Source organism: Enterobacter huaxiensis (assembly GCF_003594935.2).
Lineage (GTDB): Bacteria > Pseudomonadota > Gammaproteobacteria > Enterobacterales > Enterobacteriaceae > Enterobacter > Enterobacter huaxiensis.
On the sequence record NZ_CP043342.1, the window covers coordinates 1,317,051 to 1,432,393 of the forward strand.

At 55.6% G+C, this 115,343-nt stretch carries 99 protein-coding genes, 6 tRNA genes and 1 pseudogene (2 of these 106 cut by a window edge); 65 read left to right on the forward strand and 41 right to left on the reverse strand.

Features of this window, described 5'->3' with window-relative positions; genetic code table 11:
• From ppx to purM, 4 genes are all read right to left on the reverse strand, one after another.
• Positions 1 to 585, reverse strand: the start of a protein-coding gene (ppx, locus tag D5067_RS06385) for an exopolyphosphatase (RefSeq protein WP_119937423.1). 954 nt of this gene lie to the left of the window's left edge; the window shows 585 of its 1,539 coding nt (coding positions 1-585); it begins with the start codon at positions 583 to 585; the stop codon falls past the left edge of the window.
• Between the two features lie 3 nt (positions 586 to 588).
• Positions 589 to 2,649, reverse strand: coding sequence for a polyphosphate kinase 1 (gene ppk1 / locus D5067_RS06390; RefSeq protein ID WP_119937422.1), 2,061 nt, complete (start codon positions 2,647 to 2,649; stop codon positions 589 to 591).
• Between the two features lie 229 nt (positions 2,650 to 2,878).
• Entirely contained in the window at positions 2,879 to 3,520 is a 642-nt protein-coding gene (gene purN / locus D5067_RS06395) for a phosphoribosylglycinamide formyltransferase (RefSeq protein WP_119937421.1), read from the reverse strand.
• On the reverse strand, positions 3,517 to 4,554 hold the full coding sequence (gene purM, locus D5067_RS06400) for a phosphoribosylformylglycinamidine cyclo-ligase (protein ID WP_119937420.1): 1,038 nt from the start codon (positions 4,552 to 4,554) through the stop codon (positions 3,517 to 3,519). The genes purN and purM overlap by 4 nt, the downstream gene beginning before the upstream one ends.
• A 266-nt stretch (positions 4,555 to 4,820) precedes the next feature.
• Here purM and D5067_RS06405 point away from each other — a divergent pair, with 266 nt between their 5' ends.
• The 4 genes from D5067_RS06405 (at position 4,821) to D5067_RS06420 (ending at position 9,266) form a co-directional block, all read left to right on the forward strand.
• Positions 4,821 to 6,251 (forward strand): 6-phospho-beta-glucosidase, encoded by a 1,431-nt coding sequence (locus D5067_RS06405; RefSeq protein WP_119937419.1) that lies wholly within the window; start codon positions 4,821 to 4,823, stop codon positions 6,249 to 6,251.
• Between the two features lie 216 nt (positions 6,252 to 6,467).
• The gene (gene upp, locus D5067_RS06410; protein WP_010433852.1) at positions 6,468 to 7,094 is read left to right on the forward strand and encodes a uracil phosphoribosyltransferase; all 627 of its coding nucleotides are present in this window, start codon (positions 6,468 to 6,470) and stop codon (positions 7,092 to 7,094) included.
• 86 nt (positions 7,095 to 7,180) lie between these two features.
• A complete protein-coding gene (uraA, locus tag D5067_RS06415; RefSeq protein ID WP_119937418.1) occupies positions 7,181 to 8,470 on the forward strand; it encodes a uracil permease in 1,290 nt (429 codons plus the stop codon).
• A 94-nt stretch (positions 8,471 to 8,564) separates the two neighbouring features.
• A complete protein-coding gene (locus D5067_RS06420; RefSeq protein WP_211438414.1) occupies positions 8,565 to 9,266 on the forward strand; it encodes a DnaA inactivator Hda in 702 nt (233 codons plus the stop codon).
• An 84-nt stretch (positions 9,267 to 9,350) separates the two neighbouring features.
• Here the strand turns inward: D5067_RS06420 and D5067_RS06425 are convergent, their stop codons facing one another.
• The 3 genes from D5067_RS06425 to celB are packed head-to-tail and all read right to left on the reverse strand — an operon-like array spanning position 9,351 to position 13,048.
• Positions 9,351 to 10,769 (reverse strand): leucyl aminopeptidase family protein, encoded by a 1,419-nt coding sequence (locus D5067_RS06425; RefSeq protein WP_119937417.1) that lies wholly within the window; start codon positions 10,767 to 10,769, stop codon positions 9,351 to 9,353.
• The gene (locus D5067_RS06430) at positions 10,769 to 11,725 is read right to left on the reverse strand and encodes a glycosylasparaginase (protein ID WP_119937416.1); all 957 of its coding nucleotides are present in this window, start codon (positions 11,723 to 11,725) and stop codon (positions 10,769 to 10,771) included. Before D5067_RS06430 ends, D5067_RS06425 begins: the two co-directional genes overlap by 1 nt.
• Positions 11,726 to 11,728: 3 nt before the next feature.
• Complete coding sequence (gene celB, locus D5067_RS06435; RefSeq protein WP_119937415.1) at positions 11,729 to 13,048, reverse strand: PTS cellobiose transporter subunit IIC; 1,320 nt, start codon at positions 13,046 to 13,048, stop codon at positions 11,729 to 11,731.
• 147 nt (positions 13,049 to 13,195) lie between these two features.
• Between celB and D5067_RS06440 the strand changes: the two genes are divergently transcribed.
• A complete protein-coding gene (locus D5067_RS06440; protein ID WP_119937414.1) occupies positions 13,196 to 14,020 on the forward strand; it encodes an XRE family transcriptional regulator in 825 nt (274 codons plus the stop codon).
• Here D5067_RS06440 and arsC read toward each other — a convergent pair.
• Both arsC and bepA read right to left on the reverse strand, forming a co-directional pair.
• The gene (gene arsC, locus D5067_RS06445) at positions 14,017 to 14,373 is read right to left on the reverse strand and encodes an arsenate reductase (glutaredoxin) (RefSeq protein ID WP_119937413.1); all 357 of its coding nucleotides are present in this window, start codon (positions 14,371 to 14,373) and stop codon (positions 14,017 to 14,019) included. The genes D5067_RS06440 and arsC overlap by 4 nt on opposite strands.
• Positions 14,374 to 14,385: 12 nt before the next feature.
• A complete protein-coding gene (gene bepA, locus D5067_RS06450) occupies positions 14,386 to 15,849 on the reverse strand; it encodes a beta-barrel assembly-enhancing protease (RefSeq protein WP_119937412.1) in 1,464 nt (487 codons plus the stop codon).
• A 220-nt stretch (positions 15,850 to 16,069) separates the two neighbouring features.
• Between bepA and D5067_RS06455 the strand changes: the two genes are divergently transcribed.
• Positions 16,070 to 17,134 (forward strand): AI-2E family transporter, encoded by a 1,065-nt coding sequence (locus tag D5067_RS06455; RefSeq protein WP_119937411.1) that lies wholly within the window; start codon positions 16,070 to 16,072, stop codon positions 17,132 to 17,134.
• 96 nt (positions 17,135 to 17,230) lie between these two features.
• Here D5067_RS06455 and bcp read toward each other — a convergent pair whose 3' ends face one another.
• Together bcp and D5067_RS06465 are read right to left on the reverse strand one after the other, a co-directional pair.
• Positions 17,231 to 17,701 carry a thioredoxin-dependent thiol peroxidase gene (gene bcp / locus D5067_RS06460; RefSeq protein ID WP_119937410.1) on the reverse strand — a complete coding sequence of 157 codons (471 nt, stop codon included), beginning with the start codon at positions 17,699 to 17,701 and terminating at the stop codon, positions 17,231 to 17,233.
• On the reverse strand, positions 17,701 to 18,270 hold the full coding sequence (locus D5067_RS06465; RefSeq protein ID WP_119937409.1) for a glycine cleavage system transcriptional repressor: 570 nt from the start codon (positions 18,268 to 18,270) through the stop codon (positions 17,701 to 17,703). The genes bcp and D5067_RS06465 overlap by 1 nt, the downstream gene beginning before the upstream one ends.
• 145 nt (positions 18,271 to 18,415) lie before the next feature.
• Between D5067_RS06465 and dapA the strand changes: the two genes are divergently transcribed.
• From dapA to ypfH, 6 genes are all read left to right on the forward strand, one after another.
• On the forward strand, positions 18,416 to 19,294 hold the full coding sequence (dapA, locus tag D5067_RS06470) for a 4-hydroxy-tetrahydrodipicolinate synthase (protein ID WP_119937408.1): 879 nt from the start codon (positions 18,416 to 18,418) through the stop codon (positions 19,292 to 19,294).
• A 16-nt stretch (positions 19,295 to 19,310) separates the two neighbouring features.
• Complete coding sequence (gene bamC / locus D5067_RS06475) at positions 19,311 to 20,345, forward strand: outer membrane protein assembly factor BamC (RefSeq protein WP_119937407.1); 1,035 nt, start codon at positions 19,311 to 19,313, stop codon at positions 20,343 to 20,345.
• A 109-nt stretch (positions 20,346 to 20,454) separates the two neighbouring features.
• Positions 20,455 to 21,168 (forward strand): phosphoribosylaminoimidazolesuccinocarboxamide synthase, encoded by a 714-nt coding sequence (purC, locus tag D5067_RS06480; protein WP_042320387.1) that lies wholly within the window; start codon positions 20,455 to 20,457, stop codon positions 21,166 to 21,168.
• 120 nt (positions 21,169 to 21,288) lie between these two features.
• Positions 21,289 to 22,158 carry a KPN_02809 family neutral zinc metallopeptidase gene (ypfJ, locus tag D5067_RS06485; protein WP_119937406.1) on the forward strand — a complete coding sequence of 290 codons (870 nt, stop codon included), beginning with the start codon at positions 21,289 to 21,291 and terminating at the stop codon, positions 22,156 to 22,158.
• Positions 22,158 to 24,104, forward strand: coding sequence for a tRNA(Met) cytidine acetyltransferase TmcA (locus D5067_RS06490; RefSeq protein WP_119937405.1), 1,947 nt, complete (start codon positions 22,158 to 22,160; stop codon positions 24,102 to 24,104). The genes ypfJ and D5067_RS06490 overlap by 1 nt, the downstream gene beginning before the upstream one ends.
• A gap of 73 nt (positions 24,105 to 24,177) precedes the next feature.
• On the forward strand, positions 24,178 to 24,873 hold the full coding sequence (ypfH, locus tag D5067_RS06495; protein ID WP_119937404.1) for an esterase: 696 nt from the start codon (positions 24,178 to 24,180) through the stop codon (positions 24,871 to 24,873).
• A 37-nt stretch (positions 24,874 to 24,910) separates the two neighbouring features.
• Here the strand turns inward: ypfH and D5067_RS06500 are convergent, their stop codons facing one another.
• From D5067_RS06500 to D5067_RS06510, 3 genes are read right to left on the reverse strand one after another with little or no spacing between them, the layout of a single operon-like run.
• On the reverse strand, positions 24,911 to 25,108 hold the full coding sequence (locus tag D5067_RS06500) for a YpfN family protein (protein ID WP_000383991.1): 198 nt from the start codon (positions 25,106 to 25,108) through the stop codon (positions 24,911 to 24,913).
• A gap of 24 nt (positions 25,109 to 25,132) precedes the next feature.
• Positions 25,133 to 26,260, reverse strand: coding sequence for a succinyl-diaminopimelate desuccinylase (dapE, locus tag D5067_RS06505; RefSeq protein ID WP_119937403.1), 1,128 nt, complete (start codon positions 26,258 to 26,260; stop codon positions 25,133 to 25,135).
• Positions 26,261 to 26,263: 3 nt separating this feature from the next.
• Positions 26,264 to 26,620 carry an ArsC family reductase gene (locus tag D5067_RS06510; protein WP_119937402.1) on the reverse strand — a complete coding sequence of 119 codons (357 nt, stop codon included), beginning with the start codon at positions 26,618 to 26,620 and terminating at the stop codon, positions 26,264 to 26,266.
• 387 nt (positions 26,621 to 27,007) lie between these two features.
• On the opposite strand from D5067_RS06510, the gene ypfM reads away from it, so the two are divergent.
• Complete coding sequence (gene ypfM, locus D5067_RS06515) at positions 27,008 to 27,067, forward strand: protein YpfM (RefSeq protein WP_015572204.1); 60 nt, start codon at positions 27,008 to 27,010, stop codon at positions 27,065 to 27,067.
• Positions 27,068 to 27,174: 107 nt separating this feature from the next.
• Here ypfM and acrD read toward each other — a convergent pair whose 3' ends face one another.
• Positions 27,175 to 30,288, reverse strand: coding sequence for a multidrug efflux RND transporter permease AcrD (gene acrD / locus D5067_RS06520; protein ID WP_119937401.1), 3,114 nt, complete (start codon positions 30,286 to 30,288; stop codon positions 27,175 to 27,177).
• A gap of 130 nt (positions 30,289 to 30,418) precedes the next feature.
• Complete coding sequence (narQ, locus tag D5067_RS06525) at positions 30,419 to 32,113, reverse strand: nitrate/nitrite two-component system sensor histidine kinase NarQ (protein WP_119937400.1); 1,695 nt, start codon at positions 32,111 to 32,113, stop codon at positions 30,419 to 30,421.
• A gap of 152 nt (positions 32,114 to 32,265) precedes the next feature.
• Here narQ and aegA point away from each other — a divergent pair, with 152 nt between their 5' ends.
• The 3 genes from aegA to D5067_RS06540 all read left to right on the forward strand — a co-directional run bounded on the left by aegA (position 32,266) and on the right by D5067_RS06540 (position 36,053).
• Positions 32,266 to 34,242 carry a formate-dependent uric acid utilization protein AegA gene (gene aegA / locus D5067_RS06530; protein WP_119937399.1) on the forward strand — a complete coding sequence of 659 codons (1,977 nt, stop codon included), beginning with the start codon at positions 32,266 to 32,268 and terminating at the stop codon, positions 34,240 to 34,242.
• A gap of 67 nt (positions 34,243 to 34,309) precedes the next feature.
• Positions 34,310 to 34,903 carry a GDP-mannose pyrophosphatase NudK gene (gene nudK, locus D5067_RS06535; RefSeq protein WP_119937398.1) on the forward strand — a complete coding sequence of 198 codons (594 nt, stop codon included), beginning with the start codon at positions 34,310 to 34,312 and terminating at the stop codon, positions 34,901 to 34,903.
• 106 nt (positions 34,904 to 35,009) lie between these two features.
• The gene (locus D5067_RS06540) at positions 35,010 to 36,053 is read left to right on the forward strand and encodes a DUF1176 domain-containing protein (protein ID WP_119937397.1); all 1,044 of its coding nucleotides are present in this window, start codon (positions 35,010 to 35,012) and stop codon (positions 36,051 to 36,053) included.
• 90 nt (positions 36,054 to 36,143) lie between these two features.
• Here D5067_RS06540 and tkt read toward each other — a convergent pair whose 3' ends face one another.
• Entirely contained in the window at positions 36,144 to 38,132 is a 1,989-nt protein-coding gene (gene tkt / locus D5067_RS06545) for a transketolase (protein ID WP_119937396.1), read from the reverse strand.
• Positions 38,133 to 38,151: 19 nt separating this feature from the next.
• Positions 38,152 to 39,102 (reverse strand): transaldolase, encoded by a 951-nt coding sequence (tal, locus tag D5067_RS06550; protein ID WP_119937395.1) that lies wholly within the window; start codon positions 39,100 to 39,102, stop codon positions 38,152 to 38,154.
• A 290-nt stretch (positions 39,103 to 39,392) separates the two neighbouring features.
• Here tal and maeB point away from each other — a divergent pair, with 290 nt between their 5' ends.
• Positions 39,393 to 41,672, forward strand: coding sequence for an NADP-dependent oxaloacetate-decarboxylating malate dehydrogenase (maeB, locus tag D5067_RS06555; RefSeq protein WP_119937393.1), 2,280 nt, complete (start codon positions 39,393 to 39,395; stop codon positions 41,670 to 41,672).
• A 95-nt stretch (positions 41,673 to 41,767) separates the two neighbouring features.
• Here maeB and hemF read toward each other — a convergent pair whose 3' ends face one another.
• A complete protein-coding gene (gene hemF, locus D5067_RS06560; protein WP_119937392.1) occupies positions 41,768 to 42,667 on the reverse strand; it encodes an oxygen-dependent coproporphyrinogen oxidase in 900 nt (299 codons plus the stop codon).
• Positions 42,667 to 43,542 carry an N-acetylmuramoyl-L-alanine amidase AmiA gene (gene amiA, locus D5067_RS06565; protein ID WP_119937391.1) on the reverse strand — a complete coding sequence of 292 codons (876 nt, stop codon included), beginning with the start codon at positions 43,540 to 43,542 and terminating at the stop codon, positions 42,667 to 42,669. Before amiA ends, hemF begins: the two co-directional genes overlap by 1 nt.
• Before the next feature lie 212 nt (positions 43,543 to 43,754).
• On the opposite strand from amiA, the gene D5067_RS06570 reads away from it, so the two are divergent.
• The 10 genes from D5067_RS06570 to pdxK all read left to right on the forward strand — a co-directional run bounded on the left by D5067_RS06570 (position 43,755) and on the right by pdxK (position 52,086).
• Positions 43,755 to 44,180 carry a GNAT family acetyltransferase gene (locus tag D5067_RS06570; RefSeq protein ID WP_119937390.1) on the forward strand — a complete coding sequence of 142 codons (426 nt, stop codon included), beginning with the start codon at positions 43,755 to 43,757 and terminating at the stop codon, positions 44,178 to 44,180.
• Complete coding sequence (locus tag D5067_RS06575; protein WP_119937389.1) at positions 44,167 to 44,616, forward strand: DUF2919 domain-containing protein; 450 nt, start codon at positions 44,167 to 44,169, stop codon at positions 44,614 to 44,616. The genes D5067_RS06570 and D5067_RS06575 overlap by 14 nt, the downstream gene beginning before the upstream one ends.
• Positions 44,617 to 44,678: 62 nt before the next feature.
• The gene (locus tag D5067_RS06580; protein WP_119937388.1) at positions 44,679 to 45,254 is read left to right on the forward strand and encodes an RpoE-regulated lipoprotein; all 576 of its coding nucleotides are present in this window, start codon (positions 44,679 to 44,681) and stop codon (positions 45,252 to 45,254) included.
• Positions 45,255 to 45,346: 92 nt separating this feature from the next.
• The gene (locus tag D5067_RS06585; RefSeq protein ID WP_119937387.1) at positions 45,347 to 46,246 is read left to right on the forward strand and encodes a Dyp-type peroxidase; all 900 of its coding nucleotides are present in this window, start codon (positions 45,347 to 45,349) and stop codon (positions 46,244 to 46,246) included.
• 162 nt (positions 46,247 to 46,408) lie between these two features.
• On the forward strand, positions 46,409 to 47,422 hold the full coding sequence (locus D5067_RS06590) for a sulfate ABC transporter substrate-binding protein (RefSeq protein WP_119937386.1): 1,014 nt from the start codon (positions 46,409 to 46,411) through the stop codon (positions 47,420 to 47,422).
• Complete coding sequence (cysT, locus tag D5067_RS06595; protein ID WP_119937385.1) at positions 47,422 to 48,255, forward strand: sulfate/thiosulfate ABC transporter permease CysT; 834 nt, start codon at positions 47,422 to 47,424, stop codon at positions 48,253 to 48,255. Before D5067_RS06590 ends, cysT begins: the two co-directional genes overlap by 1 nt.
• Positions 48,255 to 49,130, forward strand: a complete 876-nt coding sequence (gene cysW, locus D5067_RS06600; protein ID WP_119937384.1) for a sulfate/thiosulfate ABC transporter permease CysW — start codon at positions 48,255 to 48,257, stop codon at positions 49,128 to 49,130. Before cysT ends, cysW begins: the two co-directional genes overlap by 1 nt.
• Positions 49,120 to 50,214, forward strand: coding sequence for a sulfate/thiosulfate ABC transporter ATP-binding protein CysA (gene cysA / locus D5067_RS06605; RefSeq protein WP_119937383.1), 1,095 nt, complete (start codon positions 49,120 to 49,122; stop codon positions 50,212 to 50,214). The genes cysW and cysA overlap by 11 nt, the downstream gene beginning before the upstream one ends.
• 118 nt (positions 50,215 to 50,332) lie before the next feature.
• Positions 50,333 to 51,244, forward strand: coding sequence for a cysteine synthase CysM (gene cysM, locus D5067_RS06610; protein ID WP_119937382.1), 912 nt, complete (start codon positions 50,333 to 50,335; stop codon positions 51,242 to 51,244).
• 5 nt (positions 51,245 to 51,249) lie between these two features.
• Positions 51,250 to 52,086 carry a pyridoxine/pyridoxal/pyridoxamine kinase gene (gene pdxK / locus D5067_RS06615; protein WP_119937381.1) on the forward strand — a complete coding sequence of 279 codons (837 nt, stop codon included), beginning with the start codon at positions 51,250 to 51,252 and terminating at the stop codon, positions 52,084 to 52,086.
• Between the two features lie 44 nt (positions 52,087 to 52,130).
• On the opposite strand, the gene crr is transcribed toward pdxK, so the two are convergent.
• The 5 genes from crr to cysZ form a co-directional block, all read right to left on the reverse strand.
• Positions 52,131 to 52,640 carry a PTS glucose transporter subunit IIA gene (gene crr / locus D5067_RS06620; protein WP_003861316.1) on the reverse strand — a complete coding sequence of 170 codons (510 nt, stop codon included), beginning with the start codon at positions 52,638 to 52,640 and terminating at the stop codon, positions 52,131 to 52,133.
• A gap of 40 nt (positions 52,641 to 52,680) precedes the next feature.
• On the reverse strand, positions 52,681 to 54,408 hold the full coding sequence (gene ptsI, locus D5067_RS06625) for a phosphoenolpyruvate-protein phosphotransferase PtsI (protein WP_119937380.1): 1,728 nt from the start codon (positions 54,406 to 54,408) through the stop codon (positions 52,681 to 52,683).
• 44 nt (positions 54,409 to 54,452) lie between these two features.
• Positions 54,453 to 54,710, reverse strand: coding sequence for a phosphocarrier protein Hpr (ptsH, locus tag D5067_RS06630; protein WP_000487600.1), 258 nt, complete (start codon positions 54,708 to 54,710; stop codon positions 54,453 to 54,455).
• Between the two features lie 317 nt (positions 54,711 to 55,027).
• Positions 55,028 to 55,999: a cysteine synthase A gene (gene cysK, locus D5067_RS06635; protein WP_119937378.1), complete on the reverse strand. Its 972-nt coding sequence runs from the start codon at positions 55,997 to 55,999 to the stop codon at positions 55,028 to 55,030.
• A gap of 163 nt (positions 56,000 to 56,162) precedes the next feature.
• On the reverse strand, positions 56,163 to 56,924 hold the full coding sequence (gene cysZ / locus D5067_RS06640; protein ID WP_119937377.1) for a sulfate transporter CysZ: 762 nt from the start codon (positions 56,922 to 56,924) through the stop codon (positions 56,163 to 56,165).
• Between the two features lie 230 nt (positions 56,925 to 57,154).
• Between cysZ and zipA the strand changes: the two genes are divergently transcribed.
• The 3 genes from zipA (at position 57,155) to D5067_RS06655 (ending at position 60,428) form a co-directional block, all read left to right on the forward strand.
• Positions 57,155 to 58,126, forward strand: a complete 972-nt coding sequence (zipA, locus tag D5067_RS06645) for a cell division protein ZipA (protein WP_119937376.1) — start codon at positions 57,155 to 57,157, stop codon at positions 58,124 to 58,126.
• Between the two features lie 69 nt (positions 58,127 to 58,195).
• A complete protein-coding gene (gene ligA / locus D5067_RS06650) occupies positions 58,196 to 60,211 on the forward strand; it encodes an NAD-dependent DNA ligase LigA (RefSeq protein ID WP_119937375.1) in 2,016 nt (671 codons plus the stop codon).
• 1 nt (position 60,212) lies between these two features.
• On the forward strand, positions 60,213 to 60,428 hold the full coding sequence (locus tag D5067_RS06655) for a DUF3820 family protein (protein ID WP_003861328.1): 216 nt from the start codon (positions 60,213 to 60,215) through the stop codon (positions 60,426 to 60,428).
• On the opposite strand, the gene D5067_RS06660 is transcribed toward D5067_RS06655, so the two are convergent.
• Entirely contained in the window at positions 60,425 to 61,420 is a 996-nt protein-coding gene (locus D5067_RS06660) for a bile acid:sodium symporter family protein (RefSeq protein ID WP_119937374.1), read from the reverse strand. The genes D5067_RS06655 and D5067_RS06660 overlap by 4 nt on opposite strands.
• Before the next feature lie 89 nt (positions 61,421 to 61,509).
• On the opposite strand from D5067_RS06660, the gene D5067_RS06665 reads away from it, so the two are divergent.
• Positions 61,510 to 62,451 carry a LysR family transcriptional regulator gene (locus D5067_RS06665; RefSeq protein ID WP_119937373.1) on the forward strand — a complete coding sequence of 314 codons (942 nt, stop codon included), beginning with the start codon at positions 61,510 to 61,512 and terminating at the stop codon, positions 62,449 to 62,451.
• Here the strand turns inward: D5067_RS06665 and D5067_RS06670 are convergent.
• A complete protein-coding gene (locus tag D5067_RS06670) occupies positions 62,442 to 62,783 on the reverse strand; it encodes a FlxA-like family protein (protein WP_119937372.1) in 342 nt (113 codons plus the stop codon). The genes D5067_RS06665 and D5067_RS06670 overlap by 10 nt on opposite strands.
• A gap of 134 nt (positions 62,784 to 62,917) precedes the next feature.
• On the opposite strand from D5067_RS06670, the pseudogene D5067_RS06675 reads away from it, so the two are divergent.
• A pseudogene (locus D5067_RS06675) lies at positions 62,918 to 63,235 on the forward strand (hypothetical protein); the annotation flags it as partial.
• 123 nt (positions 63,236 to 63,358) lie between these two features.
• On the opposite strand, the gene D5067_RS06680 reads toward D5067_RS06675, so the two are convergent.
• The 4 genes from D5067_RS06680 to D5067_RS06695 all read right to left on the reverse strand — a co-directional run bounded on the left by D5067_RS06680 (position 63,359) and on the right by D5067_RS06695 (position 63,736).
• Positions 63,359 to 63,434: transfer RNA gene (locus D5067_RS06680), tRNA-Lys, on the reverse strand.
• A 4-nt stretch (positions 63,435 to 63,438) separates the two neighbouring features.
• A tRNA-Val gene (locus D5067_RS06685) sits at positions 63,439 to 63,514 on the reverse strand.
• Positions 63,515 to 63,543: 29 nt separating this feature from the next.
• Positions 63,544 to 63,619: transfer RNA gene (locus D5067_RS06690), tRNA-Val, on the reverse strand.
• Between the two features lie 41 nt (positions 63,620 to 63,660).
• Positions 63,661 to 63,736: transfer RNA gene (locus D5067_RS06695), tRNA-Val, on the reverse strand.
• 258 nt (positions 63,737 to 63,994) lie between these two features.
• On the opposite strand from D5067_RS06695, the gene gltX reads away from it, so the two are divergent.
• The gene (gltX, locus tag D5067_RS06700) at positions 63,995 to 65,410 is read left to right on the forward strand and encodes a glutamate--tRNA ligase (protein WP_119937370.1); all 1,416 of its coding nucleotides are present in this window, start codon (positions 63,995 to 63,997) and stop codon (positions 65,408 to 65,410) included.
• Positions 65,411 to 65,462: 52 nt separating this feature from the next.
• Here gltX and D5067_RS06705 read toward each other — a convergent pair whose 3' ends face one another.
• Positions 65,463 to 65,849: a YfeC-like transcriptional regulator gene (locus tag D5067_RS06705; RefSeq protein WP_119937369.1), complete on the reverse strand. Its 387-nt coding sequence runs from the start codon at positions 65,847 to 65,849 to the stop codon at positions 65,463 to 65,465.
• Between the two features lies 1 nt (position 65,850).
• Positions 65,851 to 66,213 carry a YfeC-like transcriptional regulator gene (locus D5067_RS06710; RefSeq protein ID WP_119937368.1) on the reverse strand — a complete coding sequence of 121 codons (363 nt, stop codon included), beginning with the start codon at positions 66,211 to 66,213 and terminating at the stop codon, positions 65,851 to 65,853.
• Positions 66,214 to 66,430: 217 nt separating this feature from the next.
• On the opposite strand from D5067_RS06710, the gene D5067_RS06715 reads away from it, so the two are divergent.
• The 3 genes from D5067_RS06715 to D5067_RS06725 all read left to right on the forward strand — a co-directional run bounded on the left by D5067_RS06715 (position 66,431) and on the right by D5067_RS06725 (position 69,025).
• Positions 66,431 to 66,506, forward strand: a tRNA-Ala gene (locus D5067_RS06715).
• A gap of 40 nt (positions 66,507 to 66,546) precedes the next feature.
• Positions 66,547 to 66,622, forward strand: a tRNA-Ala gene (locus D5067_RS06720).
• Between the two features lie 213 nt (positions 66,623 to 66,835).
• Positions 66,836 to 69,025: a sensor domain-containing phosphodiesterase gene (locus D5067_RS06725; protein ID WP_119937367.1), complete on the forward strand. Its 2,190-nt coding sequence runs from the start codon at positions 66,836 to 66,838 to the stop codon at positions 69,023 to 69,025.
• Positions 69,026 to 69,070: 45 nt separating this feature from the next.
• On the opposite strand, the gene nupC is transcribed toward D5067_RS06725, so the two are convergent.
• On the reverse strand, positions 69,071 to 70,258 hold the full coding sequence (gene nupC / locus D5067_RS06730; RefSeq protein WP_119937366.1) for a nucleoside permease NupC: 1,188 nt from the start codon (positions 70,256 to 70,258) through the stop codon (positions 69,071 to 69,073).
• 346 nt (positions 70,259 to 70,604) lie between these two features.
• On the opposite strand from nupC, the gene D5067_RS06735 reads away from it, so the two are divergent.
• A complete protein-coding gene (locus D5067_RS06735) occupies positions 70,605 to 71,843 on the forward strand; it encodes an Nramp family divalent metal transporter (RefSeq protein WP_119937365.1) in 1,239 nt (412 codons plus the stop codon).
• A gap of 34 nt (positions 71,844 to 71,877) precedes the next feature.
• Here the strand turns inward: D5067_RS06735 and ypeC are convergent, their stop codons facing one another.
• Together ypeC and mgrA are read right to left on the reverse strand one after the other, a co-directional pair.
• Positions 71,878 to 72,225, reverse strand: a complete 348-nt coding sequence (gene ypeC, locus D5067_RS06740) for a DUF2502 domain-containing protein YpeC (protein WP_119937364.1) — start codon at positions 72,223 to 72,225, stop codon at positions 71,878 to 71,880.
• 126 nt (positions 72,226 to 72,351) lie between these two features.
• Positions 72,352 to 73,350: an L-glyceraldehyde 3-phosphate reductase gene (mgrA, locus tag D5067_RS06745; RefSeq protein ID WP_119937363.1), complete on the reverse strand. Its 999-nt coding sequence runs from the start codon at positions 73,348 to 73,350 to the stop codon at positions 72,352 to 72,354.
• Between the two features lie 184 nt (positions 73,351 to 73,534).
• Between mgrA and ipdC the strand changes: the two genes are divergently transcribed.
• Complete coding sequence (gene ipdC, locus D5067_RS06750; RefSeq protein ID WP_119937362.1) at positions 73,535 to 75,193, forward strand: indolepyruvate decarboxylase; 1,659 nt, start codon at positions 73,535 to 73,537, stop codon at positions 75,191 to 75,193.
• Here ipdC and D5067_RS06755 read toward each other — a convergent pair whose 3' ends face one another.
• A complete protein-coding gene (locus D5067_RS06755) occupies positions 75,194 to 76,429 on the reverse strand; it encodes an ion channel protein (RefSeq protein WP_119937361.1) in 1,236 nt (411 codons plus the stop codon).
• Positions 76,430 to 76,635: 206 nt separating this feature from the next.
• Between D5067_RS06755 and glk the strand changes: the two genes are divergently transcribed.
• A complete protein-coding gene (gene glk / locus D5067_RS06760) occupies positions 76,636 to 77,601 on the forward strand; it encodes a glucokinase (protein WP_119937360.1) in 966 nt (321 codons plus the stop codon).
• Between the two features lie 34 nt (positions 77,602 to 77,635).
• Here glk and D5067_RS06765 read toward each other — a convergent pair whose 3' ends face one another.
• Complete coding sequence (locus D5067_RS06765) at positions 77,636 to 78,367, reverse strand: LytR/AlgR family response regulator transcription factor (RefSeq protein WP_119937359.1); 732 nt, start codon at positions 78,365 to 78,367, stop codon at positions 77,636 to 77,638.
• Positions 78,368 to 78,380: 13 nt separating this feature from the next.
• The gene (locus D5067_RS06770) at positions 78,381 to 80,078 is read right to left on the reverse strand and encodes a sensor histidine kinase (protein ID WP_119937358.1); all 1,698 of its coding nucleotides are present in this window, start codon (positions 80,076 to 80,078) and stop codon (positions 78,381 to 78,383) included.
• A 384-nt stretch (positions 80,079 to 80,462) separates the two neighbouring features.
• Between D5067_RS06770 and alaC the strand changes: the two genes are divergently transcribed.
• Positions 80,463 to 81,698, forward strand: a complete 1,236-nt coding sequence (alaC, locus tag D5067_RS06775; protein ID WP_119937357.1) for an alanine transaminase — start codon at positions 80,463 to 80,465, stop codon at positions 81,696 to 81,698.
• 55 nt (positions 81,699 to 81,753) lie between these two features.
• Here alaC and ypdK read toward each other — a convergent pair whose 3' ends face one another.
• Together ypdK and lpxP are read right to left on the reverse strand one after the other, a co-directional pair.
• Complete coding sequence (gene ypdK / locus D5067_RS06780; RefSeq protein WP_099458937.1) at positions 81,754 to 81,825, reverse strand: membrane protein YpdK; 72 nt, start codon at positions 81,823 to 81,825, stop codon at positions 81,754 to 81,756.
• A gap of 357 nt (positions 81,826 to 82,182) precedes the next feature.
• A complete protein-coding gene (gene lpxP / locus D5067_RS06785; protein WP_119937356.1) occupies positions 82,183 to 83,100 on the reverse strand; it encodes a kdo(2)-lipid IV(A) palmitoleoyltransferase in 918 nt (305 codons plus the stop codon).
• Between the two features lie 271 nt (positions 83,101 to 83,371).
• On the opposite strand from lpxP, the gene D5067_RS06790 reads away from it, so the two are divergent.
• The 25 genes from D5067_RS06790 to tssE form a co-directional block, all read left to right on the forward strand.
• Complete coding sequence (locus tag D5067_RS06790; RefSeq protein WP_119937354.1) at positions 83,372 to 84,754, forward strand: diguanylate cyclase; 1,383 nt, start codon at positions 83,372 to 83,374, stop codon at positions 84,752 to 84,754.
• Positions 84,755 to 84,827: 73 nt separating this feature from the next.
• Positions 84,828 to 85,460 (forward strand): ECs1377 family protein, encoded by a 633-nt coding sequence (locus D5067_RS06795; protein ID WP_119937353.1) that lies wholly within the window; start codon positions 84,828 to 84,830, stop codon positions 85,458 to 85,460.
• A gap of 496 nt (positions 85,461 to 85,956) precedes the next feature.
• Entirely contained in the window at positions 85,957 to 86,454 is a 498-nt protein-coding gene (tssB, locus tag D5067_RS06800; RefSeq protein WP_119937352.1) for a type VI secretion system contractile sheath small subunit, read from the forward strand.
• Between the two features lie 33 nt (positions 86,455 to 86,487).
• Positions 86,488 to 88,035, forward strand: a complete 1,548-nt coding sequence (gene tssC, locus D5067_RS06805) for a type VI secretion system contractile sheath large subunit (protein ID WP_119937351.1) — start codon at positions 86,488 to 86,490, stop codon at positions 88,033 to 88,035.
• Positions 88,036 to 88,052: 17 nt separating this feature from the next.
• Entirely contained in the window at positions 88,053 to 89,393 is a 1,341-nt protein-coding gene (gene tssK / locus D5067_RS06810) for a type VI secretion system baseplate subunit TssK (RefSeq protein ID WP_119937350.1), read from the forward strand.
• Positions 89,390 to 90,079 carry a type VI secretion system protein TssL, short form gene (gene tssL, locus D5067_RS06815; RefSeq protein WP_119937349.1) on the forward strand — a complete coding sequence of 230 codons (690 nt, stop codon included), beginning with the start codon at positions 89,390 to 89,392 and terminating at the stop codon, positions 90,077 to 90,079. The genes tssK and tssL overlap by 4 nt, the downstream gene beginning before the upstream one ends.
• Positions 90,076 to 91,773: an OmpA family protein gene (locus D5067_RS06820; RefSeq protein WP_119937348.1), complete on the forward strand. Its 1,698-nt coding sequence runs from the start codon at positions 90,076 to 90,078 to the stop codon at positions 91,771 to 91,773. Before tssL ends, D5067_RS06820 begins: the two co-directional genes overlap by 4 nt.
• Positions 91,774 to 91,786: 13 nt before the next feature.
• Positions 91,787 to 92,278, forward strand: a complete 492-nt coding sequence (gene hcp / locus D5067_RS06825; protein ID WP_014070071.1) for a type VI secretion system effector Hcp — start codon at positions 91,787 to 91,789, stop codon at positions 92,276 to 92,278.
• 158 nt (positions 92,279 to 92,436) lie between these two features.
• Positions 92,437 to 95,091, forward strand: a complete 2,655-nt coding sequence (gene tssH, locus D5067_RS06830) for a type VI secretion system ATPase TssH (RefSeq protein ID WP_119937347.1) — start codon at positions 92,437 to 92,439, stop codon at positions 95,089 to 95,091.
• Complete coding sequence (locus D5067_RS06835; protein WP_119937346.1) at positions 95,088 to 97,460, forward strand: type VI secretion system Vgr family protein; 2,373 nt, start codon at positions 95,088 to 95,090, stop codon at positions 97,458 to 97,460. The genes tssH and D5067_RS06835 overlap by 4 nt, the downstream gene beginning before the upstream one ends.
• Before the next feature lie 17 nt (positions 97,461 to 97,477).
• A complete protein-coding gene (locus D5067_RS06840; RefSeq protein ID WP_119937345.1) occupies positions 97,478 to 97,744 on the forward strand; it encodes a PAAR domain-containing protein in 267 nt (88 codons plus the stop codon).
• Positions 97,745 to 97,791: 47 nt separating this feature from the next.
• On the forward strand, positions 97,792 to 100,560 hold the full coding sequence (locus D5067_RS06845; protein WP_119937344.1) for a T6SS effector BTH_I2691 family protein: 2,769 nt from the start codon (positions 97,792 to 97,794) through the stop codon (positions 100,558 to 100,560).
• Positions 100,557 to 101,516: a putative type VI secretion system effector gene (locus tag D5067_RS06850; protein ID WP_243544821.1), complete on the forward strand. Its 960-nt coding sequence runs from the start codon at positions 100,557 to 100,559 to the stop codon at positions 101,514 to 101,516. Before D5067_RS06845 ends, D5067_RS06850 begins: the two co-directional genes overlap by 4 nt.
• A gap of 100 nt (positions 101,517 to 101,616) precedes the next feature.
• A complete protein-coding gene (locus D5067_RS06855; RefSeq protein WP_119938564.1) occupies positions 101,617 to 101,814 on the forward strand; it encodes a hypothetical protein in 198 nt (65 codons plus the stop codon).
• On the forward strand, positions 101,811 to 102,215 hold the full coding sequence (locus tag D5067_RS06860; RefSeq protein WP_119938565.1) for a hypothetical protein: 405 nt from the start codon (positions 101,811 to 101,813) through the stop codon (positions 102,213 to 102,215). Before D5067_RS06855 ends, D5067_RS06860 begins: the two co-directional genes overlap by 4 nt.
• Positions 102,212 to 103,171, forward strand: coding sequence for a putative type VI secretion system effector (locus tag D5067_RS06865; RefSeq protein WP_243544822.1), 960 nt, complete (start codon positions 102,212 to 102,214; stop codon positions 103,169 to 103,171). The genes D5067_RS06860 and D5067_RS06865 overlap by 4 nt, the downstream gene beginning before the upstream one ends.
• A 275-nt stretch (positions 103,172 to 103,446) precedes the next feature.
• The gene (locus D5067_RS06870) at positions 103,447 to 103,764 is read left to right on the forward strand and encodes a hypothetical protein (protein WP_119937152.1); all 318 of its coding nucleotides are present in this window, start codon (positions 103,447 to 103,449) and stop codon (positions 103,762 to 103,764) included.
• Between the two features lie 732 nt (positions 103,765 to 104,496).
• Positions 104,497 to 105,405 carry a DUF4123 domain-containing protein gene (locus D5067_RS06875; protein ID WP_119937151.1) on the forward strand — a complete coding sequence of 303 codons (909 nt, stop codon included), beginning with the start codon at positions 104,497 to 104,499 and terminating at the stop codon, positions 105,403 to 105,405.
• 49 nt (positions 105,406 to 105,454) lie between these two features.
• The gene (locus D5067_RS06880) at positions 105,455 to 106,624 is read left to right on the forward strand and encodes a KPHS_23130 family T6SS system protein (protein ID WP_119937150.1); all 1,170 of its coding nucleotides are present in this window, start codon (positions 105,455 to 105,457) and stop codon (positions 106,622 to 106,624) included.
• 73 nt (positions 106,625 to 106,697) lie between these two features.
• Positions 106,698 to 110,036, forward strand: coding sequence for an ImcF-related family protein (locus tag D5067_RS06885; RefSeq protein ID WP_374208589.1), 3,339 nt, complete (start codon positions 106,698 to 106,700; stop codon positions 110,034 to 110,036).
• Positions 110,036 to 111,631 (forward strand): type VI secretion system protein TssA, encoded by a 1,596-nt coding sequence (gene tssA, locus D5067_RS06890; RefSeq protein WP_119937148.1) that lies wholly within the window; start codon positions 110,036 to 110,038, stop codon positions 111,629 to 111,631. The genes D5067_RS06885 and tssA overlap by 1 nt, the downstream gene beginning before the upstream one ends.
• Positions 111,632 to 111,666: 35 nt before the next feature.
• Positions 111,667 to 113,421, forward strand: coding sequence for a type VI secretion system baseplate subunit TssF (gene tssF / locus D5067_RS06895; RefSeq protein ID WP_119937147.1), 1,755 nt, complete (start codon positions 111,667 to 111,669; stop codon positions 113,419 to 113,421).
• Positions 113,385 to 114,470, forward strand: coding sequence for a type VI secretion system baseplate subunit TssG (tssG, locus tag D5067_RS06900; RefSeq protein ID WP_119937146.1), 1,086 nt, complete (start codon positions 113,385 to 113,387; stop codon positions 114,468 to 114,470). The genes tssF and tssG overlap by 37 nt, the downstream gene beginning before the upstream one ends.
• Positions 114,448 to 114,993: a type VI secretion system lipoprotein TssJ gene (gene tssJ, locus D5067_RS06905; protein ID WP_119937145.1), complete on the forward strand. Its 546-nt coding sequence runs from the start codon at positions 114,448 to 114,450 to the stop codon at positions 114,991 to 114,993. Before tssG ends, tssJ begins: the two co-directional genes overlap by 23 nt.
• On the forward strand, positions 114,993 to 115,343 hold the 5' portion of the coding sequence (gene tssE / locus D5067_RS06910) for a type VI secretion system baseplate subunit TssE (protein ID WP_119937144.1). The gene runs 105 nt beyond the window's last position; the window shows 351 of its 456 coding nt (coding positions 1-351); its start codon is at positions 114,993 to 114,995; its stop codon lies off the right edge, out of view. The genes tssJ and tssE overlap by 1 nt, the downstream gene beginning before the upstream one ends.

Consider the following 115,343-nt stretch of genomic DNA (forward strand, 5'->3'; position numbering starts at 1 on the left):
GATGGCGGCCATACGGGCGCGCTGGAAGTTTTCGCGGGTTATCGTCCCACCGGGGAAGTACATCTGCGCGAAGCTGACGCAGCCCATTCGGCGGCTCTCCACCAGACGCGGCTCGAAGTCCTCGCCGATGACCAGCTCCGTTGAGCCGCCGCCGATGTCGATCACCAGCTTGCGGCCCTTTTCCGGCTGCGTATGTTCCACGCCCATAAAAATCAGACGCGCTTCTTCATTACCGGAGATGATCTCAATCGGGTAGGGGATCACCTTCTCCGCGCGCTTGAGGAATTCCGGCGCGTTCAGCGCCTGGCGAAGCGTATGCGTGCCAACGATGCACACGCTGGAGGGCGAAAAGCCCTGCAGGCGCTCAGCAAACAGCGACAGGCAGTTTAAGCCGCGCTCCATCGCCTCTTCGCTGAGCATGCTCCGCGCATCCAGGCCATCGGCCAGGTGCACGCGCTGCTTCAGACGACCGATGATCTGCATCGCGCCATCCACCTCACGGGCGATGACCATGTGGAAACTGTTAGAACCAAGATCGACCGCAGCGAACTCCTGCGGTCGTGGGGTCTTATCATTTATCGGCATAGGTTAATCGGGTTGCTCGAGTGATTTGATATAGTCGTAAATCGCCAGCTGTGACCGGACTTTACGGCGGTTGCCGCGCGGCACGTAGCGGTTACTGAGTTCTTTGTCGATATGGCGAGCCTTCACCGTATCGCTAAACAATATCTCGATAATGTCGAGGATCTGCTGCTTCAGACGTGGATCCAGCAGCGGTGTGGCTACTTCAATTCGGTAATCAATATTGCGCGTCATCCAGTCAGCGGACGAAAGATAAACCTGCTTATCGCCGGCATTATCGAAAATATAGACCCGATCGTGCTCCAGGTAGCGGTCAACGATGCTGATCACGCGAATATTTTCACTAATGCCTTCCAGTTCCGGGATCAGCGAACACATACCGCGGATCAGCAGGTTAACCGGAACGCCCGAGCTGGAGGCGGCATACAGCCTGTCCACCAGGCCTTTGTCGACCAGGTTGTTGAGTTTCAGGGTGATTCCGGACGACAAACCTTGCTGCGCGTTGGCAATCTCTTTGTCGATCATCTTGTACAGCAGGCGGCGCGAGTTCTGCGGCGACACCAGCAGATAGTCAAAGCTCACCGGACGGTACGGGTTCTCGATAAAGTTAAACACCCGACGCACTTCGTTGGTGATACGCGCATCGGCCGTGAGCAGCGAATAGTCTGTATAAATCCGCGCCGTCTTCTCGTTGAAGTTACCGGTACCGATGTGGGCATAACGCACCACGTCTTCACCCTCTTTACGGGAGATCAGGAACAGCTTGGCGTGAATTTTCAGCCCCGGCGCGGAGAAGATAACGTGTACGCCCGCTTCCGTCAGACGGCGCGCCCAGTGAATGTTCGCCTCTTCGTCGAAACGCGCCTGCAGCTCAACCACGACGGTGACTTTCTTGCCGTTGTGCGCCGCGTGGATCATCGCATCAATGATGCGTGAATCTTTTGCCACGCGGTAGATGTTGATTTTGATCGCCAGCACGTTCGGGTCGAATGACGCCTGGCGCAGCAACTCCAGCACGTGTTCAAAGGTGTGGTACGGATAGTAGAGCAGGACGTCGCGCTCGCGGATGGCGTCGAATCCGTTGCGGAACTTATCGAACCAGATGTGACGCAGGCGCGGCAGCGGTTTGTTCACCAGATTGGCTTTGCCGACGTTCGGGAAGCCAATAAAGTCTTTAAAGTTGTGATATCGACCGCCCGGAATGATGGAGTCGTAGCGGGAGATAGTGAGCTTATCGCGCAGCATTTCGACCATTGCATCGGGCATATCGCGCTGATAGACGAAACGCACCGGCTCTGCCGTCAGTCGCTGCTTAAGGCTGGACGACATCAGCTCCATCATGCTGGCTTCCATCTCGTGCACCAGGTCATATTCGGCGTCACGGGTCATCTTCATCGAGTAGGCGTTTAACGCGTCGTAGTCGAAGAAGCCTTTGAATATATCGTCCAGGCAGTAGCGCAGAATGTTATCCAGCAGGATCATCGGTTTGCGGCGGCGCGGGGTTTCCGGCGGCAGGTTCACAAAGCGCGGAACCTTATCCGATGGGATTTCCAGCAGCGCATAGCTGATGTTTTCACCGCGAATGATTTCAACCGCCAGATAGGTATAGTCATCCTTCAGGAACTGTACCAGATCGGTTTCGCGGTTGATCAGAATGGGGGTGATGTGCTGGCGCAGGTAGTGTTTGAAGTAGTGGCGAAGCCAGGTCTGCTGGTTGACGGAGAGCTGACGTTCGTTAATCAGGAAGATTTGGTTGCGGGCCATTTCCAGCAGCAGCTCGTTATACAGACCATCGAACTCCTGATCGGCCTTCATCACGCGGGCCTGTATTTTGCCCAGAAGATGGCGCGAGTGGGAATTTAAACCCTGCTCTTCGCTGATGATGATTCGCCGCTTCAGCTCGGCAAAGCGAACCTTATAGAACTCATCCAGGTTATTAGAATAAATACCTAAAAAACGCATACGCTCAATCAGCGGGTTACTTTTATCTGCCGCTTCCTGAAGTACACGCTCGTTGAATGCTAACCAGCTTAGCTCTTTCTCGATATATAACTTTTCCTGACCCATTACAGCTCACACTCCAGTTCAATCACAGGACGTGGTAAATCCGTCTCGTCCTTATTATGGCGAGCATTTCCACGATATGTCCAACAGTGCCAGAAAAGTATGACAGTTATTTTTTTTGTTGGGGATTTTAGAGGGTTGGAGAAGGGATTGTCGGGTGGCGCTGCGCTTACCACGACCTACGGAACCGTAGGCCCGCGCAAGCGAAGCGCCGCCGGGCAATTCAAACAAACTACTCGTCAGCCGCATAGCCCTGAGGTGGAAGCTGAACGCCGTCCAGCCAGGCAGCGCCGTCGCGCATTTCCAGGCGACCGTCGACGAACCAGCTGACTACCAGCGGGTAAATGGCGTGTTCCTGGGCCTGCACGCGTTCGGTTACGTCATCTTCGCTATCGCCGTGAAAGACCGGAACTTTGGCCTGCAGAATAACCGGACCGCCGTCGAGCTCGTCGGTAACGAAATGCACGGAGGTGCCGTGCTCTTCATCGCCGTTTTCCAGCACCTGACGGTGGGTGTGCAGGCCGGGGTATTTTGGCAGAAGAGAAGGGTGGATGTTCAGCAGACGTCCGGCGTAGTGCTCCACAAAGGCAGGGCTCAGAATACGCATATAGCCCGCCAGCACCACAACGTCAGGCGCGTAGGCATCAATCTCCTGCACCAGCTCGCGGTCAAAGGCTTCACGCCCTGCGAACTGGCTGGCTTCCAGCGCGTGCGCGGGGATATTCGCTTCCCGCGCACGCTCAAGGCCGAACGCGTCGGCCTTGTTGCTGAATACTGCCCGAATGGTGCCGCTGATTTTCTTCTGTTCGCAGGCGTCTATGATTGCCTGCAAATTGCTTCCGCTGCCGGAAATGAGCACCACGATGTTTTTCATTCGATGACCACACGCTCTTCGGAATCGGATGCTTTAATCGTACCGATTTTCCACGCGTTTTCACCTTTTTCATTCAGGAACTTAACTGCTTTGTCCGCTTCGTCTGCTGGCAGCGCAATCAGCATGCCCACGCCGCAGTTAAAGGTGCGGTACATTTCATGAGAGCTCACGTTCCCGGCGGTCTGCAGCCAGTTAAAGACGGACGGCCACTGCCATGAAGATTCGTCGATCACCGCCTGGGTGTTGTCCGGCAGCACGCGCGGGATATTTTCCCAGAAGCCGCCGCCGGTCAGGTGGGCAATAGCGTGAACGTCAACGTTCTCGATCAGCTCCAGAATGTTTTTCACGTAGATGCGGGTAGGTGCCAGCAGGTGATCGGCCAGCGGTTTGCCGTCCAGCTCAGTGGTCTGCGGATCACAGCCGCTCACTTCGAGGATTTTACGCACCAGTGAGTAGCCGTTGGAGTGCGGGCCGCTGGAGGCCAGCGCAACCAGCACATCGCCGTCAGCCACTTTGCTGCCGTCGATAATTTCTGATTTTTCTACCACGCCGACGCAGAAGCCTGCGACGTCATAATCTTCACCGTGGTACATGCCCGGCATTTCAGCGGTTTCGCCGCCCACCAGCGCACAGCCGGACTGCAGGCAGCCTTCGGCGATACCGTTGATCACGCTGGCTGCAGTGTCCACGTCCAGCTTGCCGGTCGCGTAGTAGTCGAGGAAGAACAGCGGCTCTGCGCCCTGGACCACCAGGTCATTCACGCACATCGCCACCAGATCGATACCGATCGTGTCGTGACGCTTAAGATCCATCGCCAGGCGCAGTTTGGTGCCTACACCGTCAGTACCCGAGACCAGAACAGGTTCACGATATTTTTGCGGCAGCGCGCACAGTGCGCCGAAGCCACCCAGACCACCCATCACTTCCGGGCGGCGGGTTTTTTTCACCACACCTTTGATTCGGTCAACCAGCGCATTACCTGCGTCAATATCAACACCGGCATCTTTGTAGCTGAGAGAAGTTTTGTTGGTCACGGCTTAAATCCCCACGCGATTGCATAGCTAGTAAGAAAAATCGGCGCAATTCTAACAGTCCAGGCAAACGTTTGCGAGCCTATTCTCGGCGCGGGGATCTTTTTTTCGTCGTGGTAGATGAAAGCCGCCAAACTTGACTCCGTTCACGAAAATGAAACCGGTTTCGGCGATCTGCTTGCAACGCTCGGCCCCTTTGCACATCATCGTAATGAAACCGGTTTCTGTAATTGTTTTTGCAGAAAATAACGCAGAATGGGGGAAAGCGAATGTCAGGATTCAAAGAAGGTTTTCTGTGGGGCGGTGCTGTTGCGGCGCACCAGCTCGAAGGCGGCTGGAAAGAGGGCGGAAAGGGCGTTAGCGTTGCCGACGTGATGACTGCCGGCGCGCACGGCGTGCCGCGTGAAATCACCAACGGCGTGCTGCAGGGCAAAAACTACCCGAACCATGAGGCCATCGACTTCTACCATCGCTATAAAGAAGACATCCGACTCTTTGCCGAGATGGGGTTCAAATGCTTCAGGACCTCTATCGCCTGGACGCGTATTTTCCCGAAAGGGGACGAGCTGGAGCCGAACGAGGCTGGCCTTAAATTTTACGATGACCTGTTCGACGAGTGCCTGAAGTACGGCATCGAGCCGGTGATTACGCTTTCTCACTTCGAGATGCCTTTCCACCTGGTCACGGAATACGGCGGCTGGCGCAACCGTAAGCTGATCGACTTCTTCGTCCGCTTCTCAAAAGTGGTTTTCCAGCGCTATCAGCATAAAGTGAAGTACTGGATGACCTTCAACGAGATCAACAACCAGGCCAACTTCCACGAAGACTTCGCGCCCTTTACTAACTCCGGGCTGAAGTACGAGCCGGGTGAAGACCGCGAGCCGGTGATGTTCCAGGCGGCGCACTATGAGCTGGTGGCCAGCGCCCTGGCGGTGAAGGCGGGGCGCGAGATTAACCCGTCTCTGCATATCGGCTGCATGATTGCCATGTGCCCAATCTATCCGCTGACCTGCGCGCCGGACGACATGATGATGGCAATGAACGCCATGCACCGTCGCTACTGGTTCACCGACGTGCACGTGCGCGGTAAGTACCCGCAGCACCTGCTCAACTACTTTGAACGTCGTGGGTTCGCGCTGGATATCACCGAAGAAGATAAAGCGGCGCTGGCGCAGGGCTGCGTGGATTACATCGGCTTCAGCTATTACATGTCCTTCGTCACCAAAGCGACGCCGGACAACCCGCAGCTGGACTACGACGAAAGCAAGAGCCTGGTGTCGAATCCATACGTGCAGAAATCCGACTGGGGCTGGCAGATTGACCCGGTGGGGCTGCGCTACTCCCTCAACTGGTTCTGGGATCACTATCAGCTGCCGCTGTTCATCGTTGAGAACGGCTTCGGCGCCATCGACGTGCAGGAGAGCGACGGCACGGTGAATGACCAGTACCGTATTGATTACCTCGCCGCGCACATCAGCGAGATGAAAAAAGCGGTGGTGGAAGACGGCGTTGACCTGATGGGCTATACCCCGTGGGGCTGTATCGACCTGGTGTCCGCCGGAACCGGCGAGATGAAAAAACGCTACGGCTTTATCTTTGTCGATAAAGACAACGAGGGGAACGGCACGCTGAACCGCAGCAAAAAGAAATCGTTTGAGTGGTATCAGAAGGTGATTGCCAGCAACGGAGAGCAGCTATAATTGCCCGCTGGCGCTGCGCTTACCGGGCCTACACGTCCCGTAGGCCGGGTAAGCGTTAGCGCCACCCGGCAGAATCCCGCACCCAAGCCGGAGCCCAGCCTCCGGCTTTTTCATTTTTGATTGATGCACGTCAAGCAACATGGGTATGGCCTAATATGAAAAAAGCGGTATAATCCCGCGATTTTTTTGCGGATGCCACCTCAGAGGAGAAAGAGAATGAAGATTGTGGAAGTGAAACACCCACTCGTTAAACACAAGCTGGGCCTGATGCGTGAGCATGACATCAGCACGAAACGTTTTCGCGAACTGGCTTCTGAAGTGGGCAGCCTGCTGACCTACGAAGCGACCTCTGACCTCGAAACCGAAAAAGTTACCATCGAAGGCTGGAACGGCCCGGTGCAGGTTGAGCAGATTAAAGGTAAGAAAATTACCGTTGTACCAATCCTGCGTGCGGGTCTGGGCATGATGGAAGGCGTGCTGGAGCACGTGCCAAGCGCGCGCATCAGCGTGGTCGGTATCTACCGTAACGAAGAGACCCTCGAGCCGGTCCCGTACTTCCAGAAGCTTGTTTCTAACATCGACGAGCGTATGGCGCTGGTGGTTGACCCAATGCTGGCAACCGGCGGCTCTATGATCGCCACTATCGACCTGCTGAAAAACGCGGGCTGCAACAGCATTAAAGTGCTGGTGCTGGTTGCTGCTCCTGAAGGGATTGCTGCGCTGGAGAAAGCGCACCCGGACGTTGAACTCTATACCGCGTCTGTTGACCAGGGGCTGAACGAGCACGGGTACATCATCCCGGGGCTGGGCGATGCCGGCGACAAGATTTTTGGTACGAAGTAATCGAATAACGATAAAGAAGCCGACTTTGATAGTCGGCTTTTTTTTGAATAAAAACACAACCCACCACCAACTTGAAGGAAAACACTATGACGCGCCGTGCTATCGGGGTGAGTGAAAGACCGCCGCTTTTACAGACTATCCCGCTTAGTTTGCAGCACCTGTTTGCCATGTTTGGCGCAACCGTGCTGGTGCCAATCCTGTTTCACATTAACCCGGCTACCGTATTGCTGTTCAACGGGGTCGGCACGCTGCTTTACCTGTTCATCTGTAAAGGTAAAATCCCGGCGTATCTGGGTTCCAGCTTCGCCTTTATCTCGCCGGTTCTGCTGCTGCTGCCGCTGGGTTATGAGGTCGCGCTCGGCGGCTTTATCATGTGCGGCGTGCTGTTCTGCCTGGTCTCCTTCATTGTGAAAAAAGCCGGTACGGGCTGGCTGGACGTGATGTTCCCGCCCGCGGCGATGGGCGCAATCGTTGCCGTTATCGGCCTGGAGCTGGCGGGCGTTGCGGCGAACATGGCCGGGCTGCTTCCGGCTGAAGGCCAGTCACCGGACTCCAAAACCATCATCATCTCGCTGGTGACGCTGGGCGTGACGGTGTTTGGTTCCGTGCTGTTCCGCGGCTTCATGGCCATTATCCCGATCCTGATCGGCGTGCTGGCGGGCTACGCGCTCTCCTTCGTCATGGGCGTTGTGGATACCACGCCGATTGCCGAAGCGCACTGGTTCGCGCTGCCAACCTTCTACACCCCGCGCTTCGAGTGGTTTGCCATCTTCACCATTCTGCCTGCCGCGCTGGTGGTAATTGCTGAACACGTCGGCCACCTGGTGGTCACGGCGAATATCGTTAAGCGTGACCTGATCCGCGACCCGGGCCTGCACCGCTCCATGTTTGCCAACGGCTTATCGACTATTATCTCCGGCTTCTTCGGCTCCACGCCAAACACCACCTACGGTGAGAACATCGGCGTAATGGCCATCACCCGCGTCTACAGCACCTGGGTTATCGGCGGGGCGGCCATCATTGCCATCCTGCTCTCCTGCGTCGGCAAGCTGGCGGCGGCGATCCAGATCATCCCGGTTCCGGTGATGGGCGGCGTATCTCTGCTGCTGTACGGGGTGATCGGTGCCTCCGGTATTCGCGTGCTGATCGAATCCAAAGTGGATTACAGCAAGGCGCAGAACCTGATCCTGACCTCCGTAATCCTGATCATCGGCGTGAGCGGTGCGAAGGTGCACATCGGTGCCGCAGAGCTGAAGGGCATGGCGCTGGCGACCATCGTCGGTGTAGGCCTGAGCCTGATCTTTAAGCTGATTTCCGTTCTGCGTCCTGAAGAAGACATTCTGGACGCTGACGACAGCGAAAAAGCGTCGCATTGATCCTCATAACGGGCGGATGATCCGCCCGTTTCTCTCCTTCCGGTTCCGTGCTAAACTCGTTGCCGATTTTATGTAATATCTGGTTGAGGTATTTCTGAACGGACCGGCACAGCTCTCTCTGCCACTCTATCTCCCTGACGACGAAACTTTCGCGAGTTTCTGGCCGGGTGATAACCCCTCTTTACTGGCTGCACTGCAAAACGTGCTGCGCCAGGATCACAGCGGATACATCTATATCTGGTCACGCGAAGGTGCGGGACGCAGCCATCTTCTGCATGCTGCCTGTGCTGAACTCTCAGCGCGGGGCGATGCGGTAGGCTATGTGCCGCTGGATAAACGTACCTGGTTTGTACCGGAAGTGCTGGAGGGAATGGAACATCTCTCGCTGGTCTGCATCGACAATATCGAATGCGTGGCGGGTGATGAGCCGTGGGAAATGGCGATCTTTAACCTCTATAACCGCATTCTGGAATCGGGAAAAACCCGGTTGCTGATCACCGGCGATCGCCCACCGCGACAGCTTAACCTCGGGTTGCCGGATTTGGCTTCACGCCTCGACTGGGGGCAAATCTACAAGCTCCAGCCGCTCTCCGATGAAGACAAACTTCAGGCGCTTCAGCTGCGCGCTAAGCAGCGTGGGTTTGAGCTGCCGGAGGACGTGGGGCGGTTCCTGCTTAAACGCCTGGACAGGGAAATGCGCACGCTGTTTGACACGCTCGATCAGCTCGATCGCGCGTCTATTACCGCGCAGCGCAAGCTAACCATTCCGTTTGTGAAAGACATTCTCAAGCTCTAGTTTTGCCGGGTGGCGGCTGCGCCTTACCCGGCCTACGAAAACCCGTCACGCTTTGTAGGCCCGGTAAGCGCAGCGCCACCGGGCTTAACAATCTTCCATCAGATGCTCAACCAAAAGCGGAATCGGCCTTCCCGACGCCACGCTTCGCCCGCTTTCACGCCACAGTGCCGTCCCGCTAATGTCCAGATGCGCCCACGGAATGGTTGGCGGGCAGAAGTGATGCAGCAGCCATGCCGCCGAGGCGCTAATTGCCGCATTGTTCGTCGGCGTGTTGCACAGATCGGCAATGGCGCTGTCGGTCTGCTTCTTCAGACGGGCATCCAGCGGCAGGGACCACACCTCGTCGCCACTCTGCTTACCCGCCAGCGTCAGCGCCGCGCGCAGCGGTTCATCCTGGGTCATCAACCCGCTCAGCTCATACCCCAGCGCTTTCACCACCGCACCGGTTAACGTGGCCATATCAATGATATAGCGCGCCTGCGGGTGGCGCTGGCTTGCCCAGGCGAGAGCGTCTGCAAGCACCAGCCGGCCTTCGGCATCGGTGTTGTTGATTTCAACCGTGGTGCCGTTGCAGGCCGTGGCCACCGTGCCGGGCTGCATGGCGTCCGGCCCGATGGCGTTTTCTGCCAGCGCCAGCACGCCCATGATGCGAACGGGAAGCCCCAGTTCTGCCACGGTCAGCATCAGCCCCAGCACGTTTGCCGCGCCGCACATGTCATATTTCATGGTGTACATGCCCGCGCCTTCCTTCAGCCACAGGCCGCCGGTATCGAACGTAATACCTTTGCCGACGTAGCAGCGCACCGGGCCGTCAGAAACGCCGTCATAGTGGATAGCCAGCAGACGCGGCGGGCAGGTCGCCCCTTTGCCGACGGCGTGCAGCAGCCCCAGGCCTTGCTCAACGATCTGCTTTTCATCCAGCGCTTCACACCGCAGGGCAGGGAGGGCGGCACACAGTTTTTGCGCTTCTTCCACCACGAACTGCGGCGTGCAGCGATCCGACGGCGTATCGGCCAGGCGTCGCGCGGCGACCATACCCCGGGCGATGGCCTGCTGCTGGCGGAAGAGCGCTGTCAGCCTGTCCTGCTGTTCGGGCTGGCAGAGCGCGGTGATGCGCTCAAGACGGACCGTGTCACTGGTTTTCTTCAACTGCAAATCGCTCAGCCGGTGCGCCTGATTAAAGAGAAAACGCAGCACCTGCGCCAGCACCACATCGTCGATATCAGTCACGTCCAGCACCACCTCAGCGCTGACGGGGGAGGCCAGAAGCGGACGCAGCGCCGTGACCAGCCCTTCGGTCAGGCTATCCTGCCAGAGCGCATCCGGCAGCAGCGTGATGCGGGCAAAAGGCGCGCAGCCGAAGCGGGTGTCCGCAACGTTTTTCTCGTCACGCATTTCGGCGATAAGCGCCGAATCCGGCAGCAGAGCGCAGGCGGCACGTGCGATTAAATGACTCTGCGGATCCGCCTCTGAAAGTGTGGTAATAAACTGAAAGGTAATCATCACTGTTCCTCAATCGGCGCGCGGATCCGCGCGGCGTAGGCCTGCATCCATTCATCGTCCACCGCCTGATAATGCGTCTTCTCATGCTGGCGCTCGGTGCGGAAAACGGTAAGCGGCTGTCGGGCCGTTGCGACCACGAACGAGAAGGTTTTAATGTTGGTTGCCGCGCCGAACTCGCCCCTGTTGTTCATGCACACCACGGAGAGATCGCCCACGCGGCCGAAGCGCGACATCAGCTTGTCCTCCAGTTCGAACACCACGGAGTCTGCCGCCTGCTGCGGCGTCATGCCCTGCGCCATCCGGCGAACGATTTCGTAGCTGGTGCAGCCCTTCATCAGGTCTTCACCGACGCCCGTGGCGGTGGCGGCGCCGGTCTCACTGTCGCAGTAATATCCTGACCCAATAATGGGTGAATCACCCAGGCGGCCGCGCTTTTTCATAAACAGGCCGCTGGTGGAGGTGGCGACGCTCATCGACCCCTGTTTATCAAGGCCGATAATCCCAACGGTATCGTGCCCGTCGTACGGGCTTAAGCCCTTATCCAGCGTCTCCCGGCAGCGTTTTCGATAGTGCTGCATCGCGCGGTCGGTGAGCATGGTTTTCTCGGCAAAGCCCTGGCTCAGCGCCCACTCGCGCGCGCCCTGGCCTACCAGCAGGCTGTTGTAGCGCTGGCGGCTGAGCGCATGCGCCACGCGTACCGGGTTGGCGATATCCACCAGATTGCCCACGGCGCCAAAGGCCAGCGTGTCGCCATCCATGTAGGCCGCGTCCAGCTCCACCTCACCGTTTTCAGTGGGTAGCCCGCCGTAGCCTACGGACTTATAGAACGGAAAGTCCTCGACGTTGGCTACGGCATCTACCACCGCGGCCGCGACCGGTTTTCCCGCAGCCAGCGCGGACGCAGACTCCGTTACGCCTTCAAGCGCCATTCGCCAGGTTGCGATAATTCCCCACATGCTTTACTCCTGTTTTGCAAGGGTGGTGTCGGTTTGCGTAACGCTGGCCATCTCCGCCGCGCGGTACTGTTTGTCCAGGATACGCATGAAAGGCAGGTACAGCATGGCGCCGATCAGCAGGTTGAGAAGCTGCATGACGCTGCCGCTCAGGTGTCCGGTGACGATAAAGCCGCTGATCACCGGCGGCAGCGTCCACGGAATGAACACGCCGGTGGTGACGGCAACCGCGCCAATTTTCATCGCCGCGTACTGCACGGTGACCAGCACCAGCGGCACCAGGTTGAACGGAATGAGCATGATCGGGTTCATGATCACCGGCAGGCCAAACAGAATCGGCTCGTTGATGTTGAACACCGACGCGCCCGCGCCGAGGCGCGCCACTTCGCGCATGTTTTTACTGCGGGCGAAAATCAGCATCGCAATCACCAGCGACAGCGTGGCCCCCGCGCCGCCCATCCAGATCATGTCAAAAAACTGTTCGGTGATAATATGCGGCGGCGTCGTCCCGGCCTGAATGGCGGCGATGTTGTCGGTCTGGTTTTCCATCCACAGCGGACGAATAATGCCGTTAATCATTGAGCCGGAGTTAATGCCCACTGACCACAGAATGGTGATGCTGAATACCGTCATCAGCGAGCCAAAGTATGAGGTGCCGTAGTGGCGCACCGGCGTGGCGACCACTTCGTAAATAAACTGGTGGATGGTGCTGTAGTGGGTGTTTTCAAACACGATGCGGATCCCCAGCACCAGAATCATCACCAGCAGGGCCGGGATCAGCGCGGCGAACGACTCCTGCACCGCCGGCGGCACGCCGTCCGGCATTTTGATTACCAGCTTTTTGCGCTTGAGCCAGCAGAACAGCTCCGTCCACAGCAGGGAACCAATCATCGCCACGAACAGCCCTTTGCTGCCAATCCACTCCACCGGCATTACGGTAATGCCGCCGTTTTCCGCCACCTTAATAAACGGCGTGAGGATTAAAAAGGCGACCAGCGAAAGAATGCCGCAGGAGATGCGGTCTTCCCCGTAGTGCTCCGCCAGGCGGAACGCCACCAGGAAACTGATGAACAACGACATGGTCGAGAAGACCGCGTTAAACGGAATTTCGATAATGGCGCTCCAGCTTTCACCAAAGGCCTGAGACATAAACTGCTGATAGGCCTGATTCGGGAACGACGAGATCACCAGCAGAATAGAGCCGACGATGATAAACGGCATGAATGAAACGTAGGCGCCCCGAATGGCACCCAGATGACGCTGCTGGGCCGTTTTGGCCGCCAGCGGCATCAGTTTTGCTTCAAGAAATCCCAGAACATTGTTCATTGTGAACTCCGTACAAGATTGAGTGGTGTTGTTTATGTTATGTCTGAGGATTATCAGTGAAGCGTGGCGGGCGAAAGGTGAAATCGGTCACAAAGCATTCGCTGATGTTATATAAATCTCACTAGATTGGTTTCGGAGAGCCTTGCGATGGAAATTAAGCTGCACGCCAATGCCACCACCACGCCACGTATCCGTCGCTACCTTCAGCAGTCTGATAAAAGCGACAGGGAGTTGGCCGTTGAGCTTGGGATCTCGGTGACTACCGTCAGGCGCTGGCGCAATCGTGAACAGGTTTCTGATAACCAGACGACGCCGAAGGTGATACACAAAGCGATGAGACAAGAGCAGATAACCCTGGTCAATGCGCTGCGCGAAGCGCTGGGCGCCCCCCTGGACGAGCTGCTGCTTCTGGTGAATGAGGTGCTGGGGATCGCCGTTTCCCGGGCTACGCTGAACCGCTACCTTAAACCCGCCTCAGCGAAACGGAAGGGGACTTCATTGCAGGGAAAAAAGGCGCTCAAGGCCGGTATTGTGCCGCGTCAGCTGACGCTCCATCATCAGCCTTTGTCACTGCATATGGACGACGGCGGGGAGCAGCACCTGCTCTGGGCGCGTGAGCCGGTGAGCGGCTGGTGCTATGCCCGGCTTTATGCGGGGCTTTCGCCTCAGCGGGTGACCCTCTGGGCCCAGGAGTTGCTCGACGCGTGCCCGGCGCATATCCAATCTGTTGAGACTTTTGGTGTTGAGGTAGTGCTGGCGGAGCGAGATATCGCCGTGAAAATGCATTCACAAAAACAGAACGCGGTGCAGGTCGCCGTACCCTTGCATGCCATTATCCCGCGCGTGAAAACCGAGCCCGTCGCAGAGCTGCTGGTTCAGCTTTGCGAATATTACAACCGGGGGAGGACGCAGAAAAAGCTTGGGGAAAGTACGCCGCAGGCCTTTCTGGAGGCGCTGCGGCGAAGGGATTAGAGGATTTCGAGCACGTCTTCCGGCGGACGACCAATCCGCGCCTTGCCGTTGGCGACGACAATCGGGCGTTCGATCAGCTTTGGATTTTCGACCATCGCCTGAATCAACTCATCTTCCGTCAGGTGCGCGTCATTCAGCGCGAGCGATTTATAGAGATCTTCTTTCTGGCGCATCAGCTCGCGCGCGCTTCCCATCCCCAGCATGTGCAGAAGCTGGCGCAGGGTCTGGGCATCCGGCGGCGTTTCCAGGTACAGCACCACGTCCGGATCCACGCCGTTAGACTTCAGCAGGCTAAGGGTATCGCGGCTCTTGGAACAGCGAGGGTTGTGGTAGATTTTTACTGCGTCTGTCATGACTTCTCCTTATCACATCTTCTCGTACGGCTTAAAGCGCTGCTGCAGGCCGCGCAGCTGATCGATGCGCGCATCGTAGCGCGCCTGTTGCAGGCTGCCGAGTTTGACCTGCGAGCTGGCGCTGCTCAGGAGGGAAATAGCCTGATCGAGCCGGCCCACCAGCGCAAAGCCTTCGGCTCGCGCCGCCAGCTCCTGATCGCGGTTGCCGAGCTGTGCTTCCGTCTGCGCCAGCAGATCCCAGCCGTTTTGATCGTCTTTATTATTAAAGGTGTAGCGATTCAGGATGGTTGCCGCTTCTTTCGGCTGCCCGCCCTGCAGGTAAGCATTCGCCAGGTTGAGCTGAAGCACCGGGTTATTTCGCACATCTTTCGCCCCTTTCAGGCGGTTAATGGCATCGGTCGTTTTTTTCTGACCCAGATCGATATCGGTTGAGAGATCGAGGTACCACGCGTTGTTCGGATCGGCCGCCAGCAGGGGCTGGATCGCCCTGCGCGCCTCGTCATATTTGCTGGCTTCCATTGCCTGCAGCGCCTGACCGTACTGGGCCGCATTTTTCTCACGCACGTTGCCTTTGGACAGCGAGTCCAGCAGGTCGCTGGTGAGCTGGTTGCGCCCGGAGTTGTACATACCCAGCGTTCTGACCTTCGCCATGTAGAAATCCTGTGAGGACTGCACCACCACCGGACGCATCTGGTTGGCGCGGTTGCGCGCGTCTGACAGGCGGCTTTCAGGCAGCGGGTGAGTCAGCAGAATTTCAGGCGGACGCGAGGAGTAGCGCGCCTGGTCCAGCAGTTTTTCCAGGAAGCTCGGCATGGCCTGCGGGTCGAAGCCCGAGCGCTGCAGCACCTGTATCCCGATGCGATCCGCTTCCTGCTCGTTTTGCTGAGTAAAGCTGATCATCCCCTGGCGGGTTCCCGCCAGCGTACCGGTCAGTGCCGCCATCCCAGCCTGCGGGCTGGCCATCGCCAGCAGGATGGAGCCCAGCGCGCCCACCCACGTGAGCGGCGCGTTACGCTTCTGGTCTTCCATTGCGCGTGCCAGGTGGCGCTGGGTGACGTGCGAAATTTCGTGCGCCATCACCGACGCCAGCTGGCTTTCGTTATCGGAATAGCGGAACAGCGCCGAATGCAGCACCACGTTACCGCCGAAGAAGGCGAAGGCGTTGATTTCGTCGTTATTGATTAGGTAAAAGTGGAAGGGGGTTTTCACCGAATCGGCGTGCGCGACCAGCCGCATTCCCAGGCCGTTGATGTACTGCACCAGCAGCGGGTCGTTAATCAGCGGCGCGCTGCCGCGCAGCTGGCGAACGTAGTAATCACCCATTTGCATCTCCTGACCGATGGAGAGCGTGCTTCCTGCTGTGGTACCCATATCCGGCAACGTATCGGACGAGTCAGCGAAGACGGGTGCAGCCTGACCGACAGTCAGTGCGGCGATAAGTGTCGCAACCAGCGTTTTTCTCAACTGCCTGAACATAACCACTGTCCTGTATTTTGGATGTGTCATTTTGACCGATGAACCCGCATATCGTTCATCTCCACTGACCTGCGAGTGTAGCCGTGTTAAGGCATGAAGAAAATCCCATTCATCAGGGTTTTGCGAATCGTTACAGTGATACAAAAAGGAAAGTCTTTTTTGTGACAGTTCGATACAATTCGCAGTCTCACTCCCGCCAACCGATTCAGGGAAGGGTTGTATGCTCGAAATGTTAATGCAGTGGTATCGGCGTCGTTTTAGCGACCCTGAGGCCATTGCTTTGTTGGTCATTCTGGTTGCCGGGTTCGGTATTCTGTTCTTCTTTAGCGGCCTGCTGGCTCCGCTGCTGGTGGCGATTGTGCTGGCGTACCTGCTGGAGTGGCCGACGGCGCGCCTGGAAAATATAGGCTGTTCCCGCCGCTGGGCAACCAGCATCGTGCTGGTGCTGTTTGTCGGTATTTTGCTGCTGATGTCCTTTGTGGTGATGCCTGTCGCCTGGCAGCAGGGGATCTACCTGATCCGCGATATGCCGGGCATGCTGAACAAGCTCTCTGATTTTGCCGCCACGCTGCCGCGTCGTTATCCTGCCCTGATGGACGCCGGGATCATTGACGCAATGGCGGAAAATATGCGCGCCCGCATCATGACGATGGGCGACTCGGTGGTGAAATACTCCCTGGCCTCGCTGGTCGGTCTGCTGACGCTGGCGGTCTATCTTGTGCTCGTGCCGCTAATGGTGTTCTTCCTGGTCAAAGATAAAGATCAGATGCTGAACGCCGTCAGGCGTATTCTGCCGCGTAACCGCGGTCTGGCAGGGCAGGTCTGGCAGGAGATGAACCAGCAAATCACCAACTACATTCGCGGCAAAGTGCTTGAGATGATCGTCGTGGGCGTAGCAACGTGGATTGGCTTCGTCATCTTCGGCCTGAACTACTCGCTGCTGCTGGCGGTGCTGGTGGGATTCTCCGTTCTTATTCCGTACATCGGCGCGTTTGTGGTGACCATCCCGGTCGTTGGCGTCGCGCTGTTCCAGTTTGGGCTGGGGACAGAGTTCTGGAGCTGCTTCGCGGTGTACCTGATCATTCAGGGGCTCGACGGTAACCTGCTGGTGCCGGTGCTGTTCTCGGAGGCGGTGAACCTGCATCCGCTGGTCATTATCCTGTCGGTGGTGATTTTTGGCGGGCTCTGGGGGTTCTGGGGCGTGTTTTTTGCCATTCCGCTGGCGACGCTGATTAAAGCGGTGGTGCACGCATGGCCGGATGTGCCAGCCGTGGAAGAGAAGTAGGTTTAGCGCGGGCTGATGCCCTCACCCCGGCCCTCTCCCACGGGGAGAGGGGGAAAACACTAAAAGCGGCAACCTGGGTTGCCGCTTTGCTGTTTATCAGGCACTCTCTTTCAACCACTTCAACACCACGTCGTGGTGATTGCTGGTTTTGAAATCATCAAACACGTGCTCAACTTTACCGTCAGCATCAATCAGGAAGCTGATGCGGTGAATACCGTCGTAGGTTTTGCCCATAAAGGTCTTCTCGCCCCAGACGCCAAACTGCTCGCAGACCTGGTGGTCTTCGTCGGAAAGCAGCGTGAAGTTCAGGATCTCTTTTTCGGCAAAACGTGACAGTTTTTCTGGCTTGTCGGTGCTGATACCCAGCACTTCAACGCCGACTTTTTTCAACTCATCCATGTTGTCGCGTAAACCGCAGGCCTGTACGGTACAGCCTGGGGTCATGGCTTTCGGGTAGAAATAGACCAGAACACGCTGTCCCTGGAAGTCGGTCAAATTTACTTGCTCGCCGTCTTGATCCGGTAAGCTAAATTTCGGTGCGATGTCACCGGCTTTCAGTGGGTTCATTACTCAACTCCATCCTGTTCGTGCTGCGAATAATTGACGACGCTTATACTGCCCTGCGCGTGTAATTCTGTACAGAGGGCTTTGAACGCTTGCTCGATTTTTGATGCATCCTGCGAGGCAGGGCTGTGTGCGGTGATCTGAATAAACAGCGTAGGGTTTGCGCTCTCATCACCCGGCTGCGTACGGGAAACCAGTTCAGCAATGTTCATCTGATGCATGTCAAAAAGCGCGGTAAACCGCTCAATCAGATGAGGGGAGTCAGGCACTTCAACCTGTACCCAGACGGTGGAAGGCAGTGCCGGACGCGGACGCGCGATGGTGCGCTTCATCACAATCAACAAATCCAGCTCCGCGCCCTTCAGCGGCAGGGTAGATTCGATAAGCGTAATGGCATTCCATGTCCCGGAAAGCAGCATAATAAACGTGAACTCATCGCCAAGCATAGCCAGACGGCTGTCTTCAATATTACAGCCGCAGCTGCTTACGTGGCGGGTGATGGTGTTCACGATACCCGGCCTGTCAGCACCCAGCGCTGTGATAACCAGGTAATGTTGTGATGAGGTTGTCAAACCTGTTCTTCCTTTGCTTGGTTAAGTCTTCCTAAGGAAAGCATAAAAAAAACATGCATACAACCGCCTGAGAGCCTCAGGTCGCTTGCTTTTATTACAGTTCCAAACGTAACATTGAGGCTCTTGTTCGCACAGAGGATGGCCCATGTTCACGGGAAGTATTGTCGCGCTTGTTACACCGATGGATGAAAAAGGTAACGTCTGCCGGTCCAGCATGAAAAAGCTGATTGATTACCATGTCGCCAATGGAACCTCGGCGATCGTTTCGGTAGGGACTACCGGTGAATCTGCAACGCTGAGCCACGAAGAGCATGGCGACGTGGTTATGCTGACCCTTGAACTGGCTGACGGGCGTATCCCGGTCATCGCAGGAACGGGCGCTAACGCCACCGCAGAAGCTATCAGTCTCACTCAACGTTTTAACGACAGCGGCATTGTTGGCTGTCTGACGGTCACGCCTTATTACAACCGTCCTACTCAGGAAGGTTTGTTCCAGCATTTCAAAGCTATCGCTGAACATACTGACTTGCCACAAATTCTGTATAATGTGCCGTCCCGTACCGGTTGCGATATGCTGCCGGAAACCGTTGGCCGTCTCTCGAAAGTAAAAAATATTATCGCGATTAAAGAGGCAACGGGGAACTTAAGCCGCGTTCATCAGATCAAAGAGCTGGTTTCAGACGACTTTATCTTGCTGAGTGGCGATGACGCGACCGCGCTGGACTTTATGCAGCTCGGTGGTCATGGCGTGATTTCCGTAACGGCGAACGTTGCGGCTCGCGATATGGCGGAAATGTGCAAGCTGGCGGCGGCCGGTCACTTTGATGACGCTCGCGTGATTAATCAGCGTCTGATGCCGTTGCACAATAAATTATTTGTCGAACCCAATCCGATCCCAGTGAAATGGGCCTGTAAGGAATTGGGACTTGTAGCGACCGATACGCTGCGCCTGCCAATGACACCGATTACCGACCACGGTCGTGACATCGTTGCTGGCGCGCTGAAGCATGCCGGTTTGCTGTAGAGTTTAGGGAGATTTGATGGCTTATTCAGTACAGAAGTCGCGCCTGGCGAAGGTTGCGAGTGTTTCGCTTGTTATGCTGCTCGCTGCCTGTAGTTCAGACTCGCGCTACAAGCGCCAGGTGAGCGGTGATGAATCCTATCTGGATGCCACACCGCTTGCTGAACTTCACGCACCCGCAGGCATGATCCTGCCGATTCAGAACGGCGATTATAATATCCCCGTCACGAATGGCAGCGGCCTGGTCGGGAAGGCGCTCGATATTCGTCCACCGGCTCAGCCGCTGGCGCTGGTGAGCGGGGCGCGTACCCAGTTTACAGGCGATACCGCGTCTCTGATGGTTGAAAACGGGCGTAACAGCACGCTGTGGCCACAGGTGGTGAGCGTTATTCAGTCGAAGAACTACACGATTGATAAGCGCGACGATGCCAGCCAGACCTTAACCACGGACTGGATCGAGTGGAACCGTCTGGATGAAGATCAGCAGTACCGTGGTCGTTATCAAGTCTCCGTTAAACCACAGGGTTATCAGCAGGCGGTTACCGTTAAGCTGTTGAACCTGGAGCAGGCGGGTAAACCGGTTGCGGATGCCGCGTCAATGCAGCGTTACAGCACCGAGCTGCTGAACGTCATTGCAGCAGGCCTGGATAAGAACGCCACTGACGCCGCTAACGCTGCGCAGAACCGCAGCGGCTCATCCTTCGACGTGCAGAGCGCCGCGGATGACACCGGTTTGCCAATGCTGGTGGTGCGTGCACCGTTTAACCAGACCTGGCAGCGCCTGCCGGCGACGCTGGAAAAAGTGGGCATGAAAGTGTCCGACAGCACGCGTTCAACGGGAAGCATCACCGCCACCTATAAGCCGCTGTCTGACAGCGCGTGGCAGGAACTGGGCGCAAGCGATCCACAGCTGGCTTCCGGTGACTACAAAATTCAGGTAGGTGACCTCGATAACCGCAGTAGCCTGCAGTTTATCGATCCGAAAGGTCATACGCTGACTCAGGCGCAGAACGATGCGCTGGTCGCCGTCTTCCAGGCGGCATTCAGCAAATAAATACTAGGGCTGGTTAATCCAGCCCTTTTTATTTTCGTGCTACGCAAACGTGTGCGTGGCATAATATCCCCAGTTTTGAATACAAATCATCACACCAGGAGTAATGAAGATGCAGAAGCAAGCTGAGTTGTATCGTGGCAAAGCGAAGACCGTATACAGCACCGAAAACCCGGATCTGTTGGTGCTCGAGTTCCGCAATGATACGTCAGCAGGGGATGGCGCACGCATTGAGCAGTTCGATCGTAAAGGCATGGTGAACAACAAGTTCAACCACTTCATTATGACCAAACTGGCCGAAGCGGGTATCCCGACTCAAATGGAAGCATTGCTGTCCGATACGGAATGTCTGGTGAAAAAGCTGGATATGGTTCCGGTTGAGTGCGTTGTGCGTAACCGTGCCGCGGGCTCCCTGGTGAAGCGTCTGGGCATTGAAGAAGGTATCGAGCTAAACCCGCCTCTGTTCGACCTGTTCCTGAAAAACGACGCGATGCATGATCCAATGGTCAATGAATCCTACTGCGAAACCTTCGGCTGGGTGAGCAAAGAGAACCTGGCGCGCATGCAGGAGCTGACCTACAAAGCGAACGACGTGCTGAAAAAACTGTTTGATGACGCGGGCCTGATCCTCGTCGACTTCAAGCTGGAGTTCGGCCTGTTCAAAGGCGAAGTGGTGCTCGGCGATGAGTTCTCCCCGGACGGCAGCCGCCTGTGGGATAAAGAAACCCTGGATAAAATGGACAAAGACCGTTTCCGTCAGAGCCTGGGTGGCCTGATTGAAGCGTACGAAGCCGTTGCGCACCGTTTGGGCGTTAAGCTCGACTAATCTCCTCAATTGCCAAAGGATGTTCGCATCCTTTGGCGTCTGCCCGTTGTTTCCTATGGTAATCTTGCCGTTAACCGCCTACGATCATAGCTATTATTAATGGAATAGTTCGAGGTGGTTATGCGCTGGCAAGGGCGTCGTGAAAGTGACAATGTAGAAGACAGGCGCAGCAGTGGCGGTGGCGGTCCTTCAATGGGCGGCCCCGGCTTCCGGTTACCCAGCGGAAAGGGCGGTATTATTCTGCTGATCGTGGTGCTGGTTGCGGGCTACTACGGCGTCGATCTTACCGGTTTAATGACCGGGGAACCTCTGCAACAAGAGCAGCAGTCTCAGCGCTCCATCAGCCCGAATGACGATGAAGCCGCTAAGTTTACCTCCGTGATCCTCGCAACGACTGAAGACACCTGGAGTCAGCAGTTCGAGAAAATGGGGCGTACCTATCAGCAGCCGAAACTGGTGATGTACCGTGGCGCCACGCGCACCGGCTGCGGCACCGGGCAATCGGTTATGGGGCCATTCTATTGCCCTGCGGACAGCACCGTTTATATCGATCTCTCCTTCTATGACGACATGAAAAGCAAGCTGGGCGCCGACGGCGATTTTGCCCAGGGCTATGTGATCGCGCATGAAGTGGGTCACCACGTGCAAAAGCTGCTGGGCATTGAGCCTAAGGTGCGTCAGCTGCAGCAGAATGCGTCTCAGGCGGAGATAAACCGTTTGTCCGTGCGGATGGAGCTGCAGGCTGACTGCTTCGCTGGCGTCTGGGGACACAGTATGCAGCAGCAGGGCGTGCTCGAAACGGGTGACCTGGAAGAGGCGCTAAACGCCGCGCAGGCTATCGGTGACGATCGTCTTCAGCAGCAGAGCCAGGGCCGCGTGGTGCCGGACAGCTTCACGCACGGTACCTCTGAACAGCGCTACAGCTGGTTCAAGCGAGGCTTCGACAGCGGCGATCCGGCGCAGTGTAATACCTTCGGCAAAGCCATGTAATGGTATCGTTTGTTAATCTGACCGACCAGCTTACGCGCAAAGGGCAGCGTAGGCTGGTGGTGCTCAGCGGCGATGCGCAGTGGACCGCTGCGCAGGCCTCGGCTCTGCGAGACGCACTGCCCGGCGACTGGCTGTGGCTGGAGGATAACCCCTCGAAGGCCATCAGCGGCCTGCTGGGGCGCGAGTTTCTGCACGCTATTTTTGATGCGCAGAATGGTTTTGACGTTGCGGCTTTTGCCGCGTTAAGCGGAACGCTGCGCGCCGGGAGCCTGCTGGTGCTGCGGGTTCCTCCCCTCGCTGATTGGGCGGAAAAGCCCGACCGCGATTCCCTGCGCTGGAGCGATGCTCCAGAACCGATCGCCACCCCGCACTTTGTTCACCATTTTTGCCGGACGCTTGCCGCCGATCCTGATGCGATCGTCTGGCAGCAATCCGTTCCTCTCGCCCTCCCGCCGTTGCTGGACGCGCCTGACTGGCAGCCGGCCAGCGGTATACCGCAGCGCGAGCAGGCCGCCGTTCTGAATGCTCTGCTTTCGATGAAGCACGGCGTGGCCGCCGTGACGGCACCGCGCGGGCGCGGAAAGTCCGCCCTGGCCGGCATGTTGATCCGCGCGACGGGAGGAGACGCCATCGTCACCGCGCCTGCGAAAGGGGCAACGGAGGTCATCGCCCGTTTTGCCGGGGAGCATTTCCGGTTTATGGCCCCGGACGCGCTGCTGGCATCAACGCAGCAGGCTGGCTGGCTCATTGTCGATGAGGCGGCGGCCATCCCGGGGCCGCTTCTGGAGAAGCTGGTACAGCGTTTTCCACGCGTGCTGTTGACGACCACCGTTCAGGGCTACGAAGGAACGGGCCGTGGATTTCTGCTGAAATTCTGCGCCCGGTTTTCGGAACTGCAGCGGTTTACCTTATCAACCCCCATTCGCTGGGCTGCCGGGTGTCCGCTTGAGCGGGTAGTGGCAAATGCCCTTCTTTTCGACGATACGCTTATCGATAATAAGCCCGAAGGGGACGTGCATTTAACGTCTCTTGAGCCGCCGGCATGGGAAAGCGATCCGACACGCGTGGCGAGCGTATATGAGCTGTTGTGCGCCGCGCACTACCGTACGTCGCCACTCGATCTGCGTCGCATGATGGACGCGCCCGGTCAGCACTTCTCCGTTGCGCTGGCAGGCCCGGATATCGCAGGGGCGCTCTGGCTGGTGGACGAGGGCGGATTAAGCTCCGCGCTCAGCCAGGCCGTCTGGGCGGGCTTCAGGCGACCACGCGGCAACCTGGTGGCGCAGTCGCTGGCGGCACACGGCGGATCGCCACTGGCGGCAACGCTGAAAGGGCGTCGGGTCAGCCGCATTGCGGTGCATCCGCATCGCCAGCGGGAAGGTATCGGGCAGGCGCTGATCCGCGATGCGCGTGGCGAGGATTACCTTTCGGTGAGCTTCGGCTATACTGACGAGCTGTGGCATTTCTGGCGGCGGTGCGGCTTCGTGCTGGTGCGGATGGGCAGCCATCGCGAGGCGAGCAGCGGCTGCTACACCGCGATGGCGCTGCTGCCGCAGAGTGAGGCGGGCCATCGGCTATGTGAACAGGCGCACCAGCGGCTGTGTCGGGATGCGCGGGTGCTATCGGCCTGGAACGGTGAAAAGATCCCTGTTGTCGATCGCTGGGACGCTACCCTTAATGATGACGACTGGCTGGAGCTGGCGGGCTTTGCCTTTGCGCACCGGGCATTTTCGACCTCCGCTGCCGCATTAACGCGCCTGCTAATGAACGTAGACATGCCGCTCCCCGCGCTGCGCGGAAAAATGGCAGGGGAAGCGGACAGCGCGGGACGAAAAGCGCAGCTGCAAAAGCTTCGTAATGACGCAGCACGGGCCCTTGAAAGCCTTGACCGCGCGCGCGCCCGGCAGTTGAAAGACACCATTTTGCAATGGCAAATTTTTCAATGACTTCTTCAGTAAAGTGGCATGGTCATTACCCCGCAGAGGCGTAAAATCCTGCACATCAATTAAGGAGACCGCCATGAAACATGACCATTTTGTTGTTCAAAGCCCTGAAGCTCCGGCTAAACAGTTACTGCTGCTGTTTCATGGCGTGGGCGATAATGCCGTCAATATGGGGCAGATTGGCAGCTGGTTTGCGCCAATATTCCCCGATGCGCTAATCGTCAGCATCGGTGGCGTTGAGCCGTGTGGCCCTGACGGCCGTCAATGGTTCTCCGTGCAGGGCGTGACGGAAGAAAACCGTCAGGAACGCATTGATACCATCATGCCGGCCTTTATCGACACCGTGCGCTACTGGCAGCAGCAGAGCGGCGTGGGCGCTGATGCGACCGCATTAATTGGCTTCTCGCAGGGGTCAATCATGTCGCTGGAAAGCGTGAAGGCGCAGCCTGGTCTGGTATCCCGCGTTATTGCCTTTAACGGCCGTTTTGCGACGCTGCCGGATAGCGCGACGACGCAGACCACAATTCATCTGATTCACGGCGGCGAAGACCGGGTGATCGAGCTTTCGCATGCGGTAGCCGCGCAGGAATCGCTTATCCGCGCTGGTGGGGACGTAACGCTGGATATCGTTGACGATCTGGGGCACGCCATTGACGACCGCAGCATGCAGTTTGCGCTCGACCATTTGCGTTATACCGTGCCGAAGCACTACTTCGATGAAGCGCTGAGCGGCGGTAAGCCGAACGATGATGATATTGTAGAGTTTATGTGAGGTTTCCCCTCTCCCAGGGAGAGGGGAAACAGATCGATTACTTCTTCTGGTCCTTTTTCGGCCAGTCGTCCTCATCGTCCCACTTGTCGTTAAAATCACGATGCGGTGGAAGATCCGGTTTGTTGGCGAGGAACTTTTTGTGGTCAACGCGCTTAAGATCTTTTATCACGTTGAGCAGCACGCCGACCAGAAACACCAGCACCAGAATCCACCAGTACTTTGAAAGCCAATCCATTCGCTAATCCTCTTTAAGCAGTCGTCAGGCGACGAGCTGCTCCATAATACGTTGATACATGCGGGCCAGCAGTTGTAAATCAGCCGCGTTCACACACTCATTGATTTTGTGGATCGTCGCGTTTACCGGACCCAGTTCGACAACCTGCGCACCCATGCGGGCGATAAAGCGTCCGTCAGAGGTGCCGCCCGTCGTCAGCAGCTGTGGCTTAATTTCATTATAGTGCGCGATGGCGTTAACGACTGCATCCACCAGCTTGCCACGCTGCGTCAGGAACGGCTGGCCGGAAACCCACCACTCCACGGTATAGCGCAGCTCGTACTTTTCCAGCAGCGCCAGAACGCGGGCTTTGATCATCTCGTCGGTCAGTTCGGTGCTGAAGCGGAAGTTGAACTGGACGAAAAAATCGCCGGGAATGACGTTGTTGCTGCCGGTGCCCGCCTTCAGGTTCGCAATCTGCATGCTGGTTGGCGGGAAGAACGCATTGCCTTTATCCCACTCAATGCCCACCAGTTCGTTCAGCATGGGCGCCGCGCGGTGCACCGGGTTGTCGGCCAGGTGTGGGTAGGCTACGTGCCCCTGAACGCCGTGAATGGTCAGATTGCAGGTCATCGACCCGCGACGGCCGTTCTTCACCACATCACCCACTACTTCGGTGCTGGAGGGCTCGCCAACCAGGCAGTAGTCCAGGCGTTCGTTGCGCGCCATCAGCGCTTCAACGACTTTTACGGTACCGTTGTGCGCGCTGGCTTCTTCATCGGAGGTGATTAAAAACGCGAGGCGATTTTTATGATTCGGATGCTGAGCAACGAAGCGCTCAGCGGCCACAACCATTGCCGCCAGCGAGCCTTTCATGTCTGCCGCACCGCGGCCGAACAGCATGCCGTCGCGGATGGTCGGTTCAAACGGTGGGTTTATCCAGCGGTCCGCATCGCCGGCGGGAACCACATCGGTATGTCCGGCAAACGCCAGCGTCTCTCCCTGACCGCGCCATGCCCAGAAGTTCTGCGTATCGCCAAAGTCCATGTGCTCAACGGTAAAACCGATGGCACGCAGGCGCTCAATCATTAATGCCTGACAACCTGCGTCGTCCGGGCTAAGGGAAGGACGGCGAATAAGCTGCTGAGTCAGCTCAATGACCGGGCATGACATAGACTACACCTCAACGAAAAAGTCTGAATAAAGGGTTTCACTGAAACCCAGCAGCATAGGCTGCCCTGGCCTGCAGAGCAATGGGCGTTTGATGATTGCCGGCATTTCAAGCATCAGTTTTGCCGCGCTGTCGGCGTCAGTGATGCTGGCGCGCAGAGATTCATCCAGCTTGCGCCAGGTGGTGCCGCGGGTATTCAGCAGCGCTTGCCAGCCAAGCTCACCGATCGCGGTATGCAGAAATTCTGCATCAAGCCCGTCGGCACGGTAATCGTGGAAGCGATACTCCACGCTGTTTGCCTCCAGCCAGCGGCGGGCTTTTTTGATGGTGTCGCAATTTTTAATGCCGTACATCACAACCATGGTGAATCCTTTTGTTCTTATGAAGAGATAATGTTCAATTAATTCGAAGAAATATCCTTAAGTGCAATATAACACATTCAGGAATTCTCTTGATTTACGATTCTCCTTAATTCAACGCACATCTGTACGCTGAATATTCTTTCATCATTTAAGCATAGATGTCCACCGGGTTTAAAATTCTAATGAACTCAGGGGGTAAATTAAATTTCAGCTGCTCGTAGGGTTATTTCAAATTATTGCTATCCGTCACACAAAATTTAACCTGTCGCGTTCATATTTATCATAAATCCCTGACGGCAGCGGGGTACAATCACAGCAATTGGTCAGTTCGGCTTCACAATGATGATACGTTTTCGTAGAATGCGCATAATAATAAGAGAGGTAGTTATGATTGAACGTGAACTGGGGAACTGGAAAGATTTTATCGAAGGTATGCTTCGTAAATGACATTCAGTAAGAATGCAAAAGCACTAAAATAAGTAAAATAACCATAGTGTGAATTAATCACACAATAAAAAGGCGGCCCTCAGTGCCGCCTTTTTTATTTCACGCCGTTATTCCGGGCGCTCCTTCAGCGGGAAGCGGCGACGCACCAGCACAAAGAACAGCGGCACGAAATAGATAGCCAGAATCGTGGCTGAAATCATGCCGCCCATCACCCCCGTACCGACCGCATGCTGGCTGCTTGAGCCTGCGCCAGAGCTGGTTGCCATCGGCAAAACGCCAAAGACAAACGCCAGAGAGGTCATCAGGATCGGGCGCAAGCGCTGACGGCAGGCGTACAGCGTCGCCTCCATCAGGTCGTGGCCTTTCGCATTCATCTCATTGGCAAACTCGACGATCAGAATGGCGTTTTTCGCCGACAGGCCGATGACGGTGAGTAACCCCACCTGGAAGTAGACATCGTTTTCCAGCCCCCGCATCCAGGTTGCCAGCAGCGCGCCGATCACGCCCAGCGGCACCACCAGCATCACCGAGAACGGCACGGACCAGCTCTCATACAGCGCGGCGAGGCAAAGGAAGACCACCAGCAATGAGAGGGCATACAGGGCAGGGGCCTGCGCACCGGAGAGGCGCTCCTGGTAGGACATCGCCGTCCACTCCAGGCCAAACCCGGTCGGCAGCTGCTGCACCAGCTGTTCCATGATATCCATCGCCGTACCGGTACTGACGCCCGGCGCGGCTTCACCCACAATTTCCAGCGCGGAATAGCCGTTATAGCGCTCCAGGCGCGGCGAGCCGGTTTCCCAGCGCGAGGTGGCAAAGGCGGAGAACGGCACCATGCCGCCCGCGTTATTGCGTACGTACCAGCGGTTAATGTCGTCCGGGAGCATGCGGTATTTGGCGGCAGACTGAACGTAGACTTTCTTCACGCGGCCGCGATCCATAAAGTCGTTCACATAGCTGGAGCCCCACGCGGTTTGCAGCGTGTCGTTGATATCATCGATAGAGACGCCGAGCGCCTGCGCCTTACGCTGATCGATATCCACCTGCAGCTGCGGGCTGTCGTCCAGGCCGTTGTGGCGCACGCGGGTCAACTGCGGATCTTTTCCCGCCAGGTCGAGCAGCTTATCGCGCGCCGCCATAAGCGCATCGTGCCCGGCGCCTGCGTGATCCTGCAGCTCCATATCAAACCCTGCCGAGCTGCCGAGGCCGCTGATGGCCGGTGGGCTGCTGGCAAATACGCGCGCTTCTTTAATATGGCTGAAGGCTTTGGTCGCGCGTTCGATAATGGCAAACGAGGAGCCCGTCTCGCTGTCGCGCTGGTCCCAGTCTTTCAGGCGCACGAACATACGCGCCACGTTCTGCCCGTTACCGCCCGGGCCGGAGCCGACGGTGGAAAAGACCGAGACAACGTTATCTTTCTCTTTGGTCTGGAAGTAGTTTTCAATCTTCTGCACCACCTTTAGCGTCTGCTGCTGCGTCGAGCCGCTCGGCAGCTGAACGGAGGTGATAAACATGCCGCGGTCTTCAAGCGGCAGGAAGGAGGTTGGCAGACGCAGGAACAGGAAGACCATGCCGCCGAGGAGCAGAACGTAGACCACCATCCAGCGCGCGCTGCGGTGCAGGATTTTCCCTACGCCCGCTTCATAGCGCGCCGCATTGCGGTTAAACATGCGGTTAAACCAGCCGAAGAAGCCTTTCTGGCCGTGGTGTTCGCCCTTATGCAGCGGCTTGAGGAGGGTCGCGCAGAGGGCCGGAGTCAGGATCATTGCCACCAGCACCGAGAGCACCATCGCAGAGACGATGGTGATGGAGAACTGGCGATAGATCGCGCCGGTTGTGCCGCCAAAGAAGGCCATCGGAATAAATACCGCCGAGAGTACCATTGCGATACCGACCAGGGCGCCCTGAATTTGCCCCATCGATTTTCGCGTTGCCTCACGCGGCGATAGCCCTTCCTCGCTCATGATACGTTCGACGTTTTCCACCACCACGATGGCATCGTCCACCAGCAGACCTATTGCCAGCACCATCGCAAACATGGTCAGGGTATTGATGCTGTAGCCAAAGGTGTACAGCACCGCGAAGGTGCCGAGGAGGACCACCGGTACGGCAATGGTGGGGATAAGCGTGGCGCGGAAGTTCTGCAGGAACAGATACATCACCAGGAACACCAGCGCGATCGCTTCAAGCAGGGTTTTCACCACGTCTTCTATCGAGGCTTTCACGAAGGAGGTGGTTTCGTAGGCGACTTTGTACTCAAGCCCGTGCGGGAAAAAGTGCGACAGCTCGTCGAGGCGGTCGATCACCAGCTGCGCGGTAGCCATTTCGTTCGCGCCGGAGGCCAGTTTGACCCCTAAGCCAGAAGCCTGATTACCGTTAAAACGGCTCAGGTAGTCATATTTTTCTGCACCCATTTCCACGGTGGCGACATCGCCCAGGCGCACTTCAGAGCCGTCCTGATTGACGCGCAGCGTGATATCGCGGAACTGCTCGGGCGTCTGGAGGAGCGACTGCGAGTTAATCGTGGCATTCAGCGCCTGGTTATCCACGGACGGCGTACCGCCCAGCTGGCCTACCGCAATCTGGGCATTCTGCGATTCGATAGCGTCGGTGACGTCTTTGGCCGTCATCTGCACGCTGTTCAGCTTGTCGGGATCCAGCCAGATGCGCATGGAGTACTGAGAGCCGTAGGCATCGATATCCCCCACGCCGTTAATACGGCTGAGCGGATCCTGGATATTACTCGCCACGTAGTCGGCAATATCCTGTTTATCCATTGAGCCATCGGTGGAGACGAACGCGATGGTCAGAATATTGGTATCACCGGTTTTACGCACCGTGACGCCCTGGTTCTGCACGGCCTGCGGCAGCTTACGCAGGGCAGACTGCAGCTGGTTTTGCACCTGCTGCACCGCTTCGTCCGGATCCGTACCCGCGGTGAAGCTCAGGGTGACCGTGGCCTGCCCCGTAGCGCTGCTCTGCGAGGACATATACATCAGGTTATCGAGCCCCGTCATGTTCTGCTCAATCACCTGGGTAACGGTATTCTCCAGCGTCTGGGCTGATGCGCCGGGATAGTTTGCCGTGACGCGCACGTTCGGCGGTGCGAGATCGGGGTATTGCTCAACGGGAAGTGATGTAATTGCCAGGACGCCCGTCAGGCATAACAGGATGGCAAGCACCCAGGCAAAAATGGGGCGATCGATGAAAAAATTCGCCATGAAAATGTGACCTCGTTTTGCAGCACGTCGTTGTTGTTGATTAGCCGCCTAACTTTAGCGGTTAGGCGGGGGGCAAACGTGGAGAAATAAAGGAGATAATGTAAATTATCATGCGCTTTCTCCTTTATTGTCAGTTCCCCGTCAGCCCTGCAGGCGTGCGGAACGTGACGCTGACCTGCGTCCCGCCGTTCTGAGGCTGTGAAAACTGCAGCGTTCCGCCGAGCCTTCCCGCGCGCTCGCGCATAATATTCAGCCCGTAATGTCCCGGCGGCTCGCTCGCGTCGCCAATGCCAATGCCGTTATCGCGGATGTTGACGGTGTGCGTGCCGTCCGCCGAGGTGATGCAGCTGACGGTAATCTCGCTCGCCTCGGCATGCTTAATAGCATTCAGCACCGCTTCACGCACAATCTGCAGCAGGTGGACCTGCTTTTGCGCGTCCAGCGCGAGCGACGAAAGCCGACAGTCGAGGATCAGTTTCGCCTTCGTCTGGTTTTGCAATCCGTCGAGCGACTCCTGCAGCGCGGCAGGAAGGTTGGCGTGATTGAGCGTCAGGCGGAAGGTGGTGAGCAGCTCGCGCAGCTGATGCCAGGCATTGTTTAACTCGCGGGAAAAGTCCGCGATGATGGTTTGCGCCGGGCCATTCTCTTGCGGCACCGCATGTTTTAGCAGCGTGAGCTGAATGCGCAGGTACGATAAGACCTGCGCCAGAGAATCATGCAGCTCGCGGGCAATGGTGGCGCGCTCCTCCATCAGCAGCAGCTGTTGATAGTGTTTCTGCCCCTGGTTGAAGTAGAGCCCGCGCCCCAGCATCGTCGCCACGCTTTTCATCAGGGGAAGCGATACGCTGCCGGTTTCGCTTTGCCAGCGCAGCTCGCCGTAGAGCGTATCCTGCATCAGCACCGGTAAACTGTGCAGCGTTGCGCCGGGCGATTCAACCCCTTCGCAGAGCTGCCAGTCGTCACTGGTGCGCAGCTCCAGATAATTCATCTGCGTATACTCATGCACAATCTGCAAAATATGCCTGAAGCAGTGGCTGTCTATCTGCCCGGTATTCAGCGCCTGAGAACAGGTGAAGAGCATTTCGAGCTGCTGATGGGCTTCATTCAGATGCTGCGTCTTTTCCGCTACGGATTGTTCCAGCGAGCGATAAAGCGTATGCAGCTCCGCTGACATATGGTTAAACGCGCGGGAGAGCTGGCCCAGCTCGTTCGGCAGCAAAGTGTCAGGGGCTGGCGTCGAAAACTGGCCCTGTTCAATACGCTCGCTGGCCGCCACCAGGTTGTTGAGGGGCAAAACCACCTGGCGTCGGATCCGCCGCAGCGTCATGGCAGCCAGCAGAAGAATACCGAGCCCGCCCGCCAGCGACATCAAAATAACCCGCTGAATTTTACGCTCGGTATAGTGCTGAAGGGCCAGAACGAATGCGTCAATGCGGCCAACAAAATCCTCAATGTGGTTCTGGTACCACAGGATGTCGCCGCTGGCGACGCGCCTGTCCATCTCCTGCCAGGCAAGATGAAGCTGCTGATAGCGCGCTTTGACGTCATCCGGCACATACCAGCGGCTCAGTTTCTGCAGGGCGGGCGCGCTCAGCGTCTGCTGCCATGTCTCGCGGTGCTCGGCGAGCGACGGGCTGGCGCGCTCCATTTCATAGCCAAGACGGTAGCTCTGCATGCGCAGCGAGCCCGCGATGTTGATCGCCTCGGCGTCGCGCTGGCTGCTGGCAAGCGTCAATAGCGCAAGGGTGCTGGTCAACGCGGACAGCACGATGATGGAAAAGAAAGCCCGAGCCAGGCTTGTGGAAACGGGTCGTTTAACGGTCACAAAACAGCTTCCTGAATAAAATTGATCTGCCACAGGTTCACTGGAGATAGTTTGGCTTTCTGGGCATTTGAACATTGCCTGACAACGCCACCGTGGGTAAATACAGTACTTATAGAAAGAATAAGGTTATTGAACCAAAAACAGGTGTCGTTATGAATCGTTTTATTATGGCCAACAGCCAGCAGTGTATTGGATGTCGTGCCTGCGAGGTCGCGTGTGTAATGGCGCACAACGGCGAACAGCATGTCCTGAGCGAGCACCAGTTTACCCCCCGCATTACGGTCCTCAAATCAGGCAGAAAAAATAGCCCCGTCACCTGCCATCACTGTGAGGATGCGCCCTGCGCGCGAAGCTGCCCGAATGGTGCCATCAGCAGGCACAGCGACAGCGTACAGGTGAATCAGCAAAAATGCATTGGTTGCAAAGCCTGCGTGGTGGCCTGTCCGTTCGGCACCATGGAGATTGTCGTTACGCCGCTGGATGACGGCAGCGCGAAGGCCTCGGCGCACAAGTGCGACCTCTGCCTGGGGCGCCCACAGGGCCCGGCCTGCATCGAAAACTGCCCGGCCGGGGTGCTCACGCTTGCCACGCCCGCCGCGCTAGACTCTCTTTCAAAAGCCCGCCGACGCCGCACCGCACGGCTGGAAGCGCAGCCCTGGCACAGCGACGCGGTGCAGCAGGAACACCCGCAAACCAGGCTGCAGCAGATGCATAGTACGCCAGCGCGCGGCGAGCCGGACAAACTCGCTGCGCAAGAACGCGCCTGCCATTTCAATGAGATTTACCTGCCGTTTCGCGCGGAACAGGCCCAACGCGAGGCGTCCCGCTGTCTCACATGCGGCGAGCACAGCATCTGCGAGTGGACCTGCCCGCTGCATAACCACATTCCCCAGTGGATCGCGCGCATCAAGGAGGGCGATATCGCCGGTGCGGTCGAACTTTCTCATCAAACCAACTGTTTACCGGAAATTACCGGCCGCGTCTGCCCGCAGGATCGTTTATGTGAAGGCGCCTGCACGCTGCGCGATGAGCTCGGCTCGGTGACCATTGGCAACATTGAGCGCTATATCTCTGACCAGGCGCTGGCGATGGGCTGGAGGCCGGATTTGAGCGGCGTTTCTCCGGTGAATAAGCAGGTGGCGATTATTGGCGCAGGACCGGCAGGGCTGGCCTGCGCGGACGTGCTGGTGCGCAGTGGGGTGAGCGTCACGGTCTATGACCGCCATCCGGAAATCGGCGGCTTGCTGACGTTTGGCATTCCGGCGTTCAAGCTTGATAAATCACTGCTCGCGCGGCGCAGAGAGATTTTTACCGCCATGGGGATCCGCTTCAGGCTGAACTGTGAGGTGGGTAAGGACGTCACGATGGCGCAGCTGCAAAGTGAACATGACGCGCTCTTTATCGGCGTGGGCACCTACCGCTCCATGAAGGCCGGCATTCCGCATGAAGATGCGCCCGGCGTCTATGACGCGCTGCCGTTCATGGTGGCGAACACGCGGAACGTCATGGGGCTTGAGCCGACGGAGGCCGAGCCGTTTATTGACACCCGGGGGCTGAACGTGGTGGTGCTCGGCGGAGGCGATACGGCAATGGACTGCGTGCGAACCGCTTTGCGACACGGTGCCGCGAAGGTGACCTGCGCCTATCGACGGGATGAGGCCAATATGCCCGGCTCGAAGAAAGAGGTGAAGAACGCGAAGGACGAGGGCGCTGAGTTTGAATTCAACGTCCAGCCGGTCGAGCTGACGCTAGATGCCAACGGGCAGGTCAACGGTATCCGAATGCTGCGTACCGAACTGGGCGAACCGGACGCGCAGGGGCGTCGTCGTCCTGTTCCTGTCGCCGGCAGCGAGTTTGTGATGCCCGCCGATGCGGTCATTATGGCGTTTGGTTTTAACCCCCATGCGATGCCGTGGCTGGAGGCTCAGGGAGTGAGAACAGATGACTGGGGGCGCATTATCGCCTCCGTGGAGGGGCGCTATCGTTACCAGACCTCCAACCCGCAAATCTTCGCCGGGGGGGACGCGGTGCGCGGGGCCGATCTGGTGGTGACCGCCATGGCAGAAGGGCGCCACGCCGCGCAGGGTATTATTGACTGGCTTGGCGTTAAACCGGCAAAACCACACTAGCGTCGGCGGGCGACAAAGCGGGTTTCACGGCGTAGTATAAGCAGACTCATTTTGCCGTGGAGCCCGTATGACCCTGAAAATTGACGTGATCAAAGACAAAATTCTCTCCGAAAATTACTTTGTCCTGCGTAACATTACCTATGATTTAACGCGAAGAAACGGGGAAGTGATCCGCCACAGGCGCGAGGTCTATGACCGGGGCAACGGGGCAACCATTCTGCTGTATAGCCGCGAAAAGCAAAGCGTGGTGCTGATTCGCCAGTTCCGCGTCGCAACGTGGGTAAACGGCAACCCTGACGGACGGCTGATCGAAACCTGTGCGGGGCTGCTCGACGACGATGAGCCCGAAGTCTGTATCCGCAAAGAGGCCGTGGAAGAGACGGGCTTTGAAGTGGGTGAAGTTAAAAAAGTGTTCGAGCTGTATATGTCGCCGGGCGGCGTGACGGAACTCGTTCACTTCTTCATTGCGGAGTACAACGAGGCGCAGCGAACTCACCGGGGCGGCGGGGTTGAGGATGAAGATATCGACGTGCTGGAAATCCCATTCACTCAGGCGCTTGCGATGGTGAAAAGTGGGGAGATCAGGGACGGTAAAGCAGTGATATTGCTGCAGTACTTACAAACAACCGGCCTGATGAATACCGCCTTCGAACGGCAGTAGTTTATATTTCGGATAAATCTATCCGATAAATCCGATTGAGCAAGCCCGGTTGTAACACGAAGATACTGCCCAGTTTGACGTTTTCGCTTCCGGGATTGTGCCATTCATGCGCCAGTGCGTTTTTATTCTCCTCCTGTTTTGTGCGTTACCCGCGCCGCTGGCGTGGGCAGCACCCGCCCAGCAGTCATTCTCTGACTGGCAGGTTACCTGCAATAACCAGAATTTTTGCGTTGCGCGCAATACCGGGGAACACCTTGGCCTGGTCATGAGCCTGAGCCGCAGCGCCGGGGCGAAAACGGATGCCACGCTGCGCATCGAGCTGGGAGGGCTGGACGCCCCTCCGGTGAAAGAGCCGGACATCGCCCCCCGGCTGCTGCTGGACAACGTGCCGATAAAACTGGAGCCACACCGCTGGCAGTTAACCCCCTGGCACCTGAAGACCGACGATGCCGCTACCATCACCGCGTTTTTGAAAAACATCCAGGAAGGTAACGCGCTGACCCTGCGCGATGGAAAACAGATTATCTCGCTGGACGGCCTGAAGGCTGCCCTGTTGTTTATCGATGCTCAGCAAAAACGCGTCGGAAGTGAAACCGCCTGGATTAAGAAGGGGGACAGCCCGCCGCTGAGCGTGCCGCCAGCTCCCCCACTGAAAGAGGTGGCGGTGGTCAATCCGACGCCGACGCCGCTGACGCACGATGAGCTGAATGACCTGCTGGATTACGGCACCTGGCGCATGAACAACAGCCAGTGCTCGCTGGACCCGAGCCGGCGCGAAGTGCGCGTCACCGCGTTAACCGACGACAAGGCGCTGCTGATCGTCAGCTGTGAAGCGGGCGCGTATAACACCGTTGATCTGGCATGGATAGTGTCGCGCAAAAAAGCGTTTGCTGCCCGCAGCGTCAGGCTGCGCCTGCCGTTTACCCCATCCAGTGAAAGCAGCGACATGGAGCTGATGAACGCCAAATTCGACGAGAAAGCGCGGGAGCTGACCACCCTTGCATTAGGGCGCGGGATTGGCGACTGCGGCATCCAGACGCGCTGGCGTTTTGACGGCCAGCGCTTCCGTCTGGTGCGTTACGCAGAAGAGCCAAGCTGCGATGGCTGGAATGGGCCAGATGCCTGGCCCACGCTGTGGATCACGCGGTAGTTTTGCCGGGTGGCGGCTACGCCTTACCCGGCCTACGTTTCGGACCATGTAGGCCCGGTAAGCGTAGCGCCACCGGGCACGCTGGCCGGACTAGATCACGCTCAGCGCCTTCTCCACCACGTTCTCAACGGTGAAGCCGAAGTACGGGAACAGCTTGTCGGCAGGAGCCGATTCACCGTAACCGCGCATGCCGACAATCGCCCCTTTCAGCCCGACATATTTGTACCAGTAGTCGGCAATACCCGCTTCCACCGCCACGCGCGCCGCGACGTTAGAAGGCAGAACCGATTCCCGATACGCCTCGTCCTGCGCGTCGAAGATGTCCGTTGAGGGCAGGGAAACCACGCGCACGGCGTGTCCTTCGGCAGTCAGCTTCTCTGCCGCCTTTACGGTGATCTCAATTTCGGAACCGGTCGCAATCAGGATAACGTCCGGCTTGCCGCCGCTGTCCTTCAGGATATACCCGCCGCGGGCGATATTTTTAACCTGCTCCGGCGTGCGCTCAATCTGCGCCAGATTCTGACGCGACAGGATCAGCGCAGTTGGGCCGGTATGCCGTTCCACCGCCAGCTTCCAGCCGACCGCCGCTTCTACCTGATCGCACGGGCGCCAGGTGCTGAAGTTTGGCGTCAGGCGCAGGCTTGCCAGCTGTTCAACCGCCTGGTGCGTAGGTCCATCTTCGCCCAGCCCGATGGAGTCGTGGGTGTAGACCATAATCTGCCGCGCCTTCATCAGCGCCGCCATGCGCGCCGCGTTACGGGCGTACTCGACAAACATCAGGAAGGTGGCGGTGTACGGTACAAAGCCGCCGTGGTGGGCGATACCGTTGGCAATCGCGGTCATACCGAACTCGCGTACGCCGTAGTGGATGTAGTTCCCGGCGATATCCTCTTTAAGCGATTTCGAGCCGGACCAGATGGTCAGGTTGCTCGGGGCCAGATCCGCCGAGCCGCCCAGCAGCTCGGGCAGGATAGGGCCAATCGCGTTCAGGGTATTTTGCGACGCCTTGCGGGTAGCGATTTTCGCCGGGTTGGACTGCAGGTTTTCAATCAGCGCCTGGGTTTTATCCTCCCAGTCTTCCGGCAGTCCGCCGCTCATGCGGCGGGTAAACTCGGCGGCCAGGTCCGGGTGCGCTTTTTTGTAGGCGGAAAACTTCTCGTTCCATGACTGCTGCGCTTTTTCACCCGTTTCGCGGGCGTCCCAGGCTTTATAGATCTCTTTCGGGATCTCGAACGGCGGGTGCTTCCAGCCCAGCTTCTGCCGGGTCAGCGCCACTTCCTCTTCGCCCAGCGCCGCGCCGTGCGCCTCTTCTTTACCCGCTTTGTTCGGCGAGCCGAAGCCGATGGTGGTACGGCAGATAATCAGGGAGGGTTTATCCTTCACGCTCTGCGCTTCCTGTATCGCTTTTTTCACCGCCTCAGGATCGTGCCCGTCAATTTCATGCACCACGTGCCAGTGGTAGGCCTCGAAGCGTTTCGCCGTGTCGTCGGTAAACCAGCCTTCGGTTTCGCCGTCGATGGAAATGCCGTTGTGATCGTAGAAGCCGATCAGCTTGCCCAGCCCCAGCGTGCCCGCCAGCGAGCAGACCTCGTGAGAGATCCCTTCCATCAGACAGCCGTCACCCATAAATACATAGGTGTAGTGGTCAACAATTTCGTGTTCCGGCTGGTTGAACTGCGCGGCCAGCGTGCGTTCGGCAATCGCCAGCCCGACGGCATTCGCCAGACCCTGGCCCAGCGGGCCGGTGGTAGTTTCCACGCCCGGCGTATAGCCAAGCTCCGGGTGACCCGGCGTTTTAGAGTGCAGCTGGCGGAAGTTTTTCAGCTCTTCAAGCGGCAGATCGTAGCCTGAAAGATGCAGCAGGCTGTAGAGCAGCATTGAGGCGTGGCCGTTAGAGAGAATGAAGCGGTCTCGGTCATACCAGGTGGGATCGGTCGGGTTATGCTTCAGGAAGTCGTTCCACAGCACTTCGGCAATGTCTGCCATGCCCATGGGGGCGCCAGGGTGGCCGGAATTGGCTTTTTGCACGGCATCCATGCTGAGGGCGCGAATGGCATTGGCGAGCTCTTTACGGGACATAGTTCACTCCATGGCAAGGTTAAAGTTTGGCGGCAAGAAGGTCTTCAAGTTTGCGCTGATCGACGGCGAACTGGCGGATGCCGTCCGCGAGCTTGTCGACGGCCATTGCGTCCTGATTATGCTCCCAGCGGAACTCCGCTTCCGTCATGGCTTTGGGTTTTGGCAATACGGTTGAGGTGGGCACCAGCTTGCGGACCACCGTTTCGTCGCTGTCCTGCAGCTTTTTCAGCAGGTCAGGGGAGATGGTCAGGCGGTCGCAGCCCGCGAGCGCCAGGATCTGCTCGGTGCGGCGGAAGCTCGCCCCCATCACGATGGTTTCGTAGCGATGCTGCTTATAGTAGTCGTAGATATTACGAACCGATTTCACGCCCGGGTCTTCGTCCACCACGTACGGGTCCATCGGCTGCTTCGCCTGATACCAGTCGTAGATGCGCCCGACGAAAGGCGATACGAGGAACACGCCCGCTTCGGCGCAGGCGCGCGCCTGGGCAAACGAGAACAGCAGCGTCAGGTTGCAGTGGATCCCCTCTTTTTCCAGCACCTCGGCGGCGCGTATGCCTTCCCAGGTGGACGCCAGCTTGATCAAAATACGGGATTTGTCGATCCCCTGCTCCTGGTAAAGTTCGACCAGGCGGCGAGCCTTGTTAATGCTCTTTTCCCGATCGAATGACAGGCGGGCATCGACTTCGGTTGAGACCCGCCCCGGGATGCTTTTCAGAATTTCCGCACCGATATTTACCGCCAGTTTGTCGCTGGCCTCGGCAACCTGCTGCTCCTGAGTCCTGCCGCGCTGTTTGCCATAGGCAATGGCGTCATCGATCAGGTGGCTGAAATGATCTAGCCCGGCCGCTTTCAGCAGCAGCGACGGGTTAGTGGTCGCATCCTCGGGCTGATAGTGCCGAATGGACTCGATATCGCCGCTGTCGGCGACCACGGTGGTGAATTGTTTGATGCCGTCTAGCTGGTTCATAAATAATTACTCCTTGGAAATAAAAGAGTTAGTCGAGTGCGTTAGTTCACACTTCTGCGAAAATCATGATGGACTTAACAAAAAAGCATAGCAGACGGGGGAGGCATTGCTTTCTGAGACGGGTAACATGGTTGTTATAAATTGATAACAATTTTTGCTCTGCAATGGTGAGAGTTTGGCAACCTTCAAAGTTTAGACGGCCGCCTGCGGCGATACTATGCGGCACTCCGGGGTGTGCATAGGAACGTCAACATCACCCTTTTTGACCGAAACGTGAAAGGAATAACAAGATGGATGATCAGTTAAAACAAAGTGCCCTCGATTTTCACGAGTTCCCTGTCCCAGGCAAAATTCAGGTCTCCCCAACCAAACCCCTGGCGACCCAGCGCGATCTGGCGCTGGCCTACTCGCCGGGCGTGGCAGCTCCGTGTCTTGAGATCGAAAAAGACCCGCTCGCCGCCTATAAATACACCGCGCGCGGCAACCTCGTGGCGGTTATCTCTAACGGCACGGCGGTGCTGGGGCTGGGCAATATTGGCGCGCTGGCCGGTAAGCCGGTGATGGAAGGGAAGGGGGTTCTGTTCAAGAAATTCGCCGGTATCGACGTGTTTGATATTGAAGTGGACGAGCTGGATCCTGACAAATTCATCAACGTGGTGGCCGCGCTGGAGCCGACCTTCGGCGGTATTAACCTGGAAGACATTAAAGCGCCGGAATGTTTCTACATCGAGCAGAAGCTGCGCGAGCGTATGAACATTCCCGTGTTCCATGATGACCAGCACGGCACGGCGATCATCAGCACCGCCGCCATTCTTAACGGCCTGCGCGTGGTGGAGAAGAACCTCTCCGACGTGCGCATGGTGGTGTCCGGCGCGGGGGCAGCGGCGATTGCCTGTATGAACCTGCTGGTGGCGCTGGGCATGCAGAAGCACAACATTGTGGTCTGCGACTCCAAAGGGGTTATCTATAAAGACCGCGAGCCGAACATGGCGGAAACCAAGGCGGCGTATGCGGTAGATGACGACGGTAAACGCACGCTGGACGACGTGATCGACGGCGCGGATATCTTCCTCGGCTGTTCAGGCCCGAAAGTGCTGACCCAGGAGATGGTGCAGAAGATGGCGCGCGCGCCACTGATTCTGGCGCTGGCCAACCCGGAGCCGGAAATTCTGCCGCCGCTGGCGAAAGCGGTGCGTGAAGACGCCATTATCTGTACCGGACGTTCGGACTACCCGAACCAGGTTAACAACGTGCTCTGCTTCCCGTTCATCTTCCGCGGCGCGCTGGACGTCGGCGCAACGGCAATCAACGAAGAGATGAAGCTCGCTGCCGTTCACGCGATTGCCGAGCTGGCCCACGCCGAGCAGAGCGAAGTGGTGGCGTCCGCGTACGGCGATCAGGATCTGAGCTTCGGACCGGACTACATCATTCCGAAACCGTTCGACCCGCGCCTGATCGTCAAAATTGCGCCAGCCGTGGCCAAAGCGGCGATGGACTCCGGCGTGGCGACGCGTCCGATTCAGGACTTCGATGCCTACGTGGATAAGCTCACCGAGTTTGTCTACAAAACTAATCTGTTCATGAAGCCGATCTTCTCTCAGGCGCGCGCCGACGCAAAACGCGTGGTGCTGGCAGAAGGGGAAGAGGTGCGCGTGCTGCACGCCACGCAGGAGCTGATCACCTTAGGCCTGGCGAAGCCGATCCTGATTGGCCGTCCGAGCGTCATCGAGATGCGCATTCAGAAGCTGGGGCTGCAGATCAAGCCGGGCGTCGACTTTGAGATCGTCAACAACGAATCCGATCCGCGCTTCAAAGAGTACTGGAACGAGTACTACGCGATCATGAAGCGTCGCGGGATCACCCAGGAGCAGGCGCAGAAAGCGGTCATCAGCAATACCACGGTGATCGGCGCGATCATGGTTCATCGCGGCGAGGCGGATGCGCTGATCTGCGGCACTATCGGCGATTACCACGAGCACTTCAGCGTGGTGCAGGAGATCTTCGGCTATCGCGACGGCGTCCATACCGCCGGGGCGATGAACGCACTGCTGCTGCCGAGCGGCAACACCTTTATTGCCGATACCTACGTCAACGACGATCCTACGCCGGATGAGCTGGCGGAGATCACCGTCATGGCGGCGGAAACCGTGCGTCGCTTCGGCATCGAGCCGAAGGTGGCGCTGCTGTCGCACTCTAACTTTGGTTCATCGAAATCCGCGGCGGCCTGCAAAATGCGCCAGACGCTGGAGCTGGTGCGCGAGCGCGCGCCGGAGCTAATGATTGACGGTGAGATGCACGGCGACGCCGCGCTGGTGGAGAGCATTCGTAACGAACGCATGCCGGACAGCCCGCTGAAAGGCTCGGCGAACGTGCTGATTATGCCAAACGTGGAGGCGGCGCGTATCAGCTATAACCTGCTGCGCGTCTCCAGCTCTGAAGGGGTAACCGTTGGGCCGGTGCTGATGGGGGTATCAAAACCGGTGCATGTGCTAACGCCGATTGCCTCGGTGCGCCGTATCGTGAACATGGTGGCGCTGGCGGTGGTTGAGGCGCAGACGCAGCCTCTGTAATTAACCCTACCCCTCACCCTAACCCTCTCCCCTGAGGGGAGAGGGGATTTGTACTCCCTCTCCCTTTGGGAGAGGGCCGGGGTGAGGGGTAAGGGTTACACCCAGTCCCGAACCTCAATAAACTCCCTCAAGGCAGCCTCCGGGCTGCCTTCTTTTGGCTCAAAACTGTACTCCCAGCGCACCAGCGGCGGCATCGACATTAAAATCGACTCCGTGCGCCCGCCGGTCTGCAGGCCGAACAGCGTCCCGCGATCCCACACCAGGTTGAACTCCACGTAGCGACCGCGGCGGTAAAGCTGGAACTCACGCTCGCGCACGCCGTAACCGGTGTTTTTGCGTCGCTCAACGATGGGCAGATACGCGTCGGTGAAACCTTTGCCTACCGCCTGCATAAAGCCGAACGCGGTGTCAAAATCTGGCGTGTTGAGATCGTCAAAGAACAGCCCGCCGATGCCGCGCTGCTCGTCCCGGTGCTTCAGGTAGAAGTAGTCGTCGCACCACTTTTTGTATTTCGGGTAGACGTCTTCTCCGAACGGCAGGCAAAGGTCGCGGGCGGTGCTGTGCCAGTGGACCGCATCCTCGTCAAAGCCGTAGAAAGGGGTAAGGTCGAAACCGCCGCCAAACCACCAGACCGGATCGGCGCCCGGCTTTTCCGCAATGAAAAAGCGCACGTTGGCGTGGCTGGTCGGCACAAACGGATTATGAGGATGCACCACCAGCGAGACGCCCATTGCTTCGAAGCTGCGGCCCGCCAGCTCAGGGCGGTGCGCGGTGGCAGACGCTGGCATCGCATCTCCGTGAACGTGGGAGAAGTTGACGCCCGCCTGTTCAAAGATGCCGCCATTGCGCAGCACGCGGCTGCGGCCGCCTCCGCCCGCTTCCCGCTGCCAGCTATCTTCCTGGAATTCACCGCCGTCTGCGGCGGTCAGTTTCTGGCAAATCTCGTCCTGCAGCTGCAGCAGGAAGGCTTTAACCAGCTGTGCATTAGGTTTCATCAACGTTTCCTGGAGTGCGCTTTCTGGTTATCGAACCAGTTGAAGTAGCTGATAATGCCGGAGGCAATCGCGTTGGCGATCTTCTGGCGAAACGCGGTGGTGCCGAGCAGCCGCTCTTCTTCCGGGTTGGTAATAAAGGACGTTTCCACCAGCACGGACGGAATGGAAGGCGATTTCAGTACCACAAACGCCGCCTGTTCCGTGCCTTTGCTGTGCAGACGGTGCACCGGCTTAATCTTTTTCAGAATGTGCGAGCCGAGCGTCAGGCTGTTCTTGATGGTGTCCGTCTGCACGAGGTCAAACAGTACCTGCTGCAGCAGATGGTCTTTGTCGGTGGCTTTCTTTCCGGCAACCTCATCCGCGCGGTTTTCACGGTCGGAGAGGTATTTTGCCATGGCGCTACTGGCGCCGCGGTTTGAAAGCGCAAACACCGACGCGCCCGCCGCAGAAGGGTTCGTAAAGCCGTCGGCGTGGATCGACATAAACAGATCGGCGCCGTGCTTGTGGGCAATCTCCACGCGGTCGTACAGCGGAATGAAGGTGTCGCCAGAGCGCGTCAGGCGGGCGTCAATGCCGTTGCTGCGTAAAATTGCGCGCACGTTTTTTGCAATCGCCAGCACGACGTGTTTTTCTTTCGAACCGTTTTTGCCGATAGCGCCGGTATCAATACCACCGTGGCCCGGATCGAGCATCACCATGCGCTTTGCGCCTGATTTTTTGGCTTTCGGTTTACTGTGTCCATTACTGGTTTTAAGCGTGCTCTCGTCTTTTGCCTGAGCCTGCTTTGCGATGCCTGTTAACGTTAAGGCCGCCAGCCCCGCTTTGAGAACCTGACGACGCGATGTGAGTGCTTTTAATGGTTTGAATGTGCTCATGCGGCCTGAATAGTAAAAATTGCGATCCTGGTGTTATATCGTATCGTGAATACCGTTACGACAGTCCTTATTGATAATTGTTTTACTTTTCATTTCAATACGTGACAAAGTGACATTATGCCAAATTTTGGTGAGATTTTCTCCGCATATTGGCTAACGGCGGTGTTCGGGCCATAATCACTGTTTTTAAACCTGAAAAGGCGGTTAATACCATGGAGATACGCGTTTTTCGCCAGGAAGATTTCGAAGAGGTGATCACCCTTTGGGAGCGCTGCGATCTGCTGCGTCCGTGGAACGATCCGGAGATGGACATCGAGCGTAAGCTGAATCACGACGTGAGTCTGTTTCTGGTCGCGGAAGTGAACGGTGAGGTGGTCGGTACGGTGATGGGCGGCTATGACGGCCACCGCGGCTCGGCCTACTACCTGGGCGTTCACCCCGAATACCGTGCCCGTGGCATTGCCAACGCGCTGCTTAATCGTCTGGAAAAGAAACTCATTGCCCGCGGCTGCCCGAAAATTCAGATCATGGTGCGGGAAGATAACGACGTGGTGCTGGGCATGTATGAACGCCTGGGCTACGAGCATTCTGACGTGCTGACGCTGGGTAAGCGTTTGATCGAAGATGAAGAGTATTGAGTTTTACCCTGGCGACTACGATGGCAACGGCCGTCTGCGCCTGCCTTTTATGTTCTGGTGCGTTCTGCTGTTGCAGGCGCGAACCTGGGTGCTCTTCGTGATGGCCGGGGCGTCGCGCGGGCAGGGCGACACGCTGCTGAGCCTTTTCTACCCTGACCACGACGCGTTCTGGCTGGGGCTACTGCCCGGCGTGCCGGCGGTTCTGGCATTTCTCTGCAGCGGTAGACGCCACCTCATTCCACGCCTGTGGGCCGCGCTTCGCTGGCTGCTAATCGTCGCTCAACTTGCGCTGCTGTGCTGGCAGCCGGTGCTCTGGCTGTACGGTGAGCCCCTCTCAGGTATAGGCATTGCGCTGGTGGTTGCGGATATTGTGGCGCTGCTGTGGCTGCTCACCAACCCGCGTCTGCGCGCCTGTTTTGCGCAAGAGAAAGATTAAGCGGCACTTTTTGCCGATGCTGTACTCCAACAAGCGTTGAATTAACAAGAAAGGACGTTTCAATGAAATCGCTGCGTTTACTTTTATGCGCTCTTCCGCTGGCGTTAACCGGCTGTTCGACGCTCTCCTCCATTAACTGGTCTGCAGCGTATCCGTGGAACTGGTTCGGTTCTTCCACCGAAGTGACCGAGCAGGGCGTAGGAAAAATTACCGCGTCAACCGCGCTCGATCAGGACGCCATTCAGGATGCCCTGAGCAGCGACTACCGCCTGCGTAGCGGCATGAAAACGGAAAATGGCAACATCGTGCGTTACTTCGAAGCGCTTAAGGGCGACAGGCTGGCGCTGGTGATTAACGGTGATAAAGGTACGGTAAACCGCATTGCGGTGATGGATGAAGACATTCCGACGTCGGGCGGGGTGAAAGTGGGAACGCCGTTTGGCGATCTTTATAAACAGGCTTTCGGCAACTGCACCAGCGCGCCGTCTGACGACAAGGTGGCAGTGGAATGTAAGGCTGAGGGCAGCCAGCACATCACCTATCTGTTCACCGGAGAGTGGAGCGGCCCGGAAGGGTTAATGCCTTCCGACGACACGCTGAAAAGCTGGAAAGTGAGCCAAATTATCTGGAAGCAGTAATTTGCGCCTGAACAAACCGCCTCGCTGAAATCCGGGTATAATAGCCGCCATCAATGCCACGCTGTCGTGGCATCTTTATTTCAGGAGGAGCGATGTCTCAGGTTCAGAGTGGCATTTTGCCAGAACATTGCCGCGCGGCGATTTGGATTGAAGCCAATGTGAAAGGGGATGTGGATGCCCTGCGTGCGGCCAGCAAGGTTTTCGTGGATAAACTGGCCACCTTCCAGGCCAAATTCCCTGATGCCCACCTGGGCGCGGTGGTTGCCTTTGGCAACAACGTCTGGCGCCAGCTGAGCGGCGGTGAAGGGGCGGAAGAGCTGAAGGACTTCATTCCCTACGGCAAGGGCCTTGCGCCAGCCACCCAGTACGACGTGCTGATCCATATTCTCTCCCTGCGTCACGACGTGAACTTCTCGGTTGCGCAGGCGGCGATGGAAGCCTTTGGCGACAGCATCGACGTGCAGGAAGAAGTCCACGGTTTCCGCTGGGTAGAAGAGCGCGATCTGAGCGGCTTCGTCGACGGGACTGAAAACCCGGCGGGTGAAGAGATCCGCCGCGACGTAGCGGTCATCAAAGACGGCGTGGACGCGGGCGGCAGCTACGTATTCGTTCAGCGCTGGGAGCACAACCTCAAGCAGCTTAACCGCATGAGCGTGCACGATCAGGAGATGATGATTGGCCGCACTAAAGAGGCCAATGAAGAGATTGACGGCGACGACCGTCCTGTCACCTCTCACCTGACCCGCGTAGACCTTAAGGAAGACGGCAAAGGGCTGAAGATTGTCCGCCAGAGCCTGCCGTACGGTACGGCAAGCGGCACGCACGGCCTCTACTTCTGCGCCTACTGCGCGCGCCTCTACAACATTGAGCAGCAGCTGCTGAGCATGTTCGGCGATACCGACGGCAAGCGCGACGCCATGCTGCGCTTCACCAAACCGGTGACCGGCGGCTACTACTTCGCACCGTCCGTTGAGCGCCTGCTGGCGCTTTAACACCCCTCACCCTCACCCTCTCCCCAAAGGGGAGAGGGGATTAATGCCTTATTCCCTTTTCTGCTTGTAAATCACCAAACGGTATATAAAACCGTTACTCCTTTGGTACTCGTTATAAATATTATGACCATAAGATAGTCATCACATTTATAAGGGTGCGCAATGGCCGTTACTGTACTGAAAAAAGGATCTCTGGCGCTGGCGGGTTTACTGCTGGTGGCGCAGGCGCAGGCAACCGAGCTGCTCAACAGTTCCTATGATGTATCCCGCGAGCTGTTTGCCGCCCTTAATCCGCAGTTTGAACAGCAGTGGGCGAAAGACAATAACGGCGACAAGCTCACCATCAAACAGTCTCACGCGGGTTCATCCAAGCAGGCGCTGGCGATCCTGCAGGGGCTGAAGGCGGATGTGGTGACCTATAACCAGGTAACCGACGTGCAGATCCTGCATGACAAAGGCAAGCTTATACCGGCGGACTGGCAGAGCCGACTGCCGAACAACAGCTCGCCGTTCTACTCCACCATGGGCTTCCTGGTGCGTAAGGGCAACCCGAAGAATATCCACGACTGGAACGACCTGGTGCGTTCTGACGTGAAGCTGATTTTCCCGAATCCAAAAACCTCCGGCAACGCGCGCTACACCTATCTGGCGGCGTGGGGCGCGGCGGATAAAGCTGACGGTAACGATAAAGCGAAGACCGAGCAGTTCATGACCCAGTTCCTGAAAAACGTCGAAGTGTTTGATACCGGCGGCCGTGGGGCGACGACAACCTTTGCCGAGCGCGGCCTGGGCGACGTGCTGATCAGCTTTGAATCCGAAGTGAACAATATTCGTAAACAGTATGAAGCGCAGGGCTTTGAGGTGGTAATCCCGAAAACCAACATCCTGGCCGAGTTCCCGGTCGCATGGGTGGATAAAAACGTCGAAGCCAACGGCACGGAGAAGGCGGCAAAAGCCTACCTGAACTATCTCTATAGCCCGCAGGCGCAGACCGTGATCACCGATTACTACTACCGCGTCAACAACCCGGCCGTGATGGACAAGCTGAAGGACAAATTCCCGCAGACCGACCTGTTCCGCGTGGAAGATCATTTTGGCGCTTGGCCTGAGGTGATGAAAACGCATTTTGCCAGCGGCGGTGAGCTGGACAAACTGCTGGCGGCGGGGCGTAAGTAATGTTTGCAGTGTCCTCCAGACGCGTGCTGCCGGGCTTTACCTTAAGCCTCGGGACCAGCCTGCTGTTCGTCTGTCTGATTTTGCTGTTACCGCTCAGCGCGCTGGTGGTCCAGATCTCTGAAATGAGCTGGGCGCAGTACTGGGACGTGGTAACCAACCCACAGGTGGTGGCGGCCTATAAGGTCACGCTGCTGTCGGCGTTTGTGGCCTCGATCTTCAACGGCGTGTTCGGCCTGCTGATGGCGTGGATTTTAACCCGCTATCGCTTTCCGGGCCGCACGCTGCTCGACGCGTTAATGGATCTGCCGTTTGCGCTGCCGACGGCGGTGGCCGGCTTAACCCTGGCGTCGCTCTTCTCCGTGAACGGTTTTTACGGCGAGTGGCTGGCGAAGTTTGATATCAAAGTGACCTACACCTGGCTCGGTATCGCGGTGGCGATGGCCTTTACCAGCATCCCCTTTGTGGTGCGTACCGTTCAGCCGGTGCTGGAAGAGCTAGGTCCGGAATATGAAGAAGCGGCGGAAACGCTGGGCGCTACGCGCTGGCAGAGCTTCCGTAAGGTTGTCCTGCCGGAGCTCTCTCCGGCACTGCTCGCGGGCGTGGCGCTCTCTTTCACCCGCAGCCTCGGCGAGTTTGGCGCGGTGATCTTTATCGCCGGGAACATCGCGTGGAAAACAGAAGTGACCTCGCTGATGATTTTCGTCCGTTTGCAGGAGTTTGATTATCCGGCGGCGAGCGCGATTGCCTCGGTGATCCTTGCCGCGTCGCTGCTGCTGCTGTTCTCAATCAACACTCTGCAAAGTCGATTTGGTCGACGCGTGGTAGGTCATTAATGGCGGAAGTGACTCAATTGAAGCGCTATGACGCACCCCGTATCAACTGGGGAAAATGGTTTCTGATTGGCACGGGGGTGCTGGTATCGGCGTTCATTCTCGTGGTGCCGATGGTGTACATCTTTGTTCAGGCCTTCAGCAAAGGGATCATGCCCGCGCTGCAAAACCTGGCCGACCCGGACATGCTGCACGCCATCTGGCTGACGGTGATGATTGCACTGATTACCGTACCGGTGAATCTGGTCTTTGGCGTGCTGCTGGCCTGGCTGGTGACGCGCTTTGACTTCCCGGGCCGCCAGCTGCTGTTGACCCTGCTGGATATTCCGTTTGCGGTATCGCCGGTGGTGGCCGGTCTGGTTTACCTGCTCTTTTACGGTTCGAATGGCCCGCTTGGCGGCTGGCTGGACGAGCACAATCTGCAAATTATGTTCGCCTGGCCGGGCATGGTTCTGGTGACCGTCTTCGTAACCTGTCCGTTTGTGGTGCGCGAGCTGGTGCCGGTCATGCTAAGCCAGGGCAGCCATGAAGATGAAGCGGCCGTACTGCTGGGCGCTTCCGGCTGGCAGATGTTCCGCCGCGTCACGCTGCCGAACATTCGCTGGGCGCTGCTCTACGGCGTGGTGCTGACCAACGCCCGCGCGATTGGTGAGTTTGGCGCCGTGTCGGTGGTATCCGGCTCCATTCGCGGCGAAACCCTGTCGCTGCCGCTGCAGATTGAACTACTGGAACAGGACTACAATAGCGTCGGTTCCTTTACTGCCGCAGCGTTGCTGACGCTGATGGCGATTTTGACCCTGTTTTTAAAGAGTGTGGTGCAGTGGCGTTTAGAGAATCAGGAAAAACGTCAGCATCAGGAGGGAAATCATGAGCATTGAGATTGCCAATATTAAGAAGTCTTTTGGTCGCACCCAGGTGCTGAATGATATCTCGCTGGATATCCCTTCCGGACAAATGGTAGCGCTGCTGGGGCCGTCTGGTTCGGGCAAAACCACGCTGCTGCGTATTATCGCCGGGCTTGAGCATCAGACCAGCGGGCATATCCGCTTTCACGGTACCGACGTGAGCCGCCTGCATGCCCGTGATCGTAAGGTCGGCTTTGTGTTCCAGCACTACGCGCTGTTCCGCCACATGACCGTGTTCGACAACATCGCGTTTGGCCTGACCGTATTGCCTAAGCGCGAGCGGCCAAACGCGGCCGCCATCAAGGCGAAAGTGACCAAACTGCTGGAGATGGTGCAGCTTGCCCATCTGGCGGATCGCTTCCCGGCTCAGCTTTCCGGCGGGCAGAAGCAGCGCGTAGCGCTTGCCCGCGCCCTGGCCGTTGAGCCGCAAATTCTGCTGCTGGATGAACCCTTCGGCGCGCTGGATGCCCAGGTGCGTAAAGAGCTGCGCCGCTGGCTGCGCCAGCTGCACGAGGAGCTGAAGTTCACCAGCGTCTTCGTAACCCACGATCAGGAAGAGGCGATGGAGGTCGCTGACCGCGTGGTGGTGATGAGCCAGGGCAACATCGAACAGGTGGACGAGCCTGAGCAGCTCTGGCGTGAACCGGCCACCCGCTTCGTGCTCGAGTTTATGGGGGAAGTGAACCGTATGCAGGGCACCATTCGCGGCGGTCAGTTCCACGTGGGGGCACACCGCTGGCCGCTGGGCTATACCGCTGCGTATCAGGGGCCGGTCGATCTGTTCCTGCGCCCGTGGGAAGTGGACGTAAGCCGCCGTACCAGCCTGGATTCTCCGCTGCCGGTGCAGGTGCTGGAAGCTAGCCCTAAAGGGCATTACACCCAATTGGTGGTACAGCCGCTGGGCTGGTATACCGAGCCGCTGACCGTGGTCATGCGCGACGACGTGCCGCCGCACCGGGGCGAGCGCCTGTTTGTTGGGCTGCAGCATGCCCGTATTTATCACGGCAACGAGCGTATCGAGATGCGCGAGGATATTGCTCTGGCGGAGTCAGCCTGATAGGTTATTAGGATGTTTATCGCCCGGTGGCGCTGCGCTGACCGGGCCTACAGCTAAAACTGCGTCTTGTAGGCCGGGTAAGCGAAGCGCCACCCGGCTTTTTTATTGAGTAAAAATCGTGAATACACTCGAACACACCATCGGCAACACGCCTCTGGTCAAGCTTCAGCGCATGGGGCCAGACAACGGTAGCGAAATCTGGGTCAAACTTGAAGGCAACAACCCGGCGGGGTCGGTGAAAGACCGTGCGGCGCTGTCGATGATTGTCCAGGCCGAAAAACGCGGCGAGATAAAGCCTGGCGACGTGCTGATTGAGGCGACAAGCGGCAACACCGGTATTGCGCTGGCGATGATTGCCGCGCTGAAAGGCTACCGCATGAAGCTCCTGATGCCGGACAACATGAGCCAGGAGCGTCGGGCAGCGATGCGCGCCTACGGCGCAGAGCTGATTCTGGTGACCAAAGAGCAGGGAATGGAGGGCGCGCGCGACCTGGCGTTGTCCATGTCTCAGTACGGCGAAGGTAAGCTGCTGGACCAGTTCAACAATCCGGATAACCCGTACGCCCACTACACCACGACCGGCCCGGAAATCTGGCAGCAGACAGGCGGGCGTATCACCCACTTTGTCTCCAGCATGGGGACGACCGGCACCATTACCGGCGTATCGCGTTTTCTGCGCGAGCAGGAAAAAGCCGTCACCATTGTCGGCCTGCAGCCGGAAGAGGGGAGCAGCATTCCCGGCATTCGCCGCTGGCCCGCAGAGTACATGCCGGGCATTTTTAATGCCCAGCTTGTGGATCAGGTGCTGGATCTTCACCAGCGCGAGGCGGAAAATACCATGCGTGAACTGGCCGTGCGTGAGGGCATCTTCTGCGGCGTCAGTTCTGGCGGCGCGGTAGCGGGGGCAATTCGGGTAGCTAACGCAAGCCCGGGTGCGGTGGTGGTGGCGATTATCTGCGATCGCGGCGATCGCTACCTGTCTACCGGCGTGTTTGGTGAAGAGAGTTATTCGCAGGGGGCGGGGATTTAAGCGTCATGGAGATGATTTTATTCCGGGATAAAACCCGGGCGCAGCAAACCGATATTGTCGCGGTGCAGTCGCAGGTGGTGTACGGCAGCGTGGGGAACAGCATCGCGGTGCCGAATATTCGCACCCATCAGCTGAACGTCACGGCGGTGCCGACGGTACTGTTCAGCAACACGCCGCACTATGACACCTTCTACGGCGGGGTGATCCCCGACGAGTGGTTCAGCGGCTATCTGAAGGCGCTTGAAGAACGTGAGATTTTACGCGAACTAAAGGCGGTCACGACCGGCTATATGGGCAGCGCGAGCCAGATTGAACTCCTGGCAATGTGGCTTAAGGCCATTAAAATGCAGCATCCTGACCTGCCGGTGCTGGTCGACCCGGTGATGGGCGATATCGACAGCGGGATGTACGTTAAGCCCGAGATCCCCGAAGCGTATCGGGAGCATCTGCTGCCGCTGGCGCAGGGCATTACGCCGAACGTATTTGAGCTTGAGGTGTTAAGCGGGAAAGCGTGCCGAACGCCGGAAAGCGCCATCGCCGCCGCGCAGGGGCTGCTCTCTGACTCGCTGAAGTGGGTTGCGATCACCAGCGCACCGGTAGCCGATGACCCGGAAAATATTCACGTGGTGCTGGTCACCAAAGAGGGTATTACGGTAAGTGCGCACCCGCGCGTAGAGACGGATCTGAAGGGGACGGGCGATCTCTTCTGCTCGGAGCTGGTAAGCGGTATTGTCGAAGGGAAAATCGTTGCGGATGCCATTCGTCTTGCGGGGGACCGCGTCACCGAGGTGATGGTCTACACGCATGAAAAAGGCTACGACGAGCTTATCCTGCCGGCATAAACAAAAATGGCGCCCGAAGGCGCCATTTCTTTGTGCGGCAAGAATTACTTCTTGATGCGGATAACCGGGGTTTCACCCACGGTCACGCTGCCGGACAGTTTGATCAGTTCTTTGATTTCGTCCATGTTGGAGATAACAACCGGAGTCAGGGTAGACTTCGCTTTTTCTTCCAGCAGTGGCAGATCGAATTCAATCACCGGGTCGCCAACTTTAACGCGCTGGCCTTCTTCCGCGATACGCTTGAAGCCTTCGCCTTTCAGTTCAACGGTGTCGATACCGAAGTGAACGAACAGCTCGATACCGCTATCAGATTCGATAGAGAACGCATGGTTGGTTTCAAAAATTTTACCGATGGTGCCGTCAACTGGAGCAACCATTTTGTTGCCAGTTGGTTTGATAGCAATGCCATCACCAACGATTTTCTCAGCAAACACTACATCCGGCACGTCTTCAATGTTGACGATCTCGCCAGAGAGCGGAGCAACAATCTCAATAGTTCCGGAGTCTTTTTTATCATCAGAAACCAGAGATTTCAGTTTATCGAACAAACCCATGATCTTCTCCTAAGCAGTAAATTGGGCCGCATCTCGTGGATTAGCAGATTGTTTTTTCTTCAATGAACTTGTTAACCAGCGTCATTAACTCGTCCGTTGTCGGTTGAGCAAGAGCCTGCTCTGCTAATACCTTCGCATCTTCGAAGTTCGTGTTACGGATAATCTTCTTGATGCGCGGGATGGAAATGGCGCTCATAGAGAATTCGTCCAGACCCATACCCAGCAACAGAAGTGTAGCACGTTCGTCGCCTGCAAGCTCACCGCACATGCCAGTCCATTTACCTTCTGCATGAGAAGCATCAATAACTTGCTTAATAAGCGTCAGTACGGACGGTGACATCGGCTGGTAGAGATGTGAAATCATATCATTACCACGGTCAACTGCCAGGGTGTACTGCGTTAAATCATTGGTGCCGATACTAAAGAAATCAACTTCTTTGGCTAAATGACGCGCAATGGTCGCGGCTGCCGGTGTTTCCACCATCACGCCCACTTCGATTGACTCGTCAAACGCTTTACCTTCGTCGCGCAGTTCCTGTTTGTAGATTTCGATCTCTTTCTTCAGTGCACGCACTTCTTCAACAGAGATGATCATCGGGAACATGATGCGCAGCTTACCGAAAGCGGAGGCACGCAGAATAGCGCGAACCTGGTCACGCAGGATCTCTTTGCGATCCATAGCGATACGCACTGCACGCCAGCCCAGGAACGGGTTCTCTTCTTTCGGGAAGTTCATGTACGGCAGCTCTTTGTCGCCGCCGATGTCCATGGTACGGACGATAACTGCCTGAGAGCCACAGGCTTCAGCCACGGCTTTGTACGCAGCGAACTGCTCTTCTTCAGTTGGCAGGGCGTCACGGTCCATGAACAGGAATTCAGTACGATACAGACCCACACCTTCCGCACCGTTGCGCTCAGCGCCGTCAACGTCACGTACGGTACCGATGTTCGCGCACACTTCTACCTGATGGCCGTCCAGCGTGATAGCTGGCAGGTCTTTCAGTTTAGCGAGTTCCGCTTTCTCGGTGGCAACCTGCTCCTGAACGGCGCGCAGCTGCTCGATCTCTTCGTTAGTTGGGTTGACGTAAACCAGGTTGTTTACGGCATCCAGAATCAGATAGTCGTCGTTTTTCACCTGAGAGGTCACACTACCGGTACCCACAATGGCAGGCAGTTCAAGAGAACGCGCCATGATTGAGGTGTGGGAAGTACGGCCACCTGCATCAGTGATGAAACCCAGCACCTTGTTCAGGTTCAGCTGTGCGGTTTCGGACGGGGTCAGGTCGGCGGCAACCAGGATTACTTCGTCCTGAATGGAGCTCAGGTCGATGATGGCCAGACCCAGGATGTTGCGCAGCAGGCGCTTACCGATGTCACGTACGTCAGCCGCACGCTCTTTCAGGTATTCGTCATCCAGTTCTTCCAGGGCAGTTGCCTGACCTTCGATAACTTCATGCGCAGCCGCGTCGGCCGTCATGCCTTTATCTTTAATCAGGGCTATGATTTCCTGCTCCAGCTCCTCATCTTCAAGCAGCATGATATGCCCTTCGAAGATGGCTTCTTTTTCTTCACCGAAAGTTTCGCCAGCTTTAGTCTTGATGGTTTCCAGTTGCGCAGATGCCTTGGCACGACCGCTCAGAAAACGTTCAACTTCCTGATCAACCTTGTCGGCAGAAATTTTTTTCCGGTCGATGACGATCTCGTCTTCTTTCAGCAGCAGTGCTTTGCCGAAAGCGATACCCGGGGATGCTAAAATGCCTGAAATCATAACCCTACCTTACTTGTGACTGATATTGAAAAGAACCCGGAAACTTACTCGAGCTCAGCCATCAGCTTAACCAGATGCTCAACTGCTTTCTGCTCGTCTTCACCTTCCGCAGAGATGGTGACTACGGTGCCCTGAGTCAGGCCCAGAGTCTGCAGTTTGAACAGGCTCTTAGCGCTAGCGCTTTTGCCGTTGGAAGTTACAGTGATTTCAGAAGTGAAGCCTTTCGCTTCTTTAACAAACTGAGCAGCAGGGCGGGTGTGCAGACCGTTCGGAGCGGTAATGGTAACTTCTTGCTGGAACATTGTATTTCCCCAACTTATAGGTTTAGTGTTGTGGAACTAAAGTCTAGCCTGGCGGCTTCACTTTAGCCTGTATTGTTAGCGCTGACGTTTCAATCGTCATTAAACATTATGCAGCGAAAGCAAGACTTGAACCAAATCATAAAATCGATTCAGCAAGGCAATTTCGTTCACTGATTAATTTCACGCTTCAAAATAATTGCTGGTTTAAATACCAGACCCAACGGGGTGAATCAATGGCAGGAGGGGTAAAACTTTGAAGCAGGCCACAAAAAAGCACCCAAAAAGGTGCTTTTTTACGCGTTTTTAACATGCTGGCATTACTGTTGCAGTTCTTTCTCAGTAAAGAGATCCGCAAACAGCGCCGTGCTTAAGTAACGCTCACCCGAGGAAGGCAGGATAACCACAATATTCTTATTGGTAAAGGTTTCATCTTCCTGAAGTTTGAGCGCGGCCGCAACGGCAGCACCGGAAGAGATACCTGCCAGAATACCCTCTTCGTCCATCAGGCGACGGGCGGTAGAGATGGCTTCTTCGTTGGTGATGGCAACAACCTTATCAATCAGCTTGAGATCCAGGTTTCCCGGGATGAAGCCCGCGCCGATGCCCTGAATTTTGTGCGGGCCTGGCTTCAGTTCTTCACCCGCCAGCGCCTGCGCGATAACCGGTGAGTCAGTTGGCTCAACGGCTACGGTAATCAACTCTTTTTTGCCTTTTGTGCCTTTAATATAGCGAGACACGCCGGTCAGCGTACCGCCGGTACCTACGCCGGAGATAAACACGTCAACCTGGCCGTCAGTATCTTCCCAGATTTCCGGGCCGGTGGTCTTTTCGTGAATTTCCGGGTTAGCCGGGTTGCTGAACTGCTGAAGCAGCAGATATTTTGCCGGATCGCTGGCTACAATTTCCTCGGCTTTCTGAATGGCACCTTTCATACCCTTCGCGCCTTCGGTCAGGACCAGATTCGCGCCGAGCGCCTTCAGCAGCTTGCGGCGCTCGATGCTCATGGTCTCAGGCATGGTTAGCGTCAGCTTGTAGCCGCGGGCCGCCGCAACGTAGGCCAGCGCAATACCGGTGTTACCGCTGGTTGGCTCAACCAGCTCAACGCCCGGCTTCAGAACGCCACGTTTTTCAGCATCCCAAATCATGTTTGCACCGATACGGCATTTCACGCTGAAGCTCGGGTTACGTGATTCGACCTTCGCCAGGATGCGTCCATTACCGATACGGTTCAGTCGAACCAGGGGCGTATGACCGATAGTCAGCGAGTTGTCTTCATAAATCTTACTCATGGCCTGTCCTTAACTGTATGAAATTGGGATACCGACCCAGCATACCTGTTGAATAAGTATGGGGAAGTAAGGAATTCGCATATCTATATGCTGCAAGGAAATAATGGGGATCAGTATGGAATAAGGGGCGGCATAAGCCACCCCTGTTTTACACATTTTTGCATTACTTCCATAACGCGTGCTTAGCACGGTAGCAGTCCACCCACATCGCCGTCGCACCGCATACGGCGACCGGCATGATGAACAGATTCAGGAACGGGATCATGGTGAACAGGCTGGTCAGCGCGCCAAACTGCATATTCGCCACTTTCTGCGTGCGCAGGGCGGTGCGCATCTCTTTGAACGGGACCTTGTGGTTATCGAACGGATAGTCGCAGTACTGAATGGCGAGCATCCACGCGCTGAACAGGAACCACAGCACAGGGGCGACCGTCTGGCCAATGCCCGGGACGAAATAGAGGATCAGCAGCACAATCGCCCGGGGAAGGTACCAGGCAAATTTTTGCCATTCACGCTTCATGATGCGCGGGAGGTCTTTCATGATCCCAAGAATGCCCGTATCGGGCGGCGTGGCGCCGGTCAGGCGTGCTTCAAGCTGTTCGGCCAGCAGGCCGTTAAACGGCGCGGCTATCCAGTTTGCGATTGTCGAGAAGAAATAGCCAAAGACCAGCAGCACGGAGATAACCACGATCGGCCACAGCAGATAGCTCAGCCACTGCAGCCAGTCCGGCACATGGCTCATGATGGCGGGCACCCAGCTTTCCAGTTTGGTAAACAGCCACCAGAAGGCACCGCCCATCAGAACGATGTTGATCAACAAAGGGAGGATGACGAAGCGTCGAATGCCCGGTAGAGAGACAAGTTTCCAGCCCTGAGAAAAATACCAGACGCCGCTGCGCGGAGATGAAGAAGATGATGAAACCATAGCCAGGCTGTACTCCTTTTTACACAACCAGTGGAATTGCTCGCCTATATTATCCAGTTACGAACCAATGACCAGTTCGGAAATGTTCGAAAAAACAGCAAAAAGCACGTTTTAGCGCATCTTTATGCTGTGAATGCTCTGCACGCACTTGCACTTGACGTAAACGGCAAATACTCTTAGTGAGTAAATGTTTGCCGTGGTGGCAAGGTGTTAGAACAACAGAGAATATAATGATGCAGGATTTGCGTCTGATATTAATCATTGTTGGCGCGATCGCCATAATCGCTTTACTGGTGCATGGTTTCTGGACCAGTCGTAAAGAGCGCTCTTCTATGTTTCGCGATCGCCCACTGAAGCGCATGAAGTCCAGTCGTGGTGACGATGACGTAGAAGACGACATCGTCGGCAGCGAAGACGACGGCGTGGGTGAAGTGCGTGTTCATCGGGTCAATACTGCGCCCGGCGCAGCTCATGGGGAGCATGACGCCCCCCGCGCTCCGCAGCACCAGTATCAACCGCCGTACGCTTCTGCACAGCCGCGCCAGCCCGCGCCGCAGCCTGTGGAAGAGCCGGTGCGTCAGCCGCCGCAACAGCCTGTGCATCAGCAGCCTGCTGCGCCGCAGCCGATACAACAGCCGGTACAACAGCAGCCCGTGCAGCAGCCTCCGCAGCCGGTTCAACAGCCTGTTCATGTGCAGCCTGAGCCTGCGCCACAGCCCGCGCCACTCGTTGAGCCTGAGCCGGTTGTCGAGCCAGCGCCCGTTGTGGAAAAACCACAGCGCAAAGAAACGGTGATCATCATGAACGTGGGTGCGCATCATGGCAGCCATCTGAACGGTGACGTGCTGCTTAACAGTATTGAACAGGCAGGCTTTAAGTTTGGCGACATGAATATTTTCCATCGTCATCTCAGCCCGGACGGTAGCGGCCCGGCTCTGTTTAGCCTGGCGAACATGGTTAACCCCGGCACGTTCGATCCGGAAATGACCGGTGATTTCGTGACGCCGGGCGTGACAATCTTTATGCAGGTGCCGTCCTACGGAGACGAACTGCAAAACTTCAAGCTGATGCTGCAGTCCGCTCAGCACATCGCCGACGAAGTCGGCGGCGTGGTACTCGACGATCAGCGTCGTATGATGACGCCGCAGAAGCTGCGCGAGTATCAGGACCGCATCCGCGAAGTTAAGGAAGCCAACGCGTAATCGTCGCGTTTACTTCATCTCCTCCTGAACCCCCGCATGTCGGGGGTTTTTTCTCATTGATGGTGCGATATGGACTCAATCGAACAACAACTCACTGAACTGCGAACCACGCTTCGCCATCATGAATATCTCTATCATGTTATGGACGCCCCGGAAGTACCGGATGCGGAGTATGACCGCCTGATGCGCGAGCTGCGCGAATTAGAGGCGCAGCACCCGGAGTTGGTAACGCCTGATTCTCCAACCCAGCGCGTCGGTGCAGAGCCTTTGGGGGCCTTCAGCCAGGTGCGCCACGAAGTGCCGATGCTGTCGCTGGATAACGTTTTTGATGAAGAGAGTTTCCTCGCGTTCAACAAGCGCGTGCAGGATCGTCTGAAGAGCAGCGATAGCCTTAGCTGGTGCTGCGAGCTGAAGCTGGACGGTCTGGCGGTGAGCATCCTTTATGAAAACGGCGTGCTGGTGCGTGCCGCCACGCGCGGTGATGGCACCACGGGTGAAGACATTACCACCAACGTGCGGACCATCCGCGCTATCCCGCTCAAATTGCGCGGTGAGAACATTCCAGCGCGTCTGGAAGTGCGTGGTGAAGTGTTCCTGCCGCAGGCGGGCTTTGAAAAAATTAATGAAGAAGCGCGACGCACCGGCGGGAAAGTGTTTGCTAACCCGCGTAACGCGGCGGCAGGTTCATTGCGCCAGCTCGACCCGCGCATTACCGCGAAGCGACCGCTTACTTTCTTCTGCTACGGCGTTGGTATTCTGGAGGGCGGCGAGCTGCCTGATACGCACCTTGGGCGCCTGCTGCAGTTTAAAGAGTGGGGGTTACCGGTAAGCAACCGCGTGCGGCTTTGCGATTCCCCGGAGGATGTGCTGGCGTTCTACCACAAGGTTGAAGAAGACCGGCCTACACTCGGCTTCGATATCGACGGCGTGGTGATCAAGGTCAACTCCCTTGCCTTACAGGAACAGCTCGGCTTTGTGGCGCGCGCGCCGCGCTGGGCGGTGGCCTTTAAGTTCCCGGCGCAGGAGCAGAAGACCTTTGTTCGCGACGTGGAGTTCCAGGTTGGCCGTACCGGGGCCATTACCCCGGTTGCCCGCCTGGAGCCGGTTCAGGTCGCCGGGGTGCTGGTGAGCAACGCCACGCTGCACAATGCCGATGAAATTGAACGCCTAGGCCTGCGCATTGGTGACAAAGTGGTGATTCGCCGCGCGGGAGACGTGATCCCTCAGGTGGTGAACGTCGTTGAGTCAGAGCGGCCCGAAGAGACGCGCGCTATTGAATTCCCGACGCACTGCCCGGTTTGCGGTTCAGACGTTGAGCGCGTAGAAGGCGAGGCAGTGACGCGCTGTACGGGCGGGTTAATCTGCGGCGCGCAGCGTAAAGAAGCGCTGAAGCACTTTGTATCCCGTCGCGCGATGGACGTCGACGGCATGGGCGACAAGATTATCGACCAGCTGGTTGAGAAAGAGTATGTCCATACGCCTGCGGATCTGTTCAGGCTGACGGCGGGCAAGCTGACCGGGCTTGACCGTATGGGGCCGAAATCGGCGCAGAACGTGGTTAACGCCCTGGAAGCGGCGAAAGAAACTACCTTTGCCCGCTTCCTCTATGCGCTGGGGATCCGTGAAGTAGGTGAAGCCACGGCCGCCGGGCTGGCGGCGTACTTTGGCACGCTGGACGCGCTGGAGAAAGCCAGCATTGAAGACCTGCAGAAAGTGCCTGACGTCGGCATCGTGGTTGCCACGCACGTTTTTAACTTTTTTGCGGAAGAGAGCAACCGTGAGGTGATCGGTAAGCTGCTGGAAGAGGGCATCAAATGGCCCGCGCCGGTGGTGGTCAACGCCGAAGAGATTGACAGCCCGTTTGCCGGGAAAACGGTGGTGCTGACCGGTAGCCTGAGCCAGCTTTCCCGCGATGACGCGAAGGCGCGCCTGGTGGCATTAGGGGCAAAAGTAGCGAGCAGCGTGTCGAAGAAAACCGATCTGGTGATCGCCGGGGAAGCCGCCGGTTCGAAGCTGGCAAAAGCCCAGGAGCTGGGTATCGACGTTATCGACGAAGCGGAAATGCTGCGCCTGTTAGGAGAGTAACGTGGAAAAAGAACAGCTCGTTGAGATCGCCAATACGGAAATGCCGTTCGGTAAGTACAAGGGCCGCAGGCTGATTGATTTACCGGAGGAGTATCTGCTGTGGTTTGCCCGTAAGGATGAATTTCCGGCCGGGCGGCTGGGCGAGCTGATGGCCATCACGCTGCTGATTAAAACCGAGGGGCTGACCCAGCTGGTTCAGCCCCTTAAGCGGCCTTAAGCCTTCGCGGCGCGGGCTTCTTCCTGCGCCAGCTTCTCCGTCTGGGCCTTGTAACGACGCGCCAGCACGGCGCAGACCATCAGCTGGATTTGATGGAATATCATCAGCGGCAGCACCATCATCCCAATCACTGAAGTCGGGAACAATATGTTGGCCATTGGTATGCCGTTCGCCAGGCTCTTTTTCGACCCGCAGAAGACAATGGTTATCTCATCCGCTTTATTGAAACCGCACCTGCGGGCCACAAACACGTTCACCGCAATCACAATCGCCAGCAGGACAATGCTGACCACCACGATAAACAGCAGCGAGCCTGCGCCCACCTTGTGCCAGATCCCATTCACTACCGCTTCGCTGAAGGCGGAATAGACCACCAGCAAAATGGACGTCTGGTCGGTTTTCGAGATCCACTTCTTGTGCTTCGCCACGAATGCGCCGGTCCATGGTCTGGACAGGTGCCCAAGGACAAACGGCAGCAGCAGCTGCAGACAGATGCGACCGACCTGCTCAAGATTGCCTTCTGCACCGTGCATGTTCATCAGCAGGCCAACCAGCAGCGGCGAAACAAATATCCCCAGCAGGCTGGAGGCTGAAGCCGAACAGACGGCGGCGGCAACGTTACCGCCCGCCAGCGAGGTAAAGGCAATCGCAGACTGAACGGTGGCTGGCAGAATGCACAGATAGAGGAAGCCGGTATACAGCGCCGGGTCGACGTTGACCGGTGCCCACCAGGCAAACAGCACGCCGAGTATCGGGAACAGAATGAAGGTGCTGCACATTACCCAGAGATGCAGACGCCAGTGACCGCCCCCCGCAATAATTGCCTCACGGGAGAGTTTGGCCCCGTGCATAAAGAACAGCAGGGCGATGGCCGCCGTAGTCAGCCCTTCAAAGAACGGAACAAAACCACCGCGCGCGGGGAAAAAGGAGGCCAGTAAAACGGTAACAATAAGGGTAAGCGTAAACGGATCGAGGATACGGAAGAGTTTCATAGTGACTCCTGAAATCAGATATCGCTATTGTGCTTTTTTCCCTTTGAGAAATAAAATCGATTTATTGCATCCATTGATGAATTAAACAGATGAATTATTCCCTACGTCAGCTTCGCGTATTTGTCACCGTCGCACAGGTCCGCAGCTTTAGCCGGGCAGGGGAGCGGATCGGCCTGAGCCAGTCCGCTGTGAGTCACAGCGTTAAGGAGCTCGAAACCCAAACGGGGGTAAAACTGCTCGACCGGACTACCCGCGAAGTGGTTCTTACCGAGGCGGGGCAGCAGCTGGCGACGCGTCTAGAGAGGCTTCTTGATGAGCTAAACAGCACGCTCAGGGACGTGGGGCGACTCGGGCAACAGCTTTCCGGTACCGTACGGGTGGCGGCGAGCCAGACGATCTCCGCGCATCTTATCCCGCAGTGCATTGCCGAGAGCAATCAACGCTACCCGGATATTGATTTTGTCCTGCATGACAGGCCCCAGCAGTGGGTGCTGGAGAGTATCCGTCAGGGGGATGTGGATTTTGGGATCGTTATCGATCCCGGTCCAGTGAGCGATCTTGAGTGCGAGGTTGTGCTTTCAGAGCCGTTTCTGCTGCTTTGTCGCGATGACGATCCGCTGGCAATGCTTCCGCAGGTGGACTGGCACGCTCTTGAGGGGGCAAACCTGGTGCTGCAGGACTACGCCTCAGGTAGCCGTCCGTTGATTGACGCAGCCCTGATCGAGATGGGGGTTCGGGCGACGATTGTGCAGGAGATTGGACACCCGGCGACGCTGTTTCCCATGGTTCAAGCGGGCATTGGTATCAGCGTGCTCCCGGCGCTGGCGTTACCTCTGCCGCAGGGAAGCCGCTTAACGGTGAAGCGTTTTGTTCCCTGTATTGAGCGCCAGCTGATGCTGGTTCGGCGTAAAAACCGCTCGCTTTCCGGGGCAGCAAATGCCTGCTGGGAGGTGGTGCGCATGCAGGCGCACCGGTTAATGGAGGCCCGCACGCGCGATCCGCTGTTTAGCGCGGCAGACAATCAGATATAAACATCAATCTGATGATCGGCTGACGGCTTGTTGACGCCTTCTTGCACGGCCTGCGCGTTTCCCTGCACCGGCATGGCTTCTTCTGCCTGCTGGCGCTGTAGCTGAGCCAGCTGTGCCTGCAGCATCGCCAGCTGTGACTGGAGTAGCTCCTCCTGCTTTTGTATCTCTTCTGGCGAGCCATCGCCGGTCGCCACCTCTTTTAACTGCTCGGTGACTTTGGTTATCTGTCTGGTCAGCTGGTTGATCCGGGAAGCGATGTCATTGCCGCCAGAGCTGTTATCAGCGCTGCCAATTTCCATTGCTAACATCGACACCGGTTTGAGGGTCGTCATATTGCGTTCCTTTTTCGCCATAAATAACAGATATCGGCATGAAAAAGGATAGCTTGAGTGGGCTCAGGCTCCATCAATAGTCAACGTGTATCGCCCGGCCGGGAAAAGTGTATTGGAGGTCACCCGCCCGCTCCAATGGCCACGCGGGTGAGCTGATCCTGGGCCATCTTGCCGGTGTGCCTGTAGTGTGCATGAAAGGGCGCGGTCACTTCTATGAAGGCCGTGGAATGAACGTCATGACCGATGCCATTCGTACCTTCAAACTGCTGGGCTGTGAGCTGCAGACAGTGCTGGCGATGGTCTGCATGGGGATGGGCATTATGCTGGCAGCAAACAGCTACGCACAGATGCAGTGGCCGGGCGTGGTATTCCGTCCGCTACAGGAGCGTGTACCGGCACATTTGTACGTGGTGTTCGACCAGAAGCAGGCGACGCCGGCAGTGAAAAAATAGGTGAACACGTTAGTGGGAGGGTGAGGTTTTGTCGGCCTGGTGAGCGCAGCGCCATCAGGCAATCCGTTTTAGGCTGAAGAACAACAGATAGCAAAAAAGCGCCTTTAGGGCGCTTTTTTACATTGGTGGGTCGTGCAGGATTCGAACCTGCGACCAATTGATTAAAAGTCAACTGCTCTACCAACTGAGCTAACGACCCGAAATGGTGGGCGATGACGGGCTCGAACCGCCGACCCCCTCCGTGTAAAGGAGATGCTCTACCAACTGAGCTAATCGCCCATTTCGGAACTGCTGCGATAAGGTGAGAATGGTGGGCGATGACGGGCTCGAACCGCCGACCCCCTCCGTGTAAAGGAGATGCTCTACCAACTGAGCTAATCGCCCATTCTCAATTCTTATCTACACTGCGAGTCTACCGAAGTAGATGGTGGGTGATGACGGGCTCGAACCGCCGACCCCCTCCGTGTAAAGGAGATGCTCTACCAACTGAGCTAATCACCCCCGCTGTGTGGAGTCGCATTATAGGGAGAGTTGAAAATGAGTCAACGCCTTTTCTAAAGTTTTTATCCGTTCGTCGTAAAATTAGACAAAACGATCGCGAAACGGGCGGTGACGCATGATTTCTAAACAAAAACCGTAAACTCTGGCCCGATTCAGGGAACAACATTGAGGAATCGCCTCACAGTGATAGAATATTGCCCATTGTTTTTCCCCCAGGATTTGCCGATTGCCGGCATCTTTATAACGTAAGGCCATTTCATGAAAATCAAAACTCGCTTCGCGCCGAGCCCGACAGGCTATTTGCACGTCGGTGGTGCACGTACTGCTCTCTATTCCTGGCTTTTTGCACGCCACAACAAAGGTGAGTTCGTGCTGCGTATTGAAGACACCGATCTTGAGCGCTCCACGCCGGAAGCAATCGAAGCCATTATGGATGGTATGAACTGGCTGAACCTGGAGTGGGACGAAGGCCCGTACTTCCAGACTAAACGTTTTGACCGCTATAACGCCGTGATCGATGAAATGCTGGTCGCGGGTACGGCCTATAAATGCTATTGCTCTAAAGAGCGTCTGGATGCGCTGCGCGAAGAGCAGATGGCAAACGGTGAAAAGCCGCGTTACGACGGCCGTTGCCGCCATGACCACAGCGAGCACGCCGCCGATGAACCTTGCGTTGTCCGTTTTGCTAACCCGCAGGATGGCTCTGTTATCTTCGACGACCAGATCCGCGGCCCGATCGAATTCAGCAACCAGGAGCTGGACGATCTGATCATCCGCCGTACCGACGGTTCCCCAACCTATAACTTCTGCGTTGTGGTTGACGACTGGGATATGGAAATCACTCACGTTATTCGTGGTGAAGACCATATCAACAACACCCCGCGTCAAATCAACATCCTGAAAGCGCTGAACGCGCCGGTGCCGGTCTATGCGCACGTTTCCATGATCAACGGTGATGACGGTAAAAAACTGTCTAAACGTCATGGCGCGGTGAGCGTTATGCAGTACCGTGACGACGGCTACCTGCCGGAAGCGCTGCTGAACTATCTGGTGCGTCTGGGCTGGGCCCACGGTGACCAGGAGATCTTCAGCCGCGAAGAGATGATCGACCTGTTCGCGCTCAGCTCTGTGAGCAAATCAGCCAGCGCGTTCAATACCGACAAACTGCTGTGGTTGAACCATCACTACATCAACACCATGCAGCCGGAGTATGTGGCGACCTACCTGCAGTGGCATATCGAGCAGGCAAACATTGATACTCGTACCGGACCTGAGCTGGCGGAACTGGTAAAACTGCTCGGCGAGCGTTGCAAAACGCTGAAAGAGATCGCTGAAAATTGCCGCTACTTCTATGAAGAGTTTGACGAATTCGACGCTGACGCAGCCAAAAAACACCTGCGTCCGGTTGCGCGCCAGCCGCTGGAAGTGGTGCGTGACAAGCTTGCAGCTCTGACCGACTGGACCGCAGAGAACGTGCATCATGCGATTCAGGCGACAGCCGATGAGCTGGAAGTCGGCATGGGCAAAGTGGGTATGCCGCTGCGCGTCGCGGTTACCGGTGCCGGCCAGTCCCCGGGGCTGGATGTTACCGTTCATGCTATCGGTAAATCACGTAGCGTGGCGCGTATCAACAAGGCGCTGGATTTTATTGCCGCGCGTGAAAGCCAGCAATAATTAAACGGCAACGAATAAAAACGGCAGGGTAACCTGCCGTTTTTTATGCGCATCATTCTGCAATGCCGAGACGCGTCAGAAAACCTTGTATACCCTCGCGCTTCAGCAAGATGTGAAGGCGCTCCTGCTCAACCTGCGTCATGTTTTCCAGCGAGTCGATTATCTGAGGGAGGAGGGTAGAGGATGCCGGTACCTCATAGAGAGAGGGCGTTTCTGCCACCTGGTAAATCGCCTGTCGATGACGAATGGCGGGAAGGCTAATAATATGTTCCTTCACGCGTGCATCAATATGGATCACCCGGGCTCTTCCGCCCTTAACGCCGTTGATACCTTCCGTTTTCCATCCCTTCTGGCGTATCCAGCGATTTACGGTTTGCCTGGCGACGCCCAGACTGTCAGCCAGCTCTTCCGTGGTCATTTTGCTGCGTAATCTTTTCATATCAGTTCTGATCGCGAATCCCTAAACGTTGCAATAATCCGGTAATCCCTTCCCGCAGTAACAGCGAAGTCATCTGCTTTTGCTCTTCCGGCGTCATTTCGTTGGCCAGCGTCAGAAGTAAAGTATGCAGTGAGCCGTCATGGCAGGCACGTTCTGGCATTTCTGCCGTCTCCGATGCCCGGCACGCGCTACGAATAAACTCTCGCACTTTCTCGTTCACATGTACCAGACGCGCCTTACCACCCTGAACCCCTGGTTTTGGCGACGTAATCCAGCCTTCTTTACGTACCCATTTATTGATGGTCTGTCGGCTATAGCCAGTGAGCAGGGCGAGCTCTTCTGGCGTCATTCGTTCCTTGATCATGCAATTTCCTGAGTGTCTGTGTGGTTAATTAGTGGTTCATCTTATAGCACCGTTTTACTCGAAAACGTGACAAGCTTAACTCCTGACTGCGAGCAGGCTCGCAAAGCGATTCATTTGCATGATTTTTCGACGGTTGAGTGGCCAGGGTTGATTTTGCCGTTGACACTCAGCGGCGGAATTCATATTATGCCGCCCGTCAACATGACAGCTTTACGATGGGGCTATAGCTCAGCTGGGAGAGCGCCTGCATGGCATGCAGGAGGTCAGCGGTTCGATCCCGCTTAGCTCCACCAAACTCTGAACCCAACAGAGTGCGGTAGTAAAGTATCATGTGGGGCTATAGCTCAGCTGGGAGAGCGCCTGCATGGCATGCAGGAGGTCAGCGGTTCGATCCCGCTTAGCTCCACCAAAATTTAAACCCTCGTCGAAAGACGGGGGTTTTTTTATGCCTTTGTAAATCACTTCAACGGTTTTTGTTGCAACAAAGGGTATTTTCTATACCCCACCTCAACCCAAATCAATAAACGAGTCTATAAATAGACTTGAACTTGATTCGTGCAATTAATAAACCTATTATCCATCCGGTCAATGATTAGGATGGTAAAATAGATTCTTCAGCTTAATGAAAAGAAAAACTTACAATAACGTAAAGATATTTATGATTGCGCTGGCGCTTTGCCTGATAGCGGTGCCTTTTTCCCGTTACCTCTCTCCGCGCGCTATCGTAAATGGCCATGAAGTATATTTAGCATGGTTACCGTTAAGCGTTATGTTAGCGGTCATTTTGTTGTTCGGTCGTAAGGCAATTATTCCCGTACTGTTAAGTTTTACCATTACTAATATATTCCTCATTGATTTAGCTCCACTACAATATGCGGTTCTCTTATTTTGTCAGACGTTTTCTGTCTTCGCCGCATGTGGCGCAGTCCGTCTGATGCTTGGCAAGCGCTGGCGCTACGGCGTGCCCAACAGGTACATCGGGATTAGGATTTTCTGGCTTGGTTTCATGGTGCCTGTCGGCATCAAAATATCCATGTACCTCGCAGGATATTTATTCCACTTTCCTGTCACTATTTCTAACTTCTTCGGTGAAGGAACGGCGATTTACAACGTCGTCGATATTCAAAGCCTGATCTGCGCGGCGTTGATTTTCACCATGATGTTCTATTATCCATTAAGAATGATTATTAATCCCCGCTATGCCAGGACCTTCTGGCGGCGGAGCGTAAAGCCCATATTTTTCCACAAAAAGTCATTATTTATAGTCATCTGGCTAATGCTTTTAGTGTCAATTATCGCAATCTTATGTACGCCACTCGAATCACCTATAATTGCCGGATATCTGATGCCGGTTATTTTTATTCTTTTTACACTGGGCATCAGTCGCCTGAGCTACGCTCTCATTTCCTTGCTGTGGGCGGCTTCCGCACTCCTGCTGTTGAACTATAACTATAACTTTCTCAACGGCGTCGAGTCGGGACATTCGCTCTCCTTTATCCTGTCCGTACTGATCTCCTTCGCAATCTGCCTGCTTTACATGTCGCGGATCTACCAGCGAAGCGAGCGTATGAAGCGGGGCTGGCAGGAGATTGCACTCACGGATCCTCTGACGGGATTACCTAATATTCGTGCCCTGGAAGATTTTCTGCTGAATCATCCCGACGCCAAAATATGCTGTTTGCGGATGGACAACCTGGAGTTCCTGAGCCGCCATTACGGCATTCTGATGAGGGTGCACTGCAAGCGGATTATTACGGCCTCACTGCAGCCGTTATTGCAAAAAGATGAGACCCTCTTCCAGCTGCCAGGGAGTGAACTGGTGCTGGTGCTGCTGGGGCCGGGAACGGCGGAGCGCTTGCAGCATATGGTTGATCGGCTCAATAGCCGTAAAATTTACTGGAACAACACCGGGCTGGATATTGAATTCGGCGCATCCTGGGGCGAAATGGGGAGCGGTGAAAATCTACACCACATGCTGGGGCAGCTCAGCTGGCTGTCTGAGCAGTCGTGTGCGGCGCATAATGTCCTGGCCTTGACCAACAGCGTTGAGGATGTCTCCGGGCAAACAACGGACAGAGTACTCATGCTGGCACGTATTAAACGTGCGCTAGATGAGGGGGGGCTACATCTGTATGCCCAGCCTATCCGGAATGCGCAGGGTAAAGGGTATTATGAAATTCTCGCGCGCATGGAAAGTGATGGAGAGATTATTACGCCCGATCGCTTCATTCCGCTGATTGCCCAGTTCAACATGAGCCACCGCTTTGACCTGCAGGTGGTCGAGAATCTCTTGATGTGGCTACGCGCGCATCCTGCCACACAGGATGGCACCCGTTTTTCCGTCAATCTGATGCCGATGACCTTAATGCAAAATGACGTTGCCGCGGAGATCGTCGCGCTTTTCGAGCGTTATGGCGTTGCGCCGCAGACAGTGGTGATTGAAGTGACCGAGGAACAGGCGTTTTCTAACTCCGGGAGCAGCATCAACAATATCCAGCAGCTGAGAGACTACGGTTTCCGCATTGCCATTGATGACTTTGGTACAGGGTACGCGAATTACGAGCGCCTCAAGCGCCTGGAGGCAGACATCATCAAGATTGATGGTTGCTTCGTGAAGGATATTTGTACCGACAGCATGGACGCGATGATAGTGCAGTCGATTTGCAACCTGGCAAAAACAAAGTCACTCTCGGTGGTGGCTGAATTTGTGGAAACCCCCGAGCAGCGCGACATGCTGCTGCGTTTCGGTGTCGACTATCTGCAAGGCTATTTGATAGGCAAACCCACGCCGTTAGCGGAATTACGGGCATAAAAAAACCGGAAGCCGAGGCTTCCGGTTTTCATTTCACCGTTCGGATTACAGTACCAGTGCTGCGATAGAAGCAGACAGTACGCTCACCAGCGTAGAGCCGTATACCAGCTTCAGGCCGAAGCGAGAAACCACGTTACCCTGTTCTTCGTTCAGACCTTTAATCGCACCGGCGATAATACCGATGGACGAGAAGTTCGCGAAGGAGACCAGGAACACGGACAGGATGCCTTCCGCGCGCGGAGAGAGCGTGCTGGCAATCTTCTGCAGATCCATCATCGCCACGAATTCGTTAGACACCAGTTTGGTCGCCATAATACTGCCAACCTGCAGCGCTTCGTGAGCCGGAACACCCATCACCCAAGCAATTGGGTAGAAGATGTAGCCCAGAATACCCTGGAAGGAGATGCCCAGAACGGCTGCGAACAGGGCGTTCAGTGCGGCGATCAGCGCGATAAAACCAATCAGCATGGCGGCAACAATGATGGCAACCTTGAAGCCCGCCAGAATGTACTCGCCCAGCATTTCGAAGAAGCTCTGTCCTTCGTGCAGGTTTGACATCTGAATGTTCTCTTCGCTGGCGTCAACGCGGTAAGGGTTGATAATCGACAGGACGATAAAGGTGCTGAACATGTTCAGAACCAGTGCCGCAACAACAAATTTCGGTTCCAGCATGGTCATGTACGCGCCCACAATAGACATGGAAACGGTCGACATTGCGGTTGCCGCCATGGTGTACATGCGGTTACGGGACATTTTTCCGAGGATATCTTTGTACGCGATGAAGTTCTCAGACTGACCCAGGATCAGGGAGCTCACGGCGTTGAAAGATTCCAGTTTGCCCATGCCGTTGACTTTAGACAGCAGGAAGCCGATTGCGCGGATAACCACCGGCAGGACGCGGATGTGCTGGAGAATACCGATCAGCGCAGAGATGAAGACGATAGGGCAAAGCACTTTCAGGAAGAAGAAGGCCAGGCCCTGATCGTTCATGCTGCCAAAGACGAAGTTTGTGCCTTCGTTAGCGAACCCGAGCAGTTTCTCGAACATCTCGGAAAAGCCTTTCACGAAGCCAAGGCCTACGTTGGAGTTCAGGAAGAACCACGCAAGTAAAACTTCAATGACCAGCAGTTGAACAACATAGCGAATACGAATTTTTTTGCGGTCTGTGCTGACCAACAGTGCAAGTGCAGTAACGACAACAAGTGCCAGGACAAAATGAAGGACGCGGTCCATATTTGCTCCAAATATGAGGCAGGTTTAATTTCCGTGCACATTCTATGTAACAAGCGCAAAGAAAACGAGATCAAGGCCACACTATAGTTACATCCTGTGACGAGTCTCAAAAATAGTGATCAACAATACATTTTTGTTATGTTAGGTAAATGAGTGAAAAGTTAAGTTTGTGTGCTACGCTTCACAAATGACTGCGCATTTTCACATTCTGTGATGTCGCACCCCCTGCCCACCTATTGTTCGTAGCTATCAGAGAAATCACCGTAAACCATCTAAATGATCTTGATAATCATTCTCATTTTGATAGCATTAAACATAGCAAAGGCTATATTTCCAGAGGCAGATAATGACAAACAGTCGCGTAGAGGGTAGCAGTGGCAGAGCAGCGCGCAAGCTGCGGTTCGCATTAATGGGACCTGCGTTCATTGCTGCCATTGGCTATATCGATCCGGGTAATTTTGCGACCAATATTCAGGCCGGGGCCAGCTTCGGCTATAAGCTGCTGTGGGTAGTCGTCTGGGCTAACCTGATGGCGATGCTGATCCAAATGCTTTCTGCCAAGCTGGGGATTGCCACGGGGAAAAACCTGGCCGAGCAAATCCGCGATCACTATCCTCGCCCGGCTGTCTGGCTGTACTGGGTGCAGGCCGAAATTATTGCGATGGCGACCGATCTCGCGGAATTTATCGGCGCGGCGATTGGGTTTAAGCTGATCCTCGGCGTGTCCTTATTGCAGGGCGCGGTGTTGACCGGGATTGCCACCTTCCTGATCCTGATGCTGCAGCGCCGCGGGCAAAAGCCGCTGGAAAGAGTTATCGGTGGCCTGCTGCTGTTTGTCGCCGCCGCCTATATTGTTGAGCTGATTTTCTCCCAGCCGAACCTGGTGCAGCTCGGTAAAGGTATGGCGATCCCAAGCCTGCCAACATCCGAAGCGGTATTCCTCGCCGCCGGGGTGCTGGGTGCAACCATTATGCCGCACGTTATTTACCTGCACTCTTCGTTAACCCAGCATTTGCACGGCGGATCGCGGAAAGAGCGGTATTCAGCCACGAAATGGGATGTCGGCATCGCGATGACGATTGCCGGGTTTGTGAACCTGGCGATGATGGCGACCGCCGCCGCCGCTTTCCACTTTAACGGACACACGGGCATTGCCGATCTTGACCAGGCCTACCTGACGCTCGAACCCCTGCTCAGCCATGCCGCTGCCACGATATTCGGCCTGAGCCTGGTGGCAGCGGGTCTTTCTTCCACCGTTGTCGGGACGCTGGCAGGGCAGGTCGTGATGCAGGGATTCGTACGTTTCCATATTCCGCTCTGGGTGCGTCGCTCCGTCACCATGCTGCCGTCGTTCATCGTGATTCTGATGGGGCTGGACCCAACGCGCATTCTGGTCATGAGCCAGGTGCTGCTGAGTTTCGGTATTGCGCTTGCGCTGGTGCCGCTGCTGGTATTCACCAGCAACAAATCGTTGATGGGCGATCTCGTTAACTCGACGCTGGTGAAGCGCGCGGGATGGGCGATTGTGGTGGTGGTCGTCGCCTTAAACCTGTGGTTATTGATAGGTACGGCCATGGGATTATAAAAAAGAAAGGAGCCGGGAGGCTCCTTTCTTGTTGTTAGTGGTGATGGCCGTGTCCGCGGCCTTTACCGTGTCCGTGACCCCAGCCGCCACGGCGGTCGTCACGATCGTTCCAGCCCTCGCGGTAGCCGCGTTCATAAGCTTTACGCTTATCCCAGCCACGGTGATAGCCGTTGTCATGCTTCCACCAGCGGTTTTTACGCCACTCGTAGTTGCGGTGCCAGTAGTCACGGTCGCGCCAGCCGCCGCCGTCCCAGTAGTTACCGTAATTGTCGCGATCGCCAATTTGTAATTTTATCGATGGCAACAGGGTGATTTCGCCAGCATTGGCGACCAGCGGGGCCGAAGCCAGTAATACCGCTGCAAGAATCAGTGACCTGAACATACTCTTCTCCTTCACGATCGGGGCCGCTGTGCGACCTGTTAACGCAATTTTACGATTTGGTAAACATTCGTTTCATCGCCTCAACTCCGAAATCATGAAGGAGAGCATTTTTTGCTAAAAGTGATTTTAATTTGAGCCAGACAGAATACTTTCGATCGTTGCCAGTTCGTCATTATTGAAATGGCAATTCGCCAGCATGCCCACGGCGTCATCAATTTGCGCAGTTTTACTGGCACCAATCAGCACCGAGGTGACGGTATCGTGGCGTAAAATCCAGGCCAGCGCCATCTGCGACAGTTTCTGACCACGGCGCTCTGCCAGGGCGTTCAGCCTGCGCACTTTTTCGAGCTTCTCTTCCGTGAGCTGATCGGGATTCAGGAACTTGCTGCCGCTGGCCGCGCGGGAATCCGCAGGAATGCCGTTCAGGTAACGGTTAGTCAGCTGGCCACCGGCGAGAGGCGAGAAGGGAATACACCCCACGCCCGTCTGGTGCAGCACGTCCAGCAAACCCTCTTCGGGCGCACGCTCGAACATGGAATACTTCGGCTGGTGGATCAGGCATGGCGTACCGAGGTCGTTAAGGATCTCAATCGCCGCACGCGCCATCTCAGCAGGGTAGTTGGATAACCCAACGTAAAGGGCCTTACCCTGACGTACCGCGTGGTCAAGCGCTTTCATCGTCTCCAGCAGCGGGGTTTCCGGGTCTGGACGGTGATGATAGAAAATGTCCACATACTCCAGTCCCATACGCTTCAGGCTCTGATCCAGACTTGATATCAGAAATTTACGCGAACCCCAATCTCCGTACGGACCGTCCCACATGGTGTACCCCGCCTTGGTGGAGATAATCAGCTCATCGCGCCAGGGCAGAAAATCCTCCTGCAAAATACGGCCAAAATTGCGTTCGGCAGAGCCCGGAGGCGGACCGTAGTTATTGGCAAGGTCGAAATGCGTAATGCCCACATCGAACGCGCGCTGTAAAAGTTGACGGCTATTTTCAATAAGCGTGGCGTCGCCGAAGTTATGCCATAGCCCAAGAGAGATGGCAGGTAATTTGAGGCCGCTCTCACCACAGCGACGGTACTGCATTGTCTGATAACGATTTTTGTCAGGCTGATAACCCATTCTTGAGACCTCTGGCGCTGAAAGGAAAAATGAGTGTATACGTTTACACTCACGCAATGAAAAGGAGAATAGCGCACGCTATTTCGTAAAGCATTCTTTCCAGACCCTTCTTAGCGCCGTTTCTGGACAGCCATCACGCTTCTTTAATACTCAAGGTGAGATCAACATAAGAAGGATACCTGTAATGCGTACCCCATACTGCGTCGCCGATTACCTGCTGGACCGCCTTACCGATTGTGGTGCAGACCACCTGTTTGGCGTGCCGGGCGACTATAACCTGCAGTTTCTCGATCACGTGATAGACAGCCCGGATATCTGCTGGGTCGGCTGTGCCAACGAGCTAAACGCGTCTTACGCCGCTGACGGTTACGCCCGCTGCAAGGGCTTTGCCGCGCTGCTGACCACATTTGGCGTGGGTGAACTCAGCGCCATGAACGGCATCGCGGGGAGCTTTGCAGAGCACGTTCCGGTGTTACATATTGTGGGCGCGCCGGGCATGGCGTCACAGCAGCGAGGGGAGTTACTTCACCATACGCTTGGCGACGGCGAGTTCCGTCATTTTTACCATATGAGTGAGCCGATCACCGCGGCACAGGCAATATTGACCGAGCAAAATGCCTGCTATGAAATCGATCGGGTGCTCACCACCATGCTGCGGGAACGTCGTCCAGGCTACCTGATGGTGCCTGCTGACGTGGCAAAAAAAGCCGCCACGCCGCCTGTAAACGCTCTCACGCTGCAGCCTGCTGACGCGGATAACGCCTGCCTGAAGGCGTTTCGTGACGCCGCCCGGGTCCGCCTTGCGATGGCTCAACGAACGGCGCTGCTTGCTGATTTCCTGGTGCTGCGCCACGGGCTGAAGCCCGCGCTGCAGAAATGGGTGAAAGAAGTGCCGATGGCGCACGCCACCATGCTGATGGGCAAAGGGATTTTTGACGAGCGTCAGGCCGGCTTTTACGGGACGTACAGCGGCTCCGCGAGTGCTGCACCGGTTAAAGAGGCGATTGAAGGGGCCGACACGGTGCTGTGCATCGGGACGCGTTTTACCGATACGCTAACCGCCGGGTTTACGCACCAGCTCACCGCGGCGCAGACGATAGAAGTGCAGCCTCACGCTTCCCGCGTGGGCGACGTCTGGTTCACGGGTATCCCGATGATCCAGGCCATTGAGACCCTGGCAGAGCTGTGCAAAGAGCATGTGCACGACAGCCCCGCGCCATTCGTCAACAACGATATCGCGTGGCCGACTGAGGGCGGCTCGCTTACACAGGAGAGCTTCTGGAGCACGCTACAAACCTTCATTCGCCCCGGCGACATTATTCTGGCCGATCAGGGCACCTCTGCCTTCGGCGCAATCGACCTTCGCCTGCCGGCGGAGGTGAATTTCATCGTTCAGCCGCTGTGGGGATCGATTGGCTACACGCTTGCTGCGGCCTTTGGCGCGCAAACGGCGTGCCCAAACCGACGCGTCATTGTGTTGACGGGAGACGGCGCGGCGCAGCTGACCATTCAGGAGATGGGCTCCATGCTGCGCGATAAGCAGCGCCCGGTTATTCTGGTGCTGAACAACGAGGGGTATACGGTTGAGAGGGCAATCCACGGGCCGGAGCAGCGGTATAACGATATTGCGCTGTGGAACTGGACGCAGATCCCGCAGGCGCTCAGCCTGGATCCTCAGGCCGAGTGTTATCGAGTCAGTGAAGCGGAGCAGCTCGCGGACGTGCTGGAAAAAGTCGCGCACCACGAGCGGCTATCACTGATCGAAGTGATGTTGCCGAAAGCGGACATCCCGCCGCTGCTGGGCGCCATCACCAGGGCGCTGGAAGCGCGAAATAACGCCTGATCATTTGTCGTTACGCCAGGCCATCATCATCGGTTTGCCCGCCAGCAGGAGCCAGGCGGGCAACATCACAATACACAACAGCGGGAGCAGCGTGGTGTCAGGAACGACCACGGCGGCCATAAACAGGCTCAGCCACGCATCACGCGTTACCACCAGCACCAGCCCCAGAATGGAGCACGAAACGGTGATCGCCGCCGGTACGGCATCAACATGCTCGTGCAGCATCAGCCCCAGCGCAACGCCGACAAATACCGCCGGGAAGATGCGCCCGCCGCGAAAACCGCAGGCTGCTGCCACCACCAGCGCCGCCAGTTTTATCACCGCAAACAGCAGATAATCAGAGACGCTAAAGACCTGGCTGAAGGCCAGCTGCTGCATCTCGTCCAGACCCTTAAAGAGAGTTACCGTTCCGCCGATCGCCCCCAGCGTGCCCAGCACAAAGCCGCCGACGCCCAGAATGAGCACAGGATGCTTCAGTCTGTGCATCAGCCGATGCAGGCGGGGAAGGCACCAGACCGCCACCATCCCCAGCGCAATGGCGATGGCAACCACGATCGCACCGCTGAAAATATCGGCGATCTGCATCTGACCATAATGGGGGAGGGAGAGCGAGAAATGGGGATGGAAGAACATGCTGGTGGTAAGCGCACCCGCGGCGGCGGCCATCAGTGGCGCAAACAGTTTGTCCCAGAGCGGGACGTCGTTATTGCTGCTGAGCGTCTGAGAAAAAATCAGCGCAGCAGCCACGGGGGTACCAAACAGCGCGCCGATGGTGCCTGCTGATGCCAGAATGGTCCAGTCCAGCGCGCCCACGCGAGGAAAAACGCGCGCGCCGAGAAAAACCGCCAGCGCGATGTTAACGGACATGATGGGGTGCTCTGGCCCGAGGCTAACGCCGCCCGCGAGGCCGATAATCAGCGCGATGATCAGCCCCGGCAGCGCCGAAGGCGAAACAGGCGCACCGATCAAGGGTTCCTGTGCCGGGTCAGGCCCCGCGTGGCCGGGGCTAAAGCGAATCACCAGACCCACCGCGATACCGGTCAGCGTCAGCATGAAAATAATCCATGCGGGAGAATCCATACTGACGCCCAGGGTGGCCGGGAGTGCTGTCCACAACATCGTCTGGAGAACCGACGCAATTTTCATGACGACGATGAGCACCAGGCTTGAGGCAACGCCAATAATCAAGGCCGGGATTGCCAACACCAGCATGGTTCTGGCTCGCGGGTGGAGCATGATGATTTCCTTGTAGAAAACGGTATTTCGTTACTTTGCACAATCAGCCTTATGGCAATAGTGCAAAAGGTGCTGAAACGGTAAAGTTATTCTGTGACGAAGATCGATAATCGTGGGGGCAGTCACCTTCTGGTCGTTGTTGTTATCACGCCTTGAATTTACAGTGTCCCAAAGATTTATTCTGACTTTAGCGGAGCAGTAGAAGAATGACAAAGTATGCTTTGGTAGGTGACGTGGGCGGCACCAACGCGCGCCTTGCGCTATGCGATGTGAATAGCGGCGAAATTTCTCAGGCCAAAACCTATTCAGGGCTGGACTACCCGAGCCTGGAAGCCGTGGTTCGCGTCTATCTGGACGAACACAAGGTGAGCGTGGAAGACGGGTGTATAGCGATTGCCTGCCCGATCACCGGCGACTGGGTAGCGATGACCAACCATACGTGGGCGTTTTCCATTGCCGAGATGCAGAAAAATCTCGGATTTTCCCATCTTGAGATCATTAATGATTTCACTGCCGTTTCGATGGCGATCCCGATGCTCAAGCCAGAGCATTTGATCCAGTTTGGCGGCACTGCGCCGGTGGAAGGCAAACCGATCGCCGTATACGGTGCCGGCACCGGTCTGGGCGTGTCGCATCTGGTGCATGTCGATAAGCGCTGGGTCAGCCTGCCGGGTGAAGGCGGCCACGTGGACTTTGCGCCGAACAGCGAGGAAGAGGGCATTATTCTCGAAGAGCTGCGGGCTGAAATTGGCCACGTTTCTGCCGAGCGCGTGCTTTCCGGCCCGGGCCTGGTAAACCTGTACCGTGCGATTGTAAAATCAGACGGGCGTTTGCCTGAAAACCTGCAGCCGAAAGACGTCACCGAGCGCGCGCTGGCGGACAGCTGTATCGACTGTCGTCGCGCCCTGTCGCTGTTCTGCGTCATCATGGGACGTTTTGGCGGTAACCTGGCGCTGAATCTTAGCACCTTTGGCGGCGTCTATATTGCGGGTGGGATCGTGCCGCGCTTCCTCGACTTCTTTAAAGCCTCCGGTTTCCGCGGCGGCTTTGAGGATAAAGGGCGTTTCCGAAGCTATGTGCAGGACATTCCTGTCTATCTGATTGTGCACGATAACCCGGGCCTGCTGGGCTCCGGCGCGCACCTGCGTCAGGTCCTGGGCCAGATCCTCTGATGTTTTTACCCTCTCCCGCGGGAGAGGGTAGGCCTTAAAGGTGCATCAGCTGGCGAAACTCTTTCACCTTGCTGCGGCTTACCGGCACCTGAAAATCGAGATCTTTCAAACGTAAAATGTAGGTGTTATTAAACCAGGGCTCGATCTCGCGAATTTTGTTCAAATTGACGCAGAATGAGCGGTGGCAGCGGAAGAAGTGCGCTGCCGGCAGCTTGCTGCAAAACTCCGTAATGTTCATCGCCATCACGTACGATTCGCGCCGCGTGTAGACAAACGTCATCTTTTCATGGGCTTCGGCGTAATAGATATCGTCGATTGGCGTGACGATGATGCGCTCATCTTTTACCAGATTGATGGTGTCATTTTCACGCACGGCCGGGCCTGCGCTAAGGGGGGTTGCCTGCTGTTGCCATGCTGCTTCGAGCTTCTGCAGCATGCTGACAATCCGCGACTCCTGGTAAGGCTTAAGAATGTAGTCAAACGCCTCCAGTTCGAACGCCTCTACCGCATGTTCTTTCCAGGCGGTGACGAACACAATAAACGGCTTATGGGCAAACTGATTAATGTTTTGCGCCAGCAGCACGCCGTCCAGCGACGGAATATTGATGTCGAGAAAAATGGCGTCAACCCGGTTGTGCTGTAAAAACTTCAGCACGTCCAGACCGTCGTCAAAGGTGCCTACAATCTCCATCTGGCTGTGCGTTTTAATCAGCCAGCTCAGCTCCTGTTGAGCCAGAATTTCATCTTCTACGATGATGACTTTCATGTGTTACTCCGGCCTACGGCAACAAGGATATCGGTGCATGAACGGCGGTGCGGTCATGCGGGACGTAAAAAGCGATCTCTGTGCCGGGCTCAAGACGGCGAATATGTAGACCTTCGCCATACAGCAGCTTGACCCGATGATGGACGTTCAACAAACCAATCTTGTTGCCAGGCATTTCGTTAGATTCTACGCGCTCAACGACTTTCGGGTCGATGCCGTGGCCGGTATCGCGTACCGCAATACGGACTCGGTTGCCGCTTTCCGTCACGCCGATCGTCACCACGCCTTTCCCTTTGCAGGGCTGGATACCATGGACAATGGCGTTCTCAACCAGCGGCTGGATCAGCAGGCTTGGGATCACGCAGTTGACCTCTTCATCAATATCGTAAATGACGGTGAGTTTGTCGCCGAAGCGGGCCTGCTCAATCGCGATGTAATCTTTAATCTGGTACAGCTCTTTTTTGATGTCGATCTGCTCGTCGTCCTTCAGCTCAATGTTGTAGCGCAGATAGCGTGACAGATTAAAAATAAGCTGGCGCGCGGTGTCCGGATTTAGCCGAATGGACGAGGAGATGGCGTTCAGCGCGTTAAACAGAAAATGGGGATTTATTTTGCTCTGCAGCGCGCGCAGCTCTGCCTTATTTGCCATCTCGCGCAGCTGCTCGGCGCGTGAAACCTCAAGCTGGGTAGAAATAATCTGCGACAGGCCAATCGCCATCTCCTGAAGCGAAGAGGTGATCTGGTGGGCGTGGCAGTAATAAATCTTCAGCGTGCCGGTCACTACGCCTTTTTCCCAAAGGGGGATCACCAGCATGGAGTGAATTTCCGGGGTTCTGTGGGCTTCATCATTGTTTTTAATGATGATTTTACCGTAGTTGATCGACTGTCTGGTCGTTGGGCTAATGGTATCGTCGTTGTCCTGATAGTTATGTTCGCCCACACCGACGTAGGCCAGCACGTGGTCGATATTGGTGATGGCGACGGCATCGGCGTGGATATCCCGGCGGATGATATCGCAAACCTGACGCAGCGATTCGGCGTTAACGTGGCGGAAAAGCGGCAGCGTTTTGTTGGCAATGTCCAGCGCCAGCTTGGCCTGACGGGCGGCGCTGGCCTCTTTTTCCCCTTCAACGCTTTGCACCAGCAGCACGATAAAGCCGATGCAGACGCTGCCGAGGATCATCGGAATGCCGATTTTTGAGACGATATCCAGGCCCAGCGCGGTGGTTGGCGCCCAGACGACCACCAGAATCATGGTCAACGTTTCACACACCATGCCCGCGATGATCCCCGCCCGCCAGCGCTGCTTTTTCGGGATTTTGCGGTTAATCCAGCCGGAAAGTATCCCGGCAATAATGCTGGTAATGAAGCACGGAATGGCCGTCACGCCGCCAATATCAATCAGGTAACGGTGCGTGCCGGCGATAATACCGGTGATAATCCCGACCCACGGGCCGAACAAAATCCCGCCGGACATCACGGCGATGATTCGCACGTTAACCAGTGAACCTTCTACCGGAACGCCGGACCAGGTGCTGAACAGGGCGAACAGGGAAAAAATGGCCGTTACTGCCAGCAGCTCCTTTGGCGAGTGCGCAGACTTGTGCAGAAGCTCGCGAAACAGGCGGATGCGAATGAGGAAGAACAGGCAGATCAGCATTAATGCCGCACGGTCAAATACCGCGAGGAGCATATCGAAGATTTCGTGCACGAGTGAACCTGGGAAAACGGGAAAAAACTATGATAAAAAACCTGGCGCGTAATAACCAGCTATCAGTCCTGTTTATCAAATGGGGAAAACCATAATTTCCAAAGGGGATAGTCGGTGTGTGCCTGACTAGCCCCGCAGTGCGAAGCGTGAAGGGCTGAGAGGTAATAATCTTGATAACATCATGTTAAGCAACTGATATTAAAATTTGTTTTTCGCCAGACTGCTTCCGGTTTTATCGCCAGGGGCTTTCCCGTTTTAGGGCCAAATCTTTTTTTTTGCTCACCCTCTCGACAGCGGGATTTTATTCAGGTTATTTTCTAAGCATGCCACATGCGTGGCAGCGTCGCTCGGACGGTCCGGGCGCTAACGTAATCTGAGGAATCTATGGCTGAATTCAGTCCTGAACGCCGCTTCACGCGTATCGATCGTCTCCCTCCTTATGTTTTCAACATCACTGCTGAACTGAAAATGGCTGCGCGTCGGCGCGGCGAAGATATTATCGACTTCAGCATGGGTAACCCTGACGGCCCTACGCCGCCGCATATCGTAGAGAAACTCTGTACGGTTGCCCAGCGTCCCGATACGCATGGCTACTCGACGTCCCGCGGCATTCCTCGTCTGCGTCGGGCTATTTCGCGCTGGTATCAGGATCGCTATCAGGTGGATATCGACCCTGAGAGCGAAGCGATTGTCACCATTGGTTCAAAAGAGGGGCTGGCACACCTGATGCTGGCAACCCTGGATCACGGCGATACCGTGCTGGTGCCAAACCCGAGCTACCCCATTCATATCTATGGTGCGGTAATCGCCGGGGCGCAGGTGCGTTCTGTGCCGCTGGTGGAAGGCGTTGATTTCTTCAACGAGCTGGAACGTGCGATCCGTGAAAGCTACCCAAAACCCAAGATGATGATCCTTGGTTTTCCGTCAAACCCAACCGCACAGTGCGTAGAGCTCGAATTCTTCGAAAAGGTGGTCGCCCTGGCTAAACGGTATGACGTGCTGGTGGTTCACGATCTTGCCTATGCCGATATTGTCTACGACGGCTGGAAGGCACCTTCCATTATGCAGGTGCCGGGAGCCCGCGACGTGGCGGTCGAATTTTTCACGCTGTCCAAAAGCTACAACATGGCGGGCTGGCGCATTGGTTTCATGGTCGGTAACAAAACGCTGGTGAATGCACTGGCGCGCATTAAGAGTTATCACGACTACGGGACATTTACCCCGCTGCAGGTGGCCGCAATTGCCGCGCTGGAAGGCGATCAGCAGTGCGTGCATGATATTGCCGCCCAGTATAAACGCCGTCGCGACGTGCTGGTGAAAGGCCTGCACGAGGCTGGATGGATGGTCGAAATGCCGAAAGCGTCGATGTACGTCTGGGCGAAAATACCTGAGCCCTACGCGGCAATGGGTTCGCTGGAGTTTGCCAAGAAGCTGCTGCAGGACGCTAAAGTGTGCGTCTCTCCGGGGATCGGTTTTGGTGATTATGGTGACACGCACGTCCGATTCGCGCTGATCGAGAACAGCGACCGAATCCGCCAGGCGGTGAGGGGAATAAAAAGCATGTTCCGGGCCGACGGGCTTCTCTCGTCGAAAAGCGTTGCAGAACATCACGAACCGTAACCCACATACAAAAACAGGCGCCAAAGGCGCCTGTTTTTTTGACTGCATGTTTTTACTAAATCATCAGGGCAAAAGTTCCGGCCCAGACCAATACAATCACCGAAATGCCCATAAAGAAATATTTCACGTTTCATCGCTCCGCGTATCTTTTGGTACGCATTGAAAAACAGAGTCCACCTGATTATAGAGAGCTGAAATCGGGTTAAGAGGGAAATGAGAATTATCCCGCAGTACCTCAGACTCCAGCTCAGAATTCTGTGCTATCCCATTGCCAGACGGCGCTAATGTACGCCTAAATATGAGGGGTGGCAAGATCCCTTTTTTTAAATAATTTCCTACACTTACGGGTGTCGTGGAACGGCGACAGTTTGATTTCAGAACGCAATAAATTCACTTTGAGCGACGAAGGAAAAAGGCGGTAACGCAGAGTGATTACAGGTGGTTGAAAAGGTTAGTTTCTTAGCGAAACTAACCTTTCACAGAATTAGATATAGAGAGAGGATTCGCCAAGCGGGCGGGTTTTGAAGCGGCGGTGCATCCACAGATACTGCTCGGGCGCACGCATAATTTCCATTTCGATGACTTTATTAATAAACGCCGCGGCTTCGCACTCGTTTTCCGGATAGTTAGCCATCTCCGGAGAGATGTGCAGACGGTAGCCTGACCTGTCCGCCTTTCTCACCATCGTCACGGTTAACATGGCCGCACCCGACAGGCGTGAAATCACAAACGTGCCGTTAGTCGTAGCGACGTTTTTAACCGCAAAGAAGGGAGCAAAGCTGCTGCCTTTACGTCCGTAATCCTGATCTGGCGCAAACCAGACGGCTTCGCCTTTCTTCAGGGCGCTTACCATGCCGCGCAGGTTGTTGCGGCTGATCATGGCCTTATTGGAACGCATCCGTCCGCGCGTCTGCACCCACTCCATGACCTGGCTGTTGTGCGGGCGGTAGGTTGCCATCATCGGCTGGCAAAGGCCCATCACACGGCCGCCGAGTTCAAGGGACATAAAGTGCACCCCAACAACCATGACGCCGCGGTTTTGCGCCTGAGCGCGTTTCAGGTTATCCAGACCTTCAACATCAAACCATTTACGGACGCGTTCATCAGGCCAGAACCACGCCATGCCGGTTTCGAGCAATGCCATGCCGATGGATTTGAAGTTTTCTGCGATCAGCTTTTCGCGCTGTGCCGCATTGTAATGAGGGAAGCAAAGCTCAAGATTTTTACGGGCGATAGATTCACGACGTTTAAGGAAGTGACGTGATGTACTGCCCAGCTTCGAACCCAGTATACGAATTACCGGGTAAGGCAGCTGGACCAGAAGCCAAAGGACGCCGAGACCAAACCATGTAAACCAGTAACGCGGGTGCAAAAACGCGCGTTTGAAAGTGGATTGAGACAAATTAGTGAACCTATGTAAAGCCTGTGAAAGTATCGCGATGAAAGCGATACCACGTTTCAATTAGACCGTAAGACAAGGTCATGGTTGCAGGCTTTACCGAACTTTACGGCGTTACCTGGCCATTACTGACATTGGGCGGGCAGTATAATGTAACACCCTTATACGATATGTGTCATCAGCCGTTTTTGATTAAAAAAGCGGCATTTCAAGAGGCAATTGATTTTCTTGTTTTTATAATAAAGGTAACACTCCCCCCTGAAGAGAGCCTTTAGTGGAAACCTACTTAAAAACGGTAAAAGATGAGTGGATGCAGCTCATCACTGAAACCGATCCCCATGTTCATCAGATTGCGGCTGAACTTGCGCAGGTTCACGCGCCGGCGCTGATCGGTGAGTTTTACCGTGTCGTACTTGCCGATCCCAACGTCGCTGAATTTTTAACTACTGAGCAGGTTGAACGCCAGCTAAGAGAAGCGCTCTGCCGCTGGCTGGTGGACGTCCTTTCCTGCAGCACGGATCAGGTTGAAGAGCAGATGCGCGCCCAGCAGCGCGCTGCGGATGTTCACGCCCGTATTGGTATCTCGGTCGACCTGGTGGAAATGGGTTTTCGGGTGCTGAAGAAACTGCTGCTGCCGCTCATCACCGGGATCCCTCATTCCTCTGAAGTGAAGCTGAAACTGTACCATTACGCTGTTAACAGTATCGACCTTGCTATGGAGGTGATGTCGCGTGCATATGTCTTCAGCGAGAATAATGCGGCGAAGGAGGATGAAAACTACCGAATCTTTTCGCTGATGGAAAATGCCGAAGAGGAGAAGGAGCGACAGACGGCCGCGCTGCTTTCATGGGAAATGACGCTCCTCTATAAAGTGATGCTGAACTCCAGCATCGGTAACAGTTTGCCGCTGGGTCAGTCTGATTTCGGACTGTGGTTTAGCCATAAAGGGCGTCACTACTTCAGCGGCATTGCTGAAGCCGGACACATCTCGCGCCTGATTCAGGAGTTTGACGACGCGTTTAATGCCATCCGCCTTTCTGACCAGGGAATTGGCAATAAGCCACTTCGGGTCAAGTTTCTCCAGCAAACCCGGAACACGCTGTCGCAGATCGTAACGCTGTTGCGCGAACTGTTCGACGAAGTCTCCCGACACGAAGTGGGAATGGATGTACTGACTCGTCTGCTTAACCGACGCTTTCTGCCAACCATCTTTAAACGCGAGATTATCCACGCCACGCGAGCCGGAACGTCGCTTTCGACGTTGCTTATTGATGTCGATAAGTTCAAGCAGATAAACGACACCTGGGGGCACAATACCGGGGATGATATTCTGCGAAAAGTCTCCGGTGTCTTTTATGACCATGTTCGCACCTGCGATTACGTATTTCGTTACGGCGGCGATGAGTTCCTCATCGTGCTGACGGAGCTCAACGAGGCAGATTCGCTGCGTATCGCGGAGCGGATCCGGCGGCGCGTAGAAAAAATTAAGGTTACCTCCCCGGATGGCGACCTTATACCCCTCTCTCTTTCTATTGGCGTGGCGATGTTCAATGGACATCCTGACTACGAACGGCTGATTCAGGCAGCAGATGAAGCGCTGTACGGCGCGAAACGGCGTGGACGTAACTGTGTTGAACTGTGGAAAGCAACCTTGTAACGGTCTTTCGAAAGAGAACGCTCGCTGGTAAAGTGAGCAACCGAAACTGAGATATAACCGTAAGGGACTGCAGGTGGCCGGACGCGTTGAATACCAGATTGAAAAGTACAGCTTCACGGAAGCGAGCGAATCCGCACGGCTGAGCCGCCAGTGGGCCGATGTGCTTGTTGAATGTCAGGAGAACAGAGCGGGCGCAGAAGAACGGCTGCGTATAGCGTTACTGAACGTGGACTATATTACCAGTTTTGAACTCCCCTTCAGGCTGCTGCTCACCCGCACGCCGCAGCTGATTGCCGGTTTACGGGAGGAACTGCAGATCGGCCAGAAGAACGTCATTTTTAACGGCAAACGCTTTGGCTGCGTATGGAGCCTGAAGAGCGATTTAAGCGCCATACCTGATGAGTATCACTACCGGCTTACAACGCGCATCCGTCGAATTGAAGAGGCCGGGGCAACCGAAGCGCCTTTCCGGCAAATTGCTCAGCAGGTTAAACCCCCGCGGGAGCGCCTGAAGCTGGCGCTTGACAGCGGGCTGGCCGTCACAGCACTGGACGGGCTTTTTTGGTTTGGCATTCAGCGTATTGCTGCCGATGTGCAAAGGCTCAGAAAAACAGGCATGAAGATAACGACGTCAGAAATCGATGTTTATGAGAATTTGACCGGCACGAACCGCCGTATTCCGGTTTACCAGTCTGTACTGGAGTGAATGGGGTAGGGCTCGGGTGTCCTCTGCAATTATCCTGTCATGCAAAATAGCGCTCACTGAATCTGCGTTCCCATACTAAACCCTGGCAGCGTAAGGCCGGGAGTGTGTCTGCGCGTAATTTTTCCTTATCCTTCGCATAAACAGTTACTTTCTTCCCCTTTAATCTCTTTCTGATCTAAAACCCTATCTTTGAAAATGCATGGATGTTTTCACTTTCCTGATATTGATCTAAATCAATTTAAGATCATTTTATTAACAATTCTCCGTCCATTTTAACTGCTGCGGCATAAATGTTTGTTTTGTGTATTGGTGGTAGTTCATTTTACTGACATGGCAGTGCAATTCTCTATTAACATTTAGTGGAAAATTCTTAAGAAATTTCTTATGGCCGATGAATGATCGGTGAATTTGATCTTGAGTCGATCATTGTTCTATTATCTGCTGTAAATAGTTCTTGTCTGAAAGTGTGCACAGCGATAAACCGAGGGATGATGAAATGGCTGATAGTTTCCAAAATGAAGTGCCAAAGGCACGTATTAATCTAAAACTTGACCTGCATACGGGGGGCGCGAGCAAGAAAACTGAGCTCCCCCTGAAATTACTGGTAGCGGGCGACTTCAGTAATGGTCAGGAGGCTGCACCACTGTCTGAACGCAAAAAAGTTAATCTGAATAAAAATAACTTTGACTCCGTGCTTTCCGAATATTCCCCAAAAGTAAATCTCACCGTTAAAAACACGCTGGCTGATGACGGCAGCGAAGACAATATAAGCCTGACTTTCCAGAGCATGAAGGATTTCACTCCGGAGCAGGTTTCCCGGCAAATCCCCCAGCTGAAGGCGATGCTTTCCATGCGCAACCTGCTTCGCGATTTAAAGGCAAACCTGCTGGACAACCAGGCTTTCCGCAAAGAGCTGGAAAAAATTCTGCTCGACCCGGCATTAAGCGCAGAACTTCGCTCAGAGCTGTCTGCCCTGGCCCCGAAACAGCCATAACGGTCACGATGATTTAACGGATTAATAAGGAAGATGTTGATGTCTGTAAAAAATGAGAATGCCGTAGGTGGCGAAAGCGTGGTGCTGGAACGTCCTGCTGCGGGCGGGGTTTATGCCTCCCTGTTTGAAAAAATCAACCTGAACCCGGTATCTGAGTTGAGCGCGCTGGATATCTGGCAGGACGCGCAGGCGATGTCGGATGCGACTGCGGATGAACGTTTAACGGCCGGCATGCAGGTGTTCCTGGAGTGCCTGACTAAATCGGGCTCAAAGGTTGAAAAACTCGACAAAAACCTGATTGACCATCATATCGCAGAGCTGGACTACCAGATTAGCCGTCAGCTTGATGCTGTCATGCACAGCGAAGAATTCCAGGCGGTAGAAAGCCTGTGGCGCGGTGTGAAATCCCTGGTCGACAAAACCGATTTCCGGCAGAACGTGAAGGTTGAACTGCTGGATATGTCCAAAGATGACCTGCGTCAGGACTTCGAAGACAGCCCGGAAATCATCCAGAGCGGGCTGTATAAACATACCTATATTGATGAGTATGATACCCCGGGTGGAGAGCCGATTGCTGCGCTGATTTCCGCCTACGAATTTAATGCCTCTGCGCAGGATATCGCGCTCCTGCGCAACATTTCAAAGGTCTCTGCTGCTGCCCACATGCCGTTTATCGGCTCCGCGGGACCGAAATTCTTCCTGAAAGACAGCATGGAAGAAGTGGCGGCCATCAAGGATATCGGTAACTATTTCGATCGCGCTGAATACATCAAGTGGAAATCCTTCCGCGAGACGGACGATTCCCGCTATATCGGTCTGGTGATGCCGCGCGTGCTGGGTCGCCTGCCTTATGGTCCGGACACCGTGCCGGTGCGCAGCTTTAACTACGTTGAAGAAGTAAAAGGCCCTGATCACGACAAATACCTGTGGACGAACGCCTCGTTTGCGTTCGCCTCTAACATGGTGCGCAGCTTCATCAACAACGGCTGGTGTGTGCAAATCCGTGGCCCGCAGGCCGGTGGTGCCGTTCAGGACCTGCCTATTCATCTGTACGATCTGGGCACCGGCAATCAGGTGAAGATCCCGTCAGAAGTGATGATCCCGGAAACACGCGAATTTGAGTTCGCCAACCTCGGTTTCATTCCGCTGTCCTACTACAAAAATCGCGATTACAGCTGTTTCTTCTCGGCGAACTCCACGCAGAAACCGGCCCTGTATGACACCGCCGATGCGACGGCCAACAGCCGTATCAATGCGCGTCTGCCATACATCTTCCTGCTGTCCCGCATTGCGCACTACCTGAAGCTTATCCAGCGCGAGAATATCGGTACGACGAAAGACCGTCGTCTGCTGGAGCTGGAGCTCAACACCTGGGTGCGCAGTCTGGTCACCGAAATGACCGACCCGGGCGACGAGCTGCAGGCTTCGCACCCGCTGCGTGACGCGAAAGTGGTAGTGGAAGACATTGAGGATAACCCGGGCTTCTTCCGCGTGAAGCTGTATGCGATCCCGCATTTCCAGGTGGAAGGGATGGACGTCAACCTGTCGCTGGTTTCCCAGATGCCGAAGGCGAAATCGTAAGCTAAGGCAGGAAGCCAATGAAAACGGAACAACCGTTATGGGGCAGGGGCGTTATGGTCTCTCCCCAGCACTTCCAGCAACAGGCCGCATATGCGGCCTGGTCTGCGGAATGCATCGCCCGACTGGGTCTCTCCCATCCCTGGGGAATGATTGAGGCTGCTTTCGAACCGGATGCACTGAAACTGGGCCGCCTGCAGGCCCGTCGTCTGCACATCCGTTTCCCCGATGGCACGCTTATCGACACGGATAATGCTGACGACCTGCCGCCGGTGCTGGCGCTTGAGGGCGTGTCACAGGAAGTGGTGGTGGTTCTGGCGCTTCCGCTGCTGAGGGCGAACGGCGGCAACTGCCTTAAACCTGATGAGGTAGCCGAGCGCCCTGTGCGTTATCGCCAGCGCTGGCGGGATGTCCGCAACACCTTCGGGGAAGATACCCGCCAGATTGCGGTGATGCGCCCGGAGCTGACGCTGCGGTTTGCACATCAGAAAAACAGCGATTACCTGACCTGCCCGGTCGCCCGCCTGCAGCAGGATTCGCAGGGGGTGTGGTTACTGGATGAAACATTTCTCCCCCCGCTCCTTACCATCCAGGGCAGCCGCTGGCTGGTAACTCAGCTGGAACAGCTGATGACGCAGCTGCGGGCCCGTCTGAGTCGCCTGATGGACATGCGTCGTGAAAGTAACGAGCGCATGGCCGATTTTGCCGTGGCAGATGTGTCTCTGTTCTGGCTGCTCAATGCCCTGAACAGCGCAGAACCCGTGCTAGGACAGTTTCAGCGTCACCCGCAAAGTCCACCTGAGCGTCTGTATCCAGAACTGGCACGCCTTGCGGGTAGCCTGCTGACCTTCTCGCTGGAACACCAGGTGAGTGCCATTCCTGTCTGGCAGCATGAGCAGTTGAATAACGTCTTCCCGCCGCTCTTTGACCTACTGGGCGACCTGCTGGAAGCCAGCCTGCCGTCGCGGGTGGTGGCGATTGAGCTTGAGCATGATGCCCGGCTTCACTTCTGGCAGGCCCGTCTGCATGACCCACGTCTGCGCGAAGGGGTGGATTACTACCTCTCCGTACGTTCACCGATGCCGGTGGCACAGCTGCAGGAGCAGTTCCCGCGCCAGTGCAAGGTCGGCAGCCCCGATCATGTCAGGAGTATCGTCAATTCTTCACGGGTGGGTGTGCCGCTGACGCCGCTGCGTCACGTGCCGGCCGCCATTCCACTGCGTCTGGAAAACCAGTATTTCAGCCTCGATGTCTCTCATCCTCTGGCCAGCGAAATGCTTCAGGGCGGCACCTGTATGTTTTACGTTCCGGGCATGCTCGGCGAGCCTGAACTTGAACTCTTTGCGGTACTGAGAACATGAGTGAGCCTAAACGCAGTAATGCTGCGTCGATTGATATTGATGCCCTGCTGCAGGACACCTGGCTGCAGGTAATCAGCCTGCGTCACGGTCCAGCATTTCAGGATGGAGAAGGGCGCACGTTGTGGGAGCGCTGCATTGCTGATGTTGAGCGTGTGCAGCGTGAGCTGAAAGCGAGCGAACTCGATGAGGCCAGCTGTCAGCATATTCTCACTGCACAGTGCGCGCTGCTTGACGAAGCCGTCAAAGGTCGCGGTGTGGAGGATGATGCCTGCGTGCAGTGGTATGACATACCCCTGCAGGGACACTTCCTCGGCACCATGGATGCCGGTGATACGCTGTGCGATCGGATGCGCGATGTGCTGCGTGAACCGGCGCCTGACCATGCTGTCGTGACCTGCTTCCAGCGGATCATGATGCTGGGGTTCCTCGGCAGTTTCCGCTCGCTAAACGATCCGGAGCGCCAGAAACTCGTCAACGCGCTCGGAGAACATGTCACGCCGTTCAGCTATCCACAAACCCACCCGATCCTTGCAGAAAGCAGAGCCGGACGGGGAATGGGGGGATGGCTGGCGTCATGGCCCGTGCGTATCGGCCTGAGCCTGGTGGTAGTCGCTGCACTCTGGTGGGGACTGGATCACTGGCTGGATCAGACGCTGTTGAGCCTGCTGCCGGGAGCTGTGAAATGAGTCCTGCACAACAGCGCGGGCTTGCGCTGTGGGCCGCCCTGCTGAGTGCAGTGGTCTGCCTGGGGTTCCTGCCGGGTGCCCGCCTGGTTTCTGTGCTCACTCTGCTGGTGGTGCTGGGGCTTATTCTGGCGTTCTGGATTGTTGCCAGTCGTCGTACGGGGCATGACGTCACCCTGTGTCTGGACGATCTCCCCGAAGCCACTTACCGGCATCCCGTGGTGCTGGTCTGTGGCGATCTGCCGCTGGCATGTATGCAGCGGTCTCCGGTGCTCACTGTCACGCAGGGATGCTGGATCCGCGTTGAGGATCATCAGGATCTGGAGCAGGTAGCCCGCCAGGTACTGTGGTTAAGACCTGACTGGGGTCGCCAGCTGTCGGTGATGGTCAGCATCTGTCCGCAAAAACACGCCGACAGCGAAGCCCTGACCAGCCGCCTGCTGGCTCTGCGCTGGCAAATCAGCAAACTGCGTAAAGAAAGCGGTCATTCTGTGCCGCTGATTCTGAATGGTCAGGTTGGCAGCGCGATGACGAACGATCTGCTCTGGCAGGCGGCTATCCCGGGGGAAGGCGTGAGGGTGTGGCGTGAGTCTTCAGCGCCGAGTTCAATCGCTGCATGGGTGACAACCGGTGGGACCCCTGCGATGCAACAGCAGGTGCTGATGAACAGCCTGATGAGCTGGTTCCATCAGCACGTCAAAGCTGTCTTTATGGATGAGAACCCCGACGTTCCTGTGATTGCACCTGGCGCTGTGCTGTGGGGATTGGGACCGATCCTTGCCGGAAGTCTGGCCACATCGGCCTGGACGGTGTGGCTTTCCCGTCACACTGCGATGCAGCGGGTGACGGGCTGGCAGCCGGTGGGAACGGACAGTACGGTTATCTCGCCCTTCCCGGATTTTATCCTGCCGCTGCTGCCCGAAGGGCGAGGCCTGACGCCGCGTGGGCGAGCCTTCCGCTGTGCGCTCGGGATTTTCACGCTGGCGGCGATTGCAGCGCTGCTCAGCAGTGGCTGGAACAATCGCCAGCTGCTGCAGCGTGTGAGTTTCGATATTGCCCGCTATGACCGTATCCCGATGCATGATTTCGGCCCCAAAGCCGACGCCGTTGCCGTCCTGCGCGACGATGCAGCGCAGTTGGATGGCTGGGCGCGCAATGGCGTACCGGCCAGGTTAGGTCTCGGTCTGTATCAGGGCGAGCGTCTGCGCATGCCGGTGCTGGATGCAATCCGCTCGTATGTGCCGCCACCACCGCCGCCTGAACCGCAGCCGAAACCTGTACCGAAAATTGTCCGCCTCGACAGCATGTCGCTGTTCGATTCTGGCAAATCCGTGCTGAAAGCGGGTTCGACCAAAATGCTGGTGAATTCACTGGTCGGTATCAAAGCGAAGCCGGGCTGGCTGATTGTCGTGTCCGGGCATACCGATAACACCGGTAATCCGCAACTGAACCAGACGCTGTCACTCAGGCGTGCCGAAGCGGTGCGCGACTGGATGCGTGATACCGGTGATGTACCGGAAAGCTGTTTTGCGGTGCAGGGCTATGGCGAAAGCCGTCCGGTCGCAACTAACGACACCCCGGAAGGGCGTGCGCTCAACCGTCGTGTCGAAATCAGTCTGGTACCGCAGGCCAATGCCTGTCAGATACCCGACAAAACCCCAGCGTCATCGCAGGATGATGACGTTTCTCAACATTAATGGAGTAAATCCGATGGCAATTCCTGTTTATCTTTGGCTGAAAGACGACGGCGGCGCGGACATTAAAGGTTCTGTAGACGTTCAGGATCGTGAAGGCAGCATCGAAGTGGTTGCACAGCAGCATAACCTGTACATCCCGACCGACAACAACACCGGCAAGCTGACCGGTACCCGTATCCACACCCCGTTCCTGTTCACCAAGGAAATCGACTCCTCCAGCCCGTACCTCTACAAGGCTGTGACCACCGGTCAGACCCTCAAGTCTGCGGAATTCAAGTGGTACAAAATCAACGACGCGGGCCAGGAAGTGGAGTACTTCAACACCAAACTGGAAAACGTGAAAGTGGTGAAAGTGAATCCTGAAATGTATGACATCAAGGATCCATCTAAAGAGAAGCACAACCACCTTGAGCGCATTGAACTGCGTTACGAAAAAATCACCTGGACTTACAAAGACGGCAACATCATTCATTCCGATTCCTGGAACGAACGCGCCACCGCGTAAGCCCGATGCGGACAGGGCTTCCTGTCCGCAGTTTTTTGCTGAGTGCCTGAGAGGCAGGCACTCAGCAAAGAAAAATACAATCTGCCTGCCTGACCTTATGCGCTTTGGTGACAGCGAGGGGCGGTAGCGTGTCCAGGAACCGACAAAGAGAGAGACTCATGGAAAATCCAGCCATCCTGTTGCGACGTCTGAACCCTTACTGTGCCCGTGCGATGGAAGGCGCGGCGTCGCTCTGCCAGACCCGTACCCATGCGGAAATTTTGCCGGAGCACTGGCTGCTGAAGCTGCTCGAGCAGGGGGAAGGTGACCTGACGGTGCTGGCACGTCGCTACGAGTGGGACATGGATGCACTGTGGCAGGAGTTGCTCGGCTGGCTGGATAATCAACCGCGCTCGGTACGCAACCGTCCGCAGCTATCCGCCGATATTCAGAAACTGATGCAGGAAGCCTGGATGCAGGCCTCACTTGCCGGAGAAGAAAGTATCCGCAGCGTGCACCTGCTGATGGCGCTCACGGAAAACCCACGACTTGCTCACTGCGACGGTCTGTGGCCACTGCTGACGCTCGGGATGAGTCAGCTTTCCCGACTGCGCCCGCTGCTGGATGCACAGTCTGATGAACGCCCGGAGCTGCAGTTTGAGGCCGAACTGGCCCAGGAGCATGGCGGTGAGGTAGAGTTTGTTGGCCGCCCGGTTGGTGCTGAGCTGAAAGAGGGTGAACTGAACCCGGCGCTGCAAAATGCGCTGGATAAATTCACCCTCGACGTCACCGCCAAAGCGATAGAGGGCAAGATTGACCCGGTGTTCGGGCGTGACACCGAAATCCGCCAGATGGTGGATATTCTCTCGCGCCGTCGCAAGAACAACCCGATCCTGGTTGGCGAACCGGGCGTCGGTAAAACGGCGCTGGTCGAAGGTCTGGCGCTGCGAATTGCCGAGGGCAACGTCCCGGAATCTCTCAAGCCGGTGATCCTGCGCACGCTTGACCTCGGCCTGTTGCAGGCGGGCGCAGGCGTGAAAGGTGAATTTGAGCAGCGCCTGAAAAACGTCATCGACGCCGTGCAGCAGTCACCGGTGCCGATTTTGCTGTTTATCGACGAAGCCCACACTATTATCGGTGCCGGCAATCAGGCGGGCGGCGCGGATGCGGCCAACCTGCTCAAACCCGCTCTGGCCCGTGGCGAATTGCGGACCATTGCCGCGACCACCTGGTCTGAATATAAGCAGTACTTCGAACGCGATGCCGCGCTGGAACGTCGCTTCCAGATGGTGAAGGTCGACGAGCCGGACGACGAGACCGCCTGCCTGATGCTGCGCGGTCTCAAATCCCGCTATGCCGAGCACCATAACGTGCACATCACCGACGATGCGGTGCGCGCCGCGGTCACGCTGTCGCGCCGTTACCTGACCGGTCGCCAGCTGCCGGACAAGGCCGTTGACCTGCTGGATACCGCCGCGGCGCGTGTGCGTATGAGCCTCGATACGGTGCCTGAACAAATTGTGCATCTGAAAGCGCAGCTGACGGCGCTGGAACTGGAAGAGCAGGCGCTGCTGGAGGATATCGCCGCCGGCAGCAACCGTCATGGTGACCGCCTGGGTGCCATTGAGCAGCTGCGGACTGAACTGGAAGCGCGTATCGGGGAGCAGGAGGCGCGTTTCAGCCACGAAAAGGTGCTGGCACAGCAGCTGATGGCCAGTCGCCAGGACATCAGCCAGCAGGCTGAGATTTCCGACCTGCAACAGCAGCTCGAACAGGCCCAACAGGGCGACGTGCTGGTTCAGGTAGATGTGGACACCCGTACGGTCGCGAACGTGATTGCCGACTGGACAGGCGTGCCGCTCTCTTCCCTGATGAAAGACGAGCAGACCGAACTACTGACTCTGGAAAACGAAATCGGTAAACGCGTGGTCGGCCAGGATGTTTCCCTTAACGCTATCGCTCAGCGTCTTCGCGCGGCGAAAACCGGCCTCACTTCCGAAAACGGGCCGCAGGGTGTGTTCCTGCTTGTCGGTCCGAGTGGTGTAGGTAAGACCGAAACCGCGCTGGCGCTGGCGGATGTGCTGTATGGCGGCGAGAAATCCCTGATTACCATCAACCTCTCGGAATATCAGGAACCGCACACCGTTTCCCAGCTGAAAGGCTCCCCACCGGGCTACGTTGGCTACGGTCAGGGCGGCATCCTCACTGAAGCGGTGCGCAAGCGCCCGTACAGCGTGGTGCTGCTGGATGAAGTAGAAAAGGCGCACCGCGATGTGATAAACCTGTTCTATCAGGTGTTCGACCGTGGCTTTATGCGCGACGGCGAAGGGCGTGAAATCGACTTCCGCAATACCGTTATTCTGATGACCTCGAACCTCGGCAGCGATCATCTGATGCAACTTCTTGAAGAAAATCCGACAGCAACTGAAGGTGATTTGCAGGAAATGCTACGCCCGATTTTACGCGACCACTTCCAGCCCGCGCTGCTGGCCCGCTTCCAGACGGTGATTTATCGCCCTCTGGCCGAAGCGGCCATGCGTACCATCGTAGAAATGAAGTTGTCACAGGTCAGCAAGAGCTTGCATCGTCACTACGGCCTGACCACGCAGATTGATGAGAGTCTCTATGACGCGCTGACCGCCGCCTGCCTGCTGCCGGATACAGGGGCGCGCAACGTCGATAGCCTGCTCAACCAACAAATTCTGCCTGTGCTGAGCCAGCAGCTGCTGACCCACATGGCCGCCAAACAGAAACCACAGTCGTTATGCCTTAGCTGGAGCGAGGAAGAGGGGATCGGGCTGGAGTTTGACCGTACACAAGGAGTGCACGCATGAGCAGTAATCCCCCGATCAGATTCAGCCACAACCATCACCAGCTGTCGGTGAAGGGATGTGACGCAGAGCTCGATGTGCTGGCGTTTGAAGGCGATGAAGCCCTCAGCACGCCGTTCAGCTACCGCATTGAGTTCACCAGTTCTGACCATGCCATCAGCAAAGAGATGATGCTGATGAGAGCGGCCTCCCTGACGCTGCAGGCCCCGGTTGACCAGGGTTACGGCATCAAAATGCAGCAGGCCGTGCGCACCCTTCAGGGGGTGGTGAGCGGCTTCGAACGCCTTGGCACCTCGGCAGATGAAACCCGTTATGCCCTGACGCTTCAGCCACGCCTGGCGCTGCTTGACCGTTCGCACCAGAACGCGATTTATCAGGACATGTCGGTCCCGCAAATTGTGGAAAAAATCCTGCGCGAGCGTCACGGCATGCGCGGCCAGGATTTTCTGTTCTCGCTTGCAAAAGAGTACCCGCGCCGCGAGCAGGTGATGCAGTACGGCGAGGACGACCTGCGATTCATCACCCGCCTGCTGGGCGAGGTCGGCATCTGGTTCCGCTTTACCACCGACACGCGTCTGAACATCGACGTGGTGGAGTTTTACGACAGCCAGCAGGGGTATGAGAAAGGCCTCACGCTGCCGTCGGTGCCGCCGTCCGGCCAGCATTCGCAGGGCGTGGACTCGGTGTGGGAGATGGAGAGTCGCCACAGCGTGGTGCAGAAGCAGGTCAGCACCCGTGACTACAACTACCGCCAGGCCACGGAAGATATGAACGCCCGGGTGGACGCGACCCGGGGCGACAGCACCACATACGGCGATGCCTATCACTACGCCGACAACTACCTGACGCAGGGCAGCGCGTATGACCGCAGCCCGGCCCCGGAGTCCGGTGCGTTTTATGCCCGCATTCGACATGAGCGCTACCTGAATGGCCAGACGCTGACCCGGGCCATCACCAGCTGTCCGACGCTCTCTCCGGGCCAGGTGCTGAAAGTTACCGGTGGATACGAAGTGGCAGAGGTCTTTGCTCAGGGCGTGGTTGTCACGGCAATGCACAGCCACGCGCGGCGTGATGAGGACTTTGGCGTCAGGTTTGACGGCATCCCGGACAGCACGGATTTCAGTTTCCGTCCGGAGCCCGGCAAACGCCCGGTGATGGCGGGCACCCTACCGGCCCGCGTTACGAGCACCACCGAGAATGACACCTACGGGCACATTGATAAAGACGGGCGCTATCGCGTCAGCATGCTGTTTGACCGTGACGGCTGGGAGACCGGATTCGAGAGCCTGTGGGTGCGCCAGTCCCGCCCGTATGCCGGTGACACCTACGGTCTGCACCTGCCGCTGCTGGCGGGCACCGAAGTGGCAATTAGTTTCGAGGACGGTAACCCGGACCGGCCGTACATCTCTGGCGTACTTCACGACTCGGCGCACGGCGACCACGTCACCATTCGCAACTACAAACGTAACGTCCTGCGGACGCCGGCGAACAACAAAATCCGCCTCGACGACGAACGCGGGAAAGAGCATATCAAGGTCAGCACCGAGTACGGCGGCAAAAGCCAGCTGAATCTCGGACATTTAGTGGATGCGGAGAAGCAGCAGCGCGGGGAGGGCTTTGAGCTCAGGACCGACAGCTGGGGCGCGATACGGGCGCAGAAGGGGCTGTTCATCAGCGCGGACGGGCAGGCGAAAGCGCAGGGACTACAGCGTGAAATGCAGGCAGCACTCCAGGAACTAAACGCTGCACGAGAGGTGACTTCAGGACTTTGTCATGCAGCCCAAGCAGCTCAAGCAGAATTAGCTGATATTGAGAAACAAACGGTCTTGATGAACCAAACGCTTAATGACCTTAAGCAGCAAGCGCTACTTTTGTCAGCCCCTTCGGGAATTGCACAAGTCACTCCAGCGAGCGTACAAGTTTCTGCAGGAGAAAATCTAATCATTACTGCAGGTCAAAATGCAGACCTTAGTATTGCAAAAAAATTCACTCTGGCGGTGGGTGATATTTTGAGCTTATTTGCACACAAGCTGGGGATAAAAATGTTCGCCGCTGAGGGGAAGGTTGATATTCAAGCACAGTCAGACGAACTGAATTTATTTGCAAAAAAACAGCTTTCCATTGCCAGTTCAGACAGCAGCGTTGTGATCTCAGCGAAGAAAGAACTTCTTTTAGTTTGTGGTGGTTCCTTTATCCGTTTAAGTGATGCGGGGGTTGAAGTAGGTACTGGCAAAAACGTCACTTTGAAATGTATTGCCGTTCAGCAACAGTCTGCTGCAGCGTTAGATTCGTCTCTTGCATTACCTTCTGGTTGTAAACCCGGGGTTATTTCTGCTGCTCAACAACAGGGTGCTGTGGTGACACTTGGCTAATATTAGGGAGAAAAAGAATGACCAGAAAATTGGCTGTCCTGGGAGACAGAACAAGCAACGGGAAAATAGTGTCAGCAACGGCGAATTTTTTCAGTGAAGGAAAGCAGGTTGCACAAAATAACGATAAAGCCACCTGTACTGTCTGTAAAGGCACATTTCCTATCCAGGCCAGTGCCGTGGGTATCGTCAGTAATGGAATGCTTCTGGTACAGGATCAGGATCGTGTGCTCTGCCTGTGTGCCAGCCATAAGGTGTTCGCAGGCTCACATTATTTCACCGGCTAACTAAGCCCTTTTTCATCTACAGGATTAATTAACAAAAGGACGTGAATATGGCATGCCAGGGGTTATGCACAACGAAGGGCCTGACCGTACTGCCCGTACGGTATGCCGTTGTGCCGGAGAATATCAATACCGGTTTACCAGGGTGGGCAAATGATCCGCTTGTCACCGGCATAACGCTTGCGAATAACGAAAAATATACCCTCCGTGCCCTTCGCCAGGGCTACCTTTACGTTTTTTATGAAAAAGGAAAGCAGGGCACGAATTACTGGCAGTGCTACAGCGTGGCGCCGGACGGCTCGCTGTGGCTGCAGCAGGTGGCGTCTAACCCGGCACCGGTGGATAAGGCGCTGTGCGAAACGGGCGGGCATATTGCGCAAAACGTCGAGTTCATGAGCATTGAATCCCCGGAGCAATGCGGCAACGTGTGGTTTGCGTTCAGCCAGTATCCGTGGGAGCAGGAAACGCTCGACCGGTATCGCACAACGCCGGAAGACCGCAGTGAGAGAATGCAGAAAGTGATGCCTTCGGTGTCGGGAGGGCAGCGCACGAAAGCAGGAACGGATGTCAGCGGGGCGAGCCTGAACCAGGTGCTGGACTATCAGGTGCCTTCGGTTTCCGGCCTGCTGCCCGGCCCGGATGATGTGAAGGTGGTGAGCGTCAGCCGGGCATCGTCACTCTGGGATCCGGCGGTGGATGACCCGTGGCGGGTGAATAACGACGTGCTGAAACTGCAGTCCAGCCTGTATCCTTGGGCAAAAAACCGCAGCGGCAGGGCAGCCGCGACGGTCGCGGCCATGCAAGCCCGAAGCGAGGGGATGACGCCGCTGCTGCTTCCGCTTTGGGATCCGGTGGGGATAGTGCATGAGCTAAACGGCTGGAGCCAGGACGTGCTGGGGCGTCAGGCGCAGTTTCTGCAGGAGCGGGAGCTGGAGTTCACGACCAAAACGAACCTCGACGCCGTCAGAACGCTTCTGGAAAGCAATGCCCAGGCGCTTGAAGACGCGATGCGGAGGCGAAGAACGGACAGTCCCATGCTGGCTGATGACTATCTGGATACGCGTCTGCAGGCGCTGGAAAAACGGTATCAGGACAGGCCGGACGTACTGGCGCAAATCAGGGCGGATGACAGATTAGTCAGGCGCTGGCATGCGCAGAACGTGACGGCATCGTACCCCGAAGGCGTGCTGATGAGTCCGCCCGAGCCGCTGGCCGCTCACCAGCGACGGGTTGCCGCGATACAGGCGCAGGTGGATGAGGAGCTGGCGTTAAATCTGCCTGCTCCTTCGCAGGACTTCAGCGGCGTGCGGGCGGAAAGCTGGGCGCCCTATGAGAAGAAGCTGAACACAACCCGACAGGCGAATTTTGATACCTGCTATTCGGGCCTGGTTAACACGGTTAATGCGCTCTTTCAGGCGCGGATAGTCAGCGTGGTGAACTGGCTCAGCGCGCCGCTGCTGCTGGCAGCGCTGGATGATTTCCACTGCGTGGCGCAGCGTGCAGGGCTGTTTTACCAGTCAGCGGTGGGGATGGCCCTGAACGGGGTTAACAGCTGTCCGGCAGGTGCGGCGAAGATAGACGGCTGGTGGAATGCGTACAGCGCTAAAAACCGGGAGAATCTGCTTTGGCGGCACGTGACGGCCAATAATCCGCAGTTAATCAATGAGCTGGAGCCGTTTCTGGGGACGGTGAAAGGGAGAAAAGACGAAGACGTGACGCCGCTGACGGCGACTGCGGTGACGGCAGCCCTGATGCAGCAGGTCAGCAGTATGAAAAAACTGGAGGGATACTACCAGAAATCAATGTCCACCGTGGTTAAGGGGCTGCGGGAAAATGCCAGTAAACTGGAAGTACAGCTCTTCAACACGGACGCGTTTATCGTCACGGTGGGTGACAGGGTAAGCCGCATTCTGCGGGTGGATAAGGCCGGGGAGAAGCTGGCGACCACGGCCTTCAGGCTGATATTTATGGTCAGGGCGGGTATCCCGTCAGAGACCGTTCACGGGTTAGTGAATGACTATCTGAAGGATGCGCCGGCGCTGCGTCAGACGGTGCTGGCAGGTATACGCAGCAGCAGGCGCTTTATGGCGAGCCAGACTGAAGTGACCGCGATAAAGCAGACGCTGAGCCGCAGGCTGGAGGAGCACTTTGCAACAGAGAAGGGCAGGGGTGAATACCGTCTGGCAGGAATAAACAGCCTCTTGTTAGTACTGAACGCGATGGATTTTATCTACCTGTGCGGACAGGTCAGGGATGAGAAGAAGCCGATGTCGAGCCTGATGGCGAGCGGGCTGGCAATGGTGAGCCAGGGCACGTCGGTTATTTTACCGGCAGTAGAAAAGGGGCTGGAAGCGCGTGAGCTGACAGTTTCATGGCTCAAGGGAGTCGGGGCTGCTGCGGGTGGAGTGGCTTCGCTGTTTTCGTTGTATGCGGACTGGACATTAACGAAGGACGAATTTCAGAATAATCGTTTTTGCCTGATGAGTGTTCTGGGACTGAAAACATTTGTGGATGGGCTGGCTGTCACAAAATCACTTGGTCTTCTGCTGGAGGTTGTTGATAGACCATTAGCCGTAAAAGCTTCTGAGAAAATAAGCCTTTTTCTGAGCGTAGAATTTTTAGGCATTCGGGTGCTTGCGGTATTGCTGACCTGGGAAGCCATGGTGGCAATAACCCTGTTGCAGGTGATTGTGACCTGGATATCGGACGATGAGCTTCAGGTATGGTGTCAGAAATGTGTGTTTGGCGCAGCACCGTTCAACCGCAGTGTGGCAGACCAGAATAAAGCTCTGGAAGGGGCAATAAAGGATATTGTATGAATTCAGAAGAGCAGCAATTAAGTTCCCGATTTATCAAACCTGAAAAGCTGGCTGACTTACGGAATAAGCAGGAAATTGAGGTGATGAACGGCAGGCCGTGGACGCGTGAGCTTCCTCCTCCTCCGGTATTACCGCCCTATGGTCCTCTGGAGAAAATATCAGGGCAGTTGGAGTCTTTTCACTATGAGAGATTCAGAGAGTATTTTGGCCCCAAAGCCTATCGAACCAGCACTCTTCCGGAGATATCAGACGGGAAACGCGGCACAGCTGCAGCTGCTGCTATTGCTGTAGGGAGCCCTGGCGTCGGTGCTACTATCATGGCCGAAAGCGAATCTTCAAACAGTTCGGCAGAATATGTGCAGGGAATAATTAATGGTAAGCCATTTCGCGGCTGGGTCGGGGTAACCCGACTTAAAGCGGGAGATAACGTGGAGATGATTGCCGAGTGGCAGCATGACCATTATGAGGTCTATGCGATAGCGTTGCCGGAAGAGCGTATAGTTTCGATATGCCCGAGATGTGATATGGGGCATATTGCCCATATGCTATGGCGGATTAAAAATATGTTTATCCTCACGGGGATTCTTTTTTTTATGGTGCTTTTTTCGGGGGTTCTTAGTGAAGTGATTGATGGCACCTGGAAGAGTCTTGAGTCATTTATAACTACATACTATTGGTTATATTTTATAGCATTGCTGGGAGGGGGGGGAGTGTCAGGGTTAATTGCATTTTTTGCATATAAAGCCTACGCGCCAACATGCTGTAAACTGGCTGAGGAAATCTTTAATTTGCTGGGGGTGAAAAACGTTAAAACGGTCAATCTCAATAAAACAACTAAAGATAGAGAACAACATTTAATAGAGAGTGGGGAGTGGCCCAGTCCGGGTGATGAAAAAAGATCTGCCTCCCCTAGTGCTAAATTTATTTACTCAGCGGAATGGTGGTTTTATTACTAGCTAAAAACTAATTAGGCTGGAGGCGCACTTTGCAAAAGAGAAGGGCAAGGCGGAATACCGTCTGGCAGGGATAAACAGCCTGCTGCTGGTACTGAACGCGATGGATTTTATCTACCTGTGCGGACAGGTCAGGGATGAGAAAAAGCCGCTGTCGAGCCTGATGGCGAGCGGTCTGGCGATGGTGAACCAGGGCACGTCGGTTATTTTACCGGCAGTAGAAAAGGGGCTGGAAGCCCGTCATTTGACTGTGTCCTGGGTCAAGGGGGAGGGGCGGCAGCGGGTGGAACTGCGTCTTTGATTTCGGTGTTTGCTGATGGTGCAAGTACTTACGAAGAGTTGCAAAACAACCGTTTTTTACTTTCCTCTGTATTGCTTATTAAAACAACAATTGATGTCCTGGCTGTCACAAAATCAGTCGGTCTTTTGCTGGAGCTTATTGGCAAACCTCTTGCAAAAGATGGGGCTGATTTAATCGCCCGTGGTCTGGCAGTTGAATTTTTAGGCATTCGGATACTTGCAGTACTGATGACCTGGGAAGTGATGGTAGCGGTAACTTTGATACAGGTGGTTGTGACCTGGATATCGGACGATGAGCTTCAGATATGGTGTAAAAAATGCGTGTTCGGTACAGCACCTTTCAACCGCAGTCTGACAGACCAGAATAAAGCCCTGGAAGGGGCGATAAAGGATATTTCATGAATTCAGTTGAAAATCAGCAGATATGCTCCCGTTTTGTTGAGCCAGAGAAATTAGCAGACCTGCGTACAAAGCAGGAAATTGAGGTGATGAACGGCAGGCCGTGGACGCGTGAGCTTCCTCCTCCTCCGGTATTACCGCCCTATGGTCCTCTGGAGAAAATATCAGGGCAGTTGGAGTCTTTTCACTATGAGAGATTCAGAGAGTATTTTGGCCCCAAAGCCTATCGAACCAGCACTCTTCCGGAGATATCAGACGGGAAACGCGGCACAGCTGCAGCTGCAGCCATTGCTGCAGGAAGCCCTGGTGTCGGGGTGACAATTATGGCCGAGAGTGACTCGTCGAACAGTTCTGCGGAATATGTACAGGGCATCATTAACGGGAAGCCGTTTCGGGGATGGGTGGGAGTAACCCGGTGTCGGGCTGGCGATTGTGTAGATATCATTGCGGAATGGCAGCATGACCATTATGAGGTCTATGCCATAGCGCTACCGGAAGAGCGAATAGTTTCTGTATGTCCGGAATGTGATATGGGGCATATTGCGCATATGCTGTGGCGGATTAAAAATATGTTTATTCTAACAGCTATAATCATGTTTATGTTTGCATGTGTTTGCCTTGTTAAGTCTATGAATGAGGTGGGTTGGGAACAGTTGGATTTTTGGAAAGAATATTTTGTTTTTCTCATGATGATGTTAGGGTTGGCTTTTCTTTTTACTGGAGCGATTGCAATCGCAGCTTATAAAGCCTATTCCTCCACCTGTTGCAAACTGGCTGAAGAAATTTTTCATTTATTGGGAATGAAGAACGTTTCCTGTGTGAATCTAAAAAAAATCACTAAGAAAAAAGAAATGCATCAGAAAGAAAAGGGGGAATGGCATGAGCCATCAAGCCGCACTTATCGTCCACAGCCAACGCGTAAATTTGGCTACTCGTTTGAATACTGGTATTTCTATTGATTAAAAGATGGCAGTGCTTTTTATTGTCCTTATCGGTAAGACATTGATAAAGTTGTGGCCGGTAAGGTTGCCAGAGATTCAGATGTAGATTTGCAGACAGTTCACATAATTAAGGAAGATTTTATGAAGTTCGCTCTGCTACAGGTAATTGCGACCTGGATAACGGATGACTGACTTCATATATGGTGCAGGAAATGTGTGTTTGGAACAAAACCGTTCAACCGCAGTGTGGCAGACCAGAATAAAACCCTGGAAGCCGCAATAAAGGATATCTTATGAATTCAGAAGAGCAGCAGATGTGCTCCCGTTTCGTTGAACTAGACAAATTAGCAGACCTGCCTACAAAGCAGGAAATTGAGGTGATGAACGGCAGGCCGTGGACGCGTGAGCTTCCTCCTCCTCCGGTATTACCGCCCTGTAGTCTTCTGGAGAAAATATCAGGGCAGCTGGAGTCTTTTCACTATGAGAGATTCAGAGAGTATTTTGGTCCCAAAGCCTATCGAACCAGCACTCTTCCGGAGATATCAGACGGGAAACGCGGCACAGCTGCAGCTGCAGCGATGTTGCTGGGAGTCCAAGTGCAGAAAGAGTAATTATTGCCGAATCATATCATCAAATGATATGACAGAATGTATGCAGGGAAAAATTAATGGCAGACTATTTCGCGGCTGGGCCGGGGTAACCCGACTTAAGGATGGAGATTACGTAGAAGTGATAGCCAGGTAGCAGCATGACCATTATGAGGTCTATGCCATTGCGCTACCGGAAGAGCGAATGGTTTCTGTATGCCCGAATATGACATGGGGCATATTGAGCATATGCTATGACGGATTTAGTTATGTTTACTCTTACCGCAATGATAAATTTTATTGGTATATGCATGCATCGTGAATTCTCAAAAGATGGAGGGCATTCTGATTACTAGCCCTAACGCCAAAGTTCAAAGTATTTATTGCTTGCGATATTGGTAGATGTTTCTTGGTTAATTGCGCTGTGGCTTTTAAAACCTGTCCGCCAATATGCTAAAAACTGACTGGGAAGATATTTCATTTTCTGGTTATACTTATTTTACAATATTCACTTTCAATTAAATAATATTAGGCGCGAGCAAGAAGTTAAGAGAGAAGAGGAAATAGAATGATTTGGTCGATGGAAATAAAATTCCTGTTGTAGCCCGGGTTTTATTTATTTCCCGTGTGTTGGTTTTATGTTGGCATGATTTGTTTCCATAAAATGAATGGGCTAAGTCTGATGTTTTTCCTCAAGTTAATGGGTTTATCATTATTCATGGTAATAATTTTGCAGGTAGATTTTAAGGTTAAGTTATGGATAAAAAACTATTTGATGATATTAAAAGAATAATCTCTAATGCTGCTTTTGTAAAAAATGATAAGTGTTTCCTTCTGATAGATGCAAGCCTGAAACAATATCAGTCAAATAATATATTGTACGATACATTAAAAAATTTCAAATCTTATAAGGTTTATTTTAATCATCCAGAACTTAATGATGCATTACAACTTTCGCTTTTCCCTCTCAGTGTGAGTAATGTTATAGATAATGGATTATTGGATAAAAGTATTTACCATGCATTAAATGAGATAAAAACTAAGAATCTTGATTCAGGAGAGGGACGTAGCGTATGTGGTTGGATCTCGACAGAATTAACAGGAGAACACCTCGCTGAAGAGATTGCCTTATCCGCTGTGCAATCGGTTACATCAGGTGAGGAAATATTAATGCGCTATTTTGATCCCTCTGTGTTTGGCCTGTTAATGCCAGTGCTAGATAATTGGCAAAAACAACAATTATTAAGCAATATTAATACCTGGTCTTTTATTGATGGTGATGGTGTCGCCCAGATAATGAATGGTGGTGGCGAGTGTAAGAAAAAATTAAACTACTCACTTGGATTGACGGAGTTAAATAAATCCGAAATGAACTGGTTAGTAGTTATCAATAAAATCCTGCGTATTTATCGCAAAATGAATCTTTCCAATAAAATAAATGAGAGAGATGCAGTCATGCTTTTATTCCCTGCGCTAAGATATTTTTATTCTTTATTCGCTTCTTCCGAGGTAGATGTTACTGAATTTGGGCTTGATGTTATCTGCGCAAAAAGGCCTTTTTACTTGGATGAGATGTTTGAAAAATTTGTTTCAAGAAAGTGTAATCAAAAAATTATTTATTATTCTGATGTTAAATCCAAGTATTTAGCAGAAAGCAGTAGTTGACTGTTTTTAATTGAAGGGTGACGTGCTATAAACAATCATGGAGTGCTGTATGGTCTGGCCTGTAAAAATAATTCCTCCTGGTGATAAGATCCCTGAGTTAAAATGGAAAAGATGGTTTTTTCCTTTCTTGTGTTTTTTTATTATTCTAGTTATGGCTTGGATTATAATTAACATTATTGGCACTGCTGATAATAATCTCATAAATTTGTTATCTTTACTTTCCTTTTTATTTTTTTTTGCTTATATTCTGGCGCTTTCGGTTAGGGTGTATTATTATGGTGTGTGTTTGTCGGAGTTTGAATTAAGAGAAAAAAACAAAGAGATAACCAGAGGAAAATGGACTGAATGGGCCAGCGATAAGTTTAATGTTTTTGCTTATGCTTTATTTTTGCCATCTGAAATTTCATTATTGAAAATAGCTTCATCTCAACCTGTGGAAATATTAAAAGAACAAAAATTAAAGCTTTTTGGCTATAATAATGATGCTTATACAGAAGAACAACTGATTTATGAACTATTAGCGTCTGTCAGGGGGGAACTGATAAGGCTGCAGAAATTATGTGTTTTCGATATTATATTCACGTATGGTAGTAGTAGTGTTTCGTATTCGATGTTTAAAGAGTGTTGGAATGCGGTCGGTTTCTCTGATAAATATTTAAACAATTATTATTATTGGAATGATTCTTTCGAAGAAACATTTGATGCGTTATCTGGCATTGATCTTAACCGAGTGGCGGTAATCATTTCTGCAAACGTAGAGGGTATTGATGGCTACTGTCCTAACTCTACAGAATTTGCTTCAATTTTGCTGGTGACACATCAAGAACAATTACCGAAAAATAAAAACTATAGTGCGGCGCTGCGTACGTTGAAATGTGAAAAGAATTTAGCTAAGCAAGAGTTCATTCATATGGTGACCTACCAGCCGGATGTACTTAGAACGATAAAGGTACTTTTAAGCAATATGAGTGTTAACGAAGCTCTAAGTCTTTCGGAAATAATAATAGGGTCATACTTATCCAGCGATGCTGGATGGGAATATGAAACGCAACATTTAGATTTGTTCTTGGGGAAATTAGGAGATGCAAGTTTTTGGTTAGTATTTACCTTGTCTCTTTTTATATCTGAAAAAAACAATAAACCAGTTTTGATGGTCGCCAGCGTTGGCGATGATTATGTCTTTAATGTGTTCAAACAGTTTGATTGCAGGGAGCATTAAATTGGGTACCTCAACAAAGTGGAGAGTCACTGGACTTGTCTCATGTCTCATTATATTTGGCATGCTGGCTTTTATGGTATGTTACTACTATGGAGCTTTCTTAGGTTGGATTACTATTAAAGAAAAAGTGAACCTTTGGTTCTTATGCATGTTTTTATTTTCTATATTCCTGATCTTAGTAAATTTTGGTGTGTGGTTTCACAAAAGAGAGTCACTCTTTCAGAATAATAATGGCAACACGGGCGGCGCGACTAATTTTCTGAACAACCTTAAAAAATCCATTAAGAAGGAGCCTATAAGAGCTCATTTATACCGTCGCTATGGTACTTTTTGGCGAAAAAAAGTTCGTCTTTTGCTGGTTACTGGTGAAGAGGATGCTATTGAGCAACTGATTCCTGGTTTACAGCGCAGTCAGTGGTTAGAAGGCCACAGCACCGTATTGATTTACGGCGGGACCCTCTCTTCGGATTTTGAAGCTGGGAAATACTCCACATTGCGTAAATTGCGACGCAGGCGTCCGATAGATGGAATTATTCGTGTAATGAGCGCAGGTCAGTACCTGACCCCGCAAATCAGCGACAACGATCTACGCGGCCTGGAAAAAATCAGCGAGCTTCTGCGCTATTCTGCTCCGGTCTGGCTGTGGCAGCTGTGCGACAGCAGCTGGTCGCAGGTAAAACGCCCCGAGCAGGCGGTTGGAGCAAGCTTCCCAGTGCGCGCAAAAAAAGACGATATTATCAAGCAGCTTAAGCTGATGCTGCCGTCCCTGCAAACGCAGGGGATGTGCCAGATCGCTGAAAATAACAGCCACGACTTCCTGCTGCGCCTAAGTCAGCACCTTAAAGACGGGGGGATCGCCCGCTGGGCGCAGAAGCTGGTGCCCTGGCTGTACACCTCCCAGCAGCGCGTTCCGCTGCGTGGTCTGATGTTCAGCCTGCCAAAGAACGAAGCCGTTGATGCGTCAGAGGACGCAGCCAGCGCCCCTGAATTACAGCGCCATGCCCTGACTCTGCCGCAGACCTGGCAAGGAATCGTTGACGACTGTACCCGTGTCCGTGGTCGTCGCGTGGGTATGGCATGGGAACAGACCCTCGCCTGGACGCTGATGACCATTATCTGTGTCTGGGGGGCAGGGACGCTGCTGTCGTTTGCGCTTAACCGGTCGCAGATAGTCTCCGTATCTGAGCAGGCTCATGCCCTGGTGGAGCACCCTTCGGTATCGGATTACCAGCTTATGGCCCTGCATACCTTGCGTAATGACGCCGGCCGCCTGCAGCACCGTATTCAGAACGGCGCGCCCTGGTATCAACGCTTTGGCCTGGACCATAGCCAGCAGCTGCTTGAGGCGATCCTGCCATGGTACGGCGTGGCGAACAACCGCCTGATACGCGACCCGGCAAATACCGCCCTGACGCAGAAGCTCATCGCCCTGGCAAACTCAGAGCCAAATAGCGATCGGCGCGCGCAGCTGGCGAAATCGGGCTATGACCAGCTGAAAGCCTGGCTGATGATGGCCCGTCCGGATAAAGCCGACGGCGCGTTTTACGCGCAGACCATGAGAACCGTGCAGCCGACGCGAGTGGGTATCTCAGCCGGCCTGTGGCAAAGCCTGTCACCGGATTTGTGGGCTTTCTATATATCTGAACTGCCAGCGCAGCCACAGTGGAAAATCGTGCCGGATGCGCAGCTGGTCAGCCAGAGCCGTCAGGTGCTGTTGCAGCAGATAGGCCGCCGAAACGCAGAAAGCACGCTGTATGAAAACATGCTCAAATCCGTGCGCCGTAACTTTGCCGATGTGTCTCTGGAAGACATGACTAGTGGTACTGATGCCCGCCGTCTGTTCACCACAGATGAAGTGGTGCCGGGCATGTTCACCCGCCAGGCATGGGAAGGGGGCGTTCAGCAGGCCATTGATAAGGCTGCTAACTCCCGCCGGGATGAAATCGACTGGGTGCTAAGTGATTCCCATAAGGCTGTATCCGCTGACCTGGCGCCGGAAGCACTTAAAGCGCGTCTGACAGAGCGTTATTTTACCGACTTTGCCGGCAGCTGGCTGAGCTTCCTCAACAGCCTTCGGCTTAACCCAGCAAACAATATTGCGGATGTTACCGATCAGCTGACGCTGATGAGTGATATACGCCAGTCCCCATTGATTGCACTGATGAATACCATCGCCTGGCAGGGGCAGACCGGCCAGCAAAGCGAAGGTCTTTCGGATTCCATCATCAAATCGGCTAAAGACCTGGTGGGTGGAAAAGATAAGCCCGTTATTGACCAGTCTGCTTCAGGCCCGCAGGGGCCGCTGGATGATACCTTTGGCCCGTTGCTTCAGCTTCTGGGCAAAAACACAGGCAGCAACGTCATGTCGGCTGACAGCTCGCTGAGCCTGCAAACGTATCTGACCCGCATCACCCGCGTGCGTCTGCGCCTGCAGCAGGTAGCCAACGCCTCTGATCCGCAGGAAATGATGCAGACCCTGGCGCAGACCGTATTCCAGGGAAAAAGCGTGGACCTGACCGACACCCAGCAGTACGGCAGTCTGATTTCGGCAAGCCTCGGTGAAGAGTGGAGTGGCTTTGGCAGCACGATGTTTGTCCAGCCTTTGACCCAGGCCTGGGAGACCGTGCTCCAGCCTTCGGCGGCGAGCCTAAATGACAAATGGAGCCGCTCGGTGGTAGCTAACTGGCACACGGCATTTGACGGACGTTTCCCGTTTGCAGTCAGCAAAAGTGATGCTTCCTTGCCAATGCTGGCTGAGTTTGTTCGCAAGGACAGCGGGCGTATTGAGCGTTTCCTGGCGAGCGAGCTCAGCGGCGTACTGCATAAAGAGGGCAGCCAGTGGGTGCCGGATAAGGTCAACAGCCAGGGCCTGACATTTAACCCTGCCTTCCTTCGCGCCATCAATCAGCTGAGCCAGCTATCGGACATTCTATTTACCGATGGCACCCAGGGAATCAGCTTTGAACTGCAGGCGCGTCCCGTACCGCAGGTAGTGGAAACACAGCTGAAGATTGACGGGCAACAGCTGCACTACTTTAACCAGATGGCCGACTGGCAGAGCTTCCGCTGGCCCGGTGATACCTTTAAGCCGGGGACCATGCTGACCTGGACCACGGTTAATGCCGGGGCCCGCCTGTTCGGGGACTACAGCGGGACCTGGGGCTTTATCCGCTGGCTGGATCAGGGCAAGCGTCAGCAGCTTGACCGCAGCCAGTGGATGATGAACTTCACCGCGCCGGACGGGCGCACCCTGCAGTGGGTACTGCGCTCACAGCTGGGCAGCGGTCCTCTGGCGTTACTGGCACTGCGTGGCTTTACGTTGCCGGAACAGATATTCAGCGTCGACAGCGCGGCAGCGGCTCAGGCGCTGATGGCCAACACAGGAAGCAGTGATATGGACGGAATCGAGTAATGAGCACTTTGATTAATCTGGTTGCCGCCTGTCAGGCGGATGAAACTCAATTACGACAGCAGGCACAGGCCCGTATAGAAAACTGGCGGTCCTGGTTTGTCCCGATCAGCGATGCCAGCCCGACAGGTGAAGACCCTGGATATGACGATGATTTCCAGCGTATCCGGGAAGAGGTCAATAAACTTTCTGGTATTGATACCGTGCTGATTTGCACGCTTGCCGAAAAACTGCTGACCAACACTGCCAAAGATATCAGGATTGCTACCTATTACTGCTGGGCGCGCCTGCACCAGGATGGAGAAGCAGGCTTTGCTGAAGGGCTTGAACTACTGGCGGGAATGCTGCAGCGCTACGGAGCGCAACTTCATCCACAGCGTGAGCGGAGCCGTAAACCGGCGCTGGAGTGGCTTGCAGGCTCTCGTGTTCTTGACAGTCTGTCACTCTGGCCGGAAGTCGTGCGCGACGATGCACTACGCACTGCCGGTGCGCTGCTGCTGATCCTCGACAGTCTGGAGACAGAGCTGGAAGTCTCGCGGCCGGAACTGAACACCTTGTACAGTGCGCTGGAATCCCGCCTGATGAAGGCCGGTGGCGTAGATGCCGTTGTACCGCAGAACGCGGGTAATAAGCCACAGCCCCCATCGTACACGACAGAGTATGACGCACCGGCCCTGAGCCGTATTACCTCCGGCCAGGATTTGTTGTCTCAGGCGCGTATCCTCACAGGGTATCTGCGAGAGCAGCCCAATGGCTGGCTGCCCGCACATCGGCTGATGAAAAGCCTGCGCCACGACACGCTGAATGCCATTCCGGCGCCGGATGCCGAAGGAAAAACGCGCATCGAGCCCCCTCGGGGCGATCAGCGAGCGATGCTCAAACGCCTGTATCTGCAGCAGAGCTGGCTGGAGATACTGGAGCAGGCGGACAGCACCTTCTCACGGGGAGCCAACCACCTCTGGCTGGATTTACAGTGGTATATCCATCAGGCCCTGGTGAAGTCGGGGCAGGATGTGCTGGCCGATATCATCACTGCAGACCTGAAAGGGCTGCTGCGTCGCCTGACGGGGCTGGAAACCCTGGCTTTTAATGACGGTACGCCGTTTGCCGATGAGGTCACGCTAAACTGGATTAATCAAAGCGTACTGGACGACATGCCCGGCTGGCAGGATGAGCCGGTCGGCGCCGTCAGCCTGGCTGAGAACGACGTTCTCGCGCTCGAACCGGAAGCACTGGAGAGGGCAGACACCGATGGTCTGGATGCCGCGCTTCACTGGCTGCAAACTCGTCCGGGCATGGACGCCACGAAAGACAAGTGGCTGCTGCGCCTGCTGATGGCCCGCGTGGCCGAGCAAAAGGGCAAGAATGAACTGGCGCTGCATCTGTTGGGCGATCTTGATAGTGCAGCACAGTCAATCACGCTCACGCAGTGGACACCGGCACTGCTGTTTGAAGTGAAATCACGCCGCCTCAGGCTGCTGCGCATGAAGGCTGCACGTAGTGAAACCGATAAATCACGACTCCAGCCGGAGATGACCCTGCTTCTGTCCGGTCTGATTGCGCTCGACCCGGCAAGCAGCGCGGTACTGTGCGAATAATGCCCCCACCCTAAAACAACAATAATCAGGTTCTTATGGATGACTTAACCCTGCGTTATTACGACGCTGAAATGCGCTATCTGCTGGAAGCCGGTGAAGAGTTTGCCCGCGCTCACCCTGAGCAGGCGGCAATGCTCAATCTCGATAAAGCGGGGGCGCGCGACCCTTACGTGGAGCGGCTGTTCGAGGGCTTTGCCTTCCTGATGGGCCGGCTGCGTGAGAAGCTTGATGACGATCTGCCTGAACTGACCGAAGGGCTGGTCAGCCTGCTGTGGCCGCATTACCTGCGCACCATTCCGTCAATGTCTGTGGTGGAGTTCACCCCTGACTGGCGTGAGATGAAAGAACAGATGCGCATCGTCAAAGGCTTTGAGGTGAACTCGCGGCCGATCGGTGAGAAAGGCACGCGTTGCCGGTACACCACCACTCAAGAGATTGCCCTTCAGCCGTTGTCGCTGGAGCACGCCCGCCTGTCGACTGACCCTGAAGGGCGTTCGGTCATCAGTCTGCGCTTTAACTGCAGCCATCTCGCCGACTGGAGCCGTATCGATCTCAGCCAGCTCCCGTTCTACTTCAACGCAGACGCACCGCTAGCCTGCGCCATGCATGAAGCCTTTACCATGAACACGGCGCGCCTCTGGTTGCGGATGCCGGGTGACATTGACAGAAGACCACTCGACGGGTATTTCACCGCGCTGGGTTTTGGCGACGACGACGACCTGTGGCCGAAGGGAAGCAGCAGCTTTAGCGGCTATCAGCTGCTGCTGGAGTATTTCACCTTCCGCGAGAAGTTCATGTTCACGGGCCTGCGTGGCCTGGAAACGGTGGTCTTTCCGGCTGAGCTACCCTGGTTTGAAATAGACGTTGTGCTGGCGGAGCGCTGGGAGCATGACTTCAGCTTTACTGAAAAGCATCTGCGCCTGAACTGTGTGCCGGTGATTAACCTGTTCCCGCTGGAATCCGACCCGCTGACGCTCAATTCCCTGCAGACTGAATACATGCTGCGCCCGATGCGCGTGCAGGATGGTCATACCGAGATCTACACGGTGGATTCGGTGGTGTCATCGAGCCAGCATACCTACGTTCCGTTTTCGAGCTTCCGCCACAAAGGCGGAATGATGCGTCATGAAGCTCCGGAATATTACTACCACACCCGCGTGCGCCGCGGCCCGTCGGGCCTGCATAACACATGGCTTATCCTTGGCGGCGAAGCCTTTGATAATCATACCGTTCCGGAAGACGAAAGCCTGTCTCTGACGCTCACCGGTACCAACGGCCAGCTGCCGCGCCGCGCGCTGCAGAGCACTGTGCTCGATACGGTGATGAAAACCACCTCGGCCAGCATCGCCGTGCGTAACCTGTGTGCGCCGACGCTTCCCTGTTATCCACCGGCGCAGGATCGTTTCCACTGGCGTGTTCTGAGCCACCTCGGTAGCGGTTTCCTGTCAATGATGGATAACGCCGACGTGCTGCGTGGCACCCTGGCGCTGTACGAATGGACCGACAGCGAGATGAACCGCCGCCGACTGGAAGCGATTATTGACGTGAAGCACAGTGAAACCGAGCGTTTCGAGCAGGGCTACCTGGTGCGCGGCGTGCAGATTGAAGTGACGCTGGACAGCCACGGCTTTGCCGGACGCGGTGACATCTGTCTGTTTGGTGAGATGCTTAGCCGCTTCTTCGCGCTGTATACCGATATCTATCTGTTTAACCGCCTGATTATCATCCTGCAACCGACCGGAGAGCGCCTGGAATGGGAAGAGAAGCACAACCGCCGCATTCCCGGCTGACCCCACGGCTGGAGGCCGATCTTAACCGGATTAATTTTTACCGTTTCTGCCAGCTGCTGGAGAAACAGAACCCGGGCAAGCCGCTGATGGGCTCAACTAACCATCCTTCTGACGACCCGGTGCGCTTTGCGCCGCACCCCGGAATGGGTTTCCCGGCGAGCGAGCTGAAAGCGGTGGAGTATGACGAAGAGGATGACGGCAAGCCACCGGTGGTACGCACCACCTTTATGGGGATGTATGGCGTGGATTCGCCGCTGCCGACCGCCTATCTCGACGACATCACCCAGCGCCGGGAAGGTCATGAAGCGATGCAGGGTTTCCTCGATATCTTCAGCCACCGCATCCTGACGCAGTTTTACCGCATCTGGCGAAAATACTCTTATCCGGCCACATTCGAGCCCGGCGGCACCGATAGCATTTCGCAGTCGCTGCTTGGCCTGGTAGGGCTAGGTATTCCCGGCACGGCAAACCATATTGCTACGCCGGTGTCGCGCTTTCTGGCGCTGCTTGGCGTACTTCGCCAGCCGGGAAAAACCCAGGAGGGGATGCAGGCGCTGTTGAGCCTGCTGGCACCGGATACCACCGTACAGGTGAGTCCGTATTGCCTGCGGTCGGTGGAAATCAGTCAGCCACTAGGTTTTTACGCCAATGAGGATTTTCTGCTGGACGGCAACACGCCGCTGGGTGACGAGGCGATGGATGCCAGCAGCCAGCTGCTGATTGCGCTTACCACCGATAACGAGCAGGAGTCACAGGGCTGGAAGCCGGATGGTCTGCTGTACCAGGACTTCCTGGTGATGCTGCGGGTGTACCTCGGCTGGCGATTCAAGGCCAAAATTACCCTGACCACCCGCACCCGGCTGCTGGTCGCTCCACCGCTCGGTGAAGGTCCCTTCTGGCTCGGCATGAACGGCGTGCTGGGCGCAGAAGACGAAGAGCTCCCGGAGGATATTCCACACACTTTTACGACCGAATTGGGTTACTACACCGGGCTGGAGCCCGCGACACCACAACAAGGAAACCGACGTGTTAAGTACAAATTTAACTAAAACAACGCGCTGGCTGTTACCCCTGCTGGCGTTCAGCCTGGCAGGCTGCGGAGTGACGCAGAGCATCACCGATGGCAGCAAATCAGCATTTAACGCCGTGTTCTACAAAAAAATTAAGGTGCTGCACCTGGATTTCACCGCCCGTGAAGCGCTTAACACCGATTCTCGCGAGAGTAATTCGCTGTCTGAGCCGGTGATTATCCGTGTCTACCAGCTGAAAGACCGCAAAATCTTCGACAAAACGGTCTACCAGCAGTTGCTGAAAGATGGGGAGACCATTTTGAAAGCTGACATGCTGGCAAGCCGTGATGTGGTGGTTAAGCCGGGCGGTGATGCGAGCCTGAATATGCCGATGGAAGCTGATGCACAGTTTGTGGCGGTGGTGGGTCTGTTCCGTCACCCGGATATGGTTAACAACACCTGGAAGCTGGTGATAGGGCGCGAAGAGCTTGATCCGGATAAGCCGCGCATTCTGGAGGCCGGTAACAACCATCTGACGTTACAGCCACTGAAGGATGACTGATGCCACAGGGACACAATACGCCATCGCTTTATGAAATGCTGAGCGGCAATTTCACCGGCGGGCTGAGCCTTAGCCAGGTCAGCGAGAAGAATCAGGTGATTTTATCAGTACTCGATAACATGCAGCGCATCCTCAACTGCCGCGCCGGCACGCTGGCACACCTGCCGGATTTTGGGCTACCAGATATGACAAAAATCCTGCAGGGCATGCCGGGTACCGCCCATGAGCTGATGGGCACCCTTTCGGCTGTTCTGCTCAAATATGAGCCACGTCTGAAAAAAATAACCGTTGTCCTGCTGGAGCAGAACGTTCCCGGTGAACTGCGTTACGCCATTGATGCCGAGCTTAAG

Coding starts and splice junctions, on each gene's coding strand:
- cysA (WP_119937383.1), top strand. CDS start 49,120: ATGAGCATTGAGATTGCCAATATTAAGAAGTCTTTTGGTCGCACCCAG.
- bamC (WP_119937407.1), top strand. CDS start 19,311: ATGGCTTATTCAGTACAGAAGTCGCGCCTGGCGAAGGTTGCGAGTGTT.
- purN (WP_119937421.1), bottom strand. CDS start 3,520: ATGAAAAACATCGTGGTGCTCATTTCCGGCAGCGGAAGCAATTTGCAG.
- purC (WP_042320387.1), top strand. CDS start 20,455: ATGCAGAAGCAAGCTGAGTTGTATCGTGGCAAAGCGAAGACCGTATAC.
- D5067_RS06430 (WP_119937416.1), bottom strand. CDS start 11,725: ATGTGGGGAATTATCGCAACCTGGCGAATGGCGCTTGAAGGCGTAACG.
- upp (WP_010433852.1), top strand. CDS start 6,468: ATGAAGATTGTGGAAGTGAAACACCCACTCGTTAAACACAAGCTGGGC.
- D5067_RS06765 (WP_119937359.1), bottom strand. CDS start 78,367: ATGAAAGTCATCATCGTAGAAGATGAAATTCTGGCTCAACAGGAGCTG.
- tkt (WP_119937396.1), bottom strand. CDS start 38,132: ATGTCCCGTAAAGAGCTCGCCAATGCCATTCGCGCCCTCAGCATGGAT.
- D5067_RS06870 (WP_119937152.1), top strand. CDS start 103,447: ATGAATTCAGAAGAGCAGCAGATGTGCTCCCGTTTCGTTGAACTAGAC.
- tssG (WP_119937146.1), top strand. CDS start 113,385: ATGGGAAGAGAAGCACAACCGCCGCATTCCCGGCTGACCCCACGGCTG.
- D5067_RS06885 (WP_374208589.1), top strand. CDS start 106,698: ATGGTATGTTACTACTATGGAGCTTTCTTAGGTTGGATTACTATTAAA.
- D5067_RS06670 (WP_119937372.1), bottom strand. CDS start 62,783: ATGACGACCCTCAAACCGGTGTCGATGTTAGCAATGGAAATTGGCAGC.
- tssH (WP_119937347.1), top strand. CDS start 92,437: ATGGAAAATCCAGCCATCCTGTTGCGACGTCTGAACCCTTACTGTGCC.
- D5067_RS06660 (WP_119937374.1), bottom strand. CDS start 61,420: ATGAAACTCTTCCGTATCCTCGATCCGTTTACGCTTACCCTTATTGTT.
- D5067_RS06580 (WP_119937388.1), top strand. CDS start 44,679: ATGAAATCGCTGCGTTTACTTTTATGCGCTCTTCCGCTGGCGTTAACC.
- hcp (WP_014070071.1), top strand. CDS start 91,787: ATGGCAATTCCTGTTTATCTTTGGCTGAAAGACGACGGCGGCGCGGAC.
- D5067_RS06405 (WP_119937419.1), top strand. CDS start 4,821: ATGTCAGGATTCAAAGAAGGTTTTCTGTGGGGCGGTGCTGTTGCGGCG.
- cysW (WP_119937384.1), top strand. CDS start 48,255: ATGGCGGAAGTGACTCAATTGAAGCGCTATGACGCACCCCGTATCAAC.
- D5067_RS06575 (WP_119937389.1), top strand. CDS start 44,167: ATGAAGAGTATTGAGTTTTACCCTGGCGACTACGATGGCAACGGCCGT.
- D5067_RS06665 (WP_119937373.1), top strand. CDS start 61,510: ATGAATTATTCCCTACGTCAGCTTCGCGTATTTGTCACCGTCGCACAG.
- tssB (WP_119937352.1), top strand. CDS start 85,957: ATGGCTGATAGTTTCCAAAATGAAGTGCCAAAGGCACGTATTAATCTA.
- D5067_RS06710 (WP_119937368.1), bottom strand. CDS start 66,213: ATGATCAAGGAACGAATGACGCCAGAAGAGCTCGCCCTGCTCACTGGC.
- zipA (WP_119937376.1), top strand. CDS start 57,155: ATGATGCAGGATTTGCGTCTGATATTAATCATTGTTGGCGCGATCGCC.
- ipdC (WP_119937362.1), top strand. CDS start 73,535: ATGCGTACCCCATACTGCGTCGCCGATTACCTGCTGGACCGCCTTACC.
- D5067_RS06500 (WP_000383991.1), bottom strand. CDS start 25,108: ATGGATTGGCTTTCAAAGTACTGGTGGATTCTGGTGCTGGTGTTTCTG.
- tal (WP_119937395.1), bottom strand. CDS start 39,102: ATGAACCAGCTAGACGGCATCAAACAATTCACCACCGTGGTCGCCGAC.
- tssK (WP_119937350.1), top strand. CDS start 88,053: ATGAAAACGGAACAACCGTTATGGGGCAGGGGCGTTATGGTCTCTCCC.
- D5067_RS06880 (WP_119937150.1), top strand. CDS start 105,455: ATGGTCTGGCCTGTAAAAATAATTCCTCCTGGTGATAAGATCCCTGAG.
- hemF (WP_119937392.1), bottom strand. CDS start 42,667: ATGAAACCTAATGCACAGCTGGTTAAAGCCTTCCTGCTGCAGCTGCAG.
- maeB (WP_119937393.1), top strand. CDS start 39,393: ATGGATGATCAGTTAAAACAAAGTGCCCTCGATTTTCACGAGTTCCCT.
- uraA (WP_119937418.1), top strand. CDS start 7,181: ATGACGCGCCGTGCTATCGGGGTGAGTGAAAGACCGCCGCTTTTACAG.
- D5067_RS06755 (WP_119937361.1), bottom strand. CDS start 76,429: ATGCTCCACCCGCGAGCCAGAACCATGCTGGTGTTGGCAATCCCGGCC.
- bcp (WP_119937410.1), bottom strand. CDS start 17,701: ATGAACCCACTGAAAGCCGGTGACATCGCACCGAAATTTAGCTTACCG.
- D5067_RS06865 (WP_243544822.1), top strand. CDS start 102,212: ATGAATTCAGTTGAAAATCAGCAGATATGCTCCCGTTTTGTTGAGCCA.
- D5067_RS06585 (WP_119937387.1), top strand. CDS start 45,347: ATGTCTCAGGTTCAGAGTGGCATTTTGCCAGAACATTGCCGCGCGGCG.
- D5067_RS06850 (WP_243544821.1), top strand. CDS start 100,557: ATGAATTCAGAAGAGCAGCAATTAAGTTCCCGATTTATCAAACCTGAA.
- bepA (WP_119937412.1), bottom strand. CDS start 15,849: ATGTTCAGGCAGTTGAGAAAAACGCTGGTTGCGACACTTATCGCCGCA.
- D5067_RS06510 (WP_119937402.1), bottom strand. CDS start 26,620: ATGGTTGTGATGTACGGCATTAAAAATTGCGACACCATCAAAAAAGCC.
- cysK (WP_119937378.1), bottom strand. CDS start 55,999: ATGAGTAAGATTTATGAAGACAACTCGCTGACTATCGGTCATACGCCC.
- alaC (WP_119937357.1), top strand. CDS start 80,463: ATGGCTGAATTCAGTCCTGAACGCCGCTTCACGCGTATCGATCGTCTC.
- D5067_RS06440 (WP_119937414.1), top strand. CDS start 13,196: ATGGAAATTAAGCTGCACGCCAATGCCACCACCACGCCACGTATCCGT.
- celB (WP_119937415.1), bottom strand. CDS start 13,048: ATGAACAATGTTCTGGGATTTCTTGAAGCAAAACTGATGCCGCTGGCG.
- D5067_RS06590 (WP_119937386.1), top strand. CDS start 46,409: ATGGCCGTTACTGTACTGAAAAAAGGATCTCTGGCGCTGGCGGGTTTA.
- ypfH (WP_119937404.1), top strand. CDS start 24,178: ATGAAACATGACCATTTTGTTGTTCAAAGCCCTGAAGCTCCGGCTAAA.
- D5067_RS06705 (WP_119937369.1), bottom strand. CDS start 65,849: ATGAAAAGATTACGCAGCAAAATGACCACGGAAGAGCTGGCTGACAGT.
- arsC (WP_119937413.1), bottom strand. CDS start 14,373: ATGACAGACGCAGTAAAAATCTACCACAACCCTCGCTGTTCCAAGAGC.
- pdxK (WP_119937381.1), top strand. CDS start 51,250: ATGGAGATGATTTTATTCCGGGATAAAACCCGGGCGCAGCAAACCGAT.
- D5067_RS06840 (WP_119937345.1), top strand. CDS start 97,478: ATGACCAGAAAATTGGCTGTCCTGGGAGACAGAACAAGCAACGGGAAA.
- D5067_RS06725 (WP_119937367.1), top strand. CDS start 66,836: ATGAAAAGAAAAACTTACAATAACGTAAAGATATTTATGATTGCGCTG.
- D5067_RS06735 (WP_119937365.1), top strand. CDS start 70,605: ATGACAAACAGTCGCGTAGAGGGTAGCAGTGGCAGAGCAGCGCGCAAG.
- acrD (WP_119937401.1), bottom strand. CDS start 30,288: ATGGCGAATTTTTTCATCGATCGCCCCATTTTTGCCTGGGTGCTTGCC.
- ppk1 (WP_119937422.1), bottom strand. CDS start 2,649: ATGGGTCAGGAAAAGTTATATATCGAGAAAGAGCTAAGCTGGTTAGCA.
- tssA (WP_119937148.1), top strand. CDS start 110,036: ATGAGCACTTTGATTAATCTGGTTGCCGCCTGTCAGGCGGATGAAACT.
- D5067_RS06875 (WP_119937151.1), top strand. CDS start 104,497: ATGGATAAAAAACTATTTGATGATATTAAAAGAATAATCTCTAATGCT.
- glk (WP_119937360.1), top strand. CDS start 76,636: ATGACAAAGTATGCTTTGGTAGGTGACGTGGGCGGCACCAACGCGCGC.
- D5067_RS06845 (WP_119937344.1), top strand. CDS start 97,792: ATGGCATGCCAGGGGTTATGCACAACGAAGGGCCTGACCGTACTGCCC.
- D5067_RS06425 (WP_119937417.1), bottom strand. CDS start 10,769: ATGATTACCTTTCAGTTTATTACCACACTTTCAGAGGCGGATCCGCAG.
- D5067_RS06855 (WP_119938564.1), top strand. CDS start 101,617: ATGGATTTTATCTACCTGTGCGGACAGGTCAGGGATGAGAAAAAGCCG.
- tssF (WP_119937147.1), top strand. CDS start 111,667: ATGGATGACTTAACCCTGCGTTATTACGACGCTGAAATGCGCTATCTG.
- mgrA (WP_119937363.1), bottom strand. CDS start 73,350: ATGGGTTATCAGCCTGACAAAAATCGTTATCAGACAATGCAGTACCGT.
- ptsH (WP_000487600.1), bottom strand. CDS start 54,710: ATGTTCCAGCAAGAAGTTACCATTACCGCTCCGAACGGTCTGCACACC.
- D5067_RS06835 (WP_119937346.1), top strand. CDS start 95,088: ATGAGCAGTAATCCCCCGATCAGATTCAGCCACAACCATCACCAGCTG.
- nudK (WP_119937398.1), top strand. CDS start 34,310: ATGACCCTGAAAATTGACGTGATCAAAGACAAAATTCTCTCCGAAAAT.
- ligA (WP_119937375.1), top strand. CDS start 58,196: ATGGACTCAATCGAACAACAACTCACTGAACTGCGAACCACGCTTCGC.
- ypfJ (WP_119937406.1), top strand. CDS start 21,289: ATGCGCTGGCAAGGGCGTCGTGAAAGTGACAATGTAGAAGACAGGCGC.
- cysT (WP_119937385.1), top strand. CDS start 47,422: ATGTTTGCAGTGTCCTCCAGACGCGTGCTGCCGGGCTTTACCTTAAGC.
- crr (WP_003861316.1), bottom strand. CDS start 52,640: ATGGGTTTGTTCGATAAACTGAAATCTCTGGTTTCTGATGATAAAAAA.
- D5067_RS06490 (WP_119937405.1), top strand. CDS start 22,158: ATGGTATCGTTTGTTAATCTGACCGACCAGCTTACGCGCAAAGGGCAG.
- tssC (WP_119937351.1), top strand. CDS start 86,488: ATGTTGATGTCTGTAAAAAATGAGAATGCCGTAGGTGGCGAAAGCGTG.
- tssL (WP_119937349.1), top strand. CDS start 89,390: ATGAGTGAGCCTAAACGCAGTAATGCTGCGTCGATTGATATTGATGCC.
- amiA (WP_119937391.1), bottom strand. CDS start 43,542: ATGAGCACATTCAAACCATTAAAAGCACTCACATCGCGTCGTCAGGTT.
- ypeC (WP_119937364.1), bottom strand. CDS start 72,225: ATGTTCAGGTCACTGATTCTTGCAGCGGTATTACTGGCTTCGGCCCCG.
- D5067_RS06820 (WP_119937348.1), top strand. CDS start 90,076: ATGAGTCCTGCACAACAGCGCGGGCTTGCGCTGTGGGCCGCCCTGCTG.
- aegA (WP_119937399.1), top strand. CDS start 32,266: ATGAATCGTTTTATTATGGCCAACAGCCAGCAGTGTATTGGATGTCGT.
- dapE (WP_119937403.1), bottom strand. CDS start 26,260: ATGTCATGCCCGGTCATTGAGCTGACTCAGCAGCTTATTCGCCGTCCT.
- D5067_RS06455 (WP_119937411.1), top strand. CDS start 16,070: ATGCTCGAAATGTTAATGCAGTGGTATCGGCGTCGTTTTAGCGACCCT.
- D5067_RS06570 (WP_119937390.1), top strand. CDS start 43,755: ATGGAGATACGCGTTTTTCGCCAGGAAGATTTCGAAGAGGTGATCACC.
- nupC (WP_119937366.1), bottom strand. CDS start 70,258: ATGGACCGCGTCCTTCATTTTGTCCTGGCACTTGTTGTCGTTACTGCA.
- cysZ (WP_119937377.1), bottom strand. CDS start 56,924: ATGGTTTCATCATCTTCTTCATCTCCGCGCAGCGGCGTCTGGTATTTT.
- ptsI (WP_119937380.1), bottom strand. CDS start 54,408: ATGATTTCAGGCATTTTAGCATCCCCGGGTATCGCTTTCGGCAAAGCA.
- D5067_RS06540 (WP_119937397.1), top strand. CDS start 35,010: ATGCGCCAGTGCGTTTTTATTCTCCTCCTGTTTTGTGCGTTACCCGCG.
- dapA (WP_119937408.1), top strand. CDS start 18,416: ATGTTCACGGGAAGTATTGTCGCGCTTGTTACACCGATGGATGAAAAA.
- gltX (WP_119937370.1), top strand. CDS start 63,995: ATGAAAATCAAAACTCGCTTCGCGCCGAGCCCGACAGGCTATTTGCAC.